102 protein-coding genes (1 of these 102 running past the window's edge) are annotated in these 115,343 nt (G+C 33.4%); 63 read left to right on the top strand and 39 right to left on the bottom strand.

Features of this window, described 5'->3' with window-relative positions:
- The first annotated feature begins 515 nt into the window (after positions 1–515).
- From Q0893_RS04015 to Q0893_RS04090, 17 genes are all read left to right on the top strand, one after another.
- The gene (locus tag Q0893_RS04015; RefSeq protein ID WP_298900877.1) at positions 516–1,238 is read left to right on the top strand and encodes a LytTR family DNA-binding domain-containing protein; all 723 of its coding nucleotides are present in this window, start codon (positions 516–518) and stop codon (positions 1,236–1,238) included.
- 205 nt (positions 1,239–1,443) lie between these two features.
- Positions 1,444–1,605 carry a hypothetical protein gene (locus tag Q0893_RS04020; RefSeq protein WP_299272681.1) on the top strand — a complete coding sequence of 54 codons (162 nt, stop codon included), beginning with the start codon at positions 1,444–1,446 and terminating at the stop codon, positions 1,603–1,605.
- 104 nt (positions 1,606–1,709) lie between these two features.
- Entirely contained in the window at positions 1,710–3,785 is a 2,076-nt protein-coding gene (locus tag Q0893_RS04025) for a sensor histidine kinase (protein ID WP_299272683.1), read from the top strand.
- Positions 3,786–3,797: 12 nt separating this feature from the next.
- Positions 3,798–4,481: a response regulator gene (locus Q0893_RS04030; RefSeq protein WP_298900874.1), complete on the top strand. Its 684-nt coding sequence runs from the start codon at positions 3,798–3,800 to the stop codon at positions 4,479–4,481.
- Between the two features lie 109 nt (positions 4,482–4,590).
- Positions 4,591–6,993, top strand: coding sequence for a TonB-dependent receptor (locus Q0893_RS04035; RefSeq protein ID WP_299272685.1), 2,403 nt, complete (start codon positions 4,591–4,593; stop codon positions 6,991–6,993).
- Positions 6,994–7,126: 133 nt separating this feature from the next.
- Positions 7,127–7,297: a class I lanthipeptide gene (locus tag Q0893_RS04040; protein ID WP_298900872.1), complete on the top strand. Its 171-nt coding sequence runs from the start codon at positions 7,127–7,129 to the stop codon at positions 7,295–7,297.
- Between the two features lie 91 nt (positions 7,298–7,388).
- A complete protein-coding gene (locus Q0893_RS04045) occupies positions 7,389–7,553 on the top strand; it encodes a class I lanthipeptide (RefSeq protein ID WP_298900871.1) in 165 nt (54 codons plus the stop codon).
- A gap of 84 nt (positions 7,554–7,637) precedes the next feature.
- Positions 7,638–7,808 (top strand): class I lanthipeptide, encoded by a 171-nt coding sequence (locus Q0893_RS04050; RefSeq protein WP_298900870.1) that lies wholly within the window; start codon positions 7,638–7,640, stop codon positions 7,806–7,808.
- Between the two features lie 35 nt (positions 7,809–7,843).
- Positions 7,844–8,032 carry a class I lanthipeptide gene (locus Q0893_RS04055; RefSeq protein WP_298900869.1) on the top strand — a complete coding sequence of 63 codons (189 nt, stop codon included), beginning with the start codon at positions 7,844–7,846 and terminating at the stop codon, positions 8,030–8,032.
- Between the two features lie 11 nt (positions 8,033–8,043).
- Positions 8,044–8,223 carry a class I lanthipeptide gene (locus tag Q0893_RS19585; RefSeq protein WP_366915875.1) on the top strand — a complete coding sequence of 60 codons (180 nt, stop codon included), beginning with the start codon at positions 8,044–8,046 and terminating at the stop codon, positions 8,221–8,223.
- Positions 8,204–9,376 (top strand): lanthionine synthetase LanC family protein, encoded by a 1,173-nt coding sequence (locus Q0893_RS04060; RefSeq protein ID WP_298900868.1) that lies wholly within the window; start codon positions 8,204–8,206, stop codon positions 9,374–9,376. The genes Q0893_RS19585 and Q0893_RS04060 overlap by 20 nt, the downstream gene beginning before the upstream one ends.
- Positions 9,377–9,441: 65 nt before the next feature.
- Positions 9,442–10,389 carry an LLM class flavin-dependent oxidoreductase gene (locus Q0893_RS04065; RefSeq protein WP_298900867.1) on the top strand — a complete coding sequence of 316 codons (948 nt, stop codon included), beginning with the start codon at positions 9,442–9,444 and terminating at the stop codon, positions 10,387–10,389.
- Complete coding sequence (locus tag Q0893_RS04070; protein WP_299272690.1) at positions 10,386–11,354, top strand: LLM class flavin-dependent oxidoreductase; 969 nt, start codon at positions 10,386–10,388, stop codon at positions 11,352–11,354. The genes Q0893_RS04065 and Q0893_RS04070 overlap by 4 nt, the downstream gene beginning before the upstream one ends.
- A 70-nt stretch (positions 11,355–11,424) precedes the next feature.
- Positions 11,425–13,629 (top strand): peptidase domain-containing ABC transporter, encoded by a 2,205-nt coding sequence (locus Q0893_RS04075; protein WP_299272692.1) that lies wholly within the window; start codon positions 11,425–11,427, stop codon positions 13,627–13,629.
- Positions 13,630–13,808: 179 nt separating this feature from the next.
- A complete protein-coding gene (locus tag Q0893_RS04080) occupies positions 13,809–15,020 on the top strand; it encodes a lanthionine synthetase C family protein (protein WP_299272694.1) in 1,212 nt (403 codons plus the stop codon).
- A 9-nt stretch (positions 15,021–15,029) separates the two neighbouring features.
- On the top strand, positions 15,030–17,288 hold the full coding sequence (locus Q0893_RS04085) for a lantibiotic dehydratase family protein (protein WP_299272696.1): 2,259 nt from the start codon (positions 15,030–15,032) through the stop codon (positions 17,286–17,288).
- Positions 17,281–18,171, top strand: a complete 891-nt coding sequence (locus Q0893_RS04090) for a thiopeptide-type bacteriocin biosynthesis protein (RefSeq protein WP_299272698.1) — start codon at positions 17,281–17,283, stop codon at positions 18,169–18,171. The genes Q0893_RS04085 and Q0893_RS04090 overlap by 8 nt, the downstream gene beginning before the upstream one ends.
- Before the next feature lie 195 nt (positions 18,172–18,366).
- Here the strand turns inward: Q0893_RS04090 and Q0893_RS04095 are convergent, their stop codons facing one another.
- The 5 genes from Q0893_RS04095 to Q0893_RS04115 form a co-directional block, all read right to left on the bottom strand.
- Positions 18,367–19,701 carry a T9SS type A sorting domain-containing protein gene (locus Q0893_RS04095; RefSeq protein WP_299272700.1) on the bottom strand — a complete coding sequence of 445 codons (1,335 nt, stop codon included), beginning with the start codon at positions 19,699–19,701 and terminating at the stop codon, positions 18,367–18,369.
- A 151-nt stretch (positions 19,702–19,852) separates the two neighbouring features.
- Positions 19,853–20,242 carry a hypothetical protein gene (locus Q0893_RS04100; RefSeq protein WP_298900858.1) on the bottom strand — a complete coding sequence of 130 codons (390 nt, stop codon included), beginning with the start codon at positions 20,240–20,242 and terminating at the stop codon, positions 19,853–19,855.
- A 37-nt stretch (positions 20,243–20,279) separates the two neighbouring features.
- Positions 20,280–20,828 carry a carboxymuconolactone decarboxylase family protein gene (locus Q0893_RS04105; protein ID WP_298900857.1) on the bottom strand — a complete coding sequence of 183 codons (549 nt, stop codon included), beginning with the start codon at positions 20,826–20,828 and terminating at the stop codon, positions 20,280–20,282.
- Between the two features lie 371 nt (positions 20,829–21,199).
- A complete protein-coding gene (locus tag Q0893_RS04110) occupies positions 21,200–22,039 on the bottom strand; it encodes an AraC family transcriptional regulator (RefSeq protein WP_298900856.1) in 840 nt (279 codons plus the stop codon).
- 45 nt (positions 22,040–22,084) lie between these two features.
- Positions 22,085–24,493, bottom strand: a complete 2,409-nt coding sequence (locus Q0893_RS04115) for a hypothetical protein (RefSeq protein WP_298900855.1) — start codon at positions 24,491–24,493, stop codon at positions 22,085–22,087.
- A gap of 288 nt (positions 24,494–24,781) precedes the next feature.
- On the opposite strand from Q0893_RS04115, the gene Q0893_RS04120 reads away from it, so the two are divergent.
- The 4 genes from Q0893_RS04120 to Q0893_RS04135 all read left to right on the top strand — a co-directional run bounded on the left by Q0893_RS04120 (position 24,782) and on the right by Q0893_RS04135 (position 27,571).
- Positions 24,782–25,249 carry a GNAT family N-acetyltransferase gene (locus Q0893_RS04120; RefSeq protein WP_298900854.1) on the top strand — a complete coding sequence of 156 codons (468 nt, stop codon included), beginning with the start codon at positions 24,782–24,784 and terminating at the stop codon, positions 25,247–25,249.
- Positions 25,250–25,302: 53 nt separating this feature from the next.
- Entirely contained in the window at positions 25,303–25,884 is a 582-nt protein-coding gene (locus Q0893_RS04125) for a TetR/AcrR family transcriptional regulator (RefSeq protein ID WP_298900853.1), read from the top strand.
- Positions 25,885–25,934: 50 nt separating this feature from the next.
- Positions 25,935–26,828: a hypothetical protein gene (locus Q0893_RS04130; RefSeq protein ID WP_299272705.1), complete on the top strand. Its 894-nt coding sequence runs from the start codon at positions 25,935–25,937 to the stop codon at positions 26,826–26,828.
- A gap of 404 nt (positions 26,829–27,232) precedes the next feature.
- Positions 27,233–27,571, top strand: coding sequence for a T9SS type A sorting domain-containing protein (locus Q0893_RS04135; protein WP_299272707.1), 339 nt, complete (start codon positions 27,233–27,235; stop codon positions 27,569–27,571).
- A gap of 4 nt (positions 27,572–27,575) precedes the next feature.
- On the opposite strand, the gene metG is transcribed toward Q0893_RS04135, so the two are convergent.
- Positions 27,576–29,621 (bottom strand): methionine--tRNA ligase, encoded by a 2,046-nt coding sequence (metG, locus tag Q0893_RS04140; protein WP_298900850.1) that lies wholly within the window; start codon positions 29,619–29,621, stop codon positions 27,576–27,578.
- 210 nt (positions 29,622–29,831) lie between these two features.
- Between metG and Q0893_RS04145 the strand changes: the two genes are divergently transcribed.
- The 3 genes from Q0893_RS04145 to Q0893_RS04155 are packed head-to-tail and all read left to right on the top strand — an operon-like array spanning position 29,832 to position 31,972.
- Positions 29,832–30,845 carry an LD-carboxypeptidase gene (locus Q0893_RS04145; protein WP_299272709.1) on the top strand — a complete coding sequence of 338 codons (1,014 nt, stop codon included), beginning with the start codon at positions 29,832–29,834 and terminating at the stop codon, positions 30,843–30,845.
- 1 nt (position 30,846) lies between these two features.
- Complete coding sequence (locus Q0893_RS04150) at positions 30,847–31,608, top strand: HEAT repeat domain-containing protein (protein ID WP_299272711.1); 762 nt, start codon at positions 30,847–30,849, stop codon at positions 31,606–31,608.
- A gap of 4 nt (positions 31,609–31,612) precedes the next feature.
- Positions 31,613–31,972 carry a YraN family protein gene (locus Q0893_RS04155; RefSeq protein ID WP_299272712.1) on the top strand — a complete coding sequence of 120 codons (360 nt, stop codon included), beginning with the start codon at positions 31,613–31,615 and terminating at the stop codon, positions 31,970–31,972.
- Here the strand turns inward: Q0893_RS04155 and Q0893_RS04160 are convergent.
- Positions 31,969–32,307 carry a hypothetical protein gene (locus Q0893_RS04160; protein ID WP_299272714.1) on the bottom strand — a complete coding sequence of 113 codons (339 nt, stop codon included), beginning with the start codon at positions 32,305–32,307 and terminating at the stop codon, positions 31,969–31,971. The two genes, Q0893_RS04155 and Q0893_RS04160, sit on opposite strands and share 4 nt — an antisense overlap.
- A gap of 276 nt (positions 32,308–32,583) precedes the next feature.
- Between Q0893_RS04160 and Q0893_RS04165 the strand changes: the two genes are divergently transcribed.
- Positions 32,584–33,135 (top strand): hypothetical protein, encoded by a 552-nt coding sequence (locus Q0893_RS04165; RefSeq protein ID WP_299272716.1) that lies wholly within the window; start codon positions 32,584–32,586, stop codon positions 33,133–33,135.
- A 2-nt stretch (positions 33,136–33,137) separates the two neighbouring features.
- Here Q0893_RS04165 and nadD read toward each other — a convergent pair whose 3' ends face one another.
- From nadD to Q0893_RS04180, 3 genes are read right to left on the bottom strand one after another with little or no spacing between them, the layout of a single operon-like run.
- Positions 33,138–33,716 (bottom strand): nicotinate (nicotinamide) nucleotide adenylyltransferase, encoded by a 579-nt coding sequence (nadD, locus tag Q0893_RS04170; protein ID WP_299272717.1) that lies wholly within the window; start codon positions 33,714–33,716, stop codon positions 33,138–33,140.
- Entirely contained in the window at positions 33,713–34,291 is a 579-nt protein-coding gene (gene gmk / locus Q0893_RS04175) for a guanylate kinase (RefSeq protein ID WP_298901519.1), read from the bottom strand. The genes nadD and gmk overlap by 4 nt, the downstream gene beginning before the upstream one ends.
- A 38-nt stretch (positions 34,292–34,329) precedes the next feature.
- A complete protein-coding gene (locus Q0893_RS04180) occupies positions 34,330–35,190 on the bottom strand; it encodes a YicC/YloC family endoribonuclease (protein ID WP_298900843.1) in 861 nt (286 codons plus the stop codon).
- Between the two features lie 96 nt (positions 35,191–35,286).
- On the opposite strand from Q0893_RS04180, the gene Q0893_RS04185 reads away from it, so the two are divergent.
- On the top strand, positions 35,287–35,763 hold the full coding sequence (locus Q0893_RS04185) for a thioesterase family protein (protein WP_299272720.1): 477 nt from the start codon (positions 35,287–35,289) through the stop codon (positions 35,761–35,763).
- Here the strand turns inward: Q0893_RS04185 and Q0893_RS04190 are convergent.
- Complete coding sequence (locus tag Q0893_RS04190) at positions 35,755–36,648, bottom strand: DMT family transporter (protein WP_299272722.1); 894 nt, start codon at positions 36,646–36,648, stop codon at positions 35,755–35,757. The two genes, Q0893_RS04185 and Q0893_RS04190, sit on opposite strands and share 9 nt — an antisense overlap.
- Entirely contained in the window at positions 36,641–37,000 is a 360-nt protein-coding gene (locus Q0893_RS04195) for an arsenate reductase family protein (RefSeq protein ID WP_298900838.1), read from the bottom strand. The genes Q0893_RS04190 and Q0893_RS04195 overlap by 8 nt, the downstream gene beginning before the upstream one ends.
- Positions 37,001–37,116: 116 nt before the next feature.
- Between Q0893_RS04195 and Q0893_RS04200 the strand changes: the two genes are divergently transcribed.
- Entirely contained in the window at positions 37,117–38,364 is a 1,248-nt protein-coding gene (locus Q0893_RS04200; RefSeq protein ID WP_299272724.1) for a sodium:proton antiporter, read from the top strand.
- Here Q0893_RS04200 and Q0893_RS04205 read toward each other — a convergent pair.
- On the bottom strand, positions 38,361–39,080 hold the full coding sequence (locus Q0893_RS04205) for a DUF3298 and DUF4163 domain-containing protein (protein WP_298900836.1): 720 nt from the start codon (positions 39,078–39,080) through the stop codon (positions 38,361–38,363). The genes Q0893_RS04200 and Q0893_RS04205 overlap by 4 nt on opposite strands.
- A gap of 144 nt (positions 39,081–39,224) precedes the next feature.
- On the opposite strand from Q0893_RS04205, the gene Q0893_RS04210 reads away from it, so the two are divergent.
- Positions 39,225–40,370 carry a cystathionine gamma-synthase gene (locus tag Q0893_RS04210; protein ID WP_298900835.1) on the top strand — a complete coding sequence of 382 codons (1,146 nt, stop codon included), beginning with the start codon at positions 39,225–39,227 and terminating at the stop codon, positions 40,368–40,370.
- A 75-nt stretch (positions 40,371–40,445) separates the two neighbouring features.
- Here Q0893_RS04210 and Q0893_RS04215 read toward each other — a convergent pair whose 3' ends face one another.
- On the bottom strand, positions 40,446–41,261 hold the full coding sequence (locus tag Q0893_RS04215; RefSeq protein ID WP_298900834.1) for a glutamate dehydrogenase: 816 nt from the start codon (positions 41,259–41,261) through the stop codon (positions 40,446–40,448).
- Positions 41,262–41,483: 222 nt separating this feature from the next.
- Here Q0893_RS04215 and gdhA point away from each other — a divergent pair, with 222 nt between their 5' ends.
- The 4 genes from gdhA (at position 41,484) to Q0893_RS04235 (ending at position 48,464) form a co-directional block, all read left to right on the top strand.
- Positions 41,484–42,827 carry an NADP-specific glutamate dehydrogenase gene (gene gdhA, locus Q0893_RS04220; RefSeq protein WP_298900832.1) on the top strand — a complete coding sequence of 448 codons (1,344 nt, stop codon included), beginning with the start codon at positions 41,484–41,486 and terminating at the stop codon, positions 42,825–42,827.
- Between the two features lie 125 nt (positions 42,828–42,952).
- Positions 42,953–45,319 carry a two-component regulator propeller domain-containing protein gene (locus Q0893_RS04225; RefSeq protein WP_299272728.1) on the top strand — a complete coding sequence of 789 codons (2,367 nt, stop codon included), beginning with the start codon at positions 42,953–42,955 and terminating at the stop codon, positions 45,317–45,319.
- A gap of 11 nt (positions 45,320–45,330) precedes the next feature.
- Positions 45,331–46,050 (top strand): DNA repair protein RecO, encoded by a 720-nt coding sequence (gene recO / locus Q0893_RS04230; protein ID WP_298900830.1) that lies wholly within the window; start codon positions 45,331–45,333, stop codon positions 46,048–46,050.
- A gap of 5 nt (positions 46,051–46,055) precedes the next feature.
- The gene (locus Q0893_RS04235) at positions 46,056–48,464 is read left to right on the top strand and encodes a TonB-dependent receptor (RefSeq protein WP_299272731.1); all 2,409 of its coding nucleotides are present in this window, start codon (positions 46,056–46,058) and stop codon (positions 48,462–48,464) included.
- Positions 48,465–48,528: 64 nt separating this feature from the next.
- Here the strand turns inward: Q0893_RS04235 and Q0893_RS04240 are convergent, their stop codons facing one another.
- Positions 48,529–54,027 carry a choice-of-anchor D domain-containing protein gene (locus Q0893_RS04240; RefSeq protein ID WP_299272733.1) on the bottom strand — a complete coding sequence of 1,833 codons (5,499 nt, stop codon included), beginning with the start codon at positions 54,025–54,027 and terminating at the stop codon, positions 48,529–48,531.
- Positions 54,028–54,149: 122 nt separating this feature from the next.
- Here Q0893_RS04240 and Q0893_RS04245 point away from each other — a divergent pair, with 122 nt between their 5' ends.
- Entirely contained in the window at positions 54,150–54,623 is a 474-nt protein-coding gene (locus Q0893_RS04245; protein WP_298900827.1) for a regulatory protein RecX, read from the top strand.
- Positions 54,624–54,680: 57 nt separating this feature from the next.
- Here the strand turns inward: Q0893_RS04245 and Q0893_RS04250 are convergent, their stop codons facing one another.
- The 7 genes from Q0893_RS04250 to Q0893_RS04280 all read right to left on the bottom strand — a co-directional run bounded on the left by Q0893_RS04250 (position 54,681) and on the right by Q0893_RS04280 (position 60,955).
- Complete coding sequence (locus tag Q0893_RS04250; protein WP_298900826.1) at positions 54,681–55,172, bottom strand: DUF6646 family protein; 492 nt, start codon at positions 55,170–55,172, stop codon at positions 54,681–54,683.
- Between the two features lie 64 nt (positions 55,173–55,236).
- Entirely contained in the window at positions 55,237–56,097 is an 861-nt protein-coding gene (locus Q0893_RS04255) for a cupin-like domain-containing protein (RefSeq protein WP_298900825.1), read from the bottom strand.
- An 81-nt stretch (positions 56,098–56,178) separates the two neighbouring features.
- A complete protein-coding gene (locus Q0893_RS04260) occupies positions 56,179–56,496 on the bottom strand; it encodes a DUF3784 domain-containing protein (RefSeq protein ID WP_298900824.1) in 318 nt (105 codons plus the stop codon).
- A gap of 3 nt (positions 56,497–56,499) precedes the next feature.
- On the bottom strand, positions 56,500–57,594 hold the full coding sequence (bioB, locus tag Q0893_RS04265; protein WP_299272736.1) for a biotin synthase BioB: 1,095 nt from the start codon (positions 57,592–57,594) through the stop codon (positions 56,500–56,502).
- Positions 57,595–57,709: 115 nt separating this feature from the next.
- Entirely contained in the window at positions 57,710–59,140 is a 1,431-nt protein-coding gene (locus Q0893_RS04270) for a flotillin family protein (protein ID WP_298900821.1), read from the bottom strand.
- On the bottom strand, positions 59,109–59,741 hold the full coding sequence (locus Q0893_RS04275) for a hypothetical protein (RefSeq protein ID WP_366915874.1): 633 nt from the start codon (positions 59,739–59,741) through the stop codon (positions 59,109–59,111). Before Q0893_RS04275 ends, Q0893_RS04270 begins: the two co-directional genes overlap by 32 nt.
- A 71-nt stretch (positions 59,742–59,812) precedes the next feature.
- Positions 59,813–60,955, bottom strand: a complete 1,143-nt coding sequence (locus tag Q0893_RS04280) for a beta-ketoacyl synthase N-terminal-like domain-containing protein (protein WP_298900820.1) — start codon at positions 60,953–60,955, stop codon at positions 59,813–59,815.
- Positions 60,956–61,073: 118 nt separating this feature from the next.
- On the opposite strand from Q0893_RS04280, the gene Q0893_RS04285 reads away from it, so the two are divergent.
- Positions 61,074–61,505: a cytochrome c oxidase assembly factor Coa1 family protein gene (locus tag Q0893_RS04285; RefSeq protein WP_298900819.1), complete on the top strand. Its 432-nt coding sequence runs from the start codon at positions 61,074–61,076 to the stop codon at positions 61,503–61,505.
- A gap of 4 nt (positions 61,506–61,509) precedes the next feature.
- Here Q0893_RS04285 and bioA read toward each other — a convergent pair whose 3' ends face one another.
- Genes bioA through Q0893_RS04310 form a run of 5 tightly spaced genes read right to left on the bottom strand, consistent with a single transcriptional unit; the run spans position 61,510 to position 65,531 of the window.
- The gene (gene bioA / locus Q0893_RS04290) at positions 61,510–62,775 is read right to left on the bottom strand and encodes an adenosylmethionine--8-amino-7-oxononanoate transaminase (RefSeq protein WP_298900818.1); all 1,266 of its coding nucleotides are present in this window, start codon (positions 62,773–62,775) and stop codon (positions 61,510–61,512) included.
- On the bottom strand, positions 62,772–63,380 hold the full coding sequence (bioD, locus tag Q0893_RS04295; RefSeq protein ID WP_298900817.1) for a dethiobiotin synthase: 609 nt from the start codon (positions 63,378–63,380) through the stop codon (positions 62,772–62,774). Before bioD ends, bioA begins: the two co-directional genes overlap by 4 nt.
- Positions 63,377–63,790 carry a DUF2007 domain-containing protein gene (locus Q0893_RS04300; protein ID WP_299272740.1) on the bottom strand — a complete coding sequence of 138 codons (414 nt, stop codon included), beginning with the start codon at positions 63,788–63,790 and terminating at the stop codon, positions 63,377–63,379. The genes bioD and Q0893_RS04300 overlap by 4 nt, the downstream gene beginning before the upstream one ends.
- 22 nt (positions 63,791–63,812) lie before the next feature.
- Positions 63,813–64,997 (bottom strand): aminotransferase class I/II-fold pyridoxal phosphate-dependent enzyme, encoded by a 1,185-nt coding sequence (locus Q0893_RS04305; protein WP_367180637.1) that lies wholly within the window; start codon positions 64,995–64,997, stop codon positions 63,813–63,815.
- 6 nt (positions 64,998–65,003) lie between these two features.
- Positions 65,004–65,531, bottom strand: coding sequence for a hypothetical protein (locus tag Q0893_RS04310; protein WP_298900815.1), 528 nt, complete (start codon positions 65,529–65,531; stop codon positions 65,004–65,006).
- A 140-nt stretch (positions 65,532–65,671) separates the two neighbouring features.
- On the opposite strand from Q0893_RS04310, the gene Q0893_RS04315 reads away from it, so the two are divergent.
- Genes Q0893_RS04315 through Q0893_RS04340 form a run of 6 tightly spaced genes read left to right on the top strand, consistent with a single transcriptional unit; the run spans position 65,672 to position 69,523 of the window.
- Positions 65,672–66,196 (top strand): DUF2975 domain-containing protein, encoded by a 525-nt coding sequence (locus tag Q0893_RS04315; RefSeq protein WP_299272743.1) that lies wholly within the window; start codon positions 65,672–65,674, stop codon positions 66,194–66,196.
- 1 nt (position 66,197) lies between these two features.
- Positions 66,198–67,457: a DoxX family protein gene (locus Q0893_RS04320; protein WP_299272745.1), complete on the top strand. Its 1,260-nt coding sequence runs from the start codon at positions 66,198–66,200 to the stop codon at positions 67,455–67,457.
- 39 nt (positions 67,458–67,496) lie between these two features.
- Positions 67,497–67,967 (top strand): hypothetical protein, encoded by a 471-nt coding sequence (locus Q0893_RS04325; protein WP_299272747.1) that lies wholly within the window; start codon positions 67,497–67,499, stop codon positions 67,965–67,967.
- Between the two features lie 2 nt (positions 67,968–67,969).
- On the top strand, positions 67,970–68,779 hold the full coding sequence (locus Q0893_RS04330; protein ID WP_298900810.1) for a DUF2975 domain-containing protein: 810 nt from the start codon (positions 67,970–67,972) through the stop codon (positions 68,777–68,779).
- Positions 68,780–68,781: 2 nt separating this feature from the next.
- Positions 68,782–68,988 carry a helix-turn-helix transcriptional regulator gene (locus Q0893_RS04335; protein ID WP_298900809.1) on the top strand — a complete coding sequence of 69 codons (207 nt, stop codon included), beginning with the start codon at positions 68,782–68,784 and terminating at the stop codon, positions 68,986–68,988.
- Positions 68,975–69,523, top strand: coding sequence for a GNAT family N-acetyltransferase (locus Q0893_RS04340; protein ID WP_298900808.1), 549 nt, complete (start codon positions 68,975–68,977; stop codon positions 69,521–69,523). The genes Q0893_RS04335 and Q0893_RS04340 overlap by 14 nt, the downstream gene beginning before the upstream one ends.
- Positions 69,524–69,542: 19 nt before the next feature.
- On the opposite strand, the gene dinB is transcribed toward Q0893_RS04340, so the two are convergent.
- Positions 69,543–70,760: a DNA polymerase IV gene (dinB, locus tag Q0893_RS04345; protein WP_298900807.1), complete on the bottom strand. Its 1,218-nt coding sequence runs from the start codon at positions 70,758–70,760 to the stop codon at positions 69,543–69,545.
- A complete protein-coding gene (locus Q0893_RS04350; protein ID WP_299272752.1) occupies positions 70,753–73,770 on the bottom strand; it encodes a DNA polymerase III subunit alpha in 3,018 nt (1,005 codons plus the stop codon). Before Q0893_RS04350 ends, dinB begins: the two co-directional genes overlap by 8 nt.
- A gap of 82 nt (positions 73,771–73,852) precedes the next feature.
- On the opposite strand from Q0893_RS04350, the gene Q0893_RS04355 reads away from it, so the two are divergent.
- Both Q0893_RS04355 and Q0893_RS04360 read left to right on the top strand, forming a co-directional pair.
- Positions 73,853–74,620 carry a LexA family transcriptional regulator gene (locus Q0893_RS04355; protein WP_298900805.1) on the top strand — a complete coding sequence of 256 codons (768 nt, stop codon included), beginning with the start codon at positions 73,853–73,855 and terminating at the stop codon, positions 74,618–74,620.
- A gap of 43 nt (positions 74,621–74,663) precedes the next feature.
- Complete coding sequence (locus Q0893_RS04360) at positions 74,664–75,104, top strand: LexA family transcriptional regulator (protein ID WP_298900804.1); 441 nt, start codon at positions 74,664–74,666, stop codon at positions 75,102–75,104.
- 68 nt (positions 75,105–75,172) lie between these two features.
- Here the strand turns inward: Q0893_RS04360 and Q0893_RS04365 are convergent, their stop codons facing one another.
- From Q0893_RS04365 to Q0893_RS04395, 7 genes are all read right to left on the bottom strand, one after another.
- Complete coding sequence (locus Q0893_RS04365) at positions 75,173–75,448, bottom strand: F0F1 ATP synthase subunit epsilon (protein WP_298900802.1); 276 nt, start codon at positions 75,446–75,448, stop codon at positions 75,173–75,175.
- A gap of 17 nt (positions 75,449–75,465) precedes the next feature.
- The gene (gene atpD / locus Q0893_RS04370; RefSeq protein WP_298900801.1) at positions 75,466–76,974 is read right to left on the bottom strand and encodes a F0F1 ATP synthase subunit beta; all 1,509 of its coding nucleotides are present in this window, start codon (positions 76,972–76,974) and stop codon (positions 75,466–75,468) included.
- A 183-nt stretch (positions 76,975–77,157) separates the two neighbouring features.
- Positions 77,158–78,807, bottom strand: coding sequence for a G-D-S-L family lipolytic protein (locus Q0893_RS04375; RefSeq protein WP_298900800.1), 1,650 nt, complete (start codon positions 78,805–78,807; stop codon positions 77,158–77,160).
- An 11-nt stretch (positions 78,808–78,818) separates the two neighbouring features.
- Positions 78,819–81,572 (bottom strand): TonB-dependent receptor, encoded by a 2,754-nt coding sequence (locus Q0893_RS04380; protein ID WP_298900799.1) that lies wholly within the window; start codon positions 81,570–81,572, stop codon positions 78,819–78,821.
- A 199-nt stretch (positions 81,573–81,771) separates the two neighbouring features.
- A complete protein-coding gene (gene glmS, locus Q0893_RS04385; RefSeq protein ID WP_298900798.1) occupies positions 81,772–83,619 on the bottom strand; it encodes a glutamine--fructose-6-phosphate transaminase (isomerizing) in 1,848 nt (615 codons plus the stop codon).
- A 6-nt stretch (positions 83,620–83,625) separates the two neighbouring features.
- Positions 83,626–85,281, bottom strand: coding sequence for a DUF4270 domain-containing protein (locus tag Q0893_RS04390; protein WP_299272756.1), 1,656 nt, complete (start codon positions 85,279–85,281; stop codon positions 83,626–83,628).
- Between the two features lie 12 nt (positions 85,282–85,293).
- The gene (locus tag Q0893_RS04395) at positions 85,294–86,103 is read right to left on the bottom strand and encodes a glycogen/starch synthase (protein ID WP_298900796.1); all 810 of its coding nucleotides are present in this window, start codon (positions 86,101–86,103) and stop codon (positions 85,294–85,296) included.
- A gap of 109 nt (positions 86,104–86,212) precedes the next feature.
- Here Q0893_RS04395 and panC point away from each other — a divergent pair, with 109 nt between their 5' ends.
- The 11 genes from panC (at position 86,213) to Q0893_RS04450 (ending at position 100,567) form a co-directional block, all read left to right on the top strand.
- The gene (panC, locus tag Q0893_RS04400) at positions 86,213–87,064 is read left to right on the top strand and encodes a pantoate--beta-alanine ligase (RefSeq protein ID WP_299272759.1); all 852 of its coding nucleotides are present in this window, start codon (positions 86,213–86,215) and stop codon (positions 87,062–87,064) included.
- A gap of 13 nt (positions 87,065–87,077) precedes the next feature.
- Positions 87,078–87,428 carry an aspartate 1-decarboxylase gene (gene panD / locus Q0893_RS04405; RefSeq protein WP_298900794.1) on the top strand — a complete coding sequence of 117 codons (351 nt, stop codon included), beginning with the start codon at positions 87,078–87,080 and terminating at the stop codon, positions 87,426–87,428.
- A 4-nt stretch (positions 87,429–87,432) separates the two neighbouring features.
- On the top strand, positions 87,433–88,386 hold the full coding sequence (locus Q0893_RS04410) for a lysylphosphatidylglycerol synthase transmembrane domain-containing protein (RefSeq protein ID WP_299272761.1): 954 nt from the start codon (positions 87,433–87,435) through the stop codon (positions 88,384–88,386).
- 36 nt (positions 88,387–88,422) lie between these two features.
- A complete protein-coding gene (locus tag Q0893_RS04415) occupies positions 88,423–89,568 on the top strand; it encodes an alpha/beta hydrolase-fold protein (protein ID WP_299272763.1) in 1,146 nt (381 codons plus the stop codon).
- Positions 89,569–89,650: 82 nt separating this feature from the next.
- A complete protein-coding gene (locus Q0893_RS04420; protein ID WP_299272765.1) occupies positions 89,651–90,829 on the top strand; it encodes an alpha/beta hydrolase-fold protein in 1,179 nt (392 codons plus the stop codon).
- Positions 90,830–91,029: 200 nt separating this feature from the next.
- Positions 91,030–92,388: a DNA repair protein RadA gene (gene radA / locus Q0893_RS04425; protein ID WP_298900790.1), complete on the top strand. Its 1,359-nt coding sequence runs from the start codon at positions 91,030–91,032 to the stop codon at positions 92,386–92,388.
- Positions 92,389–92,623: 235 nt separating this feature from the next.
- The gene (locus Q0893_RS04430) at positions 92,624–93,211 is read left to right on the top strand and encodes a hypothetical protein (protein ID WP_298900789.1); all 588 of its coding nucleotides are present in this window, start codon (positions 92,624–92,626) and stop codon (positions 93,209–93,211) included.
- Between the two features lie 288 nt (positions 93,212–93,499).
- Positions 93,500–96,904 carry an isoleucine--tRNA ligase gene (gene ileS / locus Q0893_RS04435; protein ID WP_299272768.1) on the top strand — a complete coding sequence of 1,135 codons (3,405 nt, stop codon included), beginning with the start codon at positions 93,500–93,502 and terminating at the stop codon, positions 96,902–96,904.
- A gap of 5 nt (positions 96,905–96,909) precedes the next feature.
- Complete coding sequence (locus Q0893_RS04440; RefSeq protein ID WP_298900787.1) at positions 96,910–97,287, top strand: TraR/DksA C4-type zinc finger protein; 378 nt, start codon at positions 96,910–96,912, stop codon at positions 97,285–97,287.
- Between the two features lie 118 nt (positions 97,288–97,405).
- Positions 97,406–98,020: a lipoprotein signal peptidase gene (locus Q0893_RS04445; RefSeq protein WP_298900786.1), complete on the top strand. Its 615-nt coding sequence runs from the start codon at positions 97,406–97,408 to the stop codon at positions 98,018–98,020.
- Between the two features lie 234 nt (positions 98,021–98,254).
- Positions 98,255–100,567 carry a T9SS type B sorting domain-containing protein gene (locus Q0893_RS04450; RefSeq protein ID WP_299272771.1) on the top strand — a complete coding sequence of 771 codons (2,313 nt, stop codon included), beginning with the start codon at positions 98,255–98,257 and terminating at the stop codon, positions 100,565–100,567.
- A gap of 5 nt (positions 100,568–100,572) precedes the next feature.
- Here Q0893_RS04450 and Q0893_RS04455 read toward each other — a convergent pair whose 3' ends face one another.
- From Q0893_RS04455 to rimK, 3 genes are read right to left on the bottom strand one after another with little or no spacing between them, the layout of a single operon-like run.
- On the bottom strand, positions 100,573–101,136 hold the full coding sequence (locus tag Q0893_RS04455; protein ID WP_298900784.1) for a 5-formyltetrahydrofolate cyclo-ligase: 564 nt from the start codon (positions 101,134–101,136) through the stop codon (positions 100,573–100,575).
- Positions 101,129–102,100 carry a succinylglutamate desuccinylase/aspartoacylase family protein gene (locus tag Q0893_RS04460; RefSeq protein ID WP_298900783.1) on the bottom strand — a complete coding sequence of 324 codons (972 nt, stop codon included), beginning with the start codon at positions 102,098–102,100 and terminating at the stop codon, positions 101,129–101,131. The genes Q0893_RS04455 and Q0893_RS04460 overlap by 8 nt, the downstream gene beginning before the upstream one ends.
- Positions 102,101–102,976 carry a 30S ribosomal protein S6--L-glutamate ligase gene (rimK, locus tag Q0893_RS04465; RefSeq protein WP_299272773.1) on the bottom strand — a complete coding sequence of 292 codons (876 nt, stop codon included), beginning with the start codon at positions 102,974–102,976 and terminating at the stop codon, positions 102,101–102,103.
- Between the two features lie 121 nt (positions 102,977–103,097).
- On the opposite strand from rimK, the gene uvrC reads away from it, so the two are divergent.
- The 10 genes from uvrC to Q0893_RS04515 form a co-directional block, all read left to right on the top strand.
- Entirely contained in the window at positions 103,098–104,891 is a 1,794-nt protein-coding gene (gene uvrC / locus Q0893_RS04470; protein ID WP_298900781.1) for an excinuclease ABC subunit UvrC, read from the top strand.
- A complete protein-coding gene (locus Q0893_RS04475; RefSeq protein WP_366915872.1) occupies positions 104,888–107,125 on the top strand; it encodes a patatin-like phospholipase family protein in 2,238 nt (745 codons plus the stop codon). Before uvrC ends, Q0893_RS04475 begins: the two co-directional genes overlap by 4 nt.
- Positions 107,126–107,314: 189 nt before the next feature.
- Complete coding sequence (locus Q0893_RS04480) at positions 107,315–108,475, top strand: homogentisate 1,2-dioxygenase (RefSeq protein WP_299272776.1); 1,161 nt, start codon at positions 107,315–107,317, stop codon at positions 108,473–108,475.
- Between the two features lie 10 nt (positions 108,476–108,485).
- A complete protein-coding gene (locus Q0893_RS04485) occupies positions 108,486–108,992 on the top strand; it encodes a CCC motif membrane protein (RefSeq protein WP_298900778.1) in 507 nt (168 codons plus the stop codon).
- 64 nt (positions 108,993–109,056) lie between these two features.
- A complete protein-coding gene (gene hppD, locus Q0893_RS04490; protein ID WP_298900777.1) occupies positions 109,057–110,217 on the top strand; it encodes a 4-hydroxyphenylpyruvate dioxygenase in 1,161 nt (386 codons plus the stop codon).
- A gap of 180 nt (positions 110,218–110,397) precedes the next feature.
- On the top strand, positions 110,398–111,177 hold the full coding sequence (locus Q0893_RS04495) for a DUF3108 domain-containing protein (RefSeq protein WP_298901515.1): 780 nt from the start codon (positions 110,398–110,400) through the stop codon (positions 111,175–111,177).
- A gap of 5 nt (positions 111,178–111,182) precedes the next feature.
- Positions 111,183–112,115: a tryptophan 2,3-dioxygenase family protein gene (locus Q0893_RS04500; RefSeq protein ID WP_298900776.1), complete on the top strand. Its 933-nt coding sequence runs from the start codon at positions 111,183–111,185 to the stop codon at positions 112,113–112,115.
- 12 nt (positions 112,116–112,127) lie between these two features.
- On the top strand, positions 112,128–113,417 hold the full coding sequence (locus tag Q0893_RS04505) for a peptidoglycan DD-metalloendopeptidase family protein (RefSeq protein WP_299272779.1): 1,290 nt from the start codon (positions 112,128–112,130) through the stop codon (positions 113,415–113,417).
- A complete protein-coding gene (gene pgi, locus Q0893_RS04510; protein WP_299272781.1) occupies positions 113,417–115,063 on the top strand; it encodes a glucose-6-phosphate isomerase in 1,647 nt (548 codons plus the stop codon). Before Q0893_RS04505 ends, pgi begins: the two co-directional genes overlap by 1 nt.
- A 161-nt stretch (positions 115,064–115,224) precedes the next feature.
- Positions 115,225–115,343, top strand: the start of a protein-coding gene (locus tag Q0893_RS04515) for a carboxypeptidase-like regulatory domain-containing protein (protein ID WP_298900773.1). It continues 2,455 nt past the right edge of the window; the window shows 119 of its 2,574 coding nt (coding positions 1–119); its start codon is at positions 115,225–115,227; its stop codon lies off the right edge, out of view.

Consider the following 115,343-nt stretch of genomic DNA (forward strand, 5'->3'; position numbering starts at 1 on the left):
CCGCTGCCAATAGTCCAAGTTGAAGTGTCTAATAAGTTTTGCGCTTTAGTTAAAGAAGAACTCAATACGAAAGCTAGAATAATAATAAGTAGTCTTAAATTCATATGTTGATGGCTTAAAAATTAATTGAAAATTTGTACGAATTTTCTTTTAAAGTATGTATAAAAAACCACAATAACAATATTTTATTCAGAAAAGAATATTATTAAGCATTGATTTAAAGTTATTTACGTAAAAATCACTATAATCATCATCATATGCTTTGTAAGAGGTTGTTTAGCACTTTTATATCATTCGTTTCAATTTATACTAATGTTCCACGAATTAGATTTTGTTACCCAAATTTTTTAAAAAAACCTATGAATTCAATATAAAATTGCAGCTAATACGCTACCATAATGTTATTGTACCTGATGAAAATGAATAGTAAAAGTAGGTCTCAGCCTTATTTATAGTAACCAAATCCCATACTCATCACCCCTTTTAAGTAATTAACTTGCCCTCAAAAAGTTAAGGTGATACATTGTTTAATAATAGATAACGATATAACGACCTTGGAAGTCATTCAAACGGTTGTTGATGATTTTCAGGATATTGCATTTAATGTTGTTGAAGAAGATTATGAAATGGCTTTAAACTTGGTCTTAAAAGAAAAACCTCAGATAATATTTTACAATATCGATTCTCCACACATTAATATTTCAGAATTCTTGCTCGAAATTAATCAGTGTATGTCAGATCAACCTTCTTTTATTGCGGTATCTAGATCAAAAGATAAAGCTGCTGATGCTTATAAGTATGACTTTTCAGATTTTTTATTAAAGCCTTTGAAGGAACATTTAATTAGAAAAAGCCTTTTGAAATTTCAAAAGAAATGTCCAATAAAGCTAAATGAAACGATATGTCTTAAATCCTATAAGGACTATCAATATCTAAACATTGAGGATATCTTGTATTTAAAAGCAGATAATAACACTACAGATTTTTACATGACTGATGGTAGAGTTGTAGGTGCTTACAAAACACTAAAAGTTTTTGAAAACCTATTGCCTAAAACGTTTTTAAGAATTCACAAAAGCTATATTATTAATAAGAATTGTATTTCTAGAATTCATTATGGTAAATCTATTTGCTTTATTAATAGAGAACACAAAATACCATTTACAAAAACGTTTATTGAGAACGTTGATTTAATTAATAGGAGCCTATCAAAAAACACGCTTATTACTTTAAACTAACTTCCCTATCTAAAAGTAGCATTTCACTCGCAGACGACTAGTAATGACTAAAACAATAATGTTTTTGTAGTAGAACCTTTATAGAGTTCATAATTTAGCTATGTAAAATCACTGATTTTCAAATCATTAACACTAACAATTAGAATCTGTTTTCGCGAAAATGACAAGCGTTAAGTTCTTGAAAACGATTATTAAACTTTTAATTATGAAAACTTTTAGATTATTATTTTTATTACTCTTAGCATCAACATTTACTTTTTCTTGTACCGACTTGGATTTTGAGGATGAGCAGGATCAACCAACACTAGAAAACGTTCAAGCAACTGGAGGAGAAGATGCCAATCCTGATGATGGTAGTAAAGAATAAAACTAACCCACACATAAGAGCCTTTGATTCATTATGGTTTATTCAAAGAAAAACTAATGTGAATTAAAGGCTTTTTTTATAGCTTTGTTTGAAACTCAAATCTCTTGAATATTAGTAAGATATACAGATTATTTTATGTACTACTTATTTTTAGTACTGTCTTGTTGCAGTCTTGTAATCAAAAAGATTTAAGTTTTGAAAACGAGGAACCACAAACCTTAAACGATAGTATTGATTTTTGGATTGAGGCGTCAAAAAATGATACTTACGATGTCAATGTAAGGAAGCAATTTTTGGTAATGTCTTACCAGAAAATTAAATCTGCAAAGATAGATACTGCGCACGTTAGGAAACTAAGTCATATTGCTTATAGAAACTTTAAACTAGGAGACACTTTATTATTCAAAAGGCAAAATTCCGAAGCTATAGATATAGCACAACGAATTGAAGACTCTTTGGCCTTAGGAGATTTGTTTTGGAATTATGCGAGCTACTATAATAAAGTTGAGGTTTATGATAGTGCGTATTATTATTTCAATTTAGCCAATACTTGTTTCGATAAAAGTGGAAGCCTCTATGAGGCTGCAAAAATGCAATATGGCATGGCCTTCATAAAAGGACGCTTTAAAGATTATTCGGGAAGCGAGGTTTTAACTTTTAAAGCTATAGATAAGTTTAAAAAAATTGATGATGACAAAACTTTAGATGAGGTTAAAAGAAGGGATAATACTAAATCTTTGTTTTCGTGTTATAATTATTTAGCACAATTGCAAAATGATATTCAAGAGTACGACAGGGCTTTATTTTATTATGATAAATCTCTTGAATATCTCAAGGAAATAGAAAAAAGCGAAGAGTTATACTTGGCAAGTTTAAATAATATTGGCGTTACTCATTTGAAGAAAGGGAACTATACAAAGGCAATAAGTTATTTTGACGATATTTTAAAACGGGATAGTTTAAAGCTCAAAAGTATAAATCATTACGCTCGGGTTATCGATAATAAGGCTTATTGTAAATTTTTGATGAATGATACAATTAACGTGCATCGTTATTTGAAAGAATCTTTAAGAATTAGAGATAGTTTAAACTACAAAGCCGGAATTATTATTTGCAAAATCCATCTTTCGAAATATTATGCTTTTGCTCAAGACACTAGTCTGGCTATTAGTCATGCTAAAGAAGCTAATACACTTGCGCGAATAAATAAAAATGGTAGAGACTATCTAGAATCTTTATTGTTGTTGTCAAAATTAGACAAGACATCTGCCCAGAGTTATTTGGAAAAGCATATTCAGTTTAGTGATAGCCTTCAAACAGTAGAACGAAGAATTCAGAATAAATTTACAAGAATTGCTTATGAAACAGATGAGTATATTGAAGAGAACAAACGTTTATCTCAGCAAAAGATTTGGATTATAATCATTAGTTTAGGTGTGTTTGCCATATCGTTATTGTCTTATTATATGAATCGTCAAAAACTTGTAAATAAAACATTAGTGTTAGAAAATGAACAACAAAAAGCCAATGAGCAGGTCTATCTTATTACTTTAAAACAACAAGAAAAATTAGAAAGAGAAAAAGTAAAAGAGCGCAATAGAATTTCGGAAGAACTACATGATGGGATATTAGGAAAATTATTTGGAACAAGAGTGGGGCTTGGCTTTTTGGATATCAAAGGGAATGACGATACTAAAAACCAACACAATAAATTTCTTGAAGAATTGCAAACAATAGAAAAGGAGATACGAGAGGTGTCTCATAAACTAAATACAAATTTTGATAGTTCGCAAGTAAATTTTAGAAGTATTATTTATCAATTATTAGAAAGTAAATCTAAAATTGGAGATTTTAAGTTTGAGCTTTCCTTCGATTCAGAAATAGACTGGCAAAAAATGAGTGAAATTATAAAGGTTAACTTGTATAGAATTATTCAGGAGGCCTTACAGAATATTACTAAATATGCTCAGGCAAAATTTATTACTGTAGACTTTTCAATACATGATACCGACTTAGTTATGATTATTAAGGATGATGGGAAAGGTTTTAATGTAAATCGAAAGAAAAAGGGAATTGGCATAAAAAACATGAGAACAAGAACAGAGAAATTAAGTGGTAATTTCCGTATTAATTCCATTCCAGATCAAGGCACTTTAATCGAAACCCAAATACCTATATAAATATATACCGCTATGGAAAATAGAAAATATTCAGTTCTTATTATAGATGATCATCCACTTATTACCGAAGCTTATAAAACCGCATTCAATTATTATAGCAAAGCTCATGATGAGGTTAGCTTTTCTATACGTTGCGTACAGGACTGTGATACTTCAATGGAAGTTATAAATGATATTTTTACGAAAAAGAAAGTTCTTGATATTGTTTTTCTGGATATAAAACTGCCACCTTCTAAAGACGGAAAAATTATATCAGGGGAAGATTTAGGATTACGAATCAATAAACTGTTACCTAATACTAAAATAATTGTTTCAACAACCTTTAATGACAATTATAGGGTTCATAGTATTTTTAAGAGTTTAAATCCAGATGGTTTTTTAATTAAAAATGATATTACTCCAAAAGAACTAGTAGAAACTATTGATACTATAATAAACGATCCACCTTATTATAGTAAAACGGTTATCAGACTTCTTCGAAAACAAGTAGCCAATGATTTCTTATTAGATAATATTGATAGAAAAATTTTATACGAATTATCTATTGGAACAAGAATGAAAGATTTACCAAATATCTTGCCTTTATCCATAGCTGGAATCGAAAAAAGAAAGCGACACCTTAAACACCTTTTTAATATCAAGAGTGTAGACGATAGAGAACTACTATTGGTGGCTAAAGATAAAGGGTTTATATAACTGATAATGAAATATTAAGAATTTAAAAAGTAAGGATAGTCCTTACTTTTTTTATGATTAAAAATGGAAAGAAAATAGAATTTACGTATAAGTTTGATAAAACCTACGTATGAAAGTATTTCCATTAGTTTTTATGTTTTTTTTAGTAACCAATTTGGCACATTCTCAAGCAGAAATTAAGGGCGTTGTAAACGACTCTTCACAAGTTGCTATTGCTTATGCAAATGTTGTTTTATCTAAGGCTAATGGTGAAGCTATTTCTGGAACTGTTACCGATGAAAACGGACGATTTAAAATACAAGCCATTTCGGGTGACTATAAACTTAGTATAAGTTACATTGGCTATGAAACAAATACCAAAAATATAACTTTAGCAGAAAGTCTAGATTTAGGTGTAATTACATTATATCCAAGTAGAAATGAGTTGGATGAAGTGGTTATTTCTTCCCGAAAAAATCTAATTGAAAAGAAAGTTGACAGACTGGTTTTTAATGTTGAAAACTCCATTTCTGCATCAGGTGGAGATGTGACGGATATTTTGAAGGTTGCACCTTATCTTAGGCTCAAAAATGATGAAATCATTATGCTTGGGAAAAGCAATATGAGAGTTTTGGTTGATGGGAATTTTATCAACTTATCTGGAGATGATTTAACAAATTACTTGAAGTCGATACCTTCCGAAGAGATTAAGAAAATTGAAATCATTACTAACCCTCCTGCAAAATATGAAGCCGAAGGAAATAGCGGATTAATTAATATAATATATAAGAAAGGTGTTAGAAATAGTTGGAGGTCTAGTGTTAGAGGGACTTATACCCAATATACTTATCCAGATGGTAATATAGCTGGGAGTTTTAGGTACAGAAAAAACAAAACTTCGCTTTATGTCAATGGATCTTATGACAAAGGTTCGAAGCAAATTACAGATACCAATGAGTTTGAATTTGAAGATCAACTTTGGGATAGTGAAAACCCTCGACGCGTATTTTATGATAATAGCGTAAGCGCCCGAATAGCGCTTGATTACCAATGGAATGATAAATTAGCATCTGGTTTTCAATACCAATTGGGATATGATGATACAAGGATAGAAAACAAAAACGATAGAACAAATATTATCAATAAGGCAACTTCTGCTATAGATTCTATTGTCGTTTCTCAATCAAAAATTACCCAATCAAGTCCTTTACACTCCCTTAATTTTCATTCCAGTTATCAGTTAGATTCTATTGGAAAAAACATCTCTATTAATCTAGACTATTTCACCTTTATAGATAATAGTTCTAGGGTATATAACTCGTCTAATTTTTTTGATAACGGACAAGAAACACCAAATAGTTTTAATGCTGGCAAAAATGACGGAAGACAAAATGTAGACAATTATTCATTTAAGGCAGATGTTGAATATCCGTTAGAAAAAATCGATCTTAATTTTGGTGGTAAACTATCATTTATAAACACCAATAATGATGTCAGTTTTTTTGATACAACTTCGGGTGCGCCAATTTTAGATATAAACCAAACCAATCAATTTGAATATAGGGAAACCAACACAGCACTTTATGTGTCAGCGAGTAAAAGTTTTAATGATAAATGGAGTGCTAAAGTTGGTTTAAGATTTGAAAATACAACAACCGAAGGCGTTTCACGACAACTAAATCAAACCAATGAAAATGATTATTTAAAATTATTTCCTAGTGCCTATATTAACTATGTGCCTAGTGAAGATCATATATTTTCATTGAGCTATAATAAACGTATATCACGACCAGCTTTTGAATATCTCAATCCGTTTCGTATTACACAAAACCCCTATCTACTTATAGAAGGAAATCCGTTTTTGCAACCTTCATTTTCAGACAATTTAGAGTTCACCTATATCCATAAACAAAACTGGGTGAGTAGCCTGTATTTTTCGCAAATAAAGGATGGTTTTGGGCAAATACTTTCCGTAGATAATCAAACAGGAGTAAGAAGTGTGGTTCCTCAAAACTATTATGATAGCTATACTGTTGGGCTTACAGAGTCGTATACATTCAACAAATTGAAAGGCTGGGAAAGTGTGAATACCCTTAATATTAACTACAGATATACAGAGGCACTTTTAAGTTTTATAAATGACAAACGAAATGGTGTAAATACATACATCTCAACTAGCAATAGTTTTGTTTTGAATGATAACCGAACCATTATATCAAGTATTGATGCCTGGTACAATTTTGCTGGCGTTTATGATATTTATAAAACATCATCAAGCTCTAGTGTAGATGTCTCTTTTAAATTTTTCTTTCTGAAAAGAGATTTACAATTAACCATAACAGGAAGTGATCTATTCAAAGGCCAAATTACAGAGGTTACAGCATTTAGTAATGGTGTAAGAACAACATATGAAAACTATTATGATTCCCGAAGATTAAGAGTGTCTTTACGATACAGCTTCGGAAATAAAAAAATAAGAGTGAATCGAAAAGATTTCGGTAACGAAGATGAAAAAGAAAGAACAGGAAACTAAATAAGGGTAGGTCTTAACAGCCATAAAACCTAAAACATATTGAAAATTAAACTTGCAAGTTTGAGACGTCCAAATAGAAGCTCTATGACATAAAAAGATAGCTTATTCATTCATTAATTTAAAATCATTTATTATGAAAAAAATTAAATTAAACAAAGGGTTACAACTTAACAAAGAGGTTGTAAGTAAGTTACAAGAAGATCAATTAGCAAATGTTAAAGGTGGTCTTGCACCAGCCGATTCATGTGGATTATTCTCATGTAACACAAAAAAGAAAAAAGATACGCCTCAAGAGCAAGCATAACATCTTATAAAGATGTCCATAAGTAGTTGGTATATAGATAAAACCAGGCTACTTGTATCTTATTCATTCATTAATTTTAAAATCATTTATTATGAAAAAAATCAAATTAAACAAAGGGTTACAACTAAACAAAGAAGTTGTAAGTAAATTACAAGAAGATCAATTAGCAAATGTTAAAGGTGGTATGGCTGCCGCTGGATCATGTGGAATCTTCTCATGTAACACTAAGAAAAAAGATGCGCCTCAAGAGCTGTAATTTCTTAGATTAATAAGTAAACAGCTAGTATAATTACTAGCTGTTTATCTTCTTTCATTTCAAAACATATAAATCCAAATTATCATGAAAAAAATAAAATTTAATACAACGCTTCGTCTTAGTAAAGAAGTTGTTACTAGACTTCAAGATCATCAACTGTCAAACGTTAAAGGAGGTATGGGAGCTGCTGGATCTTGCTTTTTACACACGTGTAATACCGCAACAAAAAAAGAAAAGGAAAAAGAAGAAGTATAACTCCTTAAATAATAACACACTAAACCTTATGTATTATGAAAAAAATAAGACTTAATAAAGGACTTCAGCTTAATAAAGAAGTAATAAGCAAATTACAAGAAGAGAAATTGTCGAACATTAAAGGAGGTCAGGCACCTGGAGGTTCCTGTTGTATTTTCTCTTGTCATATGAATGCTACGCATTGTGCGTGTGGTCCACAAAAAACACAAGATAAAGAACAATAATAATCAAAAGAGTGATTAGTCTAAACAAAAAATTAGAATTAAATAAACAGGTAATCTCTAATCTTCAAAAACAAGAATCAGCTCTTGAAGGTGAAAATTTAGCAGCTGGTTCTTGCTTATTGTATTCTTGTCGTACTAGATCTAATTGTTCAGAAACCCAAGAAAATCAAGGTGATAACAAAGCATATTAACATAAAACCACATGTAATAAGAGACACGCTCATTAATAATGAATCTAAGTTCATTAATATGGGAATTACAGATGGTCTATTAGGCCTTTCCCTGTATCACTATTATTACTTTTTGTACACCAACGATGATACCTACTTAAATGACGTGATATCGTATTTGGAAAAAAGTATTGAAGGTATTGGAAGTCATTATAAAGGAACTAACATTATTTCTAACATTATTGATCTTGGAGACTATTTGTTCTTTTTATTTCAACAAGGTATTGTTGATAATGATGATATTAATAGCCTTCTGGTAGACTCAGATGAGATTATAAAAGATTTTTTATTAGAAGAAGTCAATAAAAACAATCTAGACCCAATGTTGGGCGCTGTAAAAGCAGGATATTACTTTTTAAATAGGTCTGAGTTTATAGATACGAACCCAATACTTTTAGAGCTCATATCATCCATCGAAAAACAAGCCATAACAGTTGATAATTTTGCGTACTGGGAGTCTGTTATTAAAAACCCTGAAGAACCAGAAGTTGAACTTGGAGTTACACATGGCGTAGCTGGCATCATCAACTTTTTGTTATTGGCCTATTCAAAACAAGTGCCATATAAAAACCTCAAAACAATACTATTAAAAGGGCTTAATTTTCTGTATGAATTCAATGAAAAAAAAGGAATTAATTGGTTTAGACTTGAAGCCAATGAACGAGAGAAATTAAATTATCAAGATTTAGCATATGGAGATATTGGGATAGGGTATACATTTTATAATGCAGGACTAATTTTGCAAAATGACGACCTTCTGTCCATTGGAAACGAGATTTTAGAAAACGCAGCAAAATTTAGAGATGATGAAGAGAAGTATACCAAAGACGGTAGCCTATTTTATGGTTCGTCAGGTCTACACGCATTGTTTAGTAAGACAAATGCAAAACTTAAAAACCCAACGTTAGATGAGGCTGTAAATTATTGGGGATTCAGCACTTTAAATAAAGACAATAAAAAATCAGAATGGGCAGGTTACCTTTCTAATTATAATGCGCAACATGATTATACGCACTTGTCGTTTTCCGAAGGCATTTGCGGTATAGGTATCATGCTAATGTCGCAACAAAAAGACCTAGGACACGACTATTTACGTTTTCTAAATTTTTATTAAACACATCAAAAGCCTTGAGTTAACACTTAACATATCAACTATTAATACGTAATAAGACACACAATATGGGACAAATTAAATTAGGAATTATAGAACTTGGATATAGAGAGAAAACAGATAGTTTAAGTATTATCGAACAAATAATAAACTATGCCATTGAAGTTGAAAATAGAGGATTTTCAAGATTTTGGTTAGCCGAACACCATTATACTTATCCTAATCATCCATTTTCTAATGGAGAAATCTTACTTACCATATTAGCAGGTATGACCGAAAGAATTAAAGTAGGAACAGCAGGAACGTCTATTAGTCTGTACTCACCATATTCTACGGCCACAAATTTTAAAATGCTCAACAACCTTTATACCGATAGGATAGATTTGGGTCTGTCTAAAGGTATTCCAGATAGTAAACTTATTATGAAACTTGCTAACGAAAACCTAAACGTCGATACGAGTTTTAAAATTTTTGATGATAACCTAAAAAGTATTGTAGACCTATTTAATAACGAAGAAAAGAATTTAAAAGAACATAAACTCCTCATCCCACCTCTTGGCGGTTCTACTCCGGATTTATGGTACTTATCAGGATCTTATCGCAGTTTCGATACTGTGATAGAGCATAAGTTAAATTTCTGTAGGTCCATATTTCATGGTACTGGAAGAGAAATAAAGTTCAGCAAAGATGAGCTTTTAGAATGTAAGTCATTGTATTTTGAAAAGCATGGTCAATACCCAGAAGTTGCTCTAGCTTTAGCAGTATATATAGGAAATACTATTGAAGAAGCCACAAAAAAAGTAGATGATTTTGTTGCTGAAACAAAGGCAAATTCACGAGAGGCGTTTAGGATTATTCCAACTACTATAGATCTTATGCACGAGATGTTATTGTCTTACCAGGTAGACTTCGGGGTTGATGAATTTATTATATATGATTTTGCAGTAACAAATGATGCCAAGATTAAAAATGCAGAACTCATAAGTGAAAAATTTAATTTATTGGCTTTAGCATGATAAACGAAGAGATTAAAATAGGACTATTAGAATATGGCTATAGAATTGATAAAAATAGTATGGCCACAATTGAAGAAATTATTGAGTATGCCGTTGAAGCAGATAGACTAGGGTTTTCAAGGTTTTGGTTAGGAGAACACCACGGTCCACTAACCACAACAGCGTTTACAAACCCGGATCTGTTAATAGGTATTATAGCAGGAATGACTGATGATATAAAAGTAGGCTCTGCAGGTTCTACAATTTTAATTCATGATGCTTATCCAGTGGCAACAAATTATAAGTTAATGAATAATATGTTTTACGACAGGATTGACTTAGGCTTGGCTAAAGGAAGCGGACTTGTAGAAACCAAGCATGTGGTTAAGATGGATAGAGATTTAAAAAGTAGACAAGGCTTTAGAGAAGATTTTGATGATAAGCTAAAGCTCATTTATGATCTCTTCTATAATGAAAAGAAAAATCTCCAGGAAAACGAAATTGTTATTCCACCATTTGGAGGAAAACCTCCTGAAATGTGGTACCTATCAACCTCATATAGAAATGTTGAAACAGCGATTAAGTATGGATTAAATTACTCCAGGTCGTTATTTCATTCGCTCCCAGGAGATGATGACTATAAAAAAGAAGAACTCTTGCAATTTAAACAAGATTTTTTTGAAAAACATAAGGTATACCCTAAAGTGAATGTTGGAATTTCAATTTGTATGGAAAACACAATCGCTGAAGCTCAAAAAGAATTAAGTCATCTCAAACAGCACTATGGTCAAGGAGAAAATGAAGGGTTTAAAATTTTTGCTGTTACCATTGATTCTTTACACGATATGCTATTGGAATATCAGAATTTGTATGGAGTCGACGAATTTATAATTCATGACCTCACAGATGATCCAAAACAAATGCTAGATAATATTAACGCAATTAGCGAAAAATTTAATCTACAAAAAGAAGTAACAGTTAACTAATATGGTATTGAACTTTAGTAGTTGCTAAAGTAAGAATGAAGGCCATTTAAAAACAAAGTGTTTAAGATATATGAAGTTAATTCCTCAACATGATCAAATGGATTGCGGTCCAGCGTGTATTGCAATGATATCTGCCTATTTTGGAAAGAAACATCCTATTGACTATATCAGGAATATTTCATATTTAAAGCGCGATGGCGTGAGTCTGAGAGGTATTTCTGAAGCTGCAGAAAAAATAGGATTTAGTACACATGCAAGTATGCTAGATCTCGAAACTTTTGATATTGAAGGTACCTTTCCTTGCGTACTTCACTGGAATCAAAATCATTTTGTAGTACTCTATGACCATAAAAAAAATATATTCACAGGAAAATATAAATATAAAATTGCCGATCCATCTCATGGTTTAATTTCTTTAAATGAAGAAGATTTTAAGTCTAGATGGCTTACCGAAAATAATAAAGGCGTAGCACTCTTTCTGCATCCAACAGAAGCGTTTCATGAGATGGAAGTCATCAAAAGAAAACGCATAGATTTTAAATTTTTAATTGGATTTTTAAAACCATATAAGAAAGAGGTTTTTCAGCTATTTCTAGGGCTTTTAGCAGGAAGTTTGTTTACCTTAATTTTTCCTTTTCTAACACAATCGTTAATAGATAAAGGGGTTGAGAGTAAAAGTTTGAGTATAGTCTTTATTATTCTACTGGCTCAAGTGTTTTTGTTTTTAGGCTCTATTGTTATTGAGATTGTACGTAATTGGATTATGCTCTATATAGGAACAAGGATTAATATTTCGATTATTTCAGATTTCTTCAAGAAAATACTAAAACTCCCTATTAACTTTTTTGACTCTAAACTCATTGGTGATTTTAATCAAAGAATTCAAGACCATGAACGAATAGAAGAGTTTTTAACATCGCAGTCATTAGTGACACTATTTTCGATAATTAATTTTTCAATATTCTTTTTTGTCCTGTTGTATTATGACTACAAAATTGTGGTTGCGTATTCCATTCTAACCTTAGTTGCAGTATTATGGTCTGTATATTTTTTGAAAAAAAGAAGGATTTTAGATTATTATCGTTTCCAACGAAGAGGTGAAAACCAAGAATCTATATATGAAATGATTAATGGAATTCAGGAGATTAAACTGAATAATTTCGAAGACTTTAAAAGAAAAGAATGGGAGACAATCCAAGTGAAACTTTTTGGCGTTAACCTTAGAGCTTTAAAATTAGATCAGTTTCAATTAATGGGGTTTAATTTTATTAATCAACTTAAAAACATTTTGGTCACTTTTATTGCAGCTAGAGAGGTGATTTTTGGAAATATCACTTTAGGATCAATGCTAGCCATAGCATATATTATTGGTCAAATGAACTCTCCGGTAAACCAATTAATTAGCTTTTTTAGATCGCTTCAAGATGCTAGGCTCAGCATGGAACGTTTAAGTGAAGTTCAAGATCAAGAAGAGGAGGAAAAAGAAGGACAAATAATACTAAGTGAGAAGGATCTGTATTATCAAAATGGTGTTGAAAAAGGTATACGATTAAATGATCTTGATTATCAATATGAAGGCCCCAAATCGCCTTTTGTTTTAAAAGACATTAACCTATTTATTCCTGAAGGAAAAACCACAGCTATTGTTGGAGCTAGTGGTAGCGGAAAAACCACACTAATGAAAATTCTGCTAAAATTTTATGACCCAATACATGGAAGCATTTTTGTAAATCAACATAACTTATTAAATATATCACCAAAAAACTGGAGAGAGAATTGTGGCGTAGTGATGCAAGAAGGATACATATTTGCTGGTACTATTGAAAGAAATATCGCTACTGGAGATGAAGAGATAGATCAGGAGAGAATGCGATTTGCAATTAAAACAGCCAATATTGAAGAGTTTATTTCAGGATTACCTCAAAAATTAAAAACTAAAATTGGTGCTTCTGGAAATGGTATTTCTGGAGGACAAAAGCAAAGAATACTTATTGCAAGGTCTGTTTATAAAAACCCACACTATATCTTTTTTGATGAAGCGACTAGTGCCTTAGATGCCGAAAACGAAAAAATCATACATAATAATTTGCAGGAATTTTTTAAAGATAAAACAGTGGTCATCATTGCGCATAGATTAAGTACTGTCAAAAACGCAGATCAAATTGTTGTATTAAAAGGTGGGGAAATTGTAGAGTTAGGATCACATACAGATTTGGTTAACAATAAATCAAACTATTATAATCTTGTCAAGAATCAATTAGAATTAGGATCATAATATGGAAAATAATTTAGAAAAAGAATTAGATAAAAATAGATTCGCTGTTGTAAAATACGGGCTTATTATTTTGTCCTTAGTTATTGTGCTAATTCTATATGCTTTGTTACTTCTTAAAATAGATGGCGAACCAATACTTTATATGGTAATGGATTATTATTTCAGATAAAATTAAACTTATGAATACACATCTCTTAGAAGCCAAACTGGCAGAGATTAGCAAAATAATTAAGAAAGAATATATTAATGAGCAACACATAGGATTGGCGTCTGGTCTATCAGGTATGGTATTATTTCAATTCTATTATTCGAAATATTTGGATGTTGAAAACCATGCCGATTTAGGGACGCAGATACTAGGTCATTGTGTCGAAAAAATAAACCAAGGTTATAATTCACCGCTTTATTCTAATGGTATTGCAGGGTTTGGATGGACTTTAGATTTTTTGGAGCTGAACGAATTTATTGAAGTAAGCAGTGATGACTTACTTAAAGATTTGGACGATTATTTATACACAGTTTTAAATGCTAATTTTAAACAAGAAAATTATGATTTTCTGCATGGAGCTATAGGGCAAGCCTATTACTTTTTGTATCGTTATCAGAATACAAACTCTGTTGAACTCAAAGAAAAGTATAGACTAATTTTATTAGAGTTTATCTCATTTTTAGAAGACCACTCACGAAAAGAAGGAAATGGTTTAAAGTGGTTATCAACATTAACATTTCAGCCTGTAGAAAAGGGCTATAACCTTTGCTTATCACATGGTATATCTAGCATTGTATTTATGCTTTCCAAACTTCATGAAAAAGCCGAATTTAAAGCTAAAACCGAGCCACTTTTAACTGGTGCTATAAACTATATAAAGAGCTTTAAAAGCACCGAAAAAGAAGCCTATTGCTTGTTTCCTAATTGGGTAACATTAGATGATAAACCAGAAGGAAAAAGTAGGATAGCTTGGTGTTATGGCGATTTGGGGATAGGTGTTGCCTTATTCAAAGCATCAAAGACTTTAGGAGATCATAATTTAAAAGAGGAGGCTTTAGAAATCTTAAAGCATACAAGCACTAGAAGAACAACTAAAAGTACTCTAGTTGAAGATGCAGGATTATGTCATGGAGCCTTTGGTAATGCATTAATTTATAATAGACTTTACAGGGAAACTAACGATGCTGTTTTTAAAGATGCCATGGAGTTTTGGATTAATGAAGGCATAGAAATGGCACGTTTTGATGATGGTTTTGCTGGTTATAAAATGTGGAATCCAGATAATGAAACCTGGTCTAATGATGCCTCTTTACTCACTGGAATAACTGGCATTGGATTGGCAATGATTAGTTATTTAAGTGATTTCGATACGCATTGGGATGAATGTTTAATAATAAACTAGTCTATAATTATGGGTAACCGCATTCCGTATAGAAGTTTTTCGAGTTATGTACTAAGAAGTCCACTGTTAACTTTTGATTTTTATAAACAAATAACTAAAAATCAATATGTTTCAGATGAACAGTTTAGGTCAATATGTTCTGATTCTCGCATAAAAGAAGCTGTCTTCCTAGCATCGCCAGCCTTGTCTAAGGCTATTGATAGATGGGTTAATGGTGACATTGAGAATAAAAAAGATATCGATAAACTCAAATGGTCACTATTAAAATATGTCTCTCGAATGTCTTCAAGATGTACACCCTTTGGTTTATTTGCTGGATGTTCGGTTGGGCAATTTGAAGATAACACCAAAATAAATCTTGATGCATGTGAAGATTATAAGCGTCATACCAGATTAGATATGAACTATTTAGTTGCATTATCTCAAGATTTGACTAAAATTGAACATATAAAAAAACAGCTTTTGTTTTTCCCAAACACTAGCATTTACAAAATAGCAAATCAACTGCGATATATTGAATATAAGTATATTAAAGGGAAACGGTATCATTATATTATTTCCGTAGATCATACGAGTTATTTGGAACAGGTTTTAGTGCGTGCAAAAACAGGAGCGCAGTTGAAGGATTTGGTAAAAGAACTAGTGAGTGATGAGGTAACGGAAGAAGAAGCATACGGTTATGTAGAACAGCTTGTATCGAGTCAATTACTTGTTAGTGAATTTGAACCCTCGGTTTCAGGTCCAGAGTTTTTAGACCAAATGTTTTCAGTACTCAATAAACTAGAAAATGTTGAAAGTATTACACAAAAGCTTTACACTATCAAAGACCAACTTAAAGTCATAGACACTACCATAGGAAATAACACCAAAACATATCAAGACATTATTGCGTTACTCAAAGATTTTGAAACAGAAATTAACCCAAAATTCATGTTTCAAACCGATATGATTATTGGTCAAAAAACGAATACGCTTAATAAAAATATTATTAAAGACCTTCTTAATGGATTACGATTTTTAAATAAAATCAATGTTAAAAGAAAAAACTCGGCATTAACAAAATTTCGAGATGCTTTTTACGAACGATTTGAAGAAAATGAAGTGCCGTTGTCCCAGGCGCTAGATCCAGAAATTGGATTAGGATATAAGCAAAATCACGGTCATGGCGATATAAATCCATTGGTTGATAATCTCGTTCTAGAATCAAAAAAACCTAAGCATAATGTAAGAGATATTAAATGGTCTTCTGTACATGACTTTCTTCAAAAAAAGTTAATTAGCGCTTTTCAAAATAATGAAACTAGCATTTCAATATCAAAACATGATTTTGAAAATGTAGATGAAAATTGGAATGATTTACAGGATACATTTTCCTGTATGATTGAAATTTTTGAGATTGAAGGAAAACAGAAAATTAAGTTTGAAGGATCTGGAAGCTCCAGTGCTGCTAATCTCTTAGGAAGATTTTGTCATGGAGATAAAGAAATAGAAAGGCTCGTACAGGAAATTTCAGATATTGAATCTCAGATGAATTCAAACAAAATCATCGCTGAGATTGTTCATTTACCAGAATCTAGAGTAGGTAATATTTTGATGCGTCCAAATCTAAGAGCATATGAAATCCCCTATTTGGCTAAATCTCTTAAACCTGAACACTACCAACTACCTATAGACGATTTAATGATTTCTATAAAAAATAACACCGAGATTGTATTGCGATCTAAAACACATGATAAGGAAGTCATACCTCGTTTATCTAACGCTCATAATTACAGTCATAATTCATTACCTATTTATCATTTTTTATGTGATCTGCAAACCCAACATACCAGAAGCGAAATATGGTTTGATTATGGACCATTAAGTGATAACTATGAGTTTCTACCCAGAGTAGAATACAATAACCTTATTCTACACGAAGCAACATGGTATATTAAAAAAAATAGAATAGATACATTACTTAAAAGCGAGCATGATGATACTAAGTTAAATGAGGCGATTAGCTTGTTAAGAGATAAATTAAACATACCTAAATACGTCTTATTAGTAGATGGAGATAATCAGCTTTTAGTGAATATGGACAACTTAACCTCTGTTAAAATGCTATTAAACCTAGTACGCAAAAGGAGCATGTTTCAGCTAAAAGAGTTCTTGCTTGCCAGCGGAAGTCCAGTAAAACAAAATTCGCAGTACTGCACCAATCAGGTTATTGTGTCATTTTTTAATGAACGAAAACTAAACAATTCAAACCATCATTTATATGCATAAGGAGATTCAGAGTAAATATATATTGGGTGATCATTGGTTGTATTATAAAATCTATTCAGGACCAAAAACTTCTGATGTGATTTTAACCGAAATCGTCAAACCTTTAACTCAAAAACTAATAGCAGAGAAGATTATTGATAAGTGGTTTTTTATAAGATTTAATGACCCTAAATACCATTTGAGATTACGTTTTTACTGTGTTGACAAAAAGGATGTCGGGTTGATAATCAATGAATTAAATGAACTTCTAAAAGCGTATATACATCAAGGTCTTATTTGGAAGGTTCAGTCAGACACTTATATGAGAGAGTTAAAGAGATATGGCAGTAATACAATAGAATTAGCCGAAGAATTATTTTATCATGATAGTAAAATGATTGTTGATTTCATAGATATGATAGAAGGTGAAGAAGGTGAGGAATTACGTTGGCTTTTTGCTTTAAAGGCTACAGATGCCCTCTTGGAAAGTTTTGAGTATTCTAGCCTTAGAAAGCAAAGTCTATTAAACGACTTAAAAACGGGGTTTGCTTTAGAATTTGGAAAAACCAAATTTTTAGGAAAACAATTAAATGATAAATACAGAGAAGACAGATCTAAAATTGCAAATTTTATAACATTCAAAGAACACGATATTCCAGAGTATGAACCTATAATAGATGTCCTAAGAGAAAGGGAGCGCCACATTAGTACAATTGCTTCTCGTATTCTAAAACTTAATCAAGACTATAAACTAGAATTACATATAGATGATTTAATGGCGAGTTATATCCATATGCTTATGAATAGAGTATTTAAGTCTAAAAATCGATTAAATGAAATGGTATGTTATGATTTTTTATCACGTTACTATCTATCCAAAATTGCACAAAGTAAGGTTAGTTGAGAGGTAGTGATGATGAGGTTATTCGTTACGAATAATCTAGCTTGGTAATAGATAAATTAGTTTAGGGGTAAAATATGATATCTATTGAAGAACAATGAGTGTGCCCTCATAAGGTTCTGTACCAACCAAGCTTTGTTTACGAAAAAACCCACGATTATTAATCGTGGGTTTTTTTATATTTATAATAAGAGTTTATTACTGTCTGATAATCTTTTTAGTTACCGATAAACCAGTAACATCATCTTCTATAGTCATAAAATAAATAGAAGTTCTTAACTCAGATAAATCCATATCAATAGTTCTGTTAATACTAGATACATCTTTATTTAATACAACTCTACCATTAACATCGAATATTGAGATATTAAAATCGCTATCATTATAATTCCCAGGTAATGTAATTCTAAGGTTATCACTAAATGGGTTTGGCGCAACTTCTAAACTTTCTAAAGTGAAATCATCAACACTAAGTGCAGGGCAGAGCGTCCATCCCATATCTTCAAATAACCCACGTGTTATCGGACCAGTATTATGGTTAGCTTGACCATTTCCTATAGAAGGAGTCATTAATGAGTTTATATTGTTATTTGGAAACACAAAATCATCCCAGTGGCTATAACTAGACCCTTGGTTAAATGGGTTTGGTGCCCAATATTCAGGTGCTACACCTCCATTTGCAGCAATAGCCGCAGCACTGTTTGTAAATAAATTTCCACCTGTAAATTGTTGTAATAAATCTGCTGAAGGATCTGTGAAGTCTAAAATAGACACTCCAGCACCATTTTCAACAAAGTTGTCATAAGTACTCACAAAACCACCATTTCTAAGTAATCCTTGAGTATTTGATCCATTAGGTCTTCCAAATCCAGCAAATCCTAAACCATGACCTAACTCATGTAATACAACAGACACAAAGTCAAATTGGTTAAAAAACGGATTGGCATCAGTTCCAAAGTACCAGTTAACTGCATTACTAAAGTTACAGTTAATATCTATAGATGCTTGAGGAGGAAAAGGATCTGTATCACTTCCTGTTAATTTCTCTGCAAGCGCTCTAGGAAAAAGCGTATTTGGTGGTATACCTGCTCCAGTAACTTCAAAATAGCCATTTGGAGCTGCGCTACCTAAAACACCAGGACCTAAAGCTGTATAATTGGCATTAATTCTAATTGGTACTGATGACTCTATAGTATTAGACCAAATATCTACCGCAAATTGAAATGCTGCTTGTGCCTCAGCTGTAAATCCATTATAAGATACAACAAAGTTAGAGCAAGCTGCACCATTTGTATCAGCGCCATCTCTTGCCATAATTAAGTTGTTTGGTATAGAAATTTGTTCTGCATTCGGGTCAAATATTTTTGGGTATTCACAAGTTGGTCCTTCTGGGTAAACAGCTTCGCCAACAATTTGATAGTCCTGAGCGAATGAAAAAGCAGAGCATAGCATAATCAAAGCAAATGCTAGAGCTTTGTTTTGCCTCATTGCTTTAGAGAAAAAATTTCGTGGGTAAGTAGTTTTGTTTTTCATTAATTTTTCTTTTTAATTTTAAACGCTAAAGTTACAAAATAAGTCTGTATTAAGTAAAAGTCGCAATGAAAATAGTATAATTACAGAATTTTAAAACAAAAAAGAGGCTTTTATAATAAAAGCCTCTTTTTCTATCAATCAATCAACTTACCTATTTTACAATAAGTGTATATTGCGGTGTTTTGTTTAACGGACAAAAATAAACGTACTCTCCTTTTGTTAGTTTAGTTTTATTTGAAGTTTGTGTTTCTCCATCTTTTACAACAGATGTTACATAGGCCGTTTTAATGTGGTTTTCTGGCTTTGAAGCATCTTTTCCTTTTGGTACAAGAACAAACCCTACATCTGTTCCTACATTATTATTTGCAACTTCAAAAATGTAAGTGCCTTCACTTACGGTTAATGCTTTTTGTGTGAACTCACCTGTAGTTTGCTCTAATGACAACGTTTTTACTTTGCTGTCTTTCATCATTTTATCTTGTGCATTTGTAGTTAATGTAAATGCTAAAACCATTACGAATATTGAAATTATTTTTTTCATCTTGTTTATGTTATTTATATTTATGTTAAGTCTTAAATTATGCTAAAGTTTCTTCTAAGGAAACTGCAACTGGAAAATCAACAGGTACTTGAGTTGTGCGGTGTAAGTAGTTGGTAATTGTAATTTCTCCAACTAAATTAATAGCGTCTGCAAGGTCTCCTTTAGTATATCCAACTTCGAAGAAATTGTCTAATACAGATGCATCTGTTGCACCTCTGTTTACAGTTATGTTTTGTGCTAATTTGGCAAGTGCGTCCAATTTAGGGTTAAATGATGCTTTTCCAGAACGTAATTCTAATACTTCGTTTTCTGTTAAACCATTCATTTTACTAATGGCTGTATGAGCAGATAGGCAATAAACACATTTGTTTATTTCACTTACTGCTAAATTGATAGCTTCTTTTTCTTTATTTGTAAATGCTGTTTTTGCATTAGAAAAAGTTAAATAATTAGATAATGCTGTTTCGCTATGTGCAAGTGTTGCAAAAATGTTAGGAACAAATCCTAAGGCTTTATTTAAATTGTCAAAAATAGCTTGGTTATTTTCGCTTACGTCTTCTCGTGTTGGTACATTAAATGTAGTCATGATATTTATTTTTAAATGTTTGTTATTATTTACATTGCAAAGATGCAATGCCTTATGTTGTTTTAAAATGGTATTTTTTCCTTTTAGGTTGTCAATTTTTCCCTTTTTGTTTTTTTGTCTGAGAAATTAACTGATATGAGGCTTCTCTGCATCACAATAATAATCGTGAATATGTTTTTGTTCACAATGTGTTTTCGGATTAATAGTGTGCATTATTTTTTTGTGACTAGTTCTAAATATTTCAATTAAATTGAAAAGAGATATATGTTTTGTATTCATCTTTATTTGTGTTTTGATTTAACACTACAAAGATGCGATGAACTCATTGTCTAGAACATAGAAGGATTTCCTTTTGAGTTGTCAATTTTTCCCTAAGTAATGGTTTGGGTGTTTTTTTTGAACTCTGAAGGTGTTTGTGAGGTTTGCTTTTTAAATAACCGACTTAAATGCGAGGCATCGTCAAACCCAATGTCATAAGCAATTTCTTTTGAAGATTTATCGGTATATAGCAATTGACGTTTTGTTTCTAATACAAGACGATCATGTATAATTTGTAAAGGACTCTTGTTGTATTTTGCAAAGCTATTAGATAGGGTCTTTGGTGATTTATTTAGTTTTTCGGCATAAAAAGCCACACCATGTTCTTCTTTATAATGAGTTTCAACTAAAAAATTAAAATGTCTTAGCGTATCATTTTTACTTTTTAATGGCTTAGATTCTTCAGGATTGGATTTAAGTAAGCGCGTTGTTTTTATTATAAATCGAGCCATTAACATACGCAACATCTCCGCCTGAATGGTATCAGTAGTCTCTAATTCATCTAGAAAGACTTCGTGTAAAACAGAAAATTTCTGCTGTTCAGATGTATTAAGTGAAATTATTGGAATATGCTCATTTCCGAAGAATAATAAACCCGCACAACCCACTTCTTTGTCATGATCTTTTATGCAATAAAATTCTCGGTTAAATTGGTATACAATCACATCACTTCCTTCAATAAACTTGAAATACTGTATGGCTGTGAGCGATAAGATTTGATGGGCTTCAATCGTAAGAGGAACACCATCTACAATAACTTTAATTGGAGATTTACTGGCCCAAACAAAAGTATATAATCCAATTGGTTGCGATGAGGAATAAGAAGATACTAAATCTTCATTACCAACTTTTAAGATGGCATCTGTAGAGAATTCTGTAAATGTTTTTGACATGAATTAATGGTCTCTTTTAATAACAAAACATTACAACATAATATATTAGTTAGATTTTGCAGTATCTATCATTTTAACTTCCGTAAGCAATTCGTTACCATTAATAATACCATTTATATAGAGATTAATACCTTCAATTGTTGAGTTTTTAATTTTAAAACGAATCATTCCGTCTTTGGCAACTTTTAAATTTGGTTTCCAATCTAAGGTGCCATATTCATTAAAAAATTTCGTATTATAAAATTGATATTTAGGTGTGTAATATTGCTTCTCTTCATCAAAAGTTAATGGAAACTCAAAAGATGAAACCTTATTGTTTTTGCCATCGTTTCGGTATAAAAATTCTGGGCTCGTATAAATTTTAATATAACCTGCTTGGCCTCTTATTCCGCCGCCAAAACCAAAGTACTCTACGTCTACGTAATCTATATTCGAAAGATCAAGTGTGGCTAGGATATTAAAATTTGATTCTACCAAAAGCACATCATCTAAATATACTAAAGGAACACTGTTTCCCCAGCTTACTCTAGGGTTTGTTATAGAAAATACGGCGTTTATATAGTCATATTGTGCGTTAAAGCCTATAGAGTTCAAATACACATGCATAGGCGTAGACCGAAGTCTTTCTCTATCGGTTACTTCGAAAATTCTTCCCTTAATTTTTTTCTCCTGAAGTTTTTCTAGGCGCGTTTTTTCTTTTTTACCTGTAATAACCACTTCATCTAAGATTTCGATATCACTCCATGAACTAGGTGTTTTTGGAATTTTAGTACTCGTGCTTATCTGAGAATTTCCAAACAAGGCGTAATCATAAACTTTATCGAACTTTGAAAATGTTGCTGGATAGAACTGTGGATAAATGGATGGAGCTCTTGGCTCTCCTTTTTTGTTAATATATCCAATTTTAAATTGATCTTCCGTATTTGGAAAAAGGCCTTTGGTTAAAATAGCCTTATCATTTTCAGAAATAGTATATAGTTGTGAAGGACTGTTTTTAAGCGGATAACTTATGTAGATTCCAGATTTGGTCTTACCATTTATATTCGAAGTAACCCGAATTCCTTGTTCAAAGTCGTATTTATAAATAGCTTCAAAATTAAATATGTTTGTCCAGTCGTAACTACTCCAACCTTGAGTAAGCAATAGATTATCGAGCTCATAAGATGTTTTTCGGCTGGAATCTTTAAAATAATAACCTGCATTCTCTACAGGGGTTTTAATATAAGGTTGAAGATATATTTGTGATAATAAATTGTGATGATGATTATAGCTTTTAGTATCTGAAGGGAGTACAGATATGCTAACGTTATTGAAACTGTCTAATTGGTAATTGTCTACTTTTAATGTGACTAGTAAAGAATCTTTACTTTGGGTAGCCGAGACAAAATTTGTATGACCTTTTTCAATATCTAAATCGTTAAATATCATACGCTCCAATAAAGGTTTGTTTTCATTATCAAATACAGTGAATATATTAATGCCAGAAAACAACTCTGATTTAGGTACAATCATGGTTTTAGAAAGTGCATTAATTTGAAATGGAATGATACTTATATCATTGCCATTGTGAATGGCCAACTGAAATATCTTCCCTTTTAGCATTGGCATTGAAGCGTCATTAGTTCCAAACTTAACAGAGAGTTTATCTCGTAAATCGTTTACAGACATATTAAAGCCAATGGGTTTAATAGTATTAATTTCTACTGTTTTATCTGTGTCATTATGGTAAATTTTAATGAAATATTTACGATCAGATTGCGGATTAAAAATGACTTTGGTAATGCCAAAAGCATTAAGTTTAAATGCGTTAACAACAACAGCATTGTCATCTATAATTTCGCCTTCGGCATTCGGTAATCCTTTTCCTGATTTATTTTTAACTATAATACCAGCCGTGTTCATTGTATTATAAATGAGATGACCACCTTCTCCCAAAACCTGAATATCTAACTGATCATCAATCTTTTTTGATGCAATTTCGGTTTGCGAATCGGCATCAAGAACACTAAAAACTTGTTGGAAATGATTTTGTTCTTCAAAGTTAAGCATCCAGTTTGTATAGGCTTTAAACATAAATGAACCGCCTTTTAGCTTTTCGTCAATATAAAATACATTAGAAGCCACACCATCAACAATATGAATGAGCTTTTCTTTAATTACTTTTCCGTTGAGATCAGATAGTGTACAATACAAATTGGATGTAAGGTTAGACCTTTTTTTAGTAAACTTATCAAAGGCATATGCCGTAAAACCAAGCATTTCACCATTAATATAGATGGATTTGTTTAAATGAACAAAAACAACTTCCCTTGGTGCTTCGGCATAATCTTCATAAAAATCTGTGATAACATTCTCTTCTGGATTGACCTGCGCATTGAGGCTTAAAACAGAAGATGATAACAACAACAAACAAAAACCGATATTACGTAGGTGAATTAATGTATTAAATTTCATAGTTGATGGATTTAGCTTTTTAGCATATTAAAATATACGTATAAAGAAGATAAAGTTACCCTAAAATGTTCTGTTTTCTTACAAACGCCTTATTATTTTCTGCTTAAACCTGCTTTATGTTGATATTTTAACAATGAACGTTTTAAAAATTGAGGAATCCGTAAAAACACAGAAAGGCCACTTTAATCATTGCAGGCTTTCGTATCTTTAAAGAAACAGTAATGAATAATGTCTACTCAACCAAAACAGACTAGGTTTAAGCAAAATTAACACAAGTAACAATTCTGCATGATATTTAGAAAGGCTAAAATTTCAGACATCTCTACAATTGTAAGTATGCTTGCCGATGACGAGCTTGGTAAAACTAGGGAAAATTTCCAAGAGCCACTTCCAAGCTGTTATAGAGAAGCCTTTAAGAACATTAACAGTGATAGCAACCAAGAATTAATTGTTGTAGAAGATGATAATCACACCGTTATTGGTTCGTTACAATTAACATTTATTCAGTATTTAACCTATCAAGGAGGTATTAGGGCACAAATAGAAGCTGTGCGTATAAGAAAAGATAAAAGAGGCATGGGTCTTGGGCGTACAATGTTTAAATGGGCTATAAATAGAGCTAAAGAACGCCGCGCTCATGTGCTGCAATTAACTACAGATAAAAAACGACCTGGAGCAATTAAGTTTTATCGAGATCTAGGATTCATTCAGTCTCATGAAGGAATGAAATTACACTTTACCGATACATCTGATTAAAAAATTAAACCAATTGGTCTAAATTAAAAATTAATCTTTATATTTGCCTTTCAATGGGATACAAACACAACAAAGAGGATATTTTAGATGTAGGCCAAGACGTTTTTAGAAGAAATGGATACCACAATGTTGGTATTAACCAAATACTGAAAGAGGCGGGAATTCCTAAAGGATCTTTTTATAATTTTTTTGAGTCTAAAGAAGATTTTGCGCAACAAGTTGTGAAACGTTATGGGATGAATAACAAAAACTGGATTCAGAGTTTTTTTGATGATTCAGAATTATCACCCGTAGAATCTTTGAAATCATTTTATGCGATGCTTATTGATATGAACGAAGAGGATGAGTATGCTGGGGGATGTCTTGTAAATAATTTAAGTGTTGAAGTAGGGAGGAATAATGATGCGCTCGCTGTCGAGGCTAATCAATGTTTTTTAAGTTGGATGGATGTTTTTGGTTCTGTTATACTAAAAGGACAAGATTTAGGCGAAATCACTCAGAATTTTTCTGAAACTGAAATAGCAGAATATTTGCACGCTGGCTTTTTTGGAGTACTTGCTAGAGTAAAGGTGACTAGAAATAGAATGTATATGGATAGCTGGCTTGATATGACGTTTAATTTTATAAGAGCTTAAAAAATTTTAATTAAAAATAAGTAGAACGGTCTAATTTAAAATAATTTATTATGAAATATTACCAAAGGGCATTTGCTCTATTATTACTCATTGTTTTTTTGCAATCTTGTAAAACAGTAGACTTAAGATCAGAGGCACTTAAATCTCAATCCATAGAAAATGCCGAAACTAAAGGGCGAGATCTACTAAGTGAAGCTAAATTGGCAATGGGATATGACAAACTTGAGCATACTCAAGTGTATCAAGTTAATGCTAAATTCAATTGGAAAGGCATTTGGCTATTAATGCCTATGAATACATTTCCTGGAAATAACAACAAGGAATTACTACTCAAACTGGCAACTAATAGTTTTGATGGTCAGTTAACATACCTTGAGGGACGAAAAAAGGGAACGATACAAGGCGTTCAATCTTGGACAGGTTATAAGGCAGAGACAAATAGCGATTATTTAAAAAGCCATGAATGTGGTCGCTATATTTGGGGATTAGCCACGTATCACTATTTGATGGAGGCTCCAATGCATCTTCCTAAAGCCGAAATTGTAAAATATGCAGGACAAAAAGAAATTGATAACATAAACTATGATACCGTTTATGTCACTTGGGGTAGTGAAGCTCCTAATAAAACATATGATAGGTTATTGGTGTATGTTAACCCAGAAACAAAATTCATTGACCTCTTGGAAGTTACTATTAACGACTTCTTCTTGCCAATGCCTAAAGGGTTGCAACATGCTACAGCACGATATGAGAGAACAAAAACAACTATAGGAACCTATTTGCCAAGCCATATTACAATTCAACTCAAATCACCTAAAGACCCTAAAAACAAAGTTTATAGTGTGGGCTTTGATAACTATGAGTTCGATTCGTTCGAAAAAGAAAAACTATACCCTATTCAAGGATTGTCCTATTATGGTTTGTCAAAACCTTCTAAGAAGTAGCAATGTCGTTAGTTTACAGTTAAAGTTTTAAGAGACAATTATGTAGTAATGAAATACTAATTTCATAAGAGTTTAAACTTTCGATGTTGCTTTTTTTGAAAACAAAATAAAAACGTAGTTGCTTAATAAAGATGGTTGATAGCGATTACTTTAATCAGAGAGGGGTTTTATGTATTGAAATCCTTCTTTGATTTTTAAAATTTCTTAATTGTGGAAAATAAAGATATAAACCAAAAATTACCAGAAATAAAGACGAGGGTGCCTTTAATTGTATTCCTATGGTTATGCATAATGAGTATAGCCATTGGCATTATTTGTTTTGTCTTTTAATCACAATGTCATAATTAAATGCTATTTAAACCGTTATTGATAGTCCAACTCATCAATCACTAAGTTCTAGCATCATGAAATATATACGTTTTGTTTTTATCATTATAATGAGTTGTCACACCCTATACGCTCAAGACAAAAAGATTGAATTATCCTCCAAAACACCAATAATTGAAAAAACAGAAGTGTTTAAATGCCACCCCAATCCTGTAGAGAATGACCTGTTTATCATAGGAACTCACAAAATAAAAAGTATTGAAATTATCGACGCCTTAGGTAAAAGTGTGGCCTCATACCAATTTAATAAAAGTATTATTAGAATGGATGTCTCTCAACTAGAAAGTGGGATTTACTTTTTGAAAGTCGTAGATAAAAATGACAAACAAGAAATAAAAAAATTAATTGTGAAATAAGCTCTTAACTTATCTGCAACCCACTATTTACAGTCGTATCTGGATTAACAAATACTAATTTACCTTCAGGAGTTTCGGTCATTAAAATCATACCTTCACTTTCTACACCACGCAAAGCTCTTGGTGCTAAGTTCACTAAAACAGTCACTTGTTTTCCTACAACTTCTTCTGGAGTGAAACTTTCAGCAATACCAGATACAATAGTTCTTGTGTCAATGCCTGTATCTACTTTTAAAATGAGGAGCTTTTTAGTTTTTGGCATTTTTTCGGCCTCAAGAATAGTTCCAACACGCATGTCTAGTTTTGTGAAATCATCAAATGTGATCGTCTCTTTTTGAGGCTCCACTTCTTTATTGGCTGCCTCATTTGCCTTTTTGCTAGCTTCTAATTTATCTAATTGCTCTTGGATGGTTTTGTCTTCAATTTTAGAAAACAATAACTCGCCTTTTCCAATTTGATGATGAGAAGGCAGTAAGATATCTTTAGTTGAAATATCGGCCCACGTGTTGGCATTAGTATCTAAAATACGTTTTAACTTTTCTGAAGTAAACGGTAAAAACGGTTCGCTCAAAGTAGCTAACGCACTAGCAATTTGAAGAGCGACAAACATAATTGTTTTGGTTCTGTCTTCATCAGTTTTCACCAATTTCCAAGGCTCTTCATCAGCCAAATATTTATTCCCTAAACGCGCCAAATTCATTAATTCTTGACTAGCTTCTCTAAATCTATAACGTTCAATAGAGCTTTCAATAACCGATGGATAAGCTTTTACTGCCGCTAAGGTTTCTGTATCAACTTCTGAAAATTCTGAGGCTTCAGGAACAATACCATCATAATATTTGTTGGTAAGCACTACAACTCGATTTATAAAATTTCCGAAGATGGCTACCAATTCATTATTATTTCTCGCCTGAAAATCTTTCCATGTAAAATCATTATCCTTACTCTCAGGAGCATTAGCAGTTAGTGCATAACGCAATACATCCTGCTGATTTGGAAAATCGTTTAAATAGTCTGGCAACCATACAGCCCAATTTTTTGAGGTTGATAATTTGTTGCCTTCCAGATTTAAAAATTCATTTGCTGGCACATTATCTGGTAAAATATAAGACCCCTCAGCTTTGAGCATAGACGGAAAAATAATGCAGTGAAATACAATATTGTCTTTACCTATAAAATGAACGAGTTTGGTGTCTTTGTCTTTCCAATATGGCTCCCAATCTTTACCTTCTTTAGCGGCCCATTCTTTGGTGGCCGAGATGTAACCTATTGGCGCATCAAACCAAACATAAAGTACTTTACCCTCGCCTCCAGGAACCGGAACAGGAATTCCCCAATCTAAATCGCGTGTTACAGCTCTTGGTCTTAAACCATCATCAATCCACGATTTTACTTGTCCGTAAACATTAGGCTTCCAATCTTTTTTATGCCCATTTAAAATCCATTCTCTTAAGAAGTTTTCATGCTTATTAAGTGGTAAAAACCAGTGCTTGGTTTCTTTTAATGTAGGCACATTTCCTGTGATTGCCGATTTCGGATTAATAAGGTCTGTTGCGTTTAAGCTCGAACCACAATTTTCACATTGATCGCCATAGGCTTCTTCGTTTCCACATTTCGGACACGTTCCCGTCACAAATCTATCGGCTAAAAACTGATTAGCTTCTTCATCGTATAACTGCTCTGTGACTTCTTCAACAAATTCGTGTTTATCATACAAAGTTTTAAAAAATTCTGATGCTGTGTCGTGATGAATTTGCGCTGAGGTACGCGAGTAATTGTCAAATGTAATCCCGAAATCTTCAAACGATGTCTTGATAATCGCATGGTATTTATCAACGATATCCTGAGGTGTCACACCTTCTTTTTTTGCTTTAATAGTAATAGGTACACCATGTTCGTCGCTTCCACAAATGAAGGCCACGTCATTTCCAGTTAATCGCTTAAAGCGTGCGTAAATATCTGCAGGCACATAAACACCAGCCAAATGCCCAATGTGTATTGGACCGTTTGTGTAAGGTAAAGCAGCAGTAATAGTATATCGTTTAGACATCTTAAATTCGTTTTAACAAGGCACAAAAGTACGCATTTTGCAAGGGATATTGAAACGAGGATTTATATATTTTGATATAGTTTTTAGGAAGAAATATTCAGATTTTTAATCTGAGAACACCATCACAATACACGTTCTTAATTTTATAATTCATTTATGCTATAAGAATTATTAAATTTAAACGTGTAAAAAAAAATGTACATTTACAATATGTCTAAAATACGCTATGTTTTACTCTTGAGTTGTCTGGTTTTTTTCTTCGGAAATGTAACAGCACAAGAGCAATCTGAACAAAAAAAACAAACTGTTTTGATACAACCACCATACCTTAAAGCTGGAGACACTGTTGCCATTGTTGCACCTTCAGGAATATTAAAAAACAGAAACGATGAGGTTGCTCAAGCAGTAACTTTGCTTAAAAGTTGGGGATTACATGCTGTAGTTGGAAAGCATGTCTTTAGCAAAGATGACCATTTTGCAGGTACCGATGAGGAACGTTGTGAAGATTTTCAAAAGGCCCTAGACGATCCAAAAATAAGTGCAATTTGGTGTGCAAGGGGCGGTTACGGAACAGTTAGAATATTAGATAAATTAGATTATACCAAGTTTAAACAAAACCCGAAGTGGCTTATTGGTTATAGTGATATTACGGCCTTACATAATCAATTTCACAATGAAGGTTTTCAAACAATTCATGCGTTAATGTGTGTTAGTCTTACCAAAGATTTAAATGATATAGAATATACAATAGAGACGTTTAAATCTGCTTTATTTGGAAAACCGTTGGGTTATGATTTAGATTATTCAACGTATAACAAATTAGGAAATGCTAAAGGGCAATTAGTAGGAGGGAATTTAACGATCCTGCATACTATGTTAGGTTCTGACACGAGTATAGATACCACAGGAAAAATTTTATTTATTGAAGAAATAGGTGAATATAAATACCATATTGACCGCATGCTACAAAGTTTAAAAAGAGCAGGTTATTTTGATCATTGTGCTGGATTGTTAGTAGGAGACATGAGTAAAATGAGAAAAAATACAACGCCTTGGGGAACGTCTGTAGAGCAACTCATTTTAGATGCATTATCAGAGTATGACTTCCCAATTGCCTTTGGGATGCCGGCTGGTCATGAAAAAAATAATTATGCTTTAATTCTAGGAAAGGAGATTGAGTTAAATGTAGCAGGCGATAAAACTTTGGTTAAAATTAGAGAGTAAGATGGCATTTTACGACCTATCCAAACCAGAGCGTGACGCACTTGTTGCAGAAATTAACCAAGAGATAGCTCAAGACTTATCTCAAGCCGTAACAGAACGTATTGTTAGGTGTTTTTCCGATGATGACACCTATGTTCGTAAAACAGGATATCTAGCCATTGGTAAGATTTTTTATGCACAACCTCAGTTACAGAACACTATTTTTTCAGTGTTAAAGGTATTGATGACGTCTGAGGATGAATTGATACGACAAACCGTAATCAATGCTGCTGGCGAGATTGGAAAATTTCATTTTGATAAGATTCAGGTTTTTATGGATACAGGCTTATTTGATAAGCATCATCGTGTAAGAAATGCAGTGATAGGGTCTATAAAAAAAATGGGAGAAAAAAATCCAGAACCCGTTTTAACTTGGTCTAAGTCATATCTTGAACATCCCGATAAGGAGATAAGGCGAGAGATTTGCCATGGTATAGAACTTCGTGGGCGAACGCATCCGCAAGATGTTTTACCATTATTAAAAGTGCTAGAGTTTGATGAAACACGTCGTGTCTCTGAAACTTTGGTGCATGTGCTTGGCCAAATTGCTTATAAGAACGGTTGTTTAAAAACCGTTGTTGAGCACTTAAACACATGGAAAAATAAGGAACTAGTGCAACATGCTCTAGATGAAATTGTAGATGTTCATAATCGCTATAAGAAGTTTGCAGTATTATCTCAAGACGAAGCTATTGCCTATATAGATAAGCATTATAAGTATTAGTAGTATGGCCAATCATAATGAATTAGGAAAAAAAGGCGAACAGCTAGCTGTTAATTTTTTATTGAAAAATGATTACAAGATTGTGGCTCAAAATTATATCTATCAAAAAGCAGAAGTAGATATTATAGCACAAAAAGCAGATGTTTTGGCTGTTGTAGAAGTAAAAACACGATCTTCGATAGATTTTGGAAACCCTCAAGATTTTTTAAAACAGAAACAAATTCAACGCATTATAAAAGCTGTTGATGTATTTATAACGACAAACAATCTTGATGTTGAAGTTAGATTTGATATCATCGCCATTGTAAAAAAAGGAGAAGACTATAGCATTGAGCATTTAAAAAATGCCTTTTATCATTTCTAGAAAATAATATTAAGAGATACTAATACTAATACGTAGTAACAGGTATTAATAATTTTGTCCTTGGCACTTAGTTTCATAAAATGTTTAACTTCATTTCTAACTAAAGTAGACGACAGACTCAATGAAAGAATAATTACTGCCGAAAAAATAAACCAATATAACGAATCTGGATAGGTAAGAAAATAACCAGTTGCAATAAAAGCAACAATTAATGCTGCCGAAATGCCAAATTTAATCCGTCCCAATTTAGTGAGATTATTTCTCGTAACACAATCATAAATCTTATATAATAAGACAGCTAAAAGGGAAAAACCTATAATAAGCGTGTAACTCATGCGGGATTTAAAATTTGACAATAAAAATAGCTAATTTTTTTTGATGTATAAAATTTTTTTTCAGCAAGTTTATAACATCATTATATGATGTTAACGAAGTTATTGAAATAATATTATGCTAAACATTATTTTTTTCAAAAATTAATCCATCAAAAACATTTAATTGTAGGAAAAAACTTCATATACATAATATTTTGAGTATTTTATCTAAAAAAAAGAAACTTAATCGGTTTAATTTATAGATTTAAATTATTGAACCCCAAAATAATTTTTGAAATGAAACGATTGAACCTACTTACTTTTTTAGTTTTTTTATGTGTTTTTGGATGTACAGAAAATGAAATTATCGATAATTCTGTGAATCCTGAATCGATAACTACGAATTCAGATGAACCTTGTTTTTCGACGACATTAATGGCTGGTCAACATCATGTTGCGGGATCAGTTACTTTGGATGTTGATGGAGACAACTTAATTATAACATATGTTAGTGATGGAGAATGGGTTATTGGAACTACTCATTTGAGTATTGGCAATTGTGATGACGATTGGGCTCCTCTTACCGGAGCAGGTAACCCTCAAGTTGGTCTGTTTGAATATACTGAGCCGTATTCAGCAGGGCCATATGAAGTTGTATATATTATTAGTTTAGAAGGTTTAGACGATAACATTTGTTTTGCAGCGCATGCCGAGGTAGATGGGCCTACAGGAGAAGAAACTGCTTGGGCGGAAGGCACTGAGTTTTCTGGAAATGGTTGGGCAATGTTTGTTGAGACAACATTAACAGAATGTGAAGACGATGATGACGGCAGTAACACGCCTTTTTAGCTTTATTTATAAAAATTCATTTCATCCAAATATTCCCATACATGTTCGGGTAACATCGGACGAACATTTTTTCCGTTTTTAATAGATTTTCGGATAAAAGTTGATGATAATTCCATAATAGGAGCATCGACCTTATGAATTTTTCTGTGTGCATTAAATTGTGTGTCTACATTTCCTTCTGAAATTCTAGGGTAAACATAAATGTTATGATGCTCTAATATGAGTTCATAGTTTTTCCATTTGTGGAAACTTTTCAAATTATCCTCACCCATAATTAATGAGAATTCATGTTTAGGATATTTATCTTGAAGGTGAGCTAATGTATTAACAGTGTAATTAGGTTGTGGTAAATTAAATTCTATGTCACTAGGTTCTAATTTAATATAGTCTTCAGTTGCGCGATAAACCATTTCAAAACGTTGACGATTATCTAGAAGTGAACTCTTCTTTTTAAAAGGACTATGGGGTGTGACCACAAACCATATTTTATCCAAATCGCTATATTCTGCTAAATGATTGGCAATGGTAAGATGACCAACATGAATTGGATTAAATGTACCAAAATATAAGCCTATTTTCATGACTTGTTATTGATAAAATTAGAAACTAAATCATAGGCGTCATCTAAAGCTTTATCTAAATCTTTATTAACAACAATTTTGTCAAATGAGCGGGCTGTTGCCAATTCTACTGGAGCTTTTGCAATGCGCATATTAATTTTTTCTCTACTTTCTTCCCCTCTTTCTTTAAGTCTTCTAATGAGTTCATTTACATTTGGAGGTTTAATAAAAAGTGCTAAAGTTTCTTCTGGATATTTATCTTTAATTCTTAAACCACCCGAAACGTCAATGTCAAAAATAACGTGTTTTCCTTGTGCCCAAATACGTTCTACCTCTGCGTTCAAGGTGCCGTAGTAATTTTCAGGATACACTTCTTCCCATTCTAAAAACTCATTGTTTTTACGCTTTTTCTTGAAATCTGCTAGCGATAGAAAATAGTAATCCTTTCCATCAATTTCCTCGCCGCGTTTTTCTCTGGAAGTTGCCGATATTGAGAATTCTAAATTGAGCTCTTCCTGTTTTAATAAGTGCCTAACAATTGTCGTTTTTCCAGAACCCGATGGTGCCGAAACAACTATTAATTTTCCTCTTTTTATGGTGTTATCTTTTTCCACAAATGTGATTTATAATGTTGTTATAGAACATTCAATAATTGTTCCTTAATTTTTTCCAGCTCGTCTTTCATTTGTACAACCAATTTTTGCATTGGCGCATGATTAGATTTAGATCCTATAGTGTTGATTTCTCTTCCCATTTCCTGAGAAATAAATCCAAGTTTTTTCCCGTTAGAATCAGCCGATTTTAAAGCTTTCTGAAAATAATCAAGGTGATTACTTAATCTAACTTTCTCTTCAGTTATATCAAATTTTTCTATGTAATAAACCAACTCTTGTTCAAAACGATTTTCATCAACTTTTTCCTTTATTTCTGAAATTCCTTTTGCTAAACGTTCTCTTACACCATCAATACGATCTGGATCCATGGCAACGACTTGCTCTAGTAATTCGGAAATGTTCTGAACCCTATTTATGAAATCTGTTTCAAGACTCTTTCCTTCGTCTAAACGATATTGATGAATTTTTTCAAGACTACTGTCAATCGCTTCAGAAATTTGCTTCCACTCGTTTTCATCAATTTCATCACGTTCTGTAGTGACTGCATCTGGTAATCGAATAGCCATTTTTAAATATTCGGTTTCATCTCCAGTATGTATAACTTCTTTTAATTGTTTAATATATTGTTTAACAACTGTTTTATTGATTTGCGTTGAAGTTTCTTCTCCAGTAATTTCCATATAAAGTGAAAAGTCAACTTTGCCTCTTACTAGTGTTGATGCAATACGCTTTCTTATACTCAATTCTTTTTCACGATACATCGAAGGCATACGCGCATTAAGATCAAGGTTTTTACTGTTGAGTGATTTTATTTCAATCGAAATTTTTTTAGTTGGGAGCTGTAATACAGATTTCCCATAGCCTGTCATTGATTGTATCATGAACAAATTTTAAAAGTTGAGCAAAGGTAAGGAAAATCGCAAAGCGAGATAAGTTGATTATAAAAAACAATAACTTTACGGTTTTAATACCAAACTATGTACAAAAAAGATTTCGAAATTCGCTGGAGTGATATAGACGCAAATGGACATTTAGCCAATTCTGCCTACACCAATTTTATGAGTCATACTAGAATGGGCTTTTTTATTGAATATGGTTTTTCAATGGAAGAACTTTCAAAATTTAATATTGGTCCTGTCGTGTTTTATGAACACACTTATTATTTCAAAGAATCATTTATTGGCAAACCTGTTACGGTGAGTTTAGAGTTATCTGGATTAAGTGACGATGGGATGTTTTTTAAATTCGAGCATAATTTTTACAATCATAAAGGTGAACATCTAGCGTCGAGTGATATGCTGGGATCGTGGATTGACTTAAAGACCCGAAAATTGACGATTTTACCAGAACAACTTCTTAAAAGATCTAAGATATTTCCAAGAACAAAACATTTTAAAACGCTCACTAAAGCCGATACTAGAATACATGGGAAATTTCCTAAAAACTTAACCTAAAGCTTTTGGTTTTTTGGTTACCAAATAAACTCCAGAGAAGATCAATAGCATAGCGATTATCTTTACTGGGCTTATAGCGTCTACACCCATGACAATAGCAAATATACCCGCAATTACAGGTTGTAAATAGATGAAAACACCAACAGTAGATGCCTTAAGAGATCTAAGGGCAAACGGATTCAACACGTAAGTTGCAAATGTTGCTCCAACAACGACAAACACTACCGAAAGCCACACATAAGGTGTAAATGTGTGCCATTGAATTTCTTTCGTCTCGGCATATCCAAAAGGTAAAACAAATATCAAACCAAGTAAAAACAACCATTTTATAAGGGTAAAGGGATGGTATTTGGATGTTAGTTTCTTGATAATTATAATATATATACTATATGAAATTGCATTAATAAAAATAAACAAGTTGCCTAAAGGAACATTATCTCCAACTCTAGTAGATTTGCCTAACAAGGTGAGTAAAACCCCGCCACAAAACCCCAAAACAACACCTAATACTTTGAGTTTGGTTATTTTTTCAGATAAGAAAAAAGAAGACAGAATGAGGATAATTATTGGGGTAATGGTTACAATAACTGAAGCATGTATTGGTGTCGTTAACTCCAATCCTTTTAAAAATAATAACATGTTAATGGCAACCCCAAATAGCGCACCTAAAAGAAAAGTGCCGTAATCTTTTTTGTCAATTTTTTCACGTTTTAAAAACAACCCAGTAAGCCAAAATAGTAAAGTGGCTCCTCCCACTCTTAAGACAACAAAAGCAAAGGGTTTAACGAAATTTTCGTTTATGACAATTTTTGCAAAAGTATAGTTAAGTCCATACAATAGTTGAACCATAAACAATGCTATAATTGCATATTTTCTATTATTCATGTGAGTGGATAAAGGCTCTAGCCGCTTCTACAGTTTTGGAACTGTTGCCAATAAATATTTTGTTGTTAAATACAATGACTGGCCTGCTTAAAAATGTATAATGATCTAAGATGTAATGTTTGAAATCTTTTTCACTAAGGTTTAGATCTTTTAGCCCCATTTCTTTGTAAAGTTTCGCACGCTTACTAAATAAAGCCTCATAACTTCCAGCTAAGGTTTTGAGCGCTTCAATTTGTTTAACCGTTATGGCTTCGGTTTTTATATCCTGAAAGATAACATCATCAGGTAAATTCAAAGATTTGATAATCCTAACACATGTGCTACAGGTTTTTAAATGGTATATTTTTTTCATCGTGCTCTTATTTACAAACCTTGAGTGTTGTCAAGACTTTTTATTAGTTATATGCTTTGCAAAGTAAACTGATTTCAAAAGAAAATTAGTTACTTTTATCGAAAATTTAAACACCTATGGATTATTATGCAATAGCATCAATTTTAATCGTTTTATCAGCACTTTTTGGGTACATCAACGTTAAATTTTTAAAGCTACCAATAACTATTGGGTTGATGCTTATTACAATCATATTTACTGTAATTGTAGTTGCTATAGGCCAATTTGATGATACGCTTTTATTACGAGAGAAAGAACTTATTTCTCAAATCGATTTTAAAACGGTGTTATTAGATATTATGTTAAGTTTCCTCTTGTTTGCAGGAGCGCTCCACACCAATTTTAATCAGCTTAAAATACAGCGATGGCCAGTTTTGGTCTTTGCCACATTAGGTGTTTTAGTTTCTACGTTTTTAGTTGGAATTTTAACATATTACTTACTACTTCTTTTAGGCTTAGACGTAGCATTTATATATTGTTTACTATTTGGGGCTTTAATTTCTCCAACAGACCCTATAGCTGTTCTTGGGATACTTAAAAAAGCAGGCGCTCCAAAAAAATTGGAGACTAAAATTGTTGGCGAATCACTTTTTAATGATGGTGTAGGTGTTGTTGTGTTCTTAACTATTTTTGCGATTGCTGCAAAACCTAATGCAGCCATTGAAATAGGAGAAATAGCAAAGTTGTTTGGCCAAGAGGTTATTGGTGGTATTGCCTTAGGGCTTATTTTAGGATACATTACATATAAACTATTGAAGTCTATTGATGATTATGAAGTAGAAGTTATTATTACTATTGCGACAGTAATGGGAGGAAGTTTGTTGGCTCATCAATGGCATTTGTCTGCTCCTTTAGCAATGGTGACAGCGGGTTTAATTGTTGGGAATGACACAGTACGACAATCGGCTATGTCTGAGATCACAGAAACCTATGTAGACAAATTTTGGGAGTTGGTTGATGTCCTTTTGAATACCATTCTCTTTGTTATGATAGGAATGGAGATGCTTATTCTTACTTTTAAATTTGACTACGTATTGGCAGGTTTAATCGCAGTGCCATTGGTGTTATTGAGTAGATATGTTTCGCTATGGTTACCTATTAAATTCTTCGATAAAAAGTTACAATTTGTAAAACATACTAACCTCATTATGACTTGGGGTGGATTACGAGGAGGAATATCTATTGCATTAGCCTTAAGTTTGACTCAAGATATGCATCGCGATTTATTTTTAGTAGTAACCTATATTATAGTTGTATTCTCTATAATAGGTCAAGGTTTAACAGTAGAACCCGTTATTAAACGCCTTTCAAAAGGTTCAGATTAATTGAGCTTTAAATACGAATCAATAGTTTCAAACGGGATAGTAAATTCTATAATACCTTGAGCGTAAGAAGCAATTTCATAGGGATTATATAATATAATAAGTCCTTCGTCACTATACCCTAAAGACTCAGGTAATTCAAAATCTTTTCCAAAGAATAAATCTTCAAAATCAGGATTGTCTTCTGTTTTCATTTCCTCGGCTAATCGACGTTTAACTTCTTTTGAAAACGCGCTTAGATTTGAAATAAGATCCTTTTTTGTTAATAAGCGCCCAGTTTGAGGGTCGAAATTAAAAAACCTCACGTTGGTATTACCATGAGCGCCTCCAGTATCTAAATAAGAGTTAATTGCAATAGTTATAATTTCTGGCGATTGGTATGTGACTTCACCACCAATCAATGCTTCCCATTGTTGAGCCGAATCTGGAAAGTCGTTTTTGAAGTTTTTGAATTCGTAATTAAACTTTGCTACGGCATCGTCAATTGAAAGTTTGGTTTGAGCGTCTTCTGAAAAATTAATTTGATTTACAATGTAATCTTCAATAGGTGAGTTGATATTATCTATGAGGTTTTTAGAACCTTCTGCTTTTGGATAAACAATAGATATTTCAGCAACTTCAGAAGTTTCGATATGTTGTTCAGTAAAATTGAGTTTGGCTTCTTTTGTACAAGAACAAACTAAGGTTAAAATATATAGGAAAAGGGCTGTTTTTTTCAAAATTTATGTGTTTCTGTTAAACATTCAATAAAGGTATTATATAGATTTGAATACAACGAATTAAACATTAAATTTGTTGCATACTACAACAGATTGAAATGATTTTAGTTGAGATACGACTGAGTCCTTTCAAAAACAGAAATAATGCAAATGAAATTCAATACGAAAACAATACATGGAGGCCAAGAGCATGATCCAGCTTATGGAAGTGTTATGCCACCAATTTATCAAACATCAACTTATGCTCAATCTACCCCTGGAGGACATAAAGGGTACGAATATTCTAGAACGCATAATCCAACTAGAAATGCCCTAGAAAATGCATTTGCCAGTATAGAAAATGGAAATCATGGTTTAGCATTTGGTTCTGGATTGGCAGCCATTGATGCCGTTTTAAAACTATTAAAACCAGGTGATGAAGTGATATCTACTAATGATCTTTATGGAGGAACATATCGTTTGTTCACTAAGATTTTTGAGGGCTTAGGTATTAAATTTCACTTTATTGGAATGGAGAATGCCGAACGTATTGGAGATTATGTAAATGAAAACACAAAATTGATTTGGGTAGAAACACCAACAAACCCAATGATGAATATTATAGACATCAAAGCAACGGCAGCAATCGCTAAAAAGAATGATATTCTGCTGGCTGTAGATAATACCTTTGCAACGCCATATTTACAACGACCTTTAGATTTAGGAGCAGACATTGTTATGCACTCTGCTACAAAATATCTGGGAGGTCATAGTGATTTGGTAATGGGAGCTTTAATTGTAAAAGACAAAGATCTTGCTGAACGTTTATATTTTATTCAAAATGCAAGTGGAGCTGTTTGTGGGCCTCAAGATAGTTTCCTAGCGTTAAGAGGTATTAAAACGCTTCATATTAGAATGCAACGCCATTGTGAGAATGGTAAAGCAGTAGCAGAATACCTTGCCAATCATCCAAAAATTGAAAAAGTTTATTGGCCTGGTTTTGAAAGCCATCCAAACCATGAGATTGCAAAAGAACAAATGGACGATTTTGGAGGCATGGTCTCTTTTACAACGAAAGGAAACAACTATGAAGAGGCTATTAAAATTGTTGAAAATCTTAAAATTTTCACGCTTGCCGAATCCCTTGGCGGTGTTGAATCTTTAGCAGGTCATCCAGCTAGTATGACGCATGCAAGTATTCCTAAGGAAGAACGAGAGAAAACAGGTGTTGTTGATTCTTTAATTAGATTAAGTGTTGGTATTGAAGATGAAGAAGACTTAATTGCCGATTTGGAGCAGGCCATTGGATAATAATAAATAGCATATACATCATAAAAAAGACCAAGTAAAACTTGGTCTTTTTTATGATGTATTGTGTTTGTTTTTCTAGTTCAAATAATAAATGTATCCAAAGTTTAACCACACAAGCCAATCGTTAGCTTTATTAGATTTCAAATTGTGGTCTAAACCGTCAACTTTATTGTTAAAATAATACTGCCATCTTAAATCTATCATCAAATCGGAAAGTACGGTTAATTTATAACGAGTACCAACGCTTCCAACCATTGACCAAGTTGTATCATTACCATTAAATAAAAATGGATCTTCGTTGGTATCTGGGTTCGCAGCATTTACCCATGGTTGATAAAAATTATTCATGTTTTCAATATTACCATCACCATAAGATGTTTTAACTTCTGGGTTATAAGATGTGAAGTGTACACCTAAACTTATAAACGGAGCAAACGAGTAACTAAAGGCTTGAAACGATCTAATACTTTTTGGAAAAAATTCTAACTGAGTACCAACATCAAAGTTTTGCGCTACACCAGAATGTCGACGTAGTCGCTCTGCATTAGGACCAGTTCTAGAGGCATCAACCCATTTACCAAAATGATTTAAATTGGTTTTATTCCAAGAGATTTCATTACGTAACTTAAAATGGTCATTAAAAAAGGTATCTGTAGAATAACAGTTACAATCTGCTCGGTAAGCGAAATTAATATAATGAACAATACCAACACCAATTCCTGTATTTCCAGCATTAGTTTCAAAATCTCGTCTAACACCAAAGTCAGACTGAAAAGCTACTGGACCAGCGATGACACCTATTTCGTGAGAAAAACCAAGCTGAGAATAACATTCGTTGATACCAAGTATAAATACGAATAGATATGTTAATTGTTTAAAATTAAGCGTCATAGGTTTCATTTTATTGAGGGCTTATTCGTTAACAAATATATAAAAACTAGATAAACTACCAAAAAATTAGACGAAATGTAAAAATATCCGAACAATAGCATCATATTAAATTAACATAGAAATAATCTGACATTGAGAATATGAAAAAAAAATGGCGAACATTTTAAAGATAATGTATCTTTGTGCTATTAAAATTAACATACATTATTAATACTTTAATAAATGAAAGATAAAATAGAAGCTTTTTTGAATCTTGTAAAAGAAAAAAACAGTCATGAAACTGAGTTTTTACAGGCTGTGCATGAAGTTGCGGAAACAGTAATTCCTTTTATCGAGGAAAATCCTAAATACCAAGGTAAAATGTTGCTTGAGCGCATGGTTGAGCCTGAACGTACTATTATTTTTAGAGTACCATGGATTGACGATGAAGGCAATACTCAAGTTAATCGAGGGTTTAGAGTAGAATTTAACTCTGCTATCGGGCCATATAAAGGTGGTTTGCGTTTTCACCCATCTGTTAATCTAAGTATTCTTAAGTTTTTAGGATTTGAGCAAGTATTTAAAAATGCCTTAACAACACTACCTATGGGTGGAGGTAAAGGAGGATCTGATTTCAATCCTAAAGGAAAAAGTGATAATGAGGTTATGCGTTTTTGTCAATCATTTATGTCGGAGTTATATAGACATATTGGTCCAAACACGGATGTTCCTGCTGGAGATATAGGAGTTGGAGGACGCGAAATAGGATATATGTTTGGTCAATATAAAAGATTACAAAATGAGTTTACTGGCGTACTTACAGGAAAAGGAATTACATATGGAGGTTCGTTAATTAGACCAGAGGCTACAGGATATGGCTGTGTTTATTTTGCTAAAAATATGCTAGCAACTAACGGTGATTCGTTTGAAGGCAAAACCGTTGTTATTTCAGGTTCTGGTAATGTTGCACAGTATGCATGTGAAAAAGCTACACAGTTAGGTGCAAAAGTTGTGACTTTATCTGATTCATCTGGATACATTCATGATGCCGATGGTATTGATGCTAATAAATTAGCATTCGTGATGGATCTTAAGAATGTTAAGCGTGGAAGAATTAGTGAATATGTGAATGAGTATCCTTCAGCAACATTCCATCAAGGAGAAAGACCATGGTCAGTTAATTGTGATATTGCCTTACCTTGTGCAACTCAAAATGAACTTAATGGAGACGAAGCTGCAGCATTAATAAATAATAAGGTTATAGCGGTTGCCGAAGGGGCTAATATGCCAACAACACCTGAGGCGATAGAAGCGTTTCAAAATGCAAAAGTATTGTTTTCTCCAGGAAAAGCGTCTAATGCAGGAGGTGTTGCTACATCTGGTTTAGAGATGAGTCAGAACTCATTACGATTAAACTGGACTAGAGAAGAGGTTGATGAAAAATTAAATAGAATCATGGACGATATCCATGAATCTTGTGTAAAGTATGGCACTGGCGCAGATGGTTATGTAGACTATGTGAAAGGAGCCAATGTCGCTGGATTTGTTAAGGTTGCCGAAGCAATGTTAGCTCAAGGAGTTGTTTAACTTCTCATAATGAATAAAGAAAAAAGCTTTCAGATAACTACTGAGAGCTTTTTTTATTTACCATGGTTATATGATATTTGAGAAAATGTCGTTAGATATAAATATATTTGATAAAAATAATTGATATGTTTAAAAGAATAGTATTTATCCTTTTAGCCTTAATCTCATTTAAAAGTTTTTCGCAGGACTTTTCTTTACTTTGGGAAGGGTATTTTTCTTTTTTTAATGTGAAAGATGTTACTCAAGGTAATGATAAAATTTTTGCGGCTTCAGAGAACGCTATTTTTAGTTATGATGTATTTACAAATGAAATAGAAACCATCACAACTATTGATGGCTTATCTGGTGAAACCATATCGACAATACAATATAGTGATGATTTCGATTTATTAATTGTTGGATATGAGAATGGTTTAATGGAAATCATTTTTGAGGGGGATTCAGATATACTGTCTGTTGTAGATATTCTTGAAAAGGAATCTATTTCTCCAACATTAAAAGGAATAAATCATTTTAATGAACATGATGGCCTTTTATATATTGCTACAGATTATGGGATTTCTGTATATGACTTAAATGAGCTGCAGTTTGGCGATAGTTATTTTATTGGAGATGGAGGTAGTCAAATTAGTGTAAATCAAACAACAGTTTTTAATAATTCGATATATGTCGCATGCGGTTCTAATAGTGGTATTAGGAAAGCATCTTTAGATAATCCAAACTTAATAGATTTCCAACAGTGGACTACAATCGCTTTTGGTGAGTATATTGCAATTCAGGCCGTAGGGAGTAAATTTTATACGGTTCAATCTAATAACATTATTCATGACATTGTAAACGACAATTTAAATCCGGTATTCACATTTTCGGATACCCCAGAAGATGTAAGATCTATAAACGATAACTTGGTGGTTACGCTAACAGAGACTGTTTTCGTATATGATGAAAATTTTGTTCAAATTGAAAGTGCTTCTACAAATGAAAACTTTGATACAGATTTTACATCAGCCACAGTTCTTGAAGGTGATATTTATATAGGTACAAATGGTTCTGGTGTTTTGAAGACCATCGAAAATACACCGGGTGAATACGAGACTATTCTTCCACAAGGTCCTTTAAGAAATGATGCCTTTAAGTTACAAGCCGAAAATGGTCAGTTATGGGTTACATATGGAGACTATAATACATCCTTTAACCCAAGTCCTTTTAGAACTAGGGGTGTTAGTGTTTTTAGAAATGAAGAATGGAATAATATTCCCTTTGATAGTTTGTTTGGTGCTAGAAATTTATGTGACATTGCCATAAACCCCTTTAACCCATCTCAAGTTTTTATAAGCTCATTTCAAAATGGTATTGTTGAAATTAACAATGAAGAACCAACTGTGCTTTTAAATGAAAATAATAGTGGATTGGAGTCGCTAATATTTCCACCAGTCCCAACTTTTGTAAGTATTCGTCAAGCGGGATCTGTATTTGATAGAAATGGGATCATGTGGACGGTAACGGCCAAGGTAGACCGTGCTCTAAAATCGTATGACCCAGCTACCAATCAATGGCAGGGTTATAGTTTTTCAGAGCTTATACCAGACGCTTTAAATGGTGACCAAGGATTTTCTGACGTCGTTGTTGGAAGCGGTGGTATGAAATGGATTGCGGCTTATTTAAATGGTGTAATAGGATATAATACCGATACACAACAAATAAATCATGCCTTTAGCGAAGAACAAAATATGCCATCTGCACAAGTTAGAGCCCTAGCACTTGATAGCCGAAATCAACTTTGGATTGGAACAAGTAAAGGTTTGAGAGTGTTGTTTAATACATCTAATTTTATTGATGATCCTGATCCAAGAGTTAATGAAATTGTTATTTTGGAAAATGGCATACCAACAGAATTACTGTCAAATCAGTTCATCACAGATATTAAAGTTGATGGTTCAGATAATAAATGGGTTGGTACTTTAGATTCGGGTATTTTTTATTTTTCACCAGATGGACAAGAAACTATATTTCAGTTTACAACAGATAATTCACCCTTGCCATCCAATACAATTACAGACATATCTATTGATCCCGAATCTGGGAAAGTGTATATAGCAACCATTAAAGGGTTGGTGTCGTTTTCTTCTGGGGGAACAAAACCTAAAGAAGACTTAGAAGAAGCTTTTGTCTATCCAAACCCTGTGAGACCAGAATATAATATTTTAGGTTTTGATAATTTAAATGACATTAATAAAGGCATTAAAATTTCAGGGTTAACCGAAAATGTCAATGTCAAAATTACAGATATCGAAGGTAATCTCGTTGCCGAAGCCCAATCTAGAGTGAATCAAAGGTCCTCTAACTACAATTTTGCCATTGATGGTGGTACTGGCATATGGAATGGCAAGAACTTAAGAGGAAATGTTGTTGCATCAGGGGTTTATTTACTCTTAATCTCTGATTTAGATTCATTTGAAACCAAAGTTTTAAAGCTCTTAATTGTTAGATAACAAATACTATAATGCTTATTAAAACGAAAGTTATTGTCCTCTCTAAACTCAAATACAGAGACAATGACCTTATTGTAAAATGCTTCACTTTACATAGAGGTGTTGTGAGTTACTTAATAAGGGGCGTTTTAAATTCAAAAAAAGGACATTCTAAAGTTGCTTACTTTCAGTTGCTGTCTCAATTGCAAATTGAAGAAAATTTCAGAGAAAACCAGTCTTTACAATCTATCAAAGACCTACGTTTAGATTATAGCTTCACCAGTTTGCATACACATGTACTCAAAAGCTCAATTGTGATGTTTCTTTCTGAGGTTTTAGCATCTGTATTAAGGGAAGAAGAAGAAAACAAACAATTGTACCATTATTTAGAAACAACATTTCGTTGGTTGGACGCCAAAGATGAATTTTCGAATTTTCATTTATTATTTTTGCTAAATCTAACAAGGCACCTTGGATTTTATCCTAATAATACAGATGTTAATCATATGTATTTCAATTTAAATAATGGTTTATTTGAACCTAGAAAAGAGGGTATCTATAGTGTTTCTGGCGAAAATTTAACAATCCTTAAACAGCTATTAGGCATAAATTTTGATGAATTAGATAATATAAAATTAAATTCGAAGCAAAGACAATCGTTTCTGGCTATGCTATTGCTTTATTTTGAATTACATTTGGGCAGTTTTAGAAAACCGAAATCCTTAGAAATTTTCAATCAGGTATTTAATTAAAATTTATGAAGTATATACTTTCAGTTTTATTAATCTTTTCATTTTTATTCTGCGAGGCTCAAACAATAACAGTTTTAGAAGAGGGCACAACAGAGCCTATATCTGGAGTTGCCATTTTTAACTTTAAAAAAGATAAGTCTGTTATTACTAATATTGATGGTAAAGCGTCTTTAGAGTTGTTTAATGAAAACGAAACAATTTACCTTCAAAATATACTATATAAAAAGAAGGCCATAAAAATAACACAGTTGGGTGTTGATTTTACCGTATATCTTACACCTAGAATTGAAGATTTGAATGAAGTTGTTGTTTCGGCATCGAAATTTGAACAAAGTAAACGAGATATTCCTCAAACTATTGTCAATATCAGTTCAAAAAATATTCAGTTTGAAAACCCACAAACTAGTGCAGATCTTCTTGAGAGTACTGGTAATGTATATATTCAAAAAAGTCAATTAGGAGGCGGTAGCCCTCTGATAAGAGGTTTTTCTACGAACCGCTTATTAATTACTGTAGATGGGGTTAGAATGAACAATGCAACTTTTAGAGGAGGGAATCTTCAAAACGTAATTTCTATAGATCCTTTTACCATTCAGAATACCGAAATTACACTAGGAGCAGGTTCTGTCGTTTATGGAAGTGATGCCATTGGAGGTGTGATGAGTTTTTATACACAAAAACCGCAACTGTCTTATAAAGATTCTTTGTATTTCAATGCTAATGCCGCTTTGAGATATGCTACAGCGAACAAAGAAAAAACAGGACATTTAGATCTAAATTTTGGACTTAAAAAATGGGCTTTTTTAAGTAGTATAAGCTATACCGATTTTGATGATTTAAGAATGGGGAAACATGGTCCTGATGATTATTTGAGGACGGAATATGTTGAGACGGTTAATGGTGAAGATGTGGTTGTTCAAAATGAAAACCCACGAATCCAAACACCAACAGGATATGATCAAATTAATTTTTTGCAGAAAGTAAGATATGAACCAAAAGAAAATTTGAATTTTGATTTAGGACTCTATTATTCAACGACATCGTCTTATTCTAGATATGATAGGCTTCTTAGATATCTTGACGGTAATTTGCGCTCGGCCGAATGGAATTATGGCCCTCAACGCTGGTTTATGGGTAATTTTCAAGTGACGAAATTAAGTAGTAGTTCTAATCTGTATGATAAAATTCAGGCAACGGCAGCTTATCAGAACTTTCAGGAAAGTAGACACGATAGAGATTTTCAATCTGATATCAGAAATATAAGAGAAGAAATGGTAGATGCCTATTCTCTTAATGTTGACTTGGAAAAAGGACTAAGTACAAAGTCAAAACTTTTTTATGGTTTAGAGTATGTATATAACAAGGTAAATTCTGATGGACTAGAAACCAATATTGCCGCTAATACAAATACACAAGCTGTATCGAGATATCCAGATGGATCAAATTGGCAATCCATCGCAGCATATGCCAGTTTTAAATATAAGCCTAACTCAAAGTTTGTATTCCAATCAGGTTTGCGTTATAATCATATTGTTGCTAAAGCAGATTTCACGGAGAACAATCAATTCTTAAACCTTCCATTTAATAGTACTAGGCTAAACTCTGGAGCGGTTACAGGAACTGCTGGGATAAGTTGGATGCCTTCTAAAATGATGCAGTGGAAGTTTAATGCATCGACAGCTTTTAGAGCTCCAAATATTGATGATATTGGTAAAGTATTTGATTCTGAACCGGGTTCAGTTGTGGTGCCTAATCCTAATCTTAGACCAGAATATGCTTATGGTGGGGAACTCGGATTTAGGCTCAATGTGGACGATGTTTTTATTGTAGATATGGCTACGTATTATACTTTTTTAGATAATGCTTTAGTGCGACGCGATTTTACCTTAAATGGCGAGTCTCAAATTTTATATGATGGCGAATTAAGTAATGTTCAAGCTATTCAAAATGCATCTAAAGCATGGATTTATGGTTTTGAAGCTGGCGTACGAATTAATTTTTCTAAACGTTTAAAGTTAACATCTCAATATAATATTATTGGTGGAACTGAAGATGAGAACGGTATTGAAGTACCAGTAAGGCACATTGCTCCGAATTTTGGAAACACCCATTTTGTTTGGCAGAATGAGAAGTTTGAAATAGACGCGTTTGCCGAGTATAATAACGAGTTATCATTTAGTCAATTTGCGCCATCAGAACGCTCTAAAACCTTTATTTATGCCTTGGACGAAAATGGCAATCCATATGCACCAGCCTGGTATACATTTAATTTAAGAACCCAATATAAAATTTCTAATGCAACAACTATTATTGCTTCTTTAGAGAATATTACAGACCAACGTTACAGAACGTATTCCTCAGGAATAGCGGCTCCTGGAAGAAATCTAATTTTAGCCTTCAGATATAGTTTGTAAGCATGTAAAACAAAAAAGGTTTTAGTATAAACCAAAACCTTTATCTTATAGTAAGCCAATAAATTTATTTCCTTTTTATGGCTTTTTTTGTAATTACTTGTCCGTTAGAAAGTGTCACTCTAGCAACGTATGCAGATTGACTTAATCGCGATAAGTTATAAACTTCAACATTGTTATTTCCGTTTAATTCATACACTAGTCTTCCTAGCGTGTCTATAATATCAACGTGCTTAATAATTAGGTTGTTTCCAACTGAAAATTTCACATCGCCATCACCTTGTTCTACAATAATTAAGTCATTAGGGTCAATATCGTTTTCGCTTACAGATAACGCTTCAGCTTGAAATACAATTTCAAAACGTGCATTAAATTCACCAACCTCTGAAGTAAATACATAGTCATTCGAACTTAAATCATGAACAACATTTAGTAAGTTATCTTTTAGATAAACTGTATTATCATTCATAAAGTCACCTTCTAATTCGGCAATTGATAACGTATAAAGAGTTGCTTCGTCAATAATAGTAGAGAAACCTAATGGAATAATTTCCTCAAGTGTTAATGTACTAGGTGCTTTACCTTGAATTGCAAATTTCCTATCGCTTGTTTCATTGATAAGTGAATATAAAACAGCATTGGCATTAATTGATAACGTTTTATGAGCATCATAGTACATGCCGTCATAATCGTTAGTTGCTCCATCTACATAACCTACTAAAATCTGATTGAAAACACCATTATCCGATGTTAAATTTAATCGTATTTTGTTGTATACAGAAGAACTTGCGGTTCTAAAGAATTGCGCGTTATTACCCGTAACCCTCATGCTGTTATTAAATACAATGTCTGTTGTTCTAATGGTTCCACCTGCAGAAGTAGAAGTTGCGGCATCATCCATCGATACAAAGAATCCTTGACCAGATGGAATAAAGCGATCAGGAACAACCATATCCCCACCAGCCGTTTGACCAGTACCATTTATAATAGCATAATCACTTTGAGAATAGTTGAGCACTTCGTTACCATTAGTATTTCCATCGGCAGGAGTATTATGCGACCAGAAGAAAATGGCGCCACTAGTTGCGCCAACAGTTTGGTCAATACTTCCATTGGCAGCTAAAAATAAATCAGCATTGATAGCAGAAGGATAGGGGTTGCCTATAAAATTCCAGTTATTATCGTTAGTTTCTGCATCATTTCTATAAATAGGAACAGTAATGACCCCGTTATTAAATGGTCCATTGAAAGTATAAATATATTGCGCTGGACCAACAAAGCCAATTCCACTATGAGTTGACGCATAACCTACACCAGGTTGCATTACAATAGTTGGTCCTGAGGCATCCGTCCAATCATTTGCATCGTCGTCAATGTCATCTTGACCAGCAACTGCGGTATTATCGTTATTCGTTTCTTGTGTAGAGTCTCTAAAGTTTTGCCCGTTATACCAAAAACGTCTTGTTGGAGAGGCTTCGGACAGGCCGTCATTTACAAGTTCACCAAAAACAGGAGAGCTCCAATACGTGTACTCTTGATAAGTGGCCAAAAATGCAGTTTCTTTTTCTACAGTAATTTTACTTCTTGTAGTTGTAACAGCGCCATCAACAACGGCTGCATCATTTACTTGAACAAATGCTCCATCAGTTTTTACTACCAATTCACCATCAACAGTAAGATCATTTTGAACTCTTACATAAGTATTATTTTCAATACTTAAAGTATGTCCTGTATTCACAATTAATCGGCAAGCTTCAAAACTTGTTTGACCGTTGGTTCCAATACTTGTATCATAATTAGCGTTTATAATAGCTGCCGTGTTTATATTTGGAAGACCATTACTCCATTCTAGAGTCCCAGCGTTATTGTACCAAATAGTACTATTTACACTAAATTGAACTGCTTCAGTTGCCTGAAAACAGGTCGTGGAATTTTCTCTAACTTCACAATAATATTGGTATCCATCTAAAGCATATCCATTATTAATAGTAAGAGTAGGTGAGTTGCTAGCAAAAGTATAGACAGGGCTATTAGGAATTGGTAACCAAGTAGAGGTTCCAGGCGCATTATAATACCAGAAATAAATCAAATTTAATCCATTTGGGACGCCTTCGGAAGCAGTAAAAGTGAAAACCCCAGAGATAGAATTACAATTAGCCATTATAGACGATGGCTGCGTGTCTACCGAAGGAGGAGGGTTGGTCAAAGAAGGTGCAACACCTACTACTCTGCATTCTGAAGCGGTTAAAGTATCTGTATTCCAAAATGATGCATTGTAAGGATCTGAAGGATCTAACGTTCCAGCATTACGTTTCATATAATAGCCAGTGTAATTTGGGGTTAAAACTTCATCAATTACAGAGTTGTCAAGAAGTCTTAATTGGACTCCATCGTTAGCGTTAAATCCGGTAAAAAAGATTTCATTATATGGGGTAGTATAAAAAGCATCAGAACATGCACTTGTCCCTATTTTTAATCTAAAAACCTCTCCTGGAGCCAAATTACCAGATGGTAAATACCAATTTTCAACATAAGGGAAATTGATTAAGTCGGAATAATTAGTAGTTCTAGAAATTTTATAATTGTTAAGGTCTTGAATAGAGTTCGTGCCATTATAAATAGTAACCATTCCACCATTACCTGGATTCTCGTCATATATCTCATATAAAATTAGATCTGACGCAGGAGTAGAGCCTTCACAGTCTCCAAATACAGAATCTATGATTGTAAAATAGTCAGTACTTGTACACCCACTATCTGTTAATAAAATTTCCCCACTTACAGATGAAGTAGGAATTGTAACTTCTAAAGTGTTAGCATCAATAAATGTAACAGGTAATGAGTTACCCCCAAAGTCAATTGTTGTAGAGCCATCAAAATTATTTCCAGTTCCGCTAACCGTTACAATAGTACCAGCTGGTCCAGATTCAGGAAATAAAGATATGCTTGTAGTAGAGCATGTTGCATCTCCTTGAACTCGAAATGTATATGTGGCTTCAGACGTGTCAGGATCATTACTTAGTATAATTACTTCATCAGTTTTGGTGCCTACGGGATTAATAGGAGCAAACTCAACTTCAAATGAAACTGGTGAATCTGAAGGAGAAAGCGTGAATGGAAGCGTTGGAAGCCCAACTAAATTAAAATTAGTATCTGTACTTAAACTGATACTTGTTACATTTAAATCTGCTGTGCCTTCATTTCTAATATAATAAGTTTTTGGAAGTGAGGTACTATTAACCGGAGTTTGAGCAAAAATAGTATTGAAGCCATTATCAGCTGGAGATCCATCTGGTATCGTAGCAAAGGTGTTTCTTTCTACATCTATATCCGGAATAGGAGTTGTGCCAACACCCTGTAAATTAATGTTACAAGCTGCTTCATTAGCATCATTATTAGTAACTCTTAAAAAAGAAGTTCTGTTACCAGTAGCTGTTGGAGAAAATCGTACAGTCACAGTTTGTGTATTACCAGAAGTGATTATCAATGGAACTGTTATTATAGGAGAAACAATAGAAAAATCTCCAGGATTGGTTCCTCCAATAGGTAAAGAGGTTATAACCAAATCTAATGTACCTTCATTTACTATATCAAAAGTTAAGTCGGTATCAAATCCTATAGCCTGAGATCCGAAATCTATTGTAAAGCCCCCACATGCTTGATCTACTCCAGAACTGTCTTTGATTTGAATTTCAGGAGCAGAACATGGCGATATTAACGTATTTAATTTAGGAGAACCACCATCCATAACTTCTTGCCAGTTGACTCCTGTATTTGAGTTGTCTATAGTACCGTTTACGACATGAAGTGAGGCACCATTGCCATCTGCACCGTCTGCATCATCATAATTTACGCTATCAGCGATCGAAACACCATCTGAAGCAACAAGTTCAATATCTACACCAGCTGCGGAAGGACTGTTTGGTAGTATATTAGTTCCAGAAGGTGATCCGTAATCTGGTGTAAAAGTACATTCTGGAGAAGATGAACCATCATCCCCAATTAATACAGTAATACAAGAATTTGCAGGTATAGATGTACTTGCAGGGAATGTATATCTTACAATTCCATTAACGTCAACCGTATAGTTACTGATATCCTCTGCAGTACCATTAAGGTTACAAATTTCTATCCATTCATAATCATTGCCAGGTGTTGGCGTGTTGTACATAATTTCAGTAATAACGACATCAGCTAAAGGTGGATTATTAATAATTAATATTCCAGAATTGTTAACTGTAGCGTCCCAGAAATTTCCAAAATTATCAGATTGTATTCCACCATAACTATAATCACTACCATTCAATTGAAAACGACTCGCATAGTAATATGTTCCAGCGGGTAAAGATGAACCAATTTCAGCAACATATTGATCGTTATTTGCAAAGTCAGAATCATACGTAGCCGGAACCCATGTCCATCCTGCGCCTACGCTTGGGTTGTTATCGGTAGTATTATAACCAATCCACGCTAAGAGGTTAGCCCCTTGACCAGCAGAATCGGTTACACCAGGTTCGTATGCCTGAGCATATACATTGTGGTTGTCACCTACTGTAATGGTCGCTGTTTTTGGGAAATCAACATTGCAGAAGTTAACTTGATCAGGTTCAACAACTAATTCTACAGAGTCGTTACTCCAAATACCTCCAGTGCCACCATAGACATAGCCACAGCTATTAAGTTCAAATCGACTGGCATAATAGTATGTTCCAGGAACAGTAATTGCGGCACCTAAATCGGCTTGATATTCATCGTTATTACCTCCAATGTTGTTGTAGGTTGCAGGTACCCAAGTCCATCCTGCAGAACTTGGATTATTGTTAGTAGAGCTATATCCAATCCAAGCATTTATGCCAGCACCTTGGTTAAACGGTGTATCTGTAACTCCTGGCTCGTAAACTTGAGCATATACGTCAAAAGTATTTCCAACGGTTATGGTTTGCATCGTGTTAGGCGACTGAATGTTTGCAAAATCAACAGCATCTGTACATGATGAATTTACAGACCCATTAACGACAATATCATCTCCCGTACCTTCAAAACCACCTGATCCTCCTGTAGATTCAGCCCAACCGTATATTCTGTAAGTCACTGCCACAGCGTTGTTGGTTTGATTAACTGTAAAAGTAAAAGATTGAGATGAAGTGTTATCGGTAATTGCTTTTTCAGTATCAATATTAGCAGCATAGCCATCAAGAGAACTTCTTAAAGCGATACCTCTGGTTCCTGTACCTGAACGCTGAAAAATTACATCTATCGTTGTAACATCGAATGTATAAGATGCGTTAGGCGTTATCGTAAATTCCATATAATCATTACCCGAAATAGCATTAGCTATATTGGTAACGGCCCATGAGGTTGCATTGAATCTATTTCCATTATTAGATGCGGTTAAACCAGCTCCTCTTGTAATAGTTGAATTACTAAGGTTTGCATTATTGAAATTTGAATTAGCTGAAGCTTCGTTGCCGGCAAGACCATTAAAATCAAAAGTTAGGATTTGACTATAACTTGATATAACAAAGCATAAGCATGCTATTAAGATTAGGGAGTAATTCTTTTTCATAGGGATGAATTAATTTAAATACATTTTGCTCAAAAAGCAAACGTGCGAATTTACACAAAAATACTTACAAATGAGCGCTTTAAGGTACGGTATTTATTAACAAAAAGTTATATTTTCGCACAATGAATCTATCAAAAACATATACTTTCGATGAAGCGCAAAAAAGAATGGAACGCTATTGTGCTTATCAGGAACGTTGCCATAAAGACGTGACTCAGAAATTGTATGAAATGAGAATGATTCCAGAAGCTAGAGATCAAATTATTGTGCATTTGCTTCAGCACAATTTTCTAAATGAAGAACGGTTTGCTAGAGCCTTCGTGAGAGGAAAATTCAGAATTAAAAAATGGGGAAAGCAACGATTACAATTAGAATTAAAACGGAGAGATATCAATAAAACCTTAATATCTATTGCTTTAAATGAAATTGATGAGCAAGATTATTATGATACTTTTCATGCATTGGCAGAAAAAAAAGTAATGACAATTAAAGACTCTAACGTACAAAAAAAAAGAAAGAAATTGGCTGACTATCTTCTATATAGAGGCTGGGAAAGTCATCTTGTCTATGAGAAAATTAGAACATTAATTCCATAAAAAAACCACCTCTATAGAGGTGGTTTTTTTAGTTTAAAATGTTATTTGAAGCATCCTTTAAAGGTTAAATGATGCACCAATATTTATAGCAAATTGGTTGTGAATAAAATTTGCCAATTCTAATTTATTTTCGTCATACTTTGCAAGCGGAAATGTAGCTTCGGTGAATACACCAAAACCATCAGTAAAGAAGTAACGTGCTCCTACATGACCTCCGAAATTCTTTAAACTAAGACTTAAACCTGGGTATACATCAAAGTTTTCATCAATATTTAATACGTTACCGAGGTTAGCATTAAAGCGTGCTTTTAAATCGAAACGATCACCGAAATCGGCATCTAAAATATCATCAACTCCTAAAGCATAGGTTGAAGATACACCAATTGAGATGTTTTCACCTATTCCATAGTCATATGTAATATTGATTCCTGTTGCTTCGTCCTGAATACTAGCGCCAACTTGAAATTTTTGGTCTCCTTTTCCTTTATATGCTTGAGCATTTACAAATGAAACCGAAATTAAAGCGATAAATAATAGTAGTTTTTTCATAATCATCATTCTAAAATTTGAGACAGCAAATATATTATAAGTTTTTAATACAGAAGGGTTTTTATCAAAAACTCTTATCGGTTCTTGTAACAGCTTCTGCATTTTTCCAGTCAATCCATTTCTGACCTTTTATGCGTCTCATGAGGTTGTCAAAGTGACGCATAATTAGGACGTTGTATATTGCCTTTCCTAAGTTTTTTGGGTGCCTAGCTATAGCACGAAGGCTCATAGAAAACCCTGGTGTTAGGTATTTCATATAATGCCAATAACCTTCTGGCATATACAGCACTTCGCCATGGTTTAATTCACATTGCCAACCTTTGGCTTTTTTTAGCGCTGGCCATTTTTCGAAATCTGGATTAGAAAAATCGATATCTTCTCTTGTGATTAACGAATGTGGAATTTTATATAGATAATCGCTTTGTTTTTGATCAAATAATATACATAGCTTTTTACCTTCAAAATGAAAGTGGAAAATATTGGCTAAATCAATATCATAATGCATAAATGTATGTGAGTTTCTTCCGCCAAAAAATAACATGGGAAGACTTTTCATTAGTTTCAAACCAAAATCAGGGTATGTGTAATCTTTTTGTAATTGAGGTATTTCCTTTAGAACATTCCAAAGAAAAATGCGGTATTTAGTTGGTTTGCTTTTGAGTAAATCAACATATTCACTCATTTTCATTTTTGCATGCGGCTCATTAAATCCATCTTTATAATCTACTGGTCTGTCGTCATAAAGAGGCACAATTTTGTCGCCCGCTACGTCTTTCATGTAATCTAAACTCCATTTGGTGTACGCAGGCCAATCTTCTATAAATCGTTCTATTACCACAGGCTTTTGTGGTTTGAAGTAGTTTTTTATAAACTCCTCTTTGGAAATGTTTTTAACACGAGGAATATCTTGAAGATTGAGTTTCAAATGTCAAAAATTTTAGGTTTCAAAGTTAAGAAAACGTTATGAAACGGAAATAATTGTTTGTTAAAATTTCGTTAGTAGGGATTAGTTGTTTTTATCGATTTTGAATTTTCCAGAATTAGAAACGATTAATAAATATGGTAATCCAATCCCAAGGGCTCCAAAAAGAACATAGGATTCAAACTCTTGGCACCCCAACAATTTTAAAACAATGTAACCTATAATCATGATTAGAGCCATACCAAACATGGCATTTCTAAAAACACTAGCAACACCATCAATATCATACTTAGCTTGTTCTTCTTTTGACATTGTATTATAGCCTGCAATAAGAAAATATAGTTTACCATATTTTATGGCAATACCCAGCAGAATAAAAATAATGGCAACGAGAATCAGCATAACTTATTTAAGCGCTTTTGCCTTTTGCTTGGCATCTTCGTTACGCTCTATTTTATGTTCAGGTCGCGTCCATTTAGGTTTTTCACCTAATGCTTGGTATTGAGAGTCTTGAGCTTCAACCGTTTCTGGTTGCATTTTTTTGATGAATGGTTTTTGCGGATTTAAACCTAACAGTTTAAACATTTCCATATCTTCATTAACATCTGGATTAGGAGTCGTTAAAAGTTTATCACCAGCAAAAATTGAATTTGCTCCAGCAAAGAAACACATAGCTTGACCTTCACGTGTCATTTCGGTACGACCAGCACTTAATCTTACTTGGGTTTCGGGCATAACAATCCTTGTTGTTGCTACCATTCTCACCATATCCCAAATAGATACAGGTTTTTGATCTTCTAGTGGCGTGCCTTCTACAGCCACTAAAGCATTGATTGGAACAGACTCTGGTTGTGGATTTAAAGTAGATAGAGCAACCAGCATTCCTGCTCTATCTTCAGTTTTTTCTCCCATACCAATAATACCACCAGAACACACGGTTACATTGGTTTTTCTGACATTATCAATGGTTTCTAAACGATCTTCATAACCTCTGGTAGATATGACTTCTTTATAATATTCTTCAGAAGAGTCTAAGTTGTGATTATATGCATATAAACCAGCTTCAGCTAAACGCTGTGCTTGATTTTCGGTAATCATACCTAAAGTACAACACACTTCCATTTCCAGTTTATTGATGGTTCTTACCATTTCTAAAACCTGGTCAAACTCTTCGCCATCTTTCACATTTCGCCATGCAGCTCCCATACAAACACGAGAACTTCCAGATGATTTTGCTCTTAAGGCTTGAGCTTTTACCTGCTGAACAGACATTAAATCATTACCTTCAATATTTGTGTGATATCGAGCTGCTTGCGGACAATATCCACAATCTTCTGGGCAGCCACCTGTTTTTATTGAAAGTAATGTTGATACCTGAACTGTATTAGGGTCGTGATGTTTCCGATGAATGGTTGCGGCATCGTATAACAACTCCATTAACGGTTTATTGTATATTCCTAGAATTTCTTCTTTGGTCCAATTGTGTCTTGTTTCATTCATAGATCAAAAATAAAATATAAAATGATACTATAATAAAAAGTATGCTGTAAATATGAATAGTTTTTTAACAATTTTAAATTCAAAAAAGCCCGCTATATAACGGGCTTTTTTATGGTTAATTTTTATCATCTTCTTTTTTCTCTGGAAGTGATTTTGGTTCTTCTGGTTTGGTCTTGTCTTTTCCTTTTAAGTACTCAGGTAAGTCCATACCAGCCATGTTAAACATGTCTTGTAATGGAGGAACAGATTTGTACATTCCTGATAAGAAATTGGCTGTAGATGACTTTCCATCTTCTCCATTTCCACCATTTTCCCAAACAGTGACTTTATCAATTTTGATATTTTTAATAGCTTCCGCTTGTGTTTTTACAAGCTCAGGCAATTTATCTGCAATTAATAATAATACAGCATCTTTACTACTATTTCCGGCAGCTTTAACAATTTCTTGTAAACCTGCAGCTTGCTTCGTTAAGACTTCAAATTGTCCTTGTGCTTCAGCTTGTGCCTTAAATAAAATTGCATCTGCTTCACCTTTAGCTCTACGACGAATCATTTCAGCTTCGGCTTCGGCATCAATTTCTACTTTTCGCTTGTCAATTTCAGCAGGAACAATAACATCTGCCATTTGAGAAGAACGCTCGCGTTCTGCTCTCGCTATTTCGGCATCTTTTTCAGCAGCATAAGATTCTTCCAAGGCTTTTGCACTTTGTACTTTTTCTGCCGCGATTGCAACACGTTCTGCTTCGGCCTCTCTTTGACGACGTAGTGAATCTGAGTTTGCAACAGCTATTTTTGCCGTGTTTTCTCCTTCTACTGCTTGTGCGTTTGCAGCAGCAACTTGTGTTCTTTCATCTTGCACTGCATTAGCTTCACCAATAGAACCATCTCTTGTTTTTTCGGCAACCGACTTACGTGCGGCGTTAATTGCATGTGCGGCTGCTTCTTTACCAAGTGCTTCTATATAGCCAGATTCATCAACGATATCAGTAATATTTACGTTAATAAGTTTAAGACCTACTTTCTTTAATTCGGACTCAACACTTTGAGAAATATTGGTTAAGAACTTATCTCTGTCACTGTTAATTTCTTCGATATCCATTGAGGCTACTACCAAACGTAATTGACCAAAAATAATTTCTTTAGCTAATTCTTGAACATCTTGTTGTGCTAAACCTAATAAACGTTCGGCAGCATTTTGCATAACGCCAGGTTCAGTAGAGACACCAATAGTAAAGCGAGAAGGAACATTAACACGAATATTTTGTTTTGATAGTGCATTAACTAAGTTAACTTCTATTGAGATTGGTGTTAAATCTAAGAATTCATAATCCTGAATAACAGGAAATATAAAGGCGGCTCCACCATGGATACATTTGGCCGATTGACCTCCACCTACTTTTCCATAAACCACTAAAATACGGTCGGAAGGGCAACGTTTATAACGTTTAATAAGAATAATTAGAAAGACAAATACAATAAGTATCGCAATAACGATAACTATTGGAAAGCCTAAATCAAAGTTTTGTTGTGTCAGAAGGTAGTTCATGTGTTTCTGTTTTAATTGGTTCTATAGGTTTCTTTGTTTGTTCGACTATTAATATGCCATTGGAGGTAACATCAACGACTTTAATAAGTGCCCCTGATTTGAGTTCTACAAGAGAATCTGAAAGTGCTTCAAGTTCACGTAATGAGCCTTGAACACGTACACTAACTTTTCCCATTCTTGTTCGGTTTGCACCAACGGTAAGATAAATTTCTCCTATGGCTCCTATCGCATTTTTGTAATCCAAGGTACCACTGTCTGCCAATTTCCGCATAGAAAAAAACATGGCAGCCATGATTGCCATCATAATTAATCCGCAAACTGTAGCAATGATAACACTTACAGATTTAGACATGCCAGCATTAAGACATGCAATACCTGTCCATCCAAAAATGGTAAAGAAACCTACGAGGTTTTTAAAAGTTATAAATTGAAATCCAATTCCTGTATCGGCATCGATATCAGAGTCTACATCTCCTATGTCGTCACCTCCATCAATACCTGCAAAGGTTGTGATAATAACGAACACAAAAAGTAACGAGCCAATGAGCGCAATAATCCAGAAGAATTGTGAGAATCCATCTAAAGCTGAAAACCATTCCATAATAGGTTAGTGTTAAAAATTAATACTGAAATATAAGACCTTTAAAAGAGTCTTACAATATATATCAAATGTTATTTTGACAATAAGATAGATACGGCATTTCCGCCAAAACCTACGGCATTAACCAGTACGTTTTTGATGCGTTGAGGTGTTTTGGCTTTTAGGTAAGGTATTGAAATAAACATCTCGTGTTGCAACATCATTATTGCCATTTCAATATTTAAAAGTCCGGAAGCACCAAGGCTGTGACCTATCTTCCACTTATTAGTAGTTAATGATGGTGTTTTGTTACAAAAAATTGTATTGATAGCATTTATTTCGGCCAAATCGCCTTTAATTGTTCCTGGAGTATGCGTAACAATAACATCAATATCATCTGGGTTTAAACTACCTATAGCCATAGCCATAGATTGTTGAAAGCAAAGTGCATTTGTTGATAGTGAGGCACTATGTTCTAAGATTTCGGTAGCATAACCCATTCCAATTATGGTGGCTATCGCATTTGGCGCGTTACCAGATTCCAAACATGCCATTGCCGCGCCTTCTCCAAGGATCATTGTATTGTCTTTTTTGTTAATATTAAGAGACTGGTTTGGATAGGGGTTGATATTGGTTTTTGCGTAAATTTTTAAGGCTTGCATTTGGGCAATAGTAAAAGGAGTTAAAGGCGCTTCGCTTCCTCCAACTAAAAATTTATCGCATAGTCCAGCACTAATCCAAGCAATGCCATTAAGCATGGCATGCAAAGCAGTGGAACACGTAATTGAATGCGAAATTTCTGGACCTTTTGTTTGTAAATCATGTGCAACCCATGAAGAAATATTTCCTAAAGTAGTTGTTGGAGAGGTTAAAGTATTTGCTTTTTTATTTTTAATAAATCCTTTATGATATTTTTCGAATAGGGCTGTAGCACCACGAGAAGAACCAATATTAATTCCGAAGTTATCACTCGACTTCCAGTTGGCTTTTTTTATAGCTTCTCTCGATGTATGAATGGCAAATAATACGGTATTGTCTAAATTTTTGTATTTAACGTTGGACTGCTTTAGCAACTCAATTTTCTGTTTAGTTTCAGAATCAATTTTAGCTATTAGTACATCTTTTTCTTCTATAAAAAAGTGATTCTTGTTTATATAGTTTTTCCAAATCTCATCGGGATGTGATCCCAAAGGAGATATTGAAGAGATAGCTGTTATAGAGATTGGTTGTTGCAAGGGCAATTAAATTTTATACAAAAATAGGATATTGTATATTTATGTAAACATAAAATGATGATAGTTTAAGTAACAAAACAGAATTAAATGATACCTATCAAATAAATCAATCATAATTATGGAACAAATACGTCAAAAAAGTTGGTTTGGCAGAAACTGGCTTTGGGTTTTACCTGTAGGAGGATGCCTAGGAGTTATATTGCTATTTATATTTGGAATAGGTGCGGCAATTTTTGGCGTGTCTAAAATTATAAAAGAATCTGCACCTTATGAATATGCCGTTGAATCTGCTAAAGACAATAACGAGGTTCAATTGGCTTTGGGAGAATCTATTGATACGGATGGTCTTTTTCAAGGCAATATTACCATTAATAATAGTACAGGAGAGGCCGATTTAAAAATCCCTATTAAAGGAGAAAAAGGAGAAGGAGTTATTGTTGTTCTTGCCGAAAAAGACAATGAAGGATGGCAATACGAAAAACTTTATGTAGTTATTAAAGACACCCAGGAAAAAATTAATTTATTAAAAAAGACTATGGAAGGGGATTAACCCATTATAAAATATCTAATACACCCTCAATAACTCGATACACTGTGTCTAGTTCCTTTTCTGAAATCACATAAGGCGCTAAGATGTAAATGGTATTTCCTAATGGTCTCAGGCATACACCATTTTGCATAAAGAAGTTGAAAAGTTTATCACGCAAATTTCCATAACGTTCCATTTCAATTTGAAGATCTAAAGCAAATATAATTCCAGTTTGCCGAGTAGATGCTACTTTTGGGTGTGTCTTGATATGATTATCGAATGCTTGATGAGATGTTATGATTCGTTTTATATCGTCTTGAATCTTATCAGAAGTTAATAATTCAATCCCTGCTAATGCAGCTGTACAAGCTATTGGGTTAGCAGAGTATGTATGGGCATGAAATAAACCTTTGCCAATCTCGTCACTATAAAATGCGTCATAGATGTTTTGAGAACAACTCGTTATTGCCATAGGTAATAGGCCAGCGGTTAGTGCTTTACTTAAGCAGATGACGTCTGGTTTGGTTTCCATATAGTCTGAAGCAAAATAGCGTCCTGTTTTTCCAAAACCAGTCATCACTTCGTCAGCAACAGTAATGATTTGATTTGATTTGCAAAACTTTAAAATTAATTCTAATCCATTGGCATCATGCATCTTCATGGCCGCTGCTCCCTGTACTAAAGGCTCGTACACAAAACCTGCTACCTTATGATTAGCTGTGATGTCTTCCAGTTGCTTTAAAATAATATCATGGTTATGACCATTAGGCGTTGGAATACGTTTAACGTCTAAAAAAAAATCTTCAAAAGGACCATTATAAACTGATAAGCCGGAAACACTCATTGCTCCAAATGTATCACCATGAAATCCGTCTTCAAATGCAATTAAAGTATGTCGTTTTTCACCTGTGTTAAAATGATATTGCAGTGCCATTTTAATTCCTATTTCGACAGATGTTGAGCCATTGTCACTAAAAAAAATCTTGTTTTGATTTTCTGGGAGAATAGCAATTAGAGCTTCTGAAAGTTGAACAGCAGGTTCATGGGTGAAACCACTAAATACAACCTGATCTAGTCTATTCATTTGTTCTGAAACCTTATTGACGATATCTTGATTGCAATGCCCATACATACAAGTGTACCATGAAGCAATTGCATCAATGTAGGTATTACCATCTTCATCAGTTAAGGTGCAATCTTTAGCTTTTGTGATAGCAATAGCTTCGGGATGCAATTTATGTTGAGTTAATGGATGCCAAATGTGTTTTTTATCTCTTTCTTTTAAGCTCATAATTTATCTTTAAATGTTTCGGCATATGCTTTTACTACATTTTTATCAAAATAAGGTTCTTCATTTATGCGTCCAATTACATTGACTTTGGTCATTTTTATAATGATATCTTCGGTTGTTTTGTGCTCATTTCCGCTGAAAATAACAGAAACATCAAACCCTTTTTCTAACAACAAATTAATAGTGAGCAAGGAATGGTTAATACTGCCCAAGTAATGCCTAGAAACCACAATAACTTTATAATTTGGTTTAATGAGATCCAGAATGGTATTGCTATGGTTAATTGGAACAAGTAGACCTCCTGCGCCTTCAATTACCAAATGATTATCTGTTTGAGGCGGTTTTATGTTTTTTAGTTGTATTGAGACACCATCAATATCTGCTGCTGCATGTGGGCTCATTGGTGTGTGCAGAGCATATGTGTTTTTGTGAAAATGTGATTTAGAGTTAGAGACATAAGATTGTACTTTTTTAGTATCACAATGTTCTAATTCTCCAGCTTGTATTGGTTTCCAGTAATCAGCTTCGAGTGCTTCTGTGAGTATTGCTGAGGCTACGGTTTTGCCAACATCGGTTCCTATTCCTGTGATAAAGTATGTGTTCATTTTTGTTTAAATTCTGTACTACAAGTTTCGCATTTATATTTATAGCGCGTATGAAATGGAAGTGTTCCAAATAAAAATCCAACTAAAAAGGAAAAAAAGGACTTAAAATCTGTAATCGTAGAAAATAATTCTATTTTTTCGCTATTACAATTAGGACAATGAATGGTATTTCCTTCATCGTCTAAGGAGTACCTTTTAATAGTACTCAAAATATGTTGCGCTTTCATGGCGTCTTCAGATAGCACTTTCAATTTTACGCCTCCAATAGCGTTGCTTACTAAGGGATCTGTATCAATTGTGAGATGATCTTGTAAAAAGACTTTTATGCCTTCAGCTTCCAACCGTCCTTTAATAATTTGAGCTTCAGTTGTGTGTTGAAATCGTGCTATGGTTTTAAATTTCTGACTCATTTAGGGTTAAAACATGCGCTGTTCACAATGTTTTTACAAAGGTAGTAAGTATGCGCAAGACTTCCGATATTTCTTTTTCAGTATTAAAGGAATGTATGCAAAATCTTAAACGTTCTTTCCCTTTTGGAACAGTAGGAGATAAAATGGCTTTAACATTGAATCCTTTTTCATGCAACAGATTGGATATATGTTTAGCGTTATCATTTCCGGGGATGACGCAACATTGAATAGCAGAGTTGCTGTCTATAAAATGCTCTTGCATCTTTAGCAGAGCGATTTCAGATGTAAAGAACTTAATATTATTATGAAGTTTAAGTATATCATTAGAATGTAAAGAGGATGTATCAGATTTATGGTTTTGTAGTGTATCGTAGGCAGCCTTTATTAAGGCTAAAGTGTGTGGTGGAAGCGCAGTGGTATAAATAAATGGTCTTGAAAAATTGATAAGATAGTCTCTTAGTTTTTGACTACATAAAATGGCAGCGCCATGAGCCCCTAAAGCCTTTCCAAATGTTACAATTCTAGCAAAAACATGAGTTTCAAGTTGGTGTTGAGCAATGAGACCATTACCATTATTTCCAAAAACACCAATAGCATGTGCTTCGTCAACAACAAGGTGAGCATGATGTGCTTTGCAAAGTTGAGATAGATTAATTAAATCTGGAGCGTCCCCATCCATTGAAAATATAGATTCTGTAACAACATAAATACTGTTTTGAGATTCTGAAACAAACCGAGAATGCTCGTTAATAAGTTGCTCTAAATTTAAAAGATCATTGTGCTTAAATTTGTAGGCTTTAGCGTGGCTCATTGTGATACCGTCTCTAATTGAAGCATGGCAGTATTCGTCATAAAGGATAATATCATGTCGTTGAGGCACACAAGAAAAGAAGCCCAAATTAGCGTCATAACCAGAGTTGAAAATAAGGGCACTTTCAGCATTATGAAATGTACTTATATGTTGTTCTACTATGTCATATAATGGATGATTTCCAGATAAAAGTCTGGATCCTGTTGCACCGTTTTGAACAGTATGTTGTGTTTTTAAAATGTTTATCGATATGTCGTGTAGAGCTTTTGATTTCGAAAAACCTAGATAATCATTTGACGAAAAATCAATAAGATTAGCAGACGAACCTAGGGTTCGAAATGCGTTGTCTTCTTTTCGCTTATTAAGTTTATGCTGAAGTTTTTTAGGTAACATCATGTACAATTAATCGATATAAACTAGTTCTCCTTTTTCTCTTAAAATATCTTTGTTTACCCATTTGTAATCGCCTTTTTCTGTGGCGTCTAAAAGATCAATTATTAAGGCATCTGCAATATGTGATGCAACATTGAAAGCGTCTTTGACATTTTCAGTTTTGTAAACAGTTATTTTTTTATTTCTTTCATAAAAGAGGTTTAAAACTATTATTGGTAAAGAATTTGTTGTTTCTGCGGTAAGTGCTCTTAATGTGATGTCTTCGGTTGTATTAAAAACTGAGATGTATTCTAGGTTTTCTAATGTTCGCCAAGTACCAAAACGAATACCCAGAAATGAAATGGTTTTTCTGTAGGTATTAGATTTTAAATTAATGTCTGAGCCTTCCGTTTTTAAAAGAACTAAACCGAATAAAATGGGAACTAACATTCGAAGGTCTAATTTAATCAATCCATAAAGTCCAACCAATATTGCAGCAATTCCTGCTATAATCTTCCAAATAGGAACTTTTCTGGTGTAAGTAATAATTGAATCCATAAGGACAAAGATAGCTAATGAAATAGTTAATAAAGAGTGAATTAAAGAGAATAAAAATTGTCTTTTTTAAATAAAAAATTATTGTTTATCAATAATTTTTATATATTTGTTATCGTTAAACGATAATAAAATAGATTGTAATGAAAGATAATACCAACCTTTTAACTGTAATTACATGGGGTGTTTTGCTTACATCAATTTCGGTATTACTTAATGATATGCGCGAGTTTGACTTTAATCAGTTTAAAGAATTTCAAAATTGGGCGAAATCTGCAAATAAGAACGAAACTTGGCTCACGTCACAAAATGCCATTAAATGGAGTTATTATACTATTAGTGCAGGGATATTTTTTTGGAAAGGGTATCTCATTTATGGATTTTCCTATTTTTTATCTATTCTGAAAGAGATAGATAATGGGCATTACTTTAGTGATAATAATATTAGATATTTTAAAAAAATAGGAAACATCTTTATTCAATATACAATTAGTGTTTTGGTCTTGAGATTTCTATTAGCTGCCATTGGAAAATCTACATTCGACTTTTTCGATGAACTCAAGACTGAGTTTATGTTCCTAATTCCTGCGGGTTTAGCATTTTATGTTCTTGCCGAAATTTTTAAACGCGGAAAACAGGCAAAAGAAGAAAATGATCTAACCATTTAAAATGAAACTTGCTATGGAAAGTGTTAAACATCAAAAAACGAATTGGAGTATCATAGATAAAATCGCTTTTAGAGTCATTTTTTCGTATGTTATATTGTTCATTTTGCTGTTGTTTACAGCACTATTATTTGAAGGGTTTTTGAGGTGGTTTGCTGATATTTTTCTAGGTTGGGGTTCAGATTTCAGTACGGAAAGCACAGGAAGTGGTGATCGCTCTTTCGACTATGTTCGCTTTGCTTTAAATTTAGTTTTGGCATTACTCGTAGGCCTAATTTGGACTATTGCTGATCGTAAAAGGCACTCGTATAACACACTTTTCTATTGGTTTCAAGTTATTCTTAGAGTAGCGTTGTTTGTTGCGATGCTTTTTTATGGTCTAGCTAAAGTTTTTAACGGCCAATTTGGAAGCCCTAGCTTAGAATTATTAATGCAATCTGTTGGAGAAATGTCTCCTATGGGATTAGCATGGACGTTTATGGGTTATTCTCTGGCTTATAGTATTTTTATTGGTTTTATAGAAATTCTTGGAGGCGTTTTACTTCTTTATCGTAAAACACAAACAATTGGGAGTCTCATTATTGTTGGTGTAATGACCAATGTTGTTGTGATGAATCTTATTTATGATATTCCTGTAAAATTATTTTCAATGCACCTTACATTGATGGCTATTATACTCCTATGGCCAGATAGGTATCGTATAATTAATATGTTCTTTAAAAATAAAACGGTAGAAAAGATTGAATTCTATAAACCTTTAGCTAATGGAGCTTTAAAAAAAGTAATACGAGGAGGTAGAGGGTTTGTTGTCGTCTTGCTTACATTAATTCTAATCGTTCAATGTTTCGTTCAATTTGAACTGAGGGAACAATTAAAATCGAAATCTGAGTTTTATGGTATTTGGGAATCGCAGTTATTTATAAAAAACAAAGACACAATACCACCACTTCTAACAGATACTTATAGATGGCGATATTTAATAGTAGATCTTAAGAAAAAGGCAGCGATAAAAAAGATGAACGATTCCATAGATAGATATCAATTTAAATTCGATACTGTACAAAAGAAGATTGTTTTTAATCGCGAAGCAGATTTAATTCCACAACATTTTTTTTATAATTTGAATGATGATACAACCTTAGAATTAAAGGGTGTTCTAGACGGAGATTCGCTACAAGTTTATTTCAAAAGAAAACCTGAATCTGATTTTAGACTCATCAATCGGAAGTTTCATTGGGTAAATGAATCTACTTATAACTATTAATACAATTGTAGAAATGACTATTGTTTATACATGCAACATATGAAGAAAGTTAAATTATTATACCGATTACTAATTTTTATAAACCTTGCAACGTTTGTTTTAATTGTGACGCAAATTTTTGGACTGGTAATTCCAGATATTGTTAATTCTAGTCAAACTAAAAATCATGCCTTAGGTGCGTTTAATAATCTTATTTTAACGGGGCTTTTAAGTGTTATTTTAATGGGGTCTTTTAAGATTCAACAAGGCATAAAACATATCATAAAAGATGGCTTTTTTAATCGTATTAGTGAACTTAAATTTAGAAAGGCAGGTTTAATTTTTGTGGGCTTTGCATTACTTAGGACTGCTTATATTATTTTAGCTAGAAACGAATTTAAATTGAACGAATTGATAAATAGTTTTATTATGGCTTTTTTGGTAGTTTTAGTTGGAATGGGCTTGTTAATCTTTTCTGATTTTATTAAAAATGGAGGCGTTATTAAAGAGGAAAACGATTTAACTATTTGATTATGAAAACAGGAACAGCACTTGCCGATATACTATTTTTGATATGTAGTATCTCGTTTTATTTATTAATTATCGCTTTTGGCTTTGCATTAGTTACCGAGGTCTTTACTGACGATGGTAAAATGGGTAATTTTTCTCCGAAATTTAATAGCTCACATGGGTATGAAATGCCTGTTAAGTTTGAAGTAAGACCTAAAAGCCCGATGTTTAATAATATACTTTTTACTAATTATGAAGAAGAGATTGATACTAATGGGAAGAAAAGATATTATACGATACCTCAATATGCTACTCCAATAACTATAAAGGATTCCTTAAATTTTAAGACTATTATAAGTATCAATAATTATGGAATGGAAGATAATTTCGAACTAACTTCTAAAGTACTTAGGGGAGATGGTTATATACGTATAAAACCTAAAACAGCATTCGATAAAGTGCTTATTGTGCTTAGAACTTATATGGATTTTGTCATTTTAATATTTGTTTTCTTCTTTCTTAAGAATATATTTAAGATGCTAAGAATCGATATTCGGTTTTCTCAAAAACTATATAGATTAATACAAATATTAGGAGTAATAATGATTGTTAAGGTGTTACTCTCCATAATAATTAATTCTGTTCTGGGGAGAGCATTAAAAGAGATTCGTATAACCCCTTTAGATGATGCCTTAAAATATATGGATATAACGATGAGTTCGCATTTAGGTTTTGATTTTTCATTCCTTTTAGTAGGACTTTCGCTTATTGTTTTGAGCGCGCTATTAAGGTCTGGGAATAAAATGCAACGAGAAAACAATTTAACCATCTAATTATGCCAATAGTTGTTAATCTTGATGTAATGCTTGCTAAGCGAAAAATGAAAAGTAAAGACTTGGCTGAGATTATTGGTATTACTACAGCAAACTTGTCGATCTTAAAATCTGGAAAAGCCAAAGCAATTAGGTTTTCTACTTTGGAAGCTATTTGCGAAGCTTTAGAGTGTCAACCTGCCGATATTTTAGAGTATGTCGATAACTGATATTACATATCATAGAGTAAAAACGGATGATGAATTAAATGCTATTTTAAGACTTCAAAGCGATAACCTGCCCAAAAGAATAACAGTTTCAGAACAAGAAAAAGAAGGCTATGTCACCATTCATCATTCCTTTGATATTTTAAAACGCATGAATGATTCTTGCGCGCATATTATTGCAAAACACGATGGTCATATTGTTGGGTATGCCTTATGCATGACTAAACAATTTAAAGATGAAATTCCTATATTAATTTCTATGTTTAACGAGATTGAGTCTATAATACCTAAGCGGCTAAATTATATTGTAATGGGACAAGTTTGTGTTTCTAAACCATATAGAAAACAAGGCATTTTTAGAGGATTGTATAGGTTTATGTCCAACGTTTTAAAGCCAGATTTTAAAGCTATAATTACCGAGGTTAATGTCAAAAATGTACGTTCGTCTAAAGCGCATCAAGCTGTAGGTTTTGAACTTTTAAAAACCTATGTTTCAAACAATGAAACTTGGGAACTTATTAGTTTACCAATTTCATAGATTTAAAATAATGATTTTATTATTGTCTTCTATTAGCCAATAGAGGAGGGGGTTCTCCTGTGAAAGGATTCCACCTACTAATAGATTTGGCTTCCATTCCTGCTGCATTAATGACTGCTCGATCGCCATAACGTTCTCGCATTTTATCTATGGCCTGACTTAAATGTAATAGCTTTTCGTCATCTTCAAATAAATGAATTTGATGACCACCTTCTACTAAATGGCTAAATTTCACACCAACTAAACGTACTAATAATCTACGGTTATAAAGTTTTTTGTATAAATCTAATACTACAGGAATAATAGAATGATCCATTGCGCTATACGGAATACGTTGCTGTTGCGTATAGGTTTGAAAATCAGAATAACGTATTTTAAATGTTACGCAAGCTGTTAATTTATTTCCACGACGTAATTGATATGCTAAATTTTCTGCCATAGCAATAACAATACCTTTAAGTTTTGAAACATCAGTTGTATCTCTATTAAAAGTACGTTCTGTAGAAATTGATTTGCGTTCATGATATTGAACTACTGGGCTATTATCTATACCGTTTGCTTTTTTCCATATAGAAAGTCCGTTTTTACCTAGCACTTTATGCATGAGTTCCATAGGCATATCTTGTACAGTTTTAATCCGTTTCACACCTAAATCACATAACGCTTTGTAAGTGACATGTCCAACCATTGGTATTTTTTTAACTGAAAGAGGAGCTAAAAATGGTTTTTCTGTTCCTGAAATAACACGTATTTCATTATTAGGTTTTGCTTCACCTGTGGCAATTTTGGATACAGTTTTATTGAGTGATAGGCCAAATGAAATAGGTAAACCTGTTTCTTTAATAATGCGTTGACGTAATTCTGAAGCCAATTTATGACACCCAAAAAACTTATCCATTCCGGTGAGATCTAGGTAAAATTCATCTATAGAGGTTTTTTCATATAACGGAACGGTTTCTTTTATTACCTCAGTTACATTTTGTGAGAATTTGGTATATATTCCAGAGTTTCCTCTTAGTATGATTGCTTCAGGGCATAGTTGTTTCGCCATACGCATGGGCATGGCAGAGTGTATGCCATATGTTCTAGCTTCATAGCTGCAAGATGCAACAACACCTCGATCACTTGTACCACCAATAAGCACAGGTTTTCCATTAAGCCTACTGTCTAAGAGTCGCTCGCAAGACACAAAAAAAGTATCTAAGTCCATATGTACTATAGATCGATTGTTACTCATAGCGTACTTTTAAATCTTCAAAATTTCTTTTCTTTTGGAATGTTGGATTTGAAGAGTTTATTGCATAACGCGGGTCTTCTATAATTGCAAGACGTTCCATGTTAGAGACTTCAATGTTAACGCATCCAAATTCTAGTATTACTTTTCCTGTAATCGAATAAATACCGTTGCCTCTAAATGGATATTTTGCAGCCATAGGAGGAAAATGAACGGTGTCTATAAAATCACCATCGTAATCCAAAAAAGTGCCAAAGTACATGCGTTTTCCATTTGAGGTAGTTGTGTTTTTTGTTGTAATTAGATAGCCTTCAATAGTGATTGTTTTATGTTGAAAACCTATTAAATGTTTAGCACGTATATGTGTTAAAGACGGTTTGTTTAGTAAATGAAATGGGTTACATAAAGGAAAGCCTAAGAGTTCTATTTCATCAAAAGCATTTTCTAAATCTGTACTTGACAGTTGAGGTGTTTTATAACTTATTTTTTCTGTTTTAAATAAGGTCATAATATGCTCCTGAATTACAGTTTTACTAATTTTTAGATGTGCTTCCCAAAGCAATTCTCGCTTATTTGTTTTAGTAAACCTAAACGCATTAATTTTAATTAAGATAGAGATTTGTTCTACGGAAATAGGAATGCGTTCAATAAAATCATCAAGAGTTTTATAAGTTCCATGTTGCTCACGTTCTGCAATGATTTGCTTCATAAGTTTAGATTCGAATGATTGCAAAAACATAAACCCTAAATATATGGTCTTGGCTTTAATAATAGCTTGAGTAAAACTTGTATTGATACATGGTGGCTTTATAATTCCTCCATGCATTCTTGCTTCATGTACATAGAGTTCGGTTCTGTAAAACCCTCCAAAATTATTAATGGTGGCTGTCATGTATTCTAATGGGAAATAGGCTTTTAAAAAAAGACTTTGATAGCTTTCTACTGCATAAGATGCAGAGTGACCTTTTGCAAAAGCATAGCCAGCAAAACTTTCAATTTGTCGCCAAACATCTGCAGTAAATGCTTCTGGTTCTCCAGCTGTTTTACAATTATCAAAAAACTGTTGTTTCACCTTCAAAAATTCTTCTCGTGAACGGAACTTTCCAGACATCCCTCGTCGTAACATATCGGCTTCTCCTAAAGTGAGTCTGCCAAAGTGATGAGCTACTTTAATAACATCTTCTTGGTAAACCATAACACCATAAGTTTCTGGCATAAGTTTAGATAGTACAGGGTGTGCTTCTTTGCGCTTTTCGGGATAACGATACCTTAAAATATACTCACGCATCATTCCGCTTTTGGCAACACCAGGACGAATTACCGAACTTGCTGCAACCAATCCTAAATAATTGTCAACCTGTAACTTTTTTAGAAGCATACGCATAGCTGGTGATTCTACATAAAAACAACCAATTGCTTTAGCATTCCGAAGTAAATATTTAATGCGTTCGTCTTTTTTAAAACGTTTTATATCATGAATATCTATTGGTGGTAATTGAGGGCGATTATATCTAACAATGGCAACAGCATCCTTTATCTTTCCTAGTCCGCGTTGACTTAAAATATCAAACTTATATAAGCCAATATCTTCAGCAACTACCATATCAAACTGTGTCGTAGGAAATCCTTTAGGAGGCATAAATGTAGCACCATAATAATGAATGGGTTTTTCTGAAATTAATATACCTCCAGCATGGATACCTAAATAATTTGGAAAACCTTCAATATAAGTACTGTATTTAATAACGAGTTGTGACAATTGATCGAGCTGATTGATATTATACTTCCCTCTAGTGAGTATATCCATTTCCGATTTAGGTAAACCAAAAACTTTACCTAATTCTCGAACCGATGCTCTAAATTTAAAAGTATTATAAACTGTTATAAGTGCTGTGTTTTTAAAAGTTTTGAAAATGAATTGGGTAATATCATCACGGTCTTTCCAGGAAAAATCAATATCAAAATCTGGTGGGTTTTGCCGAAAGAGATTAATAAAACGTTCAAAATATAAATCGAGTTCTATAGGATCTACATCTGTAATACGAAGTAGGTAGGCAATAATACTATTGGCCCCACTACCACGACCAACATAGAAATAACCTTTACTACGTGCGTATTTTAAAATTTTCCAATTAATTAAAAAATAGGATACAAACCCTTTTGCATTAATAATAGAAAGTTCTTTTTCTATACGTTTAAAAATAGTTGTATCTGGATCTTTGTAGCGATAGTGTAAACCTTCATAGGTGAGTTTTTTTAAAAGTTTAAAATCTAGAACTTCGCTATTAGTGTATGTTTTTTGATTGTTTGGTATTTGTTGCGAGAAGTCAAAATTAATAGAACATTTGTCCATTAACTGTTTTGTGTTTTCAATAAGCGTTGGAAACTCTTCATAGGTACTGCACAGCTGTTGGTAAGGCATCATCGTATGATTAGAATCTCCTTCTTCGGTCTTAGGAAGTTTACTTAGTAAAGTATTATTGTCAATAGCACGCAACAAACGATGAGTGTTGAATCCTTTTTTATTTTGAAAGGAGACTGTTTTTAAAATCACTAATTGATGTTGCAGTGTATTCCAACGAGAAAATTTAAGGTTATTAAGGTCTTTAGGGGTAACCCCTAAAAATTCATCGGTTTTTAAATTATAATCTACTCCTTTTAGATATGGATAAATGACATAACAGTCATTGATTTTTGTTTCTGGTCGGTCAGGAATTTTTAGCTCTTGATTGTATAAATGTTTAGATAAGTAATGATTAATATTTTGAAAACCATTATTGTTTTTAGCAATTAAAATAAATTGCTGTTCTGCACCATTTCTAAAATCTACGCCAAGAATTGGTTTAATATTATAGTTGCTAGAAAGACGTACAAAGTCTAAGCATGCAGAAGTATTGTTAATATCAGTAAGTGCTAAAGTATTTAAATTGTTTGCAAAGGCCATAGCAAGCAATTGTTTTGGTGCAATTGAACCATAACGTAGACTGTAATATGTGTGACAATTAAGATACATGACAAGGATTAACAAAATTAACTACTATTTGTAGTAATTGTTGCTTATATTTGTAGTAAATACTGTTAAAGTCATTTTAATAATGAAAAATATACAAGCAAATATTAGGCATTTACGTTCCTTGAAAAAGTTCTCACAAGAACGTTTTGCAGAAGAATTAGGTTGGTCAAGATCAATGGTAGGATCTTATGAAGAAGGACGTTCTGAGCCTCCAATTGAGCGATTAATTGAGTTATCTCGCTATATAAATATACCCATAGATATCTTAGTTAAAAAAGATTTAAGACAAGCCAAAGACACATCATTTATACAAATAGGAAATAAACGTGTACTATTTCCTATCACAGTTAATGAAGATAATGAAGATTTGATTGAAATTATTCCAACAAAGGCATCTGCAGGTTATCTTGAAGGTTATGATGATCCAGAATATATTGAGCAATTGCAAAAAATTAAACTACCTTTTTTACCAACAGGAACACATCGTGCGTTTCCTATAAAAGGAGATTCTATGTTACCAGTAAAGGATGGAGCATTTATTGTTGCAAAATTTGTTGAATCTATTGATGAAGTTAAAAACGGAAGAACCTATATTGTATTAACAAAGAATGATGGTTTGGTATACAAACGTGTTTATATACCGAAAGACGATGAGGTTAATCTATTATTAAGTTCAGATAATACATCTTATGAACCGTATTTGGTTAGAAAAGAGGCTATTTTAGAGCTTTGGGAGTTTACGTGTTGTATTAATACGCAGGAGTATGATGAAAAGGAATTAAAGATGAGTAATATTATGGCCATGTTTCAAGAGTTACGCGTAGAATTAGAAGCTATAAAGCAGATGTAAGGATATTTAAGTGCTTACAGTGATTAACAAAATTTATATCCATATGAAAACACAAAACACAGAACATTTAGACTTCTTTATACCAGAAGTTATTGAAGGTGCGGCAGCACAATTATTTGATGCAGGAATTTCGGCTGGTTTTCCATCGCCAGCAGAAGACTTTAATGAGCAGCGTTTGTCATTAGATGCAGAGCTAGTCAAAAATAAGGACACTACTTTTTACGCTCGTGTGAGTGGGCAATCTATGATTGGTGCAGGATTAGAGGATAATGATTTATTGGTTATTGATAGAAGTATAGAACCAGCTAATAATAAAATAGCCGTTTGTTTTTTAGATGGAGAGTTTACAGTGAAACGTTTGCGGGTTTCAGATAATCAAATGTGGTTACAGCCCGAAAACCCAGATTATCCTATAATACATATCACCGAAGCGAATAACTTTGTGATTTGGGGTATTGTCACTAATGTGATAAAGAAAGTTTAAGAATATGCGCATAAAAAAACGCCAAACTAAAAGTTTGACGTTTTATATATGTAAATAAATATACTGCCTTAGTCTGCTAAAACAATAACTTTATTATCTTTCATTTCAATTGTTCCAGAAGTAATTGGTAGCCAAAATCCTTTATCTGTTTTATTGAATAAGGATTCAACATTTTCTTCTAAAGTAATGTTGCCGTTAATTTTCACATGACCTTCTTTTAATAAAGAGATAATAGGCGCGTGATTATTTAACATTTCAAATTCACCCATCACACCTGGTACTGTAACGCTAGTTACTTCTCCGCTAAATAGTGTAGCTTCTGGTGATACAATTTCTAAAAGCATGTTTTTATAATTTTAGATTAAGCTTCTGCAAGCATTTTTTCTCCAGCTTCAATTGCTTCTTCAATAGTTCCTTTAAGGTTAAATGCTGCTTCTGGTAAGTGATCTAATTCACCATCCATAATCATATTAAATCCTTTAATAGTTTCTTTAATATCAACTAATACACCAGGAATACCTGTAAATTGTTCTGCTACGTGGAATGGTTGAGATAAGAAACGTTGTACACGTCTTGCTCTACCTACAGCCATTTTATCTTCTTCAGATAATTCTTCCATACCTAAGATGGCAATAATATCTTGTAATTCTTTATAGCGTTGTAATAACTCTTTTACACGTTGTGCACAATCGTAGTGATCATTACCTAAAATATCGGCAGTTAAGATTCTTGATGTAGAATCTAATGGATCTACCGCAGGATAGATACCAAGCTCAGCAATTTTACGAGATAATACTGTAGTTGCATCTAAGTGAGCAAACGTTGTAGCAGGAGCAGGATCGGTTAAATCATCTGCAGGTACGTAAACCGCTTGTACAGAAGTAATAGATCCTTTCTTTGTTGATGTAATACGCTCTTGCATTGCACCCATTTCTGTTGCTAATGTTGGTTGGTAACCTACCGCAGAAGGCATACGACCAAGTAATGCAGATACCTCAGATCCAGCTTGTGTAAAACGGAAGATGTTATCTACGAAGAAAAGAACATCTTTTCCTTGTCCATCACCAGCTCCATCACGGAAATATTCTGCTATAGTTAATCCTGAAAGTGCTACACGAGCACGAGCTCCAGGAGGCTCGTTCATTTGTCCGAAAACGAAAGTTGCTTTAGAGTCTTTCATTGCAGATTTATCAACTTTAGATAAATCCCATCCACCATCTTCCATAGAGTGCATGAAATCATCACCATACTTGATAATTCCTGATTCTAACATTTCACGAAGTAAATCATTACCTTCACGAGTACGTTCACCTACACCAGCAAATACTGAAAGTCCACCATGTCCTTTTGCAATATTATTAATCAACTCCTGAATTAATACAGTTTTACCAACACCTGCACCACCAAATAAACCAATTTTACCACCTTTTGCATAAGGCTCAATTAAATCGATTACTTTAATACCAGTAAATAAAACTTCTGTAGACGTTGATAAATCTTCAAACTTAGGCGCTTGTCTGTGAATTGGTAAACCGTTATCGCCAGATTTTGGTAAATCTCCAATACCATCAATGGCATCACCAATTACGTTGAAAAGACGTCCGTAGATATCTCCACCAATTGGCATTTGAATTGGAGCACCAGTTGCAGTAGCTTCTGTTCCTCTACTTAAACCATCAGATGAATCCATTGCAATAGTTCGTACAGTATCTTCACCAATGTGAGACTGTACTTCTAATACTAATATAGAACCATCAGCTTTTTTAATTTCTAAAGAATCATAGATTTTTGGAAGTTCAGAACCAGCTCCGAATTCTACATCGATAACTGGACCAACTATTTGTGCAACTTTACCTGTAACTTTTGACATTACTTATGTGTTTAATGTTTAGATATAAATTTGATGCGAAAAACACCTGTTTTTTCGCGCTGCAAATATACAGGTTTTAATTTAAACTTAAAGCAAATTTTTACGGCTTTTTTATGTATAAAAAAACACCTTCATTTTCAAACGTTAAATGAAGGTGTTTTCTAATTAAATGTGTCTTCGTTTTTATTGTAGTGCAGGCGAATAGTTCGTTGGAAAATCCCCAACATTAACAAAATTACCTGAAGCCTCGAAGTTCGATCCGTAAGCGGCATCAATAGCTTTCATAAATTCATTTGCAATTAGAGCATATCCTCTAGCATTTGGATGAACACCATCTAAAGAGAATGCACCTCCAGTCACTAAGTCATCTGTTAAAATGAAATCGCCTGTAGCAATACCTCCATTAGCTAATTGATTAAGTAAGGCATTGGCATCTACAAATGCTAAACCAGCTTGAGTAGCACTAGCAGCAATAGTAGCATTATAACCAGAAGTAGCTTGTGCAATTTCAGCTTGTTCTGTAGGTAATAAAACCCATTTATCTTCTAAAGGTAACGATACACCTTCTACAGCAAATTGTCCAGCTAAAGTAGGTGGTAAGCCTTGTGTTCCTAAGAATGCAGCGAAATCTTCGTTAACTGTTCCAATAACTGCTGAACTAGGTAGTACCATTAAATCATTAGCATTAGCTTGTCTAGCTTGTCCATAAACAAATCCTAATAAACCAGCTACTTGCGGCGCAGCTGCAGCAGGTAATCCAAACGACTGAACAAATGCAGGGAAAGTTGGACTAGCAAGTAATACTCCAGTAATTTGAGTGGATAAATCTGCTAAACTTTCATCTCTAATAACAACTGCACTTGCTGCTGTTTCAGAAAATACAATTTGTCGTTCTGTAGCATTTGGAACCCCTTGCGTTTCTAAGAAAGCAAATACTTGATTCAATTGCCCGAAAATACCATTAAGTGTTGGTATCTGAGGTCCAAAACTAGGATTAGATGGATCAAGAGGATTATGAGGTACAGTGGTAAAGAATGGTATAGATGTTACATCAGGAACATTGGCAATAATACCTTGAGCACCTTGAGATGTCAACGTTGTAATTAGCGTACCATAAGCAAAGTCAAAAGTTCCTTGGTCTGTTAAACCGCCAGAAGCTCCACCAGAAGTGGCATAACCTAATACATCATTATTTCCTATCCATAGTGAGAAAAATGAAGGCGACTGTGCCATTGCTAATTCTAACATAGAAGCATCTGTGTTTCCTGCAATTCTAATAGCATATGGATTAGCAGCAGCAGGAAAGTTTGCCAAACTGCCATAGCCGTTTGCTAGTAAATGAAAACTTGCAGCTCCAGGAACCCCTAGGTTATTAAATGGTCCTGTAGGATTATTTAAAGCAAAATCTGTAGTTGACATTGCCAATGGATTTAAACTTTCTAAAGGCACAGGACTTGAACCATTAAACACTAATCTAGGCGCAAATAAACGTTCGCCAGTTACAGGGTTTAGAACAGGATTTCCTGCTAATAAAAGGCCTCCAACATTATCACTTGTTAATGGTTGTGTAAAATTTCCACCACCAACTAATGCGAATTTTTGAGATAAAGTGTTTGGATATGAGTTTTGCTGACCAGCAATAAACAATGCATTATCTGTAAATCCAGCTGTTAATGAGTTTCCTAAAGCAACGTAATTAGAAAAGTTTGCAGATCCAGCTGTTAAGGCTGGTAACTCAACGGCCGCTTCTGTTGTGTCGAAGTCTTCTTCATCATTACATGCCGTAAATCCAATAAGGATCGCAGACAATAGAATATATTTTATAGTTTTCATTATTGTAATTTTTATAAGTTATTAATTGTCCAAGATACATAGTACATAGATCCAATAAATCCAGTACCGAAGGCAGTAAAGTACTCCTTACCAGTCAAGTTCGTAGCACCAGCTTTAAAAGATGATTTTAAACTAGGAACTCTATAGTTTATTTGCGCATCTAAGACATGGAATTCAGGAACAACACCTTCTCCAAAGGTAGCTTCCCAGAAATAGTCATCACTAAACCTGTAAGCAATATTAAATCCAAAGTTTTTAAACAATTCGGTATTTCCAAATGATGCTTTAAATTTATGCTCTGGTGTATTAAAGTTTGTCATGAAATCTGGATTAGCTTCTTGATCAAAATCTTGTTTAGTGAATGTATAACTTCCGCCTAAATCAAAATTACCAAAAACTTTGGTCGATAAACCAAGAGAAGCTCCGTATGAATTTACATCGGCATCAGAATTTGTATACGTACTGTACGCTTGAGAGTCTCCATTTGCAATTGCAGCAACAGATAACGATCCGTCTCCTACAGTTCCGTAAAGTGGAGAAATAACAACTTCTTGAGAAATGAAGTCTTTGTATTTGTTATAATAAGCACTAAAGTCTACAATTAATTTATTGAACTTTCCTCTATATCCAGCTTCAAATGAAATTACCTGTTCTGGTTCTACTAAACTAGGATTACCTACTTCTAGTGCTGTTGGATCTCCTGTTTCTTGTAAAGCTAATACAGAGCTCAATGTATAAGAATTATTATAAGCTGCAGCTCCAGTTTGATTTACTGTAGCAGGTATTCCTAATGCTTGACCTGCGGCACTAATGCCATAGTCTCTTGTATATCTTTCTAAGTTGTCAGGAGCAGCACCAACTAAAATGGCTCTACCAGCATCTAAACCAATAAATAAATCTTGAGTTGTTGGGTTTCTAAATCCTGTTTGTACAGAAGCTCTAATATTATGATTTTGATTCACTGTAAGTCCAGCAGATAATCTTGGTGAGAAGAAACCATCAAAGAATTCAGATTTATCGTAACGAACAGATCCTGTTAGTTTTAAATCCATAGTTTCATTCAGCTCAAATTCTTTTTGTATTTGTGTGTAAATACCAAATTCTGAATAGTTAATAGGACCATCGGTATCTGTATATATTGTTCCTCCTGAATTTAGACTATAACGTCTGTAAGAACCACCAACTTGAATATTAGCAAAATCTGTTAGGTGACTAAAATTGTAGTTACCATCGGCGTGATAGTATTTAGAAGCATCTTGAAACTTTGATCCCGTCGTTAAATCTGGGTCGTTAATACTTCTATCAAATGCTGCTTGAAATTCTGGAGATCCAGGTTCGAAACGACCAGATTCTGCTTGAGCTCTTGCCGCAGCATGTGCCTGAGCGTCGGTAGCACCTCCTAATGTTTGTGCTACATAAGTGCCAATGTATTCCCCGAACCATTGTTCATCACTTTTCCATGCTCTGTTAATGTTAATACCAGTAAATACCATATCATATGAGTCTCCTGCTTTATCAGCAACTACATAACCTCTTAAGAAGAAATTGTCGTTTCTAACTTCTAGTTTGTGTTGCTCTTGGAAGAACCCATTAATATTATACCTATTTGTTCCTTGGTAAATTGTAGATCCTGTTCCTACTTTACCAACATAAGATAATTCTAGGCTATTGCCTTCAATTGGACGATAGTATAATCCCCAATCTGCTTTTACACTTTCGGCATTATAGTTAGTTAAGTCACGCTCGTTATAACCAGTTCTACTTACTTCAACATCTGGAACTATACCAACGCCTCCGGCTAATCCTCTAATGTTAGCAGAAACTTCATCTCCATATACATTAATACCATTATAGTTTATATTGGTTGCTCTTGTGCCTCCAACAAGGTCATTATCAACCTCACTAGTTGCTGCCCAATCGGTTCCTTTTAAGTAACCAAAATTAACTTTCGCTGCAAATTTATCGCTAAACTTATATGCTGCACGGAAACCTAAATCTGTATAGTTATTATCTCCAGCGGCCTCTTGAGAGGTGATACCAGTTTTAATGTATCCGCTAATACCTTGATGGTCAAAAGGGTTTTTACTTCTCATGAATAAAATACCATTAAATGCATTTGCTCCATATAGTGCAGAAGACGCACCTGGTAGAAGTTCTACACTCAACACATCGGTTTCTGTCATACCTACTAAGTTTCCAATAGGGAAATTTAATGCAGGTGTAGAGTTGTCCATTCCATCAACTAATTGCATAAAACGTGTATTAGCAAATGTGGCAAAACCTCTTGTGTTTATAGATTTAAAAGTTAAACTGTTAGTGTTAACATCAACACCTTTAAGGTCTTCTAATCCACCATAAAAATCGGCTGATGCTGTGTTTTTAATTTCTTTTAAACCAAAACGTTCAACCGTTACGGGAGATTCAAAAATACGTTCTGGAGTTCTAGATGCAGAAATAACAACTTCATCAAGTGATGTTCCTTCAATCATAGTAACATCTATGGTTTGAGGATTAGTTGTCACTTCTTTGGTAACGGTATCAAAACCAACACTACTTATTTGAATAGAAAAAGGAGGGTCTTGATTTACTACTAAGGTATAGTTACCATCAAAATCTGTAATTGCACCAGTCGTTGTTCCTACAACAAGAATATTGGCTCCTGCTAAGGGAATACCATTATTGTCAACGACTTTACCTTTAACTGTTGTTTGCGCAAAAGCAAATGCACAACAAAACAGCATCATAATCTTAAAAATTGTCTTCATTTTAGGGAATTAGTTAAATTTAGTAAAGCAATATAAATAATTATATGATACTGAAATGAAAAAAATCACAAAAATTATGCATGCATAATAGTTTTTAACTAAAAAAAGGGGTATTATTTGAATATTCCGTAAAAATAAAAAGCTGAAAATGTGAATTTTACATTTTCAGCTTCATTTATTAATGAGTCTAATGATAATCTTATTCTACTGTAACGGCCTTAGCTAAATTTCGAGGTTGGTCTACATTTTTTCCAAGCATTAAGGCAATATGATATGACAGTAATTGTAAAGGAATTGTTGTTAATAAAGGTGTTAGAGATTCGATAGTTTCAGGGACTTCGATAACATGATCTGCTAAACCTTTTACTTGTTTGTCACCTTCTGTAACAATACCAATAATTTTACCTTTACGCGATTTTATTTCTTGGATATTACTTACAACTTTTTCATAATGGCCTTTTTTAGTAGCAATAACAACAATTGGCATATTTTCATCAATAAGCGCAATTGGACCATGTTTCATTTCAGCAGCAGGGTAACCTTCGGCATGAATGTATGAAATTTCCTTTAGTTTTAAGGCGCCTTCAAGGGCTACAGGAAAGTTATAGCCTCTTCCTAAGTATAAAAAGTTATGGACATCTTTATAAATAGATGCAATTGTTTTTACATAAGCGTCAGATTCTAGAGCTGTTCTTACTTTTTCAGGAATAAGTTCCAATTCTATTAAGTGATGTCTATAATCTGTACTAGATATTGTTCCCTTAGCACGAGCCAAACGAAGTGCAATAAGTGTTAATACTGTAATTTGCGTGGTAAATGCTTTGGTAGAAGCAACTCCAATTTCGGGACCAGCATGTGTATAGGCTCCGGCGTGAGTTTCTCTTGCAATAGAAGAACCAACAACGTTACAAACGCCAAATACAAATGCGCCTTTAGATTTCGCTAATTTAATAGCCGCTAATGTGTCTGCTGTTTCACCAGATTGAGATATTGCAATAACAACATCATTCTCAGTTATTACAGGGTTTCTGTATCTAAATTCAGATGCATATTCAACTTCCACCGGGATTCTAGCTAAATCTTCAAAAATATATTCTGATACTAATCCAGCATGCCAAGATGTACCACAAGCCACAACAATAATGCGATGAGCATTGAGGAACTTTTTCATGTTGTCTTCAACACCAGCCATTTTTATAATGGCCTCATTGGTTAAAAGTCGCCCTCTAAAGGTGTCTAAAATAGCACTTGGCTGCTCGTATATTTCTTTTAGCATGAAATGATCATACCCTCCTTTTTCTATTTGTTCAAGATTTAATTGAAGTGCTTGAACGTAAGGGTCTACCAAAGAATCATCTTTAATTTTTCTAATTTTAACACCTTTATTCCGTCTTACTATAGCCATTTCTTCGTCTTCAAGATAAATAGCATTTTTAGTATATTCTATAAAAGGAGAGGCATCACTAGCTATAAAAAATTCATCTTCACCGATACCGATGGCAAGTGGACTTCCTAAGCGTGCTACAACAATTTCATTAGGTTTGTTTTTGTCGAAAACGGCAATGGCATAAGCACCTACCACTTGATTTAATGCGATTTGAACTGCTTTACCAAGTTTGATGTTTTCGTTTTTTTTGACATCTTCAATGAGATTAACTAAGACTTCGGTGTCAGTGTCTGATTTGAAGATGTAACCTCTTTTAATTAATTCTTTTTTTAGAGATTCATAGTTTTCAATAATTCCATTATGGATAATTACTAAATCTCCAGAATTTGAATAATGAGGATGAGAATTGACATCATTTGGGACACCATGTGTTGCCCAGCGTGTATGACCAATACCAAGAGAACCATGTGTTGAAATTTCATTTTCAAGCCTCGTCTCTAAATCGGCAACTTTGCCTTTAGTTTTAGATAATTTAATGTCTGTTCCGTCGTAAAGAGCAATACCAGCACTATCATAACCTCTATATTCTAATCGTTTTAAACCTTTTAGAATAATAGGATAAGCTTCACGATGCCCTATGTAACCAACAATTCCGCACATATTGATTTAGTTGTTTGGTTCAGTAAAAAATATTTCTAAATATAACTTTTTTTCCTCATTAGAAGTATTATTACCAAAAAGAACTGTACCTCGAGGTGAGATGATAGAACTAACAGGAACACCTTCAACAGCCTCGGTTCCATCTAAAACATCAAATAAAAACGTATTGTTTTCTAAATTTATGTTTCCAGATACAGATAAACCAAGTCTTACATTGGTAGAATCCCTTAACAGTAAATTATTTATGTGTTCTGTTATTTTGATCTTGTACTTAATACCGTCTTGGGTTGGATCTTCATCAACACGTTGTAATCTCCCTAGGTGGTTGATTCTCGAAAATGAAGGAAAAGCTGTGTTAGCATTATCTAGGAAATAATCTGTTAATGGTGTTCTGTTTTCTGCATCGTACATATATAGACGATCGGGTTCATCACCATCCACTTGAGATTGGTCAACGAAAAACACAAGATTAGCTTCATTAACAAGTTTTTTACTACTTACAAATTTACCATCTGCATCTGTGACTACAAATTCATTTTTGAAAGTTTCGAAAACATTATCATTGGTGTCATCATCATCAAGGTCATCACCATTAAATAGTTTGATTTCGGCCACAGAGCCTTGACCTCCTTTTAAAATAAGGTTCTCATCACCTGTAGTTTCATTTCCATTTGGAATTGTAAAACTGTTAGAAATAAAATTCACGCGATTATTTCTAAAGTTTAATACATAAGTGGCACTCACAGGGTCGGCATCTTCAACATCGCTATCTCTTTTATAAAAAATGGTAATGTTAGCAGCTGGTGCTGTAATGTTTAATAGTGAAAGGTTTCCATCATTGCCAATAGCCTCTGCTTTGAAATAAATACCTCTAAAATAGTCATTAAAGTTATTGGCATTACTCAACTCTGGCTCTCCTTCCTTGTCAATAATTTTTTCACGCCAATATGTTGTGTCAAGTCTAGCTCTTAAAGCTGGCACAAGCCTACCTGTTAATTCACCAGCTTCATCTGTTAGTTTTATTTGTAGCGGGCTAGGAACAAAATTACTGAAATCTAAATCTGTTTCACCGTCGTCATCCACTAATAATTCTATTGGAACAGCTTCTAATTGACTTTGATCAATAAAATCTAATCCCGTACTCATGTTGGCGTAGTATAATTGTGGATCATTAATGTCTCCTGAAGGGTTGAAATCTCTTAAAAAATAGTTGCTTTCAAAAAGTGATAATTTTATTCCAGAGCCACCAAATACAGAATCTAATTCGTACAACGTTCCTCCATCTTCTTCTAGTTCGGTAGGTGTACTAAAATAAGGAATGTTTAATACTACCGAATCAATAACAACATTGTTTCCAAATGTTGGATTAATAAGTGTAGATTCAACTTCTGTTACAAAACTAGAGGTTGTTAAGCCATTATTAATTTCGTCTTTATAAACCCCTAATAAATTAACGGGTAAACCATTTGTTTGAACGGGATCTAAGGATTTTGTGTACGCAATAACGTCAAAATCTCTAGATGTCGTATTAAAATGTGTTGCATTATCGTCATTGATAATATCAGAATCGATATCAGCAAAGTCTTTATCACAAGCTATAAAGCAGCTAACTAAAAAGCTTAGTACTGCTAAATTTCTTAGAGCAATTTTTCTATTTTTCATAAATTATGTTTACTAATCTAAAACTTTAGTATTGTAAAATTCTGTGTATTGGTCTGCGAAATCTTCTAATGGATAGTAGTCTAAAACAGGTTTGTCTGTAGCCCCAAGATAATCATCAAGCTCTTGTGGTAAATCGCTCGACCCTTTAATTAATGCATCTGAATGGTCTATAGCAATCTTCATAAGATTGTTATATGTCGGGTTAACCAAAGATTCTATCTTGCTTTCATCCACATTATCAAATTTCACTTTATTAATCATGTTCTTATCTAACGTTCCATCAAAACTTTGATTGTATACAGAGGTCACAATTTTACTTTCAGTAAATAAAGGTTCGTTTTTATAGAATTCTTTAAGGTACAATGGAAGCAATGATGCGAGCCAGCCATTAACATGAATAATGTCTGGAGACCAGTTTAGTTTCTTTACGGTCTCAATAACCCCTTTGGCAAAAAATATGGCACGTTCATCATTATCATCGAATAACTTTCCATCTTCGTCTGTTAACGTTGCTTTTCTTTTGAAATATTCTTCGTTGTCAATGAAGTAAACCTGAATTCTTTCCTTTGGGATCGATGCCACCTTTATAATTAATGGCATATCTAAATCGTTGATTACTAAATTAATTCCAGATAATCTAATCACTTCATGAAGCTGATGTCTCCTTTCGTTAATATTTCCATAACGAGGCATAAATATTCTTATCTGTCCTCCTTGTTTGTTTACCATTTTTGGAGCTTCAAACGACATTGAAGAAATCTCAGTTTCTGGTAAATATGGTACAACCTCAGATGACACATACAATATTCTCTTATCTTTCATAAATCTTGCGTTTTTGGAATTAAAAATAAAAAACATGCAAAATTACAAAAATTTATGCAAATTGCCAGTAAAATATTAAGTTTGCAGGCTGTTAAACTTTTGTTATTGTATGACAATTTTTAAAAATAAAACAGACCTAATAGCATATGTAGATACTATTAAGTCTAATAATAAAACACTCGGTTTTGTGCCAACTATGGGTGCATTACATGATGGACATGCCTCTCTAATTATTGAAGGCTTGAAACAAAATGACTTTGTTGCAGTTAGTATTTTTGTGAATCCAACTCAATTTGATAAGCAAGAAGATCTAGTAAAATACCCAAGAACTTTAGATAGCGATGTGGGCTTATTGTCTAAGATTTCCGAAGATGAAATCATTGTTTATGCCCCAACTGTAGAAGATATTTATGGAGATAATGTAGTTTCAACTTCGTTTTCATATGATGGTTTAGAGCATGAAATGGAAGGCAAATTTAGGGATGGGCATTTTGATGGTGTAGGAACGATTGTAAAACGTCTTTTTGAAATTGTTAGACCAGATAACTCATATTTTGGAGAAAAAGATTTTCAACAACTTATGATTATTAAAAAATTGGTTGAAAAATATGACATTCCGGTAAAAGTTAACGGTTGTAAGATTCATCGTGCTGAAGATGGCCTAGCCATGAGTTCTCGAAATATGAGATTAAAGCCAGAGTATAGAAATGCCGCACCATTTATCTATAAAACTTTAAAGTCTGCAAAAGAAAAGTTTGAGACAAAAAGTGCTAATAAGGTGACAGAATGGGTGAGCAAACAATTTGCGAAGCATGAATTATTAGAACTAGAATATTTTATCATAGCAGATGCTGAAACCTTAAAAGCGGTAAAACGAAAATCAAACAAATCTTCATACAGAGCATTTATTGCAGTTTATGCAGATGATATTAGACTAATAGATAATATCGCTCTAAATTAATTATCTTTGCCACATGCAAATTCAAGTCGTAAAATCTAAGATTCACAGAGTAAAAGTAACGGGAGCAGAACTTAATTACATTGGTAGTATCACTATTGATGAAGATTTAATGGAGGCTGCGAATATTATTCAAGGTGAGAAAGTTCAAATTGTTAATAATGATAATGGAGAACGCTTAGAAACATATTGTATTCCTGGACCACGCGGTAGTGGTGAAATTACTTTAAATGGAGCAGCAGCACGTAAAGTTTCTGTTGGCGATACACTTATTTTAATCACTTATGCGTTTATGGACATTGAAGACGCGAAAGTATTTAGGCCTTCATTGGTGTTTCCTGATGAGGCAACTAATCTTTTAAAATAGACTTTTGGATAAAAAGACGAGTAAAATCCTGAAAATAACACTGCCTTTATTATTAGGAGTGGCTTTGGTTTGGTATTCTCTGTCTAAAATTTCAATTGAAGAACTCGTAACCTATTTCAAGAATGCCGATTATGGTTATATAGGATTAGGTCTATTCTTTGGCTTTTTAAGCCATTTGTCTCGTGCATATCGTTGGAAGTTTATGATAGAACCAATGGGGTATACGTTGAGATTACCCAATAGTATAATGGCTGTATTTGCAACTTACCTAGTTAATTATACCATCCCTCGCGCTGGAGAAATTACTCGAGCCACTATCTTAACAAATTATGAAGGTGTTCCTTTTGAAAAGGGATTTGGAACTATTGTTGCAGAGCGTATAGCCGATATGGTTGTAATGCTAGTGATAATTGCAGTAACATTGTTTTTGGAGTTTGATTTTATCTATCAGTTTTTTGTTGAACGCTTTGATCCTTCTAAAATTATAATTGGAATCATAGGTCTTATCATTTTTGGGGTCTTATTATTTTTATTCATTAAAAAAAGTCAGTCCAAATTTGCAATTAAAGTACGCACATTTTTAAGTGGTTTACTTGAGGGTATATTGAGTATTTTTAAAATGAAACACAAGTGGGCGTTTATTTTTCACACACTATTCATTTGGACCATGTATGTCCTTATGTTTTATATAACCACTTTGGCTATTCCTGCAACTTCCCATTTACCATTAGCTGCAATTTTAATTGGTTTTATTTCTGCAAGTTTTAGTATTGCCGCAACCAATGGTGGAATTGGATCTTATCCAGTAGCCGTATACGCGGCATTTTCAATTTTTAATATTGCTAAAGAACCAAGTATTGCTTTTGGTTGGATTATGTGGTCTTCGCAAACATTTATGATTATTGTACTAGGTGGTTTATCTTTAATTTATCTGCCAATTTACAATAGAACTAAATAATTTTTTACCTTGCTTTATTATTAAACCTAGCTTGTCATGAATAAAACTATACTATTTATACTCTGTGGCCTGTTTTTTCAAATAGCGTCTTCTCAGGTCATTTATGAGACTATTGAATCGTCTAAACTAGGAGAATCTAGAGAGATAAAAATACAATTACCAAGAAATTATGACCCCGAGGGCGACATTTTATATCCCTTAGTTGTTGTGTTGGATGGCGATTATTTGTTCGAGCCTATGATTGGTAATGCAGATTATCATTCTTATTGGGGAGATATGCCAAGGTCTATCGTTGTTGGTGTTAATCAAGCTAAGTCACGTGATTCTGATTTATCTTATAGTGACGAATTTGGTTTCCCTTCTGATGATGGAGGTGCGCAGTTTTTTGAGTTTATAGGACAGGAATTGATAGCTTATATCAATGATAATTATTTAACGTCGGATTTTAGAATTATGGTTGGCCATGACCAAAGTGCTAACTTTATAAATTATTGGCTGTTTAAGGATAAACCATTGTTTAGAGGATATATCGCATTTAGTCCAGACTTAGCGCCAGATATGGCTACTCGTTTACAAGAAAAACTGTCAACAACCACAGAAGATACCTTCTATTATTTAGCAACTGCCGATAACGATGTTAAAAGCCTTAGAGAAGATATTTTAGAATTCAATACAGCTTTGGCTGGAATTGAAAACGATAAATTGCATTATAGATTTGACGACTTCACAGATGCAGATCATTATTCACTTGTTGGTTTGGGTATCCCTAAAGCTATCAATGAGATTTTTGGATTGTATAAGCCTATAAATAGGAAAGAATACAAAGAAAAAATGCTCACTTATGAAGGAAGTCCTTACGATTACCTCATGAAAAAGTATGAGGATATTGAATTTTTCTACGGGTTTGAGAAGAAAGTTGTAGAAAATGATTTAAGAGCTGTACTTGCTGCGGCCAAGAAGAAAAATGACGTTGAAGCGCTTAAGAATTTATCAAAATTGGCTCGTAAAGAATATCCAGAATCCATGATTAGTGCCTATTATGCTGGGCAATATCATGATATGAATGGTAATACAAAAAAAGCACTGCAAAGTTACCAGTCTGGTTTATTGCTGGAAGAATCTGAATTTATTTCTAAGGATATGTTGCTAGATTTAATCTATGACATTCAAGACCAAAATTGATTAATTTGTGCATTTCGTCGAATAAATTGGTATTTTAACTTAATTTAGGTATATTTACAATCCCTAAATTAACCTACTTAAGATGAAAAATGCCTTAATTTTTGTCTTCTCTTTATGTTTTTGTGTCCAATTATCTGCACAAGTCGTTTATGAGAAATTTGAATCAAGAAAATTAAACTCTTCTAGAGATTTAAAAATCAAACTTCCCGATAGTTATGATCCTGAATCAGAATTAAAACACCCTGTTATTATTGTGTTTGATGGAGAATATTTATTTGAACCTGTATGTGGACAAGTAAGTTTTCAAACACATTTTGATGAAATGCCAGAATCTATTGTTGTTGGTATCGTTCAAGGCAAAGAACGCTTTTATGATAGTTATTTTGATGAGGTATCTGGACTTCCATTTGAGTCTGGAGATCGATTTTATAAGTTTATTGAACAAGAGTTAATCCCTTATATCGATGCTAATTACAATACCAGTAAGTTTAAAGTTGCAGTAGGGCATAACCTCATGGGGAATTTTATCAATTCATTTTTATTCCATGAAGAACCTGTGTTTCAGGCATACATTAATTTAAGCCCAGATTTTAAAGGTACTATGAGCCAAAATGTTGCTACGCGATTAGAATGGTTGGACGATGATATCTTTTATTATATGGCCACATCTGATAGGGATATTAAATCTATTAGAGATATCGTTAGAAGTACTGATCAAAGTTTAAAAACTATTGATAATCAAAAATTAACCTACTATTTTGATGAACTTAAAGGTGATTCTCATTATCAATTGGTGACTGGGGCGTTGTCAAAAGCAATGGATAGAATTTTCGAATTATATAAACCACTTGATGATAAAGAAATCAAAGAAAAAGTAATGCCATATGATGGAACACTAGACGATTACATTGTAGATAGATATAAACGTATCGATGATTTGTTTGGCATTTATAAACCTATTTCAGAAGAAGAACTGCAACAGCTTATAATAGCAGCTGAAGAACGCGATGATCTCGAATCAGTTTATAAAATTGGAAAACTTGCTAATAAACTAAACCCGAATTCATCATTTGGTACTTACCATATGGCTTTATACGCCGAGAAATTGGGGAAAACAAAAAAAGCACTAAAATTGTACGAATCTGCCCTTACTTTAGAAGATATGGCACATATTGATAGAGCGTTTATCATGTCTCATGTTGAAGGATTAAAAGTGGTTGATGACGATACAGAAACAGAAGAGGACGATGAAGAAAACTAAAATAAGTATATACTCGACAGACTATTTTTTTGAGTGGTTATATCGTAAAATAAAACACTTTTTATTTTCAAATATGCCTTCAAAAGTGATTGCTTTAAAAATAATGGCTCTAGCAAGTTGGTTTAAAGATATCAATTAAAATAGTTTAATTTAGCTGAAATTCTAATTTGAACCTTTCCGTTTTTCGCGGAAAAATAAATATGGCTAAATTAAAAACGACTTTTTTTTGTCAAAACTGTGGCTCCCAATATGCCAAGTGGCAAGGACAATGCACTGCATGTAAAGAGTGGAATACGATCACAGAAGAAGTAATTCAAAAACCCGAAAAAAGTGATTGGAAAACACCTTCAGATACTTCGAAACGTGTTTCAAAGCCGCTTAAGATTAATGATATAGATACGTCTCAAGAGGCGAGGCTTAACACCCTAGATGAAGAGTTTAATCGTGTTCTTGGAGGTGGTTTGGTTCCTGGGTCTCTAACACTTTTAGGTGGTGAACCTGGCATTGGAAAAAGTACTTTGCTATTACAAGTTTCGTTAAAATTACCTTTTAAAACATTGTACGTATCAGGTGAAGAGAGCCAAAAGCAAATAAAAATGAGGGCTGAACGTATTAACCCGAATACAAACAATTGCTACATCTTAACCGAAACAAAAACCCAAAACATTTTCAAACAAATTTCAACGCTTCAACCCGATGTTGTTATTATAGATTCTATACAAACCTTGCATAGTGATTACATTGAGTCATCATCTGGAAGTATATCACAAATAAAAGAATGTACAACAGAACTAATTAAATTTGCAAAGGAAACGGCTACACCTGTAGTTTTAATAGGGCATATCACAAAAGATGGGCATATTGCAGGTCCGAAAATATTAGAACACATGGTAGATACTGTTTTGCAGTTTGAAGGCGATCGTAATCATGTGTTTAGAATTCTAAGAGCACATAAAAATAGATTTGGTTCTACTAATGAACTCGGTATTTATGAAATGCAAGGTTCTGGACTAAGAGAGGTTTCTAATCCTTCTGAAATTTTAATTTCAGCCAAAGACGAGGAACTTTCTGGTAATGCTGTTGCGGCTACTTTAGAAGGAATGAGACCCTTAATGATAGAAGTGCAGGCCTTAGTGAGTACTGCGGTTTATGGAACGCCGCAGCGAAGTGCAACAGGTTTCAATGCTAAACGATTAAATATGCTTCTTGCTGTTTTAGAAAAGCGTGCAGGATTTAGACTGGGAGCTAAAGATGTTTTCTTAAATATAACAGGAGGTATTAGTGTTGATGATCCTGCTATTGATCTTGCTGTGGTTGCAGCCATTTTATCTTCTAACGAAGATGAGGCCTTAGAGAAGGATGTTTGTTTTGCTGCTGAAGTTGGTTTGTCTGGAGAGATAAGACCCGTTCAACGCGTGGAACAACGTATTTTAGAAGCCGAAAAGCTAGGCTTCTCAACTATTTTTGTGTCGAAATACAATAAAATTTCATTAAAAAATACCGTTATAAAAGTCCAACTTATTTCTAAAATTGAAGATTTGGTAGAGTTCATAGTTTGATGCTTGATTCTTTTTTTATAATTTTATAAACGTTATATCGAAAATTAACATATGTTAATTCATATGTAAAGAATACTGGTTAGGTTTGCAACTCCAGTTAATAACTAAAAATAATCCCTAATTAATAGCAAACTGAAAAGAAGCAAGCGTCTTAAAGGACCTTGCTTTTTTTAATTTATAATATCGCCTAAAAATTTATAACTTGGAGCAATTGAAACACGTTAATCGAACTTGAATGAAAAAGAAACATAAAATTTCAGAATATATTATTCAACTCACTTTAGTAGTGCTTGGTGTCTTCCTTGGTATTTTAGCTTCAGAGTGGAACGCTTCAAAAAATCTAGAGAATAATCATAAAGAGGTTTTAAAAAATATAAAATTAGAAATAAAATCTAATTTAGAAATTGTAAAAAACGCAAAGAAAAACAGAATTAAGTTTAATAAATCTCTTGACAGTTTACAGCCTTTACTAACTAATGATTTACTTAATGAGAATTTATTTGATAGAGAGTTTAATGAACGATTTCCTAATTGGAGAGGTGTAGGAAGTGGCGAATTATCTAATGCCATGTTCGAAATGGCAAAATTTAGCAATATGCTGTCTAGTATGGATGTTGCTGTCGCAACGCAATTATCTAGAACGTATGCAGCTCAACAAGGATTGAATAAAACAAGAGATACGTTTTTAAGTAAGTTTTTTGATTTTAATTCAACCGCAAAATATTCAGATGCCTTGCGTTTGATGTGGTCAATACGGCAAGAATTAGGTAGTTATGAAAATATGCTTATAGATGAATATACTAAAACTTTGGAGATGCTATAAATCTAAATTTACTCCAATAGGGATGTGACTTTTTAAAACTTTAGTGTCTAAATACTGAACACGAATTTCGTATGTATTTCCAATGAAAAACACTAAAAGAGTCTTATCCTTAATAGCATTATTAATTGTTTTTAAGGTGGTGTTTTTTTAATTGAATTTTATAGAATGCATCAGTATAAGATAACATCTTATCAAACTACAAGTATTACAGTCTCTTTTTTGCTTACAATAAACTTATAATTTTCTCAAAATTCCTTAATTTCGCGACTCGATTAGAATATTGATACTATGAGCGCTAACTTTCCTGAATATAAAGGACTTGACTTACCAAAAGTTGCAGAAGACATCCTCAACTATTGGCAAGAGAATGACATCTTTGAAAAAAGTATCTCTACTAGAGAAGGCAATACACCATTTGTCTTTTTTGAAGGGCCTCCGTCTGCCAACGGATTACCTGGAGTACACCACGTTTTAGCACGTGCTATCAAGGATATTTTTCCGCGATATAAAACCATGAAAGGTTACCAAGTGAAGCGTAAGGCGGGCTGGGATACTCATGGCTTACCTATAGAACTTGGTGTAGAAAAAGAACTCGGAATTACCAAAGAAGATATTGGTAAAACCATTTCTGTTGAAGATTATAATGCCGCTTGTCGTAAAGCTGTAATGCGCTATACAGACGTATGGAATGACCTCACCCAAAAAATGGGCTATTGGGTAAATATGGACGATCCGTATATTACTTATGACCCAAAATATATGGAAAGTGTTTGGTGGTTATTAAAGCAAATCTACGATAAGAGTTTACTCTACAAAGGCTATACCATACAACCGTACTCGCCAAAAGCAGGTACAGGATTAAGTTCGCATGAGCTTAATCAACCTGGAACATATCAGGATGTGACTGATACAACTGTAGTTGCTCAGTTTAAAGCAAATGCAAATACGTTGCCTGACTTTTTACAAGATGAAGGTGATATCTATTTCTTAGCTTGGACGACGACACCTTGGACATTACCTAGTAATACAGCTTTAACGGTTGGACCAAAGATTGATTATGTGTTGGTTGAAACCTATAATCAGTATACATTTCAGCCAATGAATGTGATTTTAGCTAAGAAATTGGTTAACTATCAATTCTCTGGAAAGTTCAATTTGGTAGAAAACAAGGCAGATTTATTAGCCTATAATTCGGGTGATAAGAAGATTCCATATTATGTTGTGAAAGAATTTAAAGGCACAGATTTAGTTGGAATTACTTACGAGCAATTATTACCGTACGCACTTCCTAATGACAATCCGGAAAATGCCTTTAGAGTGATTTCAGGAGATTTTGTAACGACCGAAGATGGTACAGGAATTGTACACACAGCACCAACTTTTGGAGCCGATGATGCCCTTGTTGCGAAGCAAGCTACACCAGAAGTACCACCATTATTAGTAAAAGACGAGAATGGTAATTTAGTGCCTTTAGTAGACTTACAAGGTCGTTTTAGACCAGAATTAGATGAGTTTGCTGGTAAATATGTAAAGAACGAATATTACAGTGATGGTGAAGCGCCAGAGCGCTCAGTTGATGTAGAACTTGCTATTAAATTAAAAGAAGAGAATAAAGCCTTTAAGGTTGAAAAATATAAACACAGTTATCCAAATTGTTGGCGTACTGATAAACCTATTTTATACTATCCGTTAGACTCTTGGTTTATCAAAGTGACAGATGTAAAAGATAGAATGCATGAGTTGAACAAAACCATTAATTGGAAACCTAAATCAACTGGTGAAGGGCGTTTTGGAAACTGGTTAGCAAATGCAAACGACTGGAATTTATCACGATCTAGATATTGGGGAATTCCGTTGCCAATTTGGAGAACCGAAGATGGTAAAGAAGAATTATGCATTGGCTCTGTTGCAGAGTTAAAATCTGAAATGGCAAAAGCCGTTCAAGCTGGGGTACTTTCAAAAGATATCTTCGAAGATTTTAAAGTTGGTGATTTTTCCGAAGAGAACTATGCTCATATTGATCTACATAAAAATATTGTTGATGAGATTATTTTAGTTTCTGAAAGCGGTCAACCTATGACCAGAGAAAGTGATTTAATTGATGTATGGTTTGATTCTGGTTCAATGCCTTATGCGCAATGGCACTATCCTTTTGAAAATAAGGAACTCATTGACGATAATAAGTCATTTCCTGCAGATTTTATCGCCGAAGGTGTCGATCAAACAAGAGGATGGTTCTATACATTACACGCTATTGGAACGATGGTATTCGATTCTGTAGCGTATAAAAATGTGGTGTCTAACGGATTGGTATTAGATAAGAACGGACAAAAAATGTCTAAACGACTTGGTAATGCAACCGATCCTTTTGAAACCCTAGGTAAATATGGTGCCGATGCAACACGTTGGTATATGATTATGAATGCCAATCCATGGGATAATTTAAAGTTTGATTTGGATGGTATCGAAGAAGTGAGACGTAAGTTTTTTGGAACCCTTTATAACACATATTCGTTCTTTACATTATATACAAATTTAGATAAATTCACCTATAGTGAAGCCGATATTCCATTGGCAGAAAGACCTGAAATTGATCGTTGGATTTTATCAGAGTTACATACATTGATTCAGAAGGTAGACGATTATTATGCCGAGTATGAGCCAACTAAAGCAGCAAGAGCTATTTCAGATTTTACACAAGATTACTTAAGTAATTGGTATGTGCGTTTAAGTAGAAGACGTTTCTGGAAAGGCGATTATCAATCTGATAAAATTTCGGCATATCAAACATTATATACATGTATGGAGACCATTGCAAAGTTGGGAGCGCCAATAGCACCTTTCTTTATGGATCGTTTATATATGGATCTTAATTCGGTAACACAAAAAGAGACATTCGAGAGTGTGCATTTAGCAGAATTTCCAAAATACGATGCGTCTTATGTTGATAAGAGCCTAGAACGTAAAATGGAAAGTGCTCAAACAATTTCTTCTCTTGTATTGTCGTTAAGAGCTAAAGAAAAGATAAAAGTAAGACAGCCGTTACAGAAAATTATGATTCCTATTGACAGTCAAACTCAAAAGGATGAAATTTTAGCGGTTTCAGATTTAATCAAGTCTGAAGTTAATGTTAAAGACGTTGAGGTTTTAGAAGATGCTTCAGATATATTAGTGAAACAGATTAAGCCAAACTTTAAAGTTTTAGGACCTCGTTTTGGTCAGGATATGAAGGCTGTTGCTCAGGTAGTTAACGGATTTACAGCAGAAGATATCAAAAAAATCGAGCAAAACGGCGTTTTAAACGTTGAAGTTAATGGAAAAAACATTACTTTAGAACAATCTGATGTTGAGATTACCTCTAAGGATATAGAAGGATGGCTTGTGGCAAGTTCAGGAGCATTAACCGTAGCCTTAGACGTTACTCTAACAGAAGATTTGAAAAAAGAAGGTATTGCTAGAGAGCTAGTCAATAGAATTCAAAATTTAAGAAAAGATTCTGGTTTTGAACTCACTGATAGAATTGCAGTACAGTTTAAAAAAGACGAACAAATTATTAACGCAATAAACACAAATTTAGAGTATATAAAAACCGAAACTTTAACCGAAAAATTAGAGATTTTAGATGACTTAAATAATGGTATAGAAATTGCTTTCGATGATGTAAATACCAAATTGTTTATTAAAAAAATGTAGAAATTATGCCTGATAAAATAAGATATTCAGATAAGGATTTAAACGAGTTCAAAGGACTTATTCAAGAAAAAATAGATAAGGCGCAACATGATTTAGAATTGATTAAAAGTGCCTATATGAACGATCATAATAATGGTACTGATGATACATCACCAACCTTTAAGGCGTTTGACGAAGGTAGTGCTGTTATGAGCAAGGAGTCAAATTCCCAGTTGGCAATTAGACAAGAAAAATTTATTCGCGATTTAAAAAATGCGCTAATTCGTATTGAAAATAAAACCTATGGTATTTGTCGTGTAACAGGGAAGCTAATAAACAAAAAACGTTTAGAATTAGTACCGCATGCTACGTTGAGCATTGAAGCTAAGAATATGCAAAAATAAATAGCATAAACTATAAATAAAACGTCTCATTCGAGGCGTTTTTTTATATATAACAATTGTATGGCCTCATTAACGTTAACAATAATAATACTATTTTTGTGATGCCTAAACCTAAGCAATGTCTTTAAAAAAAGCCACTTTACTTATCGTAATTATTTTACTTATTGACCAGATAAGTAAATTCTATATTAAAACACATTTTGCACTCAATGATAAATTAGAAATATTTAGCTGGTTTCAAATTGCATTTGTAGAGAATGAAGGTATGGCTTGGGGAACAAAAATTAGCGATTTTATTCCTTCAATTTCTGATAGAACGGCAAAAGTTTGTTTGACTGTTTTTAGAATTTTAGCCGTTATCGGAATAGGGTATTGGCTCAAAAAATCTATAATGAATAAGAACTCAAGAATTTTGATTTTTGCTATTGCTCTTATTCTGGCTGGCGCATTAGGGAATATTATTGACTCTGTATTCTACGGTGTGATTTTTGATTCCAGTCACGGTCAAATTGCTACTTTTATGCCAGAACAGGGTTATGACTCTTTATTTCATGGTCATGTGGTAGATATGCTTCACTTTCCTATGTGGAGTGGTGTATTACCAGATTGGATTCCGTTTTATGGAGGGCAATATTTTACCTTTTTTGATCCAGTTTTTAATATTGCAGATATGGCCATTAGTACAGGTATTGGGATATTAATTTTCTTTAATAAACGCGCTTTTAAATCTTGAGCCCCTTGAAATCACTGGAAGTTTGAGTTCTTGAGAAAGATTCTAATGAGGTGTCATCAAAACAAATTGAAATACTTCTTCTAAAAAATATTATATACACGCAACCTTTTTACAAAGCAAGAGTCTAGTAAGTGTAACGCTTATAATATTAACGGTTTTCGTTGTATTTCTCTAAAGTATGGTTGTTTAATTATGTCATTTTTATTATCTGAATGTAGGTTAAAGAAAAGAAAGATGGAGCTTCTTTTTAAAAAAGTAGTGCCTCTTATTTTCGTGCTTTTTTCTTCTTTGGTGTGTTCTCAGAATGAAGCGAATATTTGGTATTTTGGTAAATATGCAGGACTAGATTTTAATAATGGAAGTCCAATTCCTTTGTCTAATAGTCAAATGAATGCTCGAGAAGGTAGTGCAGTGATGTCTGATTTTGAGGGTAATTTGTTGTTTTATACAGATGGTATTACAGTGTGGAATAGAGCACACGACATAATGTTTAATGGAGAAGGTTTAAATGGTGGTTTAAGTAGTTTTCAATCGGCTATTATAGTACCTAACCCAGAAGACACAAATATCTATTATATTTTTACCATCGATCATGAAACTGAACCTAATGGCCTGCAGTACTCTGAAGTTAATATGACGCTAGATGATGGACTTGGTGGCGTAACATCAGTAAAAAATATTTTTTTACACAGCCCAACCCCAGAAATGATTACTGCCACTAAAAGTTCAACGTCTAATGAATATTGGATAGTGAGTCATAAATGGGATGCCAATGAGTTTATAAGTTATAATGTTTCAGGTGCAGGAGTAAATCATACTCCCGTAATTAGTCCAGGTGGAGCAAATATTGGAGCAAATGATCATTCTAATGCTTTTCAAGGATCAATGAAAATCTCTCCTGATGGTACTAAATTAGCAATAGGTAGTGTGCATTTAGCACTTCAGTTATTTGATTTTGATGCCTCAACAGGAGCGGTTTCTAACCCTATTACATTAGATAGTGACGACATTTATAGTGGCATTGAGTTTTCTCCAAATAGTAAGGTACTATACTCCGTAGCAAATAGCTTTATATATCAGTACAATTTACAAGCGCAGCCTACATCTGGTATTATTAGCTCTAAGTTTCAACTTAATACAGATCAATTCATGTATTTTGGTGCTCAATTGGCTCCAGATGGTAAAATCTATATCGCCAATAGAGATAGTCCATATCTTTCAGTTATAGAATATCCAAATAATTTAGGTGGAATAGGTGCTAATTTCATAAGTGATCATTTATATTTAAATGGAGCAATCTGTAAGGAAGGACTCCCTAATTTTGTACCAACATTTTTTTTAGATCGTATTCGATTTGACCCAGCTTGTTTTGGTTCAAGTACGCAGTTTTCTTTAACAAATAATAGAGCGTTTGACACCATTATTTGGAACTTTGATGACTCAGCCTCAGGTGCTAATAATATATCAACAGATGTGACGCCTTCGCATGTTTTTTCTGCACCAGGAACTTACGAAGTTTCCGTTAACCTAATTAATGGTACTCAAACTTTATCGTTATACCAAACCGTCATCATATATGATACTCCTGTAGCACATCACGCAGAGGATTTATATGTTTGCTATGGCCAAGACATTGATCTAAGTATTCAAAATACATCTATTCTAAACGGACAGTCACCAACCGCAACTACCCTTACATATCACTTATCACAAATTGAGGCTGACAATAATACCAATCCTATTGACACTAGTTTTGTAAACACTTCAAATCCGCAAATTATATACGCTAGATTAGAACTTACAGGTTTTCCATATTGCTATGATACGACATCGTTTCAAGTCAACGAAGTGGGTGATTTTTCTTCTTTATCAATGGCAGACACGTGGTATTTGTGCGAAGATGGTAGTGTAGAAATTATTGCAGATGATGGATATGATAGCTATTTGTGGTCAACGGGAGAAATAAGCTCATCAATTATAGTAGATGCTCTAGGTAACTACACGGTAACTGTTTCAAATAATTATGGAGATGTTATTTGCAATACAATGAAAACTGTAACAGTCATTGCCTCTAATGAAGCAACCATAACAGAAATAGAAACAATAGATTTAACAAACGGAACGAATGCAATTATCGTTAATGTTGAAGGTAATGGAGATTACGAATATTCTATAGATGGATTTGTTTTTCAGGACTCTAATACGTTTACCAATCTTAGCGCATATGACTATACTGTTTATGTAAGGGATAAACGAGGTTGTGGAATAGTGTCAGAATCAGTCTATCTCTTAGGATATCAAAAATATTTCACACCAAATGGGGATGGGTATCATGATACTTGGCAAATTATTAATGGATTTAGAGAGCCAATAAATAAGATATTTATTTTTAATCGATATGGTAAACTCTTAAAAGAGCTAAGTGCTACTGACATTGGCTGGGATGGCACTTTTAATGGGACGAAAATGTTAAGCAGTGATTATTGGTTTGTACTTGAAAGACAAAACGGGAAGCGATATTCTGGGCACTTTACCTTGAAACGTTAAGTTATTTAAAAAGTGAAAATAGTATCGGCTGTCACGCAATAATCCAACCTAATATCATCTGGTGCAGTTTCAAAAACCTCAGTTTCAGCATCAAAAAAAGACAAGCCTATTTTAATCGTTTCAGGTTTACATTTGGCTAAAAATCTGTCGTAAAACCCTTTGCCATAACCAACACGATTGCCTAATCTATCAAAAGCTAATAACGGAATAAAGACGACATCAATTTGAGAAGTATCAATAGGAATACCGTTTATTGGTTCAGGAATATTCCATTCATTTTTTTTAATTTTTGTGTTATCGGTAAGTAAATAATGAGACATTTCTAGGGTAGAAAAATCACTTTTAGAGATTACTATATGTTTGTCTTTACCAGCAAGAATGTTTAAAATATATGCAGTATTTACTTCCTTATGTTCTTCAATAGACAAGAAAATGTGATAGAAATTAAAGTCCCAAATAGTCAAGGTAAGAAGTTGATTTGCAATTTGTAAACTTCGCTCCTCTATGTGTTCTTCTGAAAGTGTCTTCCGAAGTAATTTATATGTTTTTCGCAATTCGGCCTTAGTCATTCTTTAAAGCTGTTGAAATATGAAAAATAGCGTCCCCTTGATAAATAATTGGCGATTCGTTAATATTAAAGATATAGCCATCATTTGGTGCTTTGACGAAGTGATTAAAACTTCCATAAGGATCTGTAATATGACCAATAACATCTCCCTTAGAAACATGTGCGTTAATTTTCACTGAAGACTTAAACATTCCAGAGTAGTTAGCACGAATCCACTTACTGTTTGAAATAAATACACATGATTTTTTAGGCTCAGAAACCTTAAACTTGCTACTAAGCATATCTAGATGATTCAATACGCGCTTTGCACCATTAACACCAGTATTGGTAATAGTATTATCAATATTGAAGGACTTTCCTCCTTCAAAGAGTAAAACAGGAATGCCTAATTTGTAGCAGGTATTTCGAAACGATTTATTGAGGTTTTTAGAGTATAGAACAAAAGGAGCGCCAAATACTTGGGCTAGTTTTTTTAGATTCTTTTCACCTTTAATGATTCTTACCTGAGCAGCATTGAAGCGATCGGCTCCACCAGTGTGAAAATCCATTACCAAATCTGCATGAGGTAAAATTTCAGTGACTAATTTGAAGGCAACTCTACTGGCTAACGATCCTCCTTTTATTCCTGGAAATACGCGATTCAAATCACGACCATCAGGAAATTCACGATCCATATGTATAAACCCGAAAACATTAATAACAGGAACACAAATAATGGTTCCTCTTTTCGGTTTGTTAATCCCTTTAGCAATAATTTGCCTAACAATTTCAACGCCGTTAACTTCATCTCCATGAATACCAGCCGTAATTAAAACTGTAGGTCCAGGTTTTTTAGAACGCTCAATAATTACCGGAACATCAATGGTGTTTTGTGTATGGAGTTTAGCCACATTGAAGCTAACTGTTTTACTTTTTCCTAAGGCAACATTTTCGCCTAAAATTTCTAATATGTCTTTGTCGCTCATTTATTTTCTATTACGTTCTATAAACGTGATGATGGCTCTAGCAATATTTTTTCCTGTTGCAGTTTCTATCCCTTCCAATCCTGGTGTAGAATTTACTTCTAATAGTAAAGGGCCACGTCCAGATTGCAACATGTCAACACCACAAACGGGTAATTTCAATGCTCTTGAAGCATTCATTGCTACGCGTAATTCATCGGTATTTAATTTTATGATGGAGGCAGTTCCACCACGATGTAAGTTTGATCTAAACTCACCTTCTTTTCCTTGCCTTTTCATTGCGCCAACTACTTGTCCGTCAACAACAAGTGCTCTAATATCTGCGCCTTTAGCTTCTTTAATATATTCTTGTACAATCACTCTAGCTTGGAGCCCATTAAATGCTTCCAAAACAGATTCTGCGGCATTTTTAGTTTCGGCTAATACAACTCCTAAACCTTGAGTACCCTCTAGAAGTTTGATAATTACAGGAGTTCCTCCAACATGCTCAATAACTTCTTCAACATCTCTAGAATAGTTAGTAAATACCGTTTTTGGCATCCCAATTCCTGCTTTGCTTAAGCGTTGCAGGCTTCTTAATTTATCTCGAGATCGCAATATTGCATCTGAAGTAACAATTGTAAAAACGCCCATCATTTCAAACTGTCGTACCAAAGCGCAACCATAAAAAGTAACTGAAGCACCAATTCGAGGTATGATAGCATCTACATAATCTAAATAACGATCTTTATAGTAGATGGTTGGCTTCTCTTTTTCAATAATAATATCGCATTTAAGAGGGTCTATAACCTCCATCTCGTGACCTCGATTTTCACCTTCTTTCACCAAACGTTGCGTAGAATATAACTGCGGATTTCTGGATAAAATAACAATATTCATAAGAGGTGTTTATAGTGTTTGACTTTTCGCATCAATCAAACTCAATTTACTATGTTGCAATATACTAAAATAGGTTAGTATTTAATTTTTACAGTAGGAGCTTTTCATTTACCTTTGAGTAATGCAAAAGCCTACATTAGAGATACAATTAAAAACCTTGCCTCACCAACCTGGTGTCTATCAATATTTTGATGCCGATGATAATTTGATTTATGTAGGAAAAGCTAAAAACATCAAGAAACGTGTGAGTTCGTACTTCACAAAAACTCACGATAATGGAAAAACGAGAGTTTTAGTAAAGAAAATAGCTAGCGTAAAACATATTGTTGTTGAAACAGAAACAGATGCTTTATTATTAGAAAATAATCTTATTAAGAAATACAAACCGCGTTATAATGTATTGCTTAAAGATGACAAATCATATCCATGGATTTGTATTAAAAAAGAACGTTTCCCAAGAGTGTTTTCAACGCGTCGCGTGTATAAAGATGGTTCGGAGTATTTTGGACCTTATACAAGCATGAAAACGGTTCATACCTTACTCGATTTAATTAAAGGACTATATCCATTACGAACGTGCAATTTTAATCTTTCTAAAGAAAAAATTGAAGCTGGTAAATATAAAGTCTGTTTAGAATATCACTTAGGAAATTGTAAAGGACCATGTGAAAACTTACAAACTGAAGAAGACTACAATAATAGTATTGTGGCCATACGAGAGATTTTAAAAGGAAATTTTAAAGATTCGCTGTCTCAATTTAAGTCCCAAATGAAACGGTTGGCTCAAGATATGCAGTTTGAAGATGCTCAACGCATTAAAGAAAAGATTGAGGTTTTAGAGAATTACCAAGCTAAGTCAACCATTGTAAATCCTAAAATTAGTAATGTTGATGTGTTTAGTATAATGAGTGATGAAAGCTATGCTTACATTAACTTTTTGCAATTATCTTATGGCAGCATAATTAGGTCACATACCTTAGAAATAAAAAAGAAATTAGACGAAACAGACAAAGAACTGTTGGAGTTATCGATTACTGAAATACGACAGCGATTTAACTCTAAATCTAAAGAGATTTATGTGCCATTTAAAGTTGATTTGGGAGATGAGATTAAAGTGACTGTCCCTAAATTGGGAGATAAGAAACACATTTTAGATTTATCGCTTAGAAATGCCAAGTATTATCGCATGGAACGTTTTAAGCAAGTAAAGATTATAGACCCAGATCGTCATGCTAATCGTATTATGGGCCAAATGAAATCTGATTTGCGTTTATCTGAAGAGCCTAGACATATTGAATGCTTTGATAATTCAAATATACAAGGAACCCACCCTGTTGCTGCCTGTGTAGTATTTAGAGATGGGAAACCAAGTAAAAAAGACTATAGACATTTTAATATCAAAACAGTTGAAGGTCCAGATGATTTCGCATCGATGGAAGAAGTTGTGTTTAGACGCTATAAGCGTTTACTGGATGAGAAACAATCCTTACCTCAACTTATCATTATTGATGGAGGAAAAGGGCAACTATCTTCGGCTTTAAAAAGTTTAGATGCCTTAAAATTAAGAGATAAAATTGCCATCATCGGAATTGCAAAACGTTTGGAAGAATTATTTTATCCAGATGACCCAATTCCGTTATATTTAGATAAAAAAAGCGAAACGCTTAAAATTATTCAACAATTAAGAAACGAAGCACATCGATTTGGTATTGAACATCACCGAAATCGTCGAAGTAAGAGTGCGCTTACAACAGAGCTCGAAACTATTCCTGGAATAGGAGAGCAAACGGTTGTAGCATTAATGAAGAAATTTAAGTCGGTAAAGCGCATTTCCGAAGCAAAAAAAGAAGATTTAGAAAAAGTTGTTGGTGTATCTAGAGCTCAAAAAATTATAGATTATTACAGTAAAAAGTGAAAAACATACTTGTTATCATATTCGTATTAGGTTTAGCGTTTTCAATGAAAGCACAAACTCACAATGAAACAGATAAACCAAAGATTGGTTTAGTGTTAAGTGGAGGTGGAGCCAAAGGGTTCGCTCATATTGGAGCGCTTAAAGTGATTGATAGTTTGGGTATAAAAGTAGATTATGTTGCTGGAACAAGTATGGGAGCAATAGTAGGGTCGCTGTACTGTGCTGGTTATTCGGGAAAGCAACTAGATTCTATTTTTGGAAGTCTAGATTTTGATAAAGTTATCAATGATAATTTACCACGATCGGCAAAGAATTTTTATGAACGAAATAATACCGAAAAATATGCCATAGCACTCCCTTTTAACAAGTTTAAATTAAAGTTGCCATCGGCCTTGTCGAGAGGGCAAAATGTTTTTAATTTGTTATCTAAGCTAACACTTCATGTTAGTGAAATTGACGATTTTGATAATTTACCAATCCCATTTTTTTGTATTGCTACAAATGTGGAAACTGGAGAGCCAGTTATGCTCGATTCAGGAAATTTGCCACTTAATGTTACAGCGAGTGGAGCATTTCCGTCATTGTTTCAACCCGTAAATATTGATGGTCGATTACTTATTGATGGAGGGGTTGTAAACAATTATCCAATAGATGAACTTAGGGCAAAAGGAATGGATATCATAATAGGTGTCGACGTTCAAGATGGATTGGCCACACGAGAGGAGATGACCTCGGCTCCAGATGTACTTCTTCAAATCAATAATTTTAGAACAATTAATGATATGAAGTTGAAATCTAAAAAGACAGATATTTATATCAAACCCGATATTAAAGGTTTTTCGGTAGTCTCATTTAGTGAAGGAAAGAAAATTATTGAAAATGGAGAGGTAGCTGCTTTAGCACAATTAGAAGCACTGTCTACATTACCAAAAATGAGTTCGGAAGATAAAACAAAACAAGTTCGTGTAGTTAACAAGGATAGTATTCGCATTAATGATATCTATTTGAGTGGAAATAGTCAATATACACGCTCTTATATACTCGGAAAATTAAAGATAAAAGGAAATGAGAAGGTAAGCTATTCAGATTTTGATAGAGGCGTAAATAACCTTGTGGCTACAAATAATTTTGATGCCTTTCAGTATGATTTTAAAAAATCACCAAATAAAGAAGGCTATGATCTTAATGCTAAACTTGAAGAGAGTAGAGTATCTACGTTTTTAAAATTGGGTATACATTTTGACGATTTATATAAAAGTGCAGCTTTGGTTAATTTCACAAAGAAACGTTTGCTTTTTGACAATGATATGGCTTCACTTGATGTCATTTTGGGTGATAATGTGCGGTATAATTTTGAGTATCTTATTGATAAAGGATTTTACTGGAGTATAGGTATAAAGTCAAGATATAATCAATTTAAAAAAAGTATTAATGCCGAATTATTGCTAGATGACGCTCAAATAACGGCTACAGGAATAAATAAACTAGAAGTTAAATTACGAGATCAAACAAATCAGTTTTATTTGCAAACACTGTTTAGAAAAGATTTCGCGCTTAGCATTGGTGCCGAACATAAACGTCTAAATATTAAATCTGAAACTATAACAATAGATACCGAAACAGATGAGTTTGTCTTTGAGAATACAGATTATTTTAGTGTTTTTGGATCATTGAAATTGGATACTTATGATAATAAATATTATCCGTCAAATGGTATTTTTTTTAGTGGTAACTTTCATTCATACCTCTTTGCATCAAACTTTAATAAAGAATTTGACCGTTTTGCAATTGCTAAGGCCGAAATTGGATATGCTTTTAGCTTTTCAGATAAAATGAGTGTTAATCTTCAAACGAGTGGCGGTTTTAAACTAGGAGATAATTCTACGCAGACCTTAGATTTTGCCCTTGGTGGTTATGGCAATGACCTCATTAATAATTTTATTCCGTTTTTAGGGTATGACTTTATTTCGTTAACTGGAAATAGTTATGTAAAAGCATACGCGTGTCTAGATTATGAGGTGTTTAATAAAAATCACATAACACTAGAAGCCAATTGGGCCAATATGGATAATGATATTTTTGAATCGGGAGAATGGTTTACACTACCAGATTTTAGAGGTTATGGCGTGGGCTACGGAATTGAAACATTTTTAGGGCCAATCCAAGCTAAATTTAGTTATTCTCCAGAGCTACGTAAAAGTATTTGGTACTTTAATATTGGTTTTTGGTTTTAGAATATTAAGAATTTTCACGATATTTGAAACATGTCAAATCTATTCTTTAAAGATTTATTAAATTATCTTCATTTTCTTATCAAGAGAAATCCTGAATAAGCACACATATTTGTATCTTTATGTCAAGTCAAAATGTTTGAGACTTAGTAAACTCAAACCTTTAATTTCAACTATTTAATATAAATACGTATGCCTTTTTATCATAAATTAGGAAAAATTCCACCTAAACGCCACACCCAATTTCGAAAAGAAGATGGTAGCTTATATGCCGAACAATTATTTGGCACCATTGGCTTTGATGGGATGTCCACTAACAGTTATCACGAACAAAGACCAACACAGGTAAAAGCAATAAATAAACAGTACAGTGTTGCTCCAAAAATTGCAAAAGCAAATCACATACAATCATATCGTTTTAAAGGGTTTCAAGTCAAACCTGAAAACGATTATTTAGAGAGCAGAAAAGCAGTTTTAACAAATAGTGATTGTACAATTATTTTAGCGGCTCCAAAGCATTCTACTAGAGAGTACTTTTATAAAAACTCTGATGCTGATGAACTCATTTTTGTGCATAAAGGAACTGGGAAACTACGCACGCACCTTGGGAATTTAGATTTTAAGTATGGAGATTATCTTGTAGTACCAAGAGGAATTATTTACAAAATGGATTTCGATACCGAAGACAACCGGTTGTTTATTGTAGAATCTCGTAGGCCAATTTATACGCCTAAGCGCTATAGAAATTGGTTTGGGCAATTGTTAGAGCATTCACCTTTTTGTGAACGTGATTTACGTCAACCGCAAGAGCTTGAAACGTATAATGAAACGGGAGATTTTTTAATTAAAGTTAAAAAACAAGATGATATTTTTGAAATGGTTTATGGATCTCATCCCTTTGATGTGGTAGGATATGACGGTTTTAATTATCCATATGCTTTTTCTATTCATGACTTTGAACCTATAACAGGTCGCATTCATCAGCCACCTCCTGTGCATCAAACCTTTGAGACAGATGCTTTTGTTGTGTGTAGTTTTGTGCCACGTTTATATGATTATCATCCAGATGCTATTCCAGCGCCTTACAATCATAGCAATATAGACAGTGATGAGGTGTTGTATTATGTTGATGGTGATTTTATGAGTAGAAATGACATAGATGCAGGTCATATTAGCTTACATCCAGCCGGTATTCCTCATGGTCCTCATCCAGGAGCTACAGAACGTAGTATAGGAAAGGTCAAAACAGATGAATTGGCTGTTATGGTAGATACGTTTAAACCATTACAAGTTACTGAAGAGGCTTTAAAAATAGCAGACGAAGATTATTTTAAATCTTGGTTAGAACACTAAAAAAGAGAATATGTCTTATAATAAATTACCCGCAGATCCAACTGCATTAATTTTAGGAATTGGAGCTATTTTAATTGGTTTTGCTGGTTGTTGTTGCTATGGTGTTTTTGCGATTGTACCGCTTGCACTAGGTATTATTGGGTTAGTTATTGCGAACAAGAGTTTGAAAGCATTTGAGCAAGACCCAGAAGCTTATAATCATCAAAGTAGAAGTAACGTGGCGACGGCAAAAATATTAAACATAATAGCTATTGCGTTTAATGCAGTGGTTTTACTGTTCTTTGTTGCAGCTGTTACATTTTTTGGAACCCTGTCTTCGCAAGATTTCTATGAAGAAATATTAAAACAACGTAATACAGACGATTTCGAATATGAATGGGAAAATGATACAATATATGATTATGAAGAAGATGATTACTATGAAATAGAAAGCGACTCGATTAATATAGATTCGATACAAATAAAAAATGAAAAACTAAATACGGCTAAAACCGCTCAAGATAGTTTAATTAACTAATAACAATGAACTCAAATTATATATTTGAGTCACTTCGACTAGAGAAGTATTAAAAATAAATATTATGGCAAAAGAAGTAAAAAGTGTCAATTATGGATTAGAGAAAATCTTTGAAGATGCTAAAGATTTTTTACCACTTTTAGGAACAGATTATGTAGAGTTTTACGTAGGAAACGCTAAGCAATCGGCTCATTTTTATAAAACCGCCTTTGGGTTTCAATCTTATGCATACAAAGGTTTAGAGACAGGATCAACAGATTCTGTTAGTTACGTTTTGAAGCAAGATAAGATAAGGTTGGTGTTAACAACACCTTTAAATAGTAAATCACCAATTAATGATCATATTGTTAAACATGGTGATGGCGTTAAAGTAGTAGCGCTTTGGGTTGATGACGCAAGAAAATCTTATGAAGAAACGACAAAAAGAGGTGCCAAATCTTATATGGAGCCTGTGGTAGAAACCGATGAGTTTGGTGAAGTTGTGAGAGCAGGAATTTACACTTATGGTGAAACCGTTCATATGTTTGTAGAACGAAAAAATTATAACGGAACATTCATGCCTGGATTCCAAAAATGGGAGTCAGATTATAATCCAGAATCAGTTGGATTAAAATATATAGATCACATGGTTGGTAATGTTGGTTGGGGACAAATGAACACATGGGTTAAATGGTATGAAGATGTTATGGGGTTTGTTAATTTCTTGTCGTTTGATGACAAGCAAATCCACACCGAGTATTCTGCGTTAATGAGCAAAGTAATGAGTAATGGAAATGGGCGCATTAAATTTCCAATAAATGAGCCTGCAAAGGCAGCTAAGAAATCTCAAATTGAGGAATATTTAGACTTTTATGAAGGTTCTGGTGTACAACATATTGCTGTAGCAACCGATGATATTATAAAAACCGTTGCTCAACTTAAGGCAAGAGGTGTAGAATTCTTACCACCACCACCTCAATCTTATTATGATATGATTCCAGAACGATTAGGAGTACATATGGATATGATGAAAGAAGATATTAAAGAGTTGCAAAGATTGTCAATTCTTGTAGATGCTGATGAAGAAGGGTATCTACTGCAAATTTTCACAAAACCAGTTGAAGATAGGCCTACACTGTTCTTTGAAATTATTCAAAGAATGGGAGCACAAGGTTTTGGAGCAGGGAATTTTAAAGCGTTGTTCGAGTCTATTGAGCGAGAACAAGCCAAAAGAGGAACCTTATAAATGATAATGTTTTAAACGCTGTCCTTTTTTGGATGGCGTTTCTTTTAAATCTAACAGAACTATAACACCTTTGTTTATAATGATTTCAATAAAATTTATATTTTTGGAATAGTAATTGTAATTCTTCTTAATGAACAATAAAATGTGATGCAGAAAGTTACATTTACAATACTATATATGATGAAAAACATACTACTTATAATTGGAATTCTATTTTGTTTGCAAACGTCTTCTGCCCAAAAGAAAAGTGCATTCAAAGATGGCGAATGGTTTAAATTTAGAATGAGTTATAGTGGATTTCTTAAAGCTGGAAATGCCACATTATCACTTAAAGAGACAACTTTGAATGGAAAACCCGTGTATCATGTGGTTGGAAAAGGATGGACTACAGGAGCAATTAAGTGGTTTTTTAAAGTAAAAGATAGATACGAAAGTTACTTTGATAAAGAAACAGGTGTTCCCTATAAATTTATTAGGAAAATAGATGAAGGAGGTCATACTAAAGATATTGTAATCAAATTCAATCAAGGCAAGAAAGAAGCCTTAGTAGAAAACAAAAAACATAAAACAAAGAAAAAAATTACGACTGAACAGGATGTTCAAGATATGGTATCGGCATTTTACTATCTCAGAAATAACTATGATACCGATAATATTAAAGTAGGAGAAGTTGTGTCACTAAATATGTTCTTTGATGAAGAGAATTATAACTTTAGGCTCAAGTTCTTGGGACGAGAAACTATTAAAACGAAATTTGGAAAAATAAAAACTCTAAAGTTTAGACCATATGTTATGGCTGGACGTGTTTTTAAGGAACAAGAAAGTCTAACGCTTTGGGTAAGTGCAGATGAAAATAAGATTCCTTTAAAAATCAAAGCAGATTTAGCCGTGGGGTCTTTAAGGGCAGATCTTGAAGATTATAAAGGGTTAAAACATTATTTTCCTATTCAATTTGACTAATCAACATGAATGACACTCAAAATTTTGACGAGATAATAAAACAACTTCAAGAGAAGTACACAAACATAGATCAAGATACAGATGATCACCTTTATGGCTTGCTTTATAGCAAGCCTATTACATATTGGGACTATATTCAAACTGATGCGTTACTCAATTTACAAATTCAACGAACAACGCTTCCAGATGAAATGGTCTTTATTGCATATCATCAAATAAATGAACTCATTTTTAAAATGATCTTATGGGAAATCCAACAAGTCGCAGAAAAAGAAGGCCTAACGGTCGAATTTTTTGAAAGTAAAATTATGCGTATTAGCCGTTATTTTGATATGCTCACAACGTCTTTTAATATTATGAGAGAGGGTATGGAGATAGAACAGTATATGAAGTTTAGATATACTTTAACTCCAGCGAGCGGATTTCAAAGTGCACAGTATCGTATGATTGAGTTTGCTTCAACTGAACTCATCAATCTTATTGACTATAGATTTCGAAAAACAATAGATCGTAATACACCTTTCGAGCATGCCTTTGAACATTTATATTGGCAAGCAGCAGGAAAAGATTATGCAACTGGTAAAAAATCAACGCTTTTAGTCAATTTTGAAAAGCGCTATAAAGGAGATTTTATTCGATTCATGCAAACCTACAACACGAAAAACTTATGGACGCGCTTTAAAGAACTTCCTAAAGAAGATCAGCAAGACGAAGATTTAGTAAAAGCCATGAGACATTTCGATTACACCGTTAATATCACATGGGTTATGGCGCATTATAACGCTGCAAGACATTATATTGAAAGTGGAACAGGAGATGGTGAAGCAACAGGAGGAAGCGACTGGAAAAAATACATGCATCCAAAATACCAAAAACGAATATTTTTTCCTGAACTTTGGAGCGAACAAGAATTAGAAAATTGGGGAGAAAACATATAACAAATTAGCTTAATGCAACCAAAACAATTATTAATAGCACTTTTTATTTGTATTGGTTTTTTTTCATGTAAGGACGAGGAGAAAGAACCAAATTTAGAACAATTACAAACCTATGTTGAGCCAGAACCTCTAAAAGAATTTGGTTTTATACTTGAAGATTATATCGTTAAGAGGGATACGATAAAAAAAGGGGATAGTTTTGGGGAAATATTGGAACGTAACCACATTGGTTACCCAAGAATCTTCAATATTGCAGAAAAAATCAAAGATTCATTCGATATTGGAAAATTAAAAATTGGTAAGCCGTATACACTTTTTTGCACGAAAGACACACTTCAAACTCCAGAATACTTTATTTATCAACCTAACAGTATAGACTATGTGGTTATCAAAATGGTTGATTCTGTGGTTGCATATAAAGAGAAAAAACCAATTACTATTGTTCAGAAGGAAGCCTCAGGAGTAGTGATGAATAACTTGTCTGAAACTATGGAAGCTCAAGGATTACCTTATCAATTAATTAATGATATGAGTGATATTTATGCTTGGACCATAGATTTTTTTAGACTACAAAAAGGAGATCGATTTAAAATTATTTATAATCAACGCTTCATTGAGGATACAATTTATGCAGGTATAGAAAGCATAGATGCGGCCTATTTTGAGCATAAAAGTGAGCCGTTTTACGCTTTCAATTTTCAGGTAGATAGCACCAAACAAATTTCAGATTACTTTGATGAAAATACAAAGAGTTTAAGACGTACATTTTTAAAAGCACCTGTTCAGTTCAGTCGAATTTCTTCGCGTTATAATCTTAATCGTCGTATCAAATATTATGGCTATAAACTAAGGCCTCACAGAGGAACAGATTTTGCAGCACCAATTGGAACGCCAATCTTAGCAACAGCCAATGGAACTGTTACAGAATCTACAAGACGAGGTGGGAATGGGAAATTTGTGAAAATAAAACACAATGGGACTTATAGCACTCAATACTTGCATATGAAAGCTCAAAATGTAAAAAAGGGTGATTTTGTAAAACAAGGAGATGTGATTGGATGGGTAGGAATGACAGGAAATACAGGAGGACCACATGTGTGTTATCGTTTTTGGAAAAATGGTAAACAAGTTGATCCATTTAGAGAAAAATTACCAGCAGCCGAATCTATTCCAGATTTACTTAAATCAAACTATACAGAGTTTATTAAACCTTTAAAATCTCAACTTGATAATATTCAATTTGAAGATAACAAAATACATTTACCAACAGAAGAAGATGTATTAACGTCCAAAATACAATAATGGCATTACAAACAGTCAACCCAACCACCACCAAAGCCTGGAGTAAATTACTAGCGCATTTTAAAACCATAGAGCATACGCATTTAAGAACATTGTTTGCAGACGATCTTGGCAGAGCCAGTAATATGACTGTGTCTTGGGAAGACTTTTATGTAGATTATTCTAAACAACGGATTTCAAAAGAAACAGTAGAGCTATTATTAGAACTGGCAGAGGAAGTAGGTTTAAAGGATGCCATAGATAAGTATTTTGGAGGAGATGTTATTAATCAAACTGAAGGCAGGGAAGTGTTGCATACTGCGTTAAGAGCATCTGAAAATGATGAGGTTGTAGTAAATGGAACTAATGTAATGCCTGAGATATTTCAGGTCAAAAACAAAATAAAAGATTTTTCTAATCGCGTTATTAATGGTGAACTTAGAAGTTATACTAATAAACCTTTTACAGATATAGTCAATATTGGAATTGGAGGTTCAGACCTTGGACCTGCTATGGTTGTAGATTCATTGAGCTTTTACAAAAATCACCTCAAAACACATTTTGTCAGTAATGTTGATGGTGATCATGTCAATGAGGTTATAAAAAATTTAGATCCAGAAACAACATTATTCGTTATTGTCTCTAAAACATTTACAACTCAAGAAACGTTGTCTAATGCCAACACCATTAGAAAGTGGTTTTTAGAGCAAGCCCCTCAAGATGCTGTATCAAAACATTTTGTAGCTGTTTCCACAAATATTGAAAAAGTAAAAGCTTTTGGTATTGATGAAAACAATATTTTCCCTATGTGGAACTGGGTTGGTGGACGCTTTTCACTATGGAGTGCTGTTGGACTTTCTATTAGTTTGGCCGTTGGGTTTAAGTATTTTGATGAGTTGCTTTTAGGAGCTCATAACATGGACATACATTTTAAGACTGAAGATTTCGAAAAGAATATCCCAGTAATTACGGCGCTTTTAAGTGTTTGGTATAATAACTTTTTTAATGCTGAAAGCGAAGCAGTAATACCATATTCTCAGTATTTAAATCAATTTGCTACCTATCTTCAGCAAGGTATTATGGAAAGTAATGGTAAAAGCGTTGATCGCAATGGCAATACTATTAATTATCAAACCGGAACCATAATTTGGGGAGAACCTGGAACCAATTCTCAACACGCATTTTTTCAGTTAATTCATCAAGGCACAAAATTAATTCCTGCCGAATTTATTGGTTTCGCAAAACCACTACATGGAAACCAAGATCATCATGACAAATTAATGTCTAATTTCTTTGCCCAAACAGAGGCGTTAATGAATGGTAAATCTGAGGGTACTGTAACTAAAGAATTACAAGATTTAGGACTTTCCAAAGAGAAAATAGAGGCATTAAAACCTTTTAAAGTTTTTGAAGGAAATAAGCCAACAACCACGATTTTAATTGAGAAATTAACGCCACAAAGTCTTGGGAAATTGATTGCCATGTATGAACATAAAATATTTGTTCAGGGAATTGTTTGGAATATTTTTAGTTATGATCAGTTTGGTGTTGAGCTTGGAAAACAGCTTGCAAATACAATTTTAGACGAACTTCAAAATGAAAATGTTATTAACAATCATGACGAATCTACCCAAAACCTCATTAAACACTACCAAAACCTAAGATGAGGTTGTTAAATACTTATTGCTTTAACAATAGGTCAATTTCAAATTTTAAGAAAATTTTAAGTATTTTTAAAGGTTAACAAATCTTAACATTTTGGTAATATAGTATCCCTTTATCAGGTGTACTTTTGCCGCAAAATTAAAACTCTAAATAATTTTAAACAATGAAAAAAATTTCAAAATGTTTATTGGTATTTGTAGTCTTATTGTGCACTACAATTGCTTTTTCACAAAGCACAATTACAGGTAAATTAGTTGGTTCTGATATGAACGAACCATTACC

Origin of the sequence: uncultured Psychroserpens sp. (assembly GCF_947494225.1) — a bacterium.
GTDB lineage: Bacteria > Bacteroidota > Bacteroidia > Flavobacteriales > Flavobacteriaceae > Psychroserpens.

What these genes read in the sequence shown, in the direction of transcription:
- Q0893_RS04450 (WP_299272771.1), top strand. Translation starts at nt 98,255, where the DNA reads ATGGAGCTTCTTTTTAAAAAAGTAGTGCCTCTTATTTTCGTGCTTTTT.
- Q0893_RS04100 (WP_298900858.1), bottom strand. Translation starts at nt 20,242, where the DNA reads ATGAAAAAAATAATTTCAATATTCGTAATGGTTTTAGCATTTACATTA.
- Q0893_RS04085 (WP_299272696.1), top strand. Translation starts at nt 15,030, where the DNA reads ATGGGTAACCGCATTCCGTATAGAAGTTTTTCGAGTTATGTACTAAGA.
- Q0893_RS04505 (WP_299272779.1), top strand. Translation starts at nt 112,128, where the DNA reads ATGCAACCAAAACAATTATTAATAGCACTTTTTATTTGTATTGGTTTT.
- Q0893_RS04355 (WP_298900805.1), top strand. Translation starts at nt 73,853, where the DNA reads ATGAAAAATATACAAGCAAATATTAGGCATTTACGTTCCTTGAAAAAG.
- Q0893_RS04495 (WP_298901515.1), top strand. Translation starts at nt 110,398, where the DNA reads ATGAAAAACATACTACTTATAATTGGAATTCTATTTTGTTTGCAAACG.
- Q0893_RS04420 (WP_299272765.1), top strand. Translation starts at nt 89,651, where the DNA reads ATGAAAAATGCCTTAATTTTTGTCTTCTCTTTATGTTTTTGTGTCCAA.
- Q0893_RS04055 (WP_298900869.1), top strand. Translation starts at nt 7,844, where the DNA reads ATGAAAAAAATAAGACTTAATAAAGGACTTCAGCTTAATAAAGAAGTA.
- Q0893_RS04260 (WP_298900824.1), bottom strand. Translation starts at nt 56,496, where the DNA reads ATGCTGATTCTCGTTGCCATTATTTTTATTCTGCTGGGTATTGCCATA.
- Q0893_RS04250 (WP_298900826.1), bottom strand. Translation starts at nt 55,172, where the DNA reads ATGAAAAAACTACTATTATTTATCGCTTTAATTTCGGTTTCATTTGTA.
- Q0893_RS04305 (WP_367180637.1), bottom strand. Translation starts at nt 64,997, where the DNA reads ATGATGTTACCTAAAAAACTTCAGCATAAACTTAATAAGCGAAAAGAA.
- Q0893_RS04440 (WP_298900787.1), top strand. Translation starts at nt 96,910, where the DNA reads ATGCCTGATAAAATAAGATATTCAGATAAGGATTTAAACGAGTTCAAA.
- Q0893_RS04130 (WP_299272705.1), top strand. Translation starts at nt 25,935, where the DNA reads ATGAAATATTACCAAAGGGCATTTGCTCTATTATTACTCATTGTTTTT.
- Q0893_RS04315 (WP_299272743.1), top strand. Translation starts at nt 65,672, where the DNA reads ATGAAAGATAATACCAACCTTTTAACTGTAATTACATGGGGTGTTTTG.
- Q0893_RS04120 (WP_298900854.1), top strand. Translation starts at nt 24,782, where the DNA reads ATGATATTTAGAAAGGCTAAAATTTCAGACATCTCTACAATTGTAAGT.
- Q0893_RS04300 (WP_299272740.1), bottom strand. Translation starts at nt 63,790, where the DNA reads ATGAGTCAGAAATTTAAAACCATAGCACGATTTCAACACACAACTGAA.
- Q0893_RS04125 (WP_298900853.1), top strand. Translation starts at nt 25,303, where the DNA reads ATGGGATACAAACACAACAAAGAGGATATTTTAGATGTAGGCCAAGAC.
- Q0893_RS04225 (WP_299272728.1), top strand. Translation starts at nt 42,953, where the DNA reads ATGTTTAAAAGAATAGTATTTATCCTTTTAGCCTTAATCTCATTTAAA.
- Q0893_RS04380 (WP_298900799.1), bottom strand. Translation starts at nt 81,572, where the DNA reads ATGAAGACAATTTTTAAGATTATGATGCTGTTTTGTTGTGCATTTGCT.
- Q0893_RS04395 (WP_298900796.1), bottom strand. Translation starts at nt 86,103, where the DNA reads ATGAAAGATAAGAGAATATTGTATGTGTCATCTGAGGTTGTACCATAT.
- Q0893_RS04365 (WP_298900802.1), bottom strand. Translation starts at nt 75,448, where the DNA reads ATGCTTTTAGAAATTGTATCACCAGAAGCTACACTATTTAGCGGAGAA.
- Q0893_RS04020 (WP_299272681.1), top strand. Translation starts at nt 1,444, where the DNA reads ATGAAAACTTTTAGATTATTATTTTTATTACTCTTAGCATCAACATTT.
- Q0893_RS04210 (WP_298900835.1), top strand. Translation starts at nt 39,225, where the DNA reads ATGCAAATGAAATTCAATACGAAAACAATACATGGAGGCCAAGAGCAT.
- rimK (WP_299272773.1), bottom strand. Translation starts at nt 102,976, where the DNA reads ATGAATATTGTTATTTTATCCAGAAATCCGCAGTTATATTCTACGCAA.
- bioA (WP_298900818.1), bottom strand. Translation starts at nt 62,775, where the DNA reads ATGAGCTTAAAAGAAAGAGATAAAAAACACATTTGGCATCCATTAACT.
- Q0893_RS04075 (WP_299272692.1), top strand. Translation starts at nt 11,425, where the DNA reads ATGAAGTTAATTCCTCAACATGATCAAATGGATTGCGGTCCAGCGTGT.
- Q0893_RS04430 (WP_298900789.1), top strand. Translation starts at nt 92,624, where the DNA reads ATGAAAAAGAAACATAAAATTTCAGAATATATTATTCAACTCACTTTA.
- Q0893_RS04460 (WP_298900783.1), bottom strand. Translation starts at nt 102,100, where the DNA reads ATGAGCGACAAAGACATATTAGAAATTTTAGGCGAAAATGTTGCCTTA.
- glmS (WP_298900798.1), bottom strand. Translation starts at nt 83,619, where the DNA reads ATGTGCGGAATTGTTGGTTACATAGGGCATCGTGAAGCTTATCCTATT.
- Q0893_RS04045 (WP_298900871.1), top strand. Translation starts at nt 7,389, where the DNA reads ATGAAAAAAATCAAATTAAACAAAGGGTTACAACTAAACAAAGAAGTT.
- Q0893_RS04095 (WP_299272700.1), bottom strand. Translation starts at nt 19,701, where the DNA reads ATGAAAAACAAAACTACTTACCCACGAAATTTTTTCTCTAAAGCAATG.
- Q0893_RS04215 (WP_298900834.1), bottom strand. Translation starts at nt 41,261, where the DNA reads ATGACGCTTAATTTTAAACAATTAACATATCTATTCGTATTTATACTT.
- Q0893_RS04065 (WP_298900867.1), top strand. Translation starts at nt 9,442, where the DNA reads ATGGGACAAATTAAATTAGGAATTATAGAACTTGGATATAGAGAGAAA.
- Q0893_RS04165 (WP_299272716.1), top strand. Translation starts at nt 32,584, where the DNA reads ATGAAACGATTGAACCTACTTACTTTTTTAGTTTTTTTATGTGTTTTT.
- metG (WP_298900850.1), bottom strand. Translation starts at nt 29,621, where the DNA reads ATGTCTAAACGATATACTATTACTGCTGCTTTACCTTACACAAACGGT.
- Q0893_RS04115 (WP_298900855.1), bottom strand. Translation starts at nt 24,493, where the DNA reads ATGAAATTTAATACATTAATTCACCTACGTAATATCGGTTTTTGTTTG.
- bioB (WP_299272736.1), bottom strand. Translation starts at nt 57,594, where the DNA reads ATGAATGAAACAAGACACAATTGGACCAAAGAAGAAATTCTAGGAATA.
- Q0893_RS04375 (WP_298900800.1), bottom strand. Translation starts at nt 78,807, where the DNA reads ATGAAAACTATAAAATATATTCTATTGTCTGCGATCCTTATTGGATTT.
- Q0893_RS04275 (WP_366915874.1), bottom strand. Translation starts at nt 59,741, where the DNA reads ATGGAATGGTTTTCAGCTTTAGATGGATTCTCACAATTCTTCTGGATT.
- Q0893_RS04190 (WP_299272722.1), bottom strand. Translation starts at nt 36,648, where the DNA reads ATGAATAATAGAAAATATGCAATTATAGCATTGTTTATGGTTCAACTA.
- Q0893_RS04155 (WP_299272712.1), top strand. Translation starts at nt 31,613, where the DNA reads ATGGCCAATCATAATGAATTAGGAAAAAAAGGCGAACAGCTAGCTGTT.
- gdhA (WP_298900832.1), top strand. Translation starts at nt 41,484, where the DNA reads ATGAAAGATAAAATAGAAGCTTTTTTGAATCTTGTAAAAGAAAAAAAC.
- Q0893_RS04500 (WP_298900776.1), top strand. Translation starts at nt 111,183, where the DNA reads ATGAATGACACTCAAAATTTTGACGAGATAATAAAACAACTTCAAGAG.
- Q0893_RS04285 (WP_298900819.1), top strand. Translation starts at nt 61,074, where the DNA reads ATGGAACAAATACGTCAAAAAAGTTGGTTTGGCAGAAACTGGCTTTGG.
- Q0893_RS04180 (WP_298900843.1), bottom strand. Translation starts at nt 35,190, where the DNA reads ATGATACAATCAATGACAGGCTATGGGAAATCTGTATTACAGCTCCCA.
- panC (WP_299272759.1), top strand. Translation starts at nt 86,213, where the DNA reads ATGACAATTTTTAAAAATAAAACAGACCTAATAGCATATGTAGATACT.
- bioD (WP_298900817.1), bottom strand. Translation starts at nt 63,380, where the DNA reads ATGAACACATACTTTATCACAGGAATAGGAACCGATGTTGGCAAAACC.
- Q0893_RS04360 (WP_298900804.1), top strand. Translation starts at nt 74,664, where the DNA reads ATGAAAACACAAAACACAGAACATTTAGACTTCTTTATACCAGAAGTT.
- Q0893_RS04185 (WP_299272720.1), top strand. Translation starts at nt 35,287, where the DNA reads ATGTACAAAAAAGATTTCGAAATTCGCTGGAGTGATATAGACGCAAAT.
- Q0893_RS04135 (WP_299272707.1), top strand. Translation starts at nt 27,233, where the DNA reads ATGAAATATATACGTTTTGTTTTTATCATTATAATGAGTTGTCACACC.
- Q0893_RS04485 (WP_298900778.1), top strand. Translation starts at nt 108,486, where the DNA reads ATGTCTTATAATAAATTACCCGCAGATCCAACTGCATTAATTTTAGGA.
- Q0893_RS04245 (WP_298900827.1), top strand. Translation starts at nt 54,150, where the DNA reads ATGAATCTATCAAAAACATATACTTTCGATGAAGCGCAAAAAAGAATG.
- Q0893_RS04335 (WP_298900809.1), top strand. Translation starts at nt 68,782, where the DNA reads ATGCCAATAGTTGTTAATCTTGATGTAATGCTTGCTAAGCGAAAAATG.
- Q0893_RS04340 (WP_298900808.1), top strand. Translation starts at nt 68,975, where the DNA reads ATGTCGATAACTGATATTACATATCATAGAGTAAAAACGGATGATGAA.
- Q0893_RS04445 (WP_298900786.1), top strand. Translation starts at nt 97,406, where the DNA reads ATGTCTTTAAAAAAAGCCACTTTACTTATCGTAATTATTTTACTTATT.
- Q0893_RS04455 (WP_298900784.1), bottom strand. Translation starts at nt 101,136, where the DNA reads ATGACTAAGGCCGAATTGCGAAAAACATATAAATTACTTCGGAAGACA.
- Q0893_RS04145 (WP_299272709.1), top strand. Translation starts at nt 29,832, where the DNA reads ATGTCTAAAATACGCTATGTTTTACTCTTGAGTTGTCTGGTTTTTTTC.
- uvrC (WP_298900781.1), top strand. Translation starts at nt 103,098, where the DNA reads ATGCAAAAGCCTACATTAGAGATACAATTAAAAACCTTGCCTCACCAA.
- Q0893_RS04030 (WP_298900874.1), top strand. Translation starts at nt 3,798, where the DNA reads ATGGAAAATAGAAAATATTCAGTTCTTATTATAGATGATCATCCACTT.
- Q0893_RS04160 (WP_299272714.1), bottom strand. Translation starts at nt 32,307, where the DNA reads ATGAGTTACACGCTTATTATAGGTTTTTCCCTTTTAGCTGTCTTATTA.
- recO (WP_298900830.1), top strand. Translation starts at nt 45,331, where the DNA reads ATGCTTATTAAAACGAAAGTTATTGTCCTCTCTAAACTCAAATACAGA.
- Q0893_RS04240 (WP_299272733.1), bottom strand. Translation starts at nt 54,027, where the DNA reads ATGAAAAAGAATTACTCCCTAATCTTAATAGCATGCTTATGCTTTGTT.
- Q0893_RS04330 (WP_298900810.1), top strand. Translation starts at nt 67,970, where the DNA reads ATGAAAACAGGAACAGCACTTGCCGATATACTATTTTTGATATGTAGT.
- Q0893_RS04310 (WP_298900815.1), bottom strand. Translation starts at nt 65,531, where the DNA reads ATGGATTCAATTATTACTTACACCAGAAAAGTTCCTATTTGGAAGATT.
- Q0893_RS04200 (WP_299272724.1), top strand. Translation starts at nt 37,117, where the DNA reads ATGGATTATTATGCAATAGCATCAATTTTAATCGTTTTATCAGCACTT.
- Q0893_RS04150 (WP_299272711.1), top strand. Translation starts at nt 30,847, where the DNA reads ATGGCATTTTACGACCTATCCAAACCAGAGCGTGACGCACTTGTTGCA.
- Q0893_RS04080 (WP_299272694.1), top strand. Translation starts at nt 13,809, where the DNA reads ATGAATACACATCTCTTAGAAGCCAAACTGGCAGAGATTAGCAAAATA.
- atpD (WP_298900801.1), bottom strand. Translation starts at nt 76,974, where the DNA reads ATGTCAAAAGTTACAGGTAAAGTTGCACAAATAGTTGGTCCAGTTATC.
- panD (WP_298900794.1), top strand. Translation starts at nt 87,078, where the DNA reads ATGCAAATTCAAGTCGTAAAATCTAAGATTCACAGAGTAAAAGTAACG.
- Q0893_RS04195 (WP_298900838.1), bottom strand. Translation starts at nt 37,000, where the DNA reads ATGAAAAAAATATACCATTTAAAAACCTGTAGCACATGTGTTAGGATT.
- Q0893_RS04070 (WP_299272690.1), top strand. Translation starts at nt 10,386, where the DNA reads ATGATAAACGAAGAGATTAAAATAGGACTATTAGAATATGGCTATAGA.
- Q0893_RS04105 (WP_298900857.1), bottom strand. Translation starts at nt 20,828, where the DNA reads ATGACTACATTTAATGTACCAACACGAGAAGACGTAAGCGAAAATAAC.
- Q0893_RS04235 (WP_299272731.1), top strand. Translation starts at nt 46,056, where the DNA reads ATGAAGTATATACTTTCAGTTTTATTAATCTTTTCATTTTTATTCTGC.
- Q0893_RS04480 (WP_299272776.1), top strand. Translation starts at nt 107,315, where the DNA reads ATGCCTTTTTATCATAAATTAGGAAAAATTCCACCTAAACGCCACACC.
- Q0893_RS04270 (WP_298900821.1), bottom strand. Translation starts at nt 59,140, where the DNA reads ATGAACTACCTTCTGACACAACAAAACTTTGATTTAGGCTTTCCAATA.
- Q0893_RS04320 (WP_299272745.1), top strand. Translation starts at nt 66,198, where the DNA reads ATGAAACTTGCTATGGAAAGTGTTAAACATCAAAAAACGAATTGGAGT.
- nadD (WP_299272717.1), bottom strand. Translation starts at nt 33,716, where the DNA reads ATGAAAATAGGCTTATATTTTGGTACATTTAATCCAATTCATGTTGGT.
- Q0893_RS04325 (WP_299272747.1), top strand. Translation starts at nt 67,497, where the DNA reads ATGAAGAAAGTTAAATTATTATACCGATTACTAATTTTTATAAACCTT.
- Q0893_RS04050 (WP_298900870.1), top strand. Translation starts at nt 7,638, where the DNA reads ATGAAAAAAATAAAATTTAATACAACGCTTCGTCTTAGTAAAGAAGTT.
- Q0893_RS04110 (WP_298900856.1), bottom strand. Translation starts at nt 22,039, where the DNA reads ATGTCAAAAACATTTACAGAATTCTCTACAGATGCCATCTTAAAAGTT.
- dinB (WP_298900807.1), bottom strand. Translation starts at nt 70,760, where the DNA reads ATGAGTAACAATCGATCTATAGTACATATGGACTTAGATACTTTTTTT.
- ileS (WP_299272768.1), top strand. Translation starts at nt 93,500, where the DNA reads ATGAGCGCTAACTTTCCTGAATATAAAGGACTTGACTTACCAAAAGTT.
- Q0893_RS04415 (WP_299272763.1), top strand. Translation starts at nt 88,423, where the DNA reads ATGAATAAAACTATACTATTTATACTCTGTGGCCTGTTTTTTCAAATA.
- Q0893_RS04390 (WP_299272756.1), bottom strand. Translation starts at nt 85,281, where the DNA reads ATGAAAAATAGAAAAATTGCTCTAAGAAATTTAGCAGTACTAAGCTTT.
- Q0893_RS04040 (WP_298900872.1), top strand. Translation starts at nt 7,127, where the DNA reads ATGAAAAAAATTAAATTAAACAAAGGGTTACAACTTAACAAAGAGGTT.
- pgi (WP_299272781.1), top strand. Translation starts at nt 113,417, where the DNA reads ATGGCATTACAAACAGTCAACCCAACCACCACCAAAGCCTGGAGTAAA.
- Q0893_RS04035 (WP_299272685.1), top strand. Translation starts at nt 4,591, where the DNA reads ATGAAAGTATTTCCATTAGTTTTTATGTTTTTTTTAGTAACCAATTTG.
- radA (WP_298900790.1), top strand. Translation starts at nt 91,030, where the DNA reads ATGGCTAAATTAAAAACGACTTTTTTTTGTCAAAACTGTGGCTCCCAA.
- Q0893_RS04090 (WP_299272698.1), top strand. Translation starts at nt 17,281, where the DNA reads ATGCATAAGGAGATTCAGAGTAAATATATATTGGGTGATCATTGGTTG.
- hppD (WP_298900777.1), top strand. Translation starts at nt 109,057, where the DNA reads ATGGCAAAAGAAGTAAAAAGTGTCAATTATGGATTAGAGAAAATCTTT.
- Q0893_RS04350 (WP_299272752.1), bottom strand. Translation starts at nt 73,770, where the DNA reads ATGTATCTTAATTGTCACACATATTACAGTCTACGTTATGGTTCAATT.